Below are 112,589 nucleotides of genomic sequence, written 5' to 3' on the forward strand. Positions count from 1 at the left end.
CCGGAAGGCATCGAGGGCCGCGTCGCGTACAAGGGTTCGGTCAACGCGATCCTGTTCCAGCTGGTCGGCGGCGTGCGCGCGAGCATGGGCTACTGCGGTTGCAAGACGATCGATGAGCTGCACGACAAGGCCGAATTCGTCCAGATCACCGCGGCGGGCATGCGCGAGTCGCACGTGCACGACGTGCAGATCACGAAGGAAGCACCGAACTACCACGTGGACTGATCGCCGATGAAACCGCTGCTGCGAGCCGTGCTGATCGTCGATGCCGTGCTGCTGCTGGCGTTCGGCGTGCTGTTCGTGCTGACGCCCTGGCAGGCGCTGTTCAACGCGCTGCAGCTGGCGAACATCCAGCCGGCGATGCTCGGCCAGGCGTTCGGCATCGCGCTGCTCGGCCTCGCGTGGCTCGCGTTTCATGCGGCGCTCAACGGTGATCTCACGGCGCCCGTCGCACGTGCGGTCGGCCATGTGAACTGGCTGATCGGCGTGCTGGCGGTCGTGTGGTCGTTCGGCACCGGCAACGGTCCCGCGCTCGCGGCCGCCGGCCGCGTGCTGTCGGCGATGGCCGGGGTCGCGCTGATCTTGCTGGGCCTCGGCGGCGTGCGGCTGGCATCGACCGTGCGGCGGCGCGAGAAGGCGGAACGGGTGGAACGGGCGCAGGCGCCCGACGCCCGGGACGCGAAGCGCCCGGCCGAACCGGCGGTGGCCTCTGCGCCGCGGCAGCGTGTCGAACCGGTCGTCAGCCGTCCGGCGGCGCCCTCGGCGCCGGCCGCGGCCACCACGTCGGCCGCATCCGACCGCGCGTCAGGCAGCGTCGCATTCGACGCCCGCCCGCCGTTGCAGGATTGACCGGCGATGCGTCGCGCGAGCCGCCTGCCGCCCGACGCCGCTGTCCATGCTTTTGACGCAGCGCTTCGTGCGCTGCTTTTCTTATTCTCTTCATCCCGTCCGCAGCCATGCACGACAAAATCCTGATTCTCGACTTCGGTTCGCAAGTCACCCAACTGATCGCGCGCCGCGTGCGCGAAGCGCACGTCTACTGCGAAATCCACCCGAACGACGTGTCCGACGACTTCGTCCGCGAGTTCGCGCCGAAGGCGGTGATCCTGTCGGGCAGCCACGCGAGCACGTACGAAGACCACCAGCTGCGCGCGCCGCAGGCCGTGTGGGATCTCGGCGTGCCGGTGCTCGGCATCTGCTACGGCATGCAGACGATGGCCGTGCAGCTCGGCGGCAAGGTCGAGTGGAGCGACCATCGCGAATTCGGCTATGCGGAAATGCGCGCGCACGGCCATACGCGCCTGCTCGATGGCATCGAGGATTTCAAGACGGACGAAGGCCACGGGATGCTGAAGGTCTGGATGAGCCACGGCGACAAGGTTGCCGAGCTGCCGCCGGGCTTCGCGCTGATGGCGTCGACGCCGAGCTGCCCGATCGCCGGCATGGCCGACGAGGCGCGCGGCTACTACGCGGTGCAGTTCCACCCGGAAGTCACGCACACGGTGAAGGGCCGCCAGATCATCGAACGCTTCGTGCTGCAGATCGCCGGCGCGAAGCCCGACTGGATCATGAAGAACCACATCGAGGAAGCCGTCGCGAAGATTCGCGAGCAGGTCGGTGACGAGGAAGTGATTCTCGGCCTGTCCGGTGGCGTCGATTCGAGCGTCGCGGCCGCGCTGATCCACCGCGCGATCGGCGACCAGCTGACCTGCGTGTTCGTCGACCACGGTCTGCTGCGCCTGAACGAAGGCCAGATGGTGCTCGACATGTTCGAGGGCCGCCTGCATGCGAAGGTCGTGCACGTCGACGCATCCGAGCAGTTCCTCGGCCACCTGGCCGGCGTGACCGATCCGGAAGCGAAGCGCAAGATCATCGGCCGCGAGTTCGTCGAGGTGTTCCAGGCCGAGGCGAAGAAGCTGTCGAAGGCGAAGTGGCTCGCACAGGGCACGATCTATCCGGACGTGGTCGAATCGGGCGGCACGAAGACGAAGAAGGCGACGACGATCAAGAGCCACCACAACGTCGGCGGCCTGCCGGAAACGCTCGGCCTGAAGCTGCTCGAGCCGCTGCGCGACCTGTTCAAGGACGAAGTGCGCGAACTCGGCGTCGCGCTCGGCCTGCCGCCGGAGATGGTGTACCGTCATCCGTTCCCGGGCCCGGGCCTCGGCGTGCGGATTCTCGGCGAAGTGAAGCGCGAATACGCGGACCTGCTGCGTCGCGCGGATGCGATCTTCATCGAGGAGTTGCGCGGCACGACCGCCACCGCGCAGGACGCGGCAGCGGGCCTGTGCGGCGAGGCCGACGTCGGCAAGACCTGGTACGACCTGACGAGCCAGGCGTTCGCGGTGTTCCTGCCGGTGAAGTCGGTCGGCGTGATGGGCGATGGCCGCACGTACGACTACGTGACGTCGCTGCGCGCGGTGCAGACCACCGACTTCATGACCGCGCACTGGGCGCACCTGCCGTACGCGCTGCTCGGCCGTGCGTCGAACCGGATCATCAACGAGGTGCGCGGGATCAACCGTGTGGTGTACGACATCTCGGGCAAGCCGCCGGCGACGATCGAGTGGGAGTGAGCGTCGGCGTCGAGGCGTGCCTCGATGACCGATAGCGGCATCGGATGATGCGCAACGCCCGGCAGGGGAACCTGCCGGGCGTTGTCGTTTGTGCGGTTGGCGGCCGTGATTCGATGGTTGCCGGCGCGCAGTGTTTTCCTTGCCTGCATGCCGGGTCCGGGCACCGAGGTGCGGGACAGCCCGGCCGCTACAAGCGACGCGTCTGCAGGTCGCGCGCTAGGGCAGCCGACGACCGCCGGCATCGATCATCCTGATCGAGCCCGAAGTCTGCCCCTGTCCTTGTCGAATGCTGAATTCGATGATGTCCTCGTAGAGTTCCCGTTGTCCGGCGGGCAGGACCGGCAGCAACGTCTCGCGCCGCTTGTCCGCATCGAACATCGATTCCACGAGCCATCCCGTCAGATAGAGCGCCGCCACGCATCCGCCCGCCGTCGCAACGTTGCCGTGGCACACGAGCGGCTGGTCCGGCACCTGCAGCCCGCGATCCGTCAGTCCGTGTCGCGCGTCGGGGTGCGTCGTTGCGCGACGGTCCGGCAAATGCCCGAGCCGCTCCAGGACGAAGGCGCCCGCGCAGATCGATCCGATGTATTGGCGCGCCGGATCGAGATCGAACGACGGCAGGAAATCCGGGCTCGCGAGCGCGGCCGGGATGCCCAGCCTGCCGCTCGAGAACAGCACGGCGTCGGCGCGATTGGCTTCCTCGAGCGGGCCGTGCACGGGGATGGCCAGACCATGCGCGGAACGCAGCAGCGGCTGCGCGCCGAGAATCCTGACACGCCAGTCCGCGGTGTTGCGGCCGAGGATGTCCCACATCAGGAACAGGTCGATGTCGGTGAACTGGTCGAATGCGACGAGAGCGATGTCTTTCAACGTGAACTCCGTGAGTCGTGGCGCCTTGCCGGAAGCGGTGGCGGCCGTGATAGAGTTCGCAGCCTATCTGCCCATGCCGCGCCATACACAGCCTGTATGGCGATACCGATGCGCACATTGACTCGAAACGACTGGATCGCCGCGGGCTTCGACGCCCTCGACGGGGAAGGGTATGCGGGGATTTCGGCCGAGCGTCTCGCACGACGGCTGAACGTGACCCGCGGCTCGTTCCATCACCACTTCCGGAATCGGGAGGACTTCGTCAGGACGTTGCTGACCGCGTGGGAGGACGATTACACCGCACGCATGCTCGCCTACGCGGCGGACGGCCGCGGCGCGGGCGACACGCTGACGCGCTACCTGCGCATCGCGGCGGAGAAGCGACCGGGGCGCGAAGTGGCGATCCGCGCCTGGGCAATGCAGGACGCGCTGGTCGCGGAATTCCAGCAGCGCGTCGATGCCACGCGTCTCGCATTCGCGCTCGAGACGTCCCGTCGGTGGGTCCCCATGCCGGGCGAAGCCGAGATCGTCGGGCAGATCGCGCACCTGTGTCTGATCGGCGGCCAGCAGGCCGGACTGCGGCGCGATGCCGAGCGGTTCAACCACTTCATGCAGCGTGCGTTCGCGTTCGCCGAGCGCATGCTGCCACGCCGACGCGCGTAGCGGTGCGATGCCCGCGATGCCCGTGCTGCACGGATGGCTCGCGTATCGCAGAGCAGAAGGCGGGCGGGTGCTCCGTTGTAGCGTCGGTGGAAAGCGCGGCTTTCGATGCAGCGCAAGGCGACGTCACGCGCCGTCCCGATCCCGCTCAGTCTTGTCCGCCACTACGATAACGAAGATGAATCAGTGGATAAGGCCGCCCTTGTCCATCGAGCGCCGATCGCCTGCAGCGCTCGAATCCGAGCCGTTCGTAGAATTCCGCCGCCGCTTCGTTCTGCTCGTTGACGTCGGTCGACAGGTCGGGATGGCGTCCGAGGGCCGCTTCGACCAGCCGCCGCCCGACGCCCGCGCCATGGTGAGCGGGATCGACGAACAGTGCTTCCATGTGACTGCCGTCGAGCAGCATGAAGTCGACCGGACGATCGTGCTCGTCGACGGCCAGATCGAGCTTCGCCGACGGTCAGTTCGCGGGATGGCCGGATGCGGGCACGTCGGGCGCTGCGGCGCCCGCATCCGTCTCGTCTGCGCCGAGTTCCGCCAGAAACGGCCACGGATAGATGCCGCGCGCGTGACCGTCGCCGAACAGCAGGCGGATGCCGTAACCGGCCGCTTCCACGCCGTCCAGCGTCAGGTCGGGTGGCGCGTCGACCTGCCCGCCATCGAGTCGGATCTTCCGGCATGCGGCGCACGGGCAAGCGCTGCGCAAGCGCGCATAGCCGATGCGCTGCGTGTCGCCGTCCGGCCAGCACAGCGTCAATGCGCGGGCCGCATGATCGAGCAGGATCTCGGTCGGCGGCGTCATCGTGCATCTTCCCCGATCTGCGCGATCGCGATCCGCACGGCCTTGCGTACTTCGGGATCGCGATCGTCGAGCGCGTCGTGCAGCGCGGGCAGCGTCGCAGGATCGCGCAGTTCGCCGAGCGCGAGCGCGGCTTCCTTGCGCAGGTTGCTGATCGCGTGCGACAGCAGCGCGGCGACGGCCTGCGCCGCGGCGGCGTCGCGCAATTGCCCGAGTGCGCGCACCGCACGCAAGCGCACCTGCCAGTAATCGTCGTCGAGCGCGGCGACGAGCGGTGCGCGCGCGGCCGCGACACGCAGCTTGCCGAGCGTCGCGGCCGCTTCCTCGCGGACCTGCCATTCGGCGTCGCGCAGCGCCGCGAGCAAGGCGGTGACGACGGCCGTGTCGGCGGACGCCGCGAATCCGACCGCGCCGACCGCGATACGCCGTACGTCCGCATGCGTGTCGGTCGTGGCGATGCGTGCGAGCGGCGCCAGCGCGCGGGCGTCCTTGAGCCAGCCGAGCACGGCGACGGCCTCGGCGCGCACGGCCGACGCCGGCGCGTCGAGTGCGCGCAGCGCCGGCGCGAACGCGTCGGGGTCGCGCAGTTCACGCAGCGCGCGCAGCACGGCGCCGCGCACGAACGGTTCGGCGTGCTCGACCCAGCGGCACAGCGCGGCGCCGGATGCGACGTCCTTCAGTTCGGACAGGCTGTGTGCGGCGGTCGCGCGGACGTCGTCGTCCGGATCGAGCAGCGCGCGGCACAGCGCGTCGACGACGTCGGGCTGCTCCCAGGCGGCGAGCACGCGCGCGGCTTCGCCGCGCACGTCGGCGGACGGATCGTCGCGCAGCGCGGCTACGAAGATCGGCACGAGATCGGGATCCTCGAGATCGGCGAGTTCGAGCAGCGCGATCCGGCGCACCGATGCATCGGGTGCGGCAACGCGCGCGACGAGCGCGGTATGGTCGGAAGCAGGGTTCATGTGTCGTGAGTCCGGTAGTGGGGAAGCGGCGCGCCGGGTTAGCGCAACAGGTACGGGATGTCGACCTTGACCGCGCCGGTCGGGCAGTCGCGTTCGCACGGCATGCAGTACCAGCATTCGTCGAACTGCATGTAGGCCTTGCCCTTGGTCACGTCGATCGCGAGCAGGTCGAGCGGGCACACGTCGACGCAGACGGTGCAGCCCTTGTCGGCGATGCAGCGGTCCTCGTCGATCGTCACGGGCGCGCTGCTGCGCAGGAAGATGTCGTGCGGGGTATGGGGCACGGTAAGGCTCCTCGGAGTCAGAGGGCGGCCGCGTGTGCGGCCGGTTCGCGGATGCGCAGGTGCGCGTAGGCGCTGCGTTCGTCGTCGGCGAGCGGCACGACGTAGGGTTCGACCGGTCGTTTCTCGCTGCGCATCGTGCCGTCGGCACCCTTGCGCAGCCACGTGTGGCAGAACCACTCGGCATCGTTGCGATGCGGAAAGTCGACGCGATGGTGGTACAGCCCCCAGCGGCTCTCGGTGCGGAACAGCGACGCGCGCGCGGCCATTTCGGCGCAGTCGCGGATCGCGCGCACTTCGGCCGCGCGCATCAGTTCATGCGGGTGGCTCGCCTTGATTTCTTCGATATCCTCAATAATGCCGTCAAAACGTTGCAGCCCGATTTCCATCTTGCGCGTCACCTTCGGCGGTTGCAGGTAATCGTTCACCATGCGGCGCAGCTTGTATTCGACCTGCGCCGGCGCGAGGCCGCGCTCGCGCGTGAGCGGCGCAAGCACGCGGGCGCGTTCGGCGGCGACCTGTTCGTCGTCCACCGGCGCGTGAGCGCGGCCGGCCACGTAGTCGGCCGCGTTCTGTCCGGCGAACCAGCCGTAGGTGAATGCGCCGAGCATGTAGTTGTGCGGGACCGCCGCCATGTCGCCGGCCGCGTAGAGCCCCGGCACGGTCGTTTCCGCGCGGGCGTTCACGTATACGCCGGATGCGCTGTGGCCGCTGCAGAAGCCGATCTCGGAGATGTGCATCTCGACCATCTGGCGCCGGTAGTCGGTGCCGCGCCCCGCGTGAAAGCGGCCGCGGCTCGGCCGCTCGTTGGTGTGCAGGATCTGCTCGATGGTCTGGATCGTTTCCTCCGCGAGATGGTCGAGCTTCAGGAATACCGGGCCGTTGCCGCTTTGCAGTTCCTGGTAAAACTCCCACATCATCTGGCCGCTCCAGTAGTCGCACTCGATGAAGCGCTCGCCCTTGCCGTTCGCGGTGAAGCCGCCGAGCGGGCCCGTCACGTATGCGCAGGCCGGCCCGTTGTAGTCCTTGATCAGCGGATTGATCTGGAAGCACTCGAGGTTGGCGAGCGCCGCGCCCGCGTGGTACGCCATCGCGTAGCCGTCACCCGCATTGGTCGGGTTCTCGTAGGTGCCCATCAGGTAGCCGGACGCCGGCAGGCCGAGCCGGCCGGCCGCGCCGCAGCACAGGATCACGGCCTTCGCGCGGATCACGTGGAACTCGGCCGTGCGGCAGTCGAAGCCGAGCACGCCGCTCGCGCGGCCCTGCGCGTCGGTCAGCACGCGCGTCGCGACGATCCGGTTCGTGATCGCGATGCGCGCGCGCTTCAGCTGCCGGTACAGCACCTTCTTGATGTCGTGGCCTTCCGGCATCGGCAGCACGTACGAACCCATGTGGTGGACCTTCTTCACCGCGTAGTCACCGGTGCCGTCCTTCTCGAACTTCACGCCCCAGCGGTCGAGCTGCTCGATCGTCGCAAAGCTGTGCGTCGCATACGCGTACACGGCTTCCTGATCGACGATCCCGTCGTTGGCGATCGTGATCTCGCGCGTGTACTGCTCGGGTGTCGCGTGGCCCGGGATCACCGCGTTGTTCAGCCCGTCCATCCCCATCGAGATCGCGCCGCTGCGCTTCACGTTGGCCTTCTCCAGCAGCAGCACGCGCAGCGACGGGTCGCGCTCCTTCGCCTTGATCGCCGCCATCGGGCCGGCCGTGCCGCCGCCGACCACGACGATGTCGTATTCGAGTACATGGGTGTTCATTGAGGATTCCTTGCAGGTTGGCGGGTCTTCTGCCGGTCGATGCGCAGCCGGTACTGGAAGGCGTCGCCGCGGAAGTACAGGTGTTCGTAGTCGATCGGCGTGCCCGACGCGTCGTGCGTCAGGCGCTCGATCCGCAGCACGGGGCTGCTTTCCTCGACGCGCAGCGCGTCGACGATTTCATCGTCGGCGAGGATCGCGTCGATCGATACGTCGGCGTGGCCGAGCGGCACGCCGCAGTCGTTCTCGAGGATCAGGAAGATGTCGCGGGTCGCGAGATCGGCGCCGGCGAGCCGCTTGCCGAGCGCCTCGGGCACCCACGTCTGCTCGAGCGACACCGGCTCGCGGTTCAGCAGCCGCACGCGGTGGATCTCGACGAGCGGCGCGCCTTCCGGCACGTTCAGCTTCGTCGCGAGGTGCCGATCGGCCTTCACGGTGCGAAAGCTGCGCAGCTGGTTGACGATCTCGTAGCCCATCGACGACATCGCCTCGGCGAAGCCCTGCAGCGACGTCACGTTCTGGAACGCCTTCGGCTTCGATACGAACGTGCCCTTGCCGTGCAGCTTGAACAGCAGGCCTTCCTTCTGCAGGTCGCCGAGTGCCTGGCGCACCGTGATGCGGCTCACGTCGAACATCGCGCAGAGTTCGTGCTCGGACGGCATCCGGCTGTGTGGTGCATAGGTGCCGTCGAGGATGCGCGTGCGCAGCGTGTCCTTGATCTGCACGTAGAGCGGCGCCGCCGACAGCGGCACGACGTTGGGTGAGGTCATCGTTCAACTTGTTATGACAAGATGGCTCGAGTGTAGTGAGCGCGCTCGCGCGCCCCAACCAACTATTTCTGATTTCGACTTTCCGATTCCGGAAAAGCACGGCGGCGGCGACCCGCGCGAAAATAAAAAAACAGGGCCCGGCGTGGCCCGCGCAAACGGCGCCGAATCCGCGCGGAGCCTGCTGCGGCGCAGCACAGCGGCAAGTCGCGGCGATCGGCACGCATGCGCGCCGATTCGGCCCCTAAAAACACAATATCGAGCATGCGTTCGAAGGGCCTGTCATACGCACGTCACCCTGCTAGAATTCGGCTGCCGCATTTGTTCCGATTGACTGATGAGATTGCTTGACGCACTGGTCGAACAACGCATTGCCGCCGCCGCCGCGCGGGGCGAGTTCGACGATTTGCCGGGTACCGGCGCGCCGCAGGCGCTGGATGACGACCTGCTCGTACCCGAGGAGGTGCGGGTGGCCAACCGTATCCTGAAGAATGCGGGCTTCGTGCCGCCGGCCGTCGAGCAACTGCGCGCGCTGCGCAACCTGCAGGACGAACTGCAGGCGGTCAGCGACCGCGCCGCGCGCTGCCGGCTGCAGGCGAAGATCCTCGCCCTCGACATGGCGCTCGAATCGCTGCGCGGCGGCCCGATGGTGATGCCGCGCGACTATTGCCGGCGCATCGCGGAACGTCTGTGCGAGCGCGGGCTCGACGACGCGCCCGCCGAAGCGGGGCCGATGTGAGCGCCGACGCGTTGCCCGACGCGGCAGCCGGACCGGCTGTCGTTCCCGATGCTCCTGTTCCCGAAGCCGCGCCGGTGTCGGCGCGCGACCTGCATTTCATGCGGCTCGCGCAAGCTGCCGCCGAAGAGGCGCGCGCGGCCGGCGAAGTGCCGGTCGGCGCGGTGCTCGTGCGCGGCGACGAAGTGATCGCACGCGGCTTCAACCATCCGATCGGCGGGCACGATCCGTCGGCCCACGCGGAAATGGCCGCGCTGCGCATGGCCGCGCAGCATCTGCAGAATTACCGGATGCCCGGCTGCGAGCTGTACGTGACGCTCGAGCCGTGCCTGATGTGCGCGGGCGCGATCATGCACGCGCGCATCGCGCGGGTCGTCTACGGCGCCGCCGACCCGAAGACGGGCGCGTGCGGCAGCGTGATCGACGCGTTCGCGAATCCGCAGCTCAATCACCATACCGACGTGACCGGCGGCGTGCTCGCCGACGAGTGCGGCGCCGCGCTGAAATCGTTCTTCGCGGAGCGCCGTCGCGCGCTGCGAGAAGCACGGCTTGCCCGCGACGCCGCATCCGGCGCGTCGTAGCGCGCCCGCCGTGCCTGTCGCCCGGAGCGGGGCGGGCCGCGTAGTTCCGTGAACCGGAGACGGTTCGGACCCTCTAAGCAGGTTTGACGATCCCGATATCTTTCGCCATGTCCTTCCAGCCCGCCGCGTCCTACACCATCCGCCTGCTGGCGCCGTCCGGTTATCCGCACGACCCCGATGCGATCAACCGCGCGCTCGAGCGCTTGAGCGGCGCGCAGCAGCGCATCGAGAACATCGAGGCGACGCAGCGTCGCTTTCAGCGCTTCGGCGGCACCGACGGCGAGCGGGCCGGCGACCTGAACCGTCTCGCGGATCCGGAGCGCGCGCTGCCGGATATCGCGCTCGCGGTGCGCGGCGGCTACGGCGCCGCGCGCATCCTGCACGGGCTCGACTATCGCGGGCTCGAGCGTCGGCTGCGCGACCAGCCGATCGCGCTCGTCGGCCACAGCGACTTCACCGCGATCCAGCTCGCGCTGTACGCGAAGGCGCGCATCAAGACCTTCGGCGGCCCGATGCTGTCGGCCGACTTCGGCGCGGAAACGCCGAGCGATTTCACGATGCAGCACTTCTGGCGGACGCTGTCGCAGCCGACCACGACGATCGTCACCGAGGCGCCGCAAGTGCAGACCGTGAACGTGACGGGCACGCTGTGGGGCGGCAACCTCGCGATCCTCACGTCGCTCGTCGGCACGCCGTACATGCCCGACATCGAGGGCGGCATCCTGTTCATCGAGGACGTGAACGAGCAGCCGTTCCGGATCGAACGGATGATCTACCAACTGCATCTGTCGGGGCTGCTCGCGCGCCAGCAGGCGCTCGTGCTCGGCCAGTTCACGGGCGCGCGGCCGTTCGAGTACGACAACGGCTACGACATGCAGGCGATGATCGACCAGGTGCGCTCGGTGGTCGGCATTCCGGTCGTCACGGGGCTGCAGTTCGGTCACGTGCCCGACCTGCTGACGCTGCCGTTCGGCGCGCAGGCGCAGCTCGTCGCGAATGCGCACGGTTTCCGGCTCACGCTGTCGGACTATCCGCATCTCGGCTGAGGCCGGCAGGGACCATCGAAAGGCGGGGCTTCCCGCCTTTTTCTTTAAGTAAATGTGCAACTAACGGTCGGAAATTTTCATCGCCGCCGATCGGGTTGGTGTCGTGGCGCGCACCATTTTTGTCAACAAAATGGCTGGGAGGGTATACACCGTGAGCCGCCGTGGACAAGCACGAGAGGCTTGTCGTGCCTGGATATCGGGCGTAGCGCACCGCTCTGGTACAGGCTGATGCACATCGATTGTGCGCATTCTCCGAAAAGAATTGTTGACAATCTTTATGTCCGTCCTAGGATGAGGACCATCACACGATGCAGAACATGAACGACTCCGCTACCCATCCGTCCGGCGCCGCCGGTCCCGAAGCGATCGCCGAGCGGATCCGCACCGCGATCCTCGAGCATCGGCTCGCGCCCGGCGCGAAGCTGACGGAGGCGCAGCTCTGCGACGTGTTCGGCGTGAAGCGCGGGACGATCCGCCAGGCGCTCTCGCAGCTCGCGGCCGACAAGCTGGTCGATCTCGAGCCGAACCGCGGTGCGTTCGTCGCGAGCCCGACGCTGCAGGATGTGCACGAGGTGTTCGAGATGCGCCGGATCATCGAGCTGGCCGTCGTCGAGCGGCTCGCGACGGGGCCGGGCGCGAAGCGGTTGAAGGGCGTCGCCGCGCTGATCGACAAGGAACGCAAGGCGTTCGAGCGGCACGACTTCGCGGCGTGGATCCGCCTGTCGGGCGAATTCCATACGGCGCTCGCGGCGCTGACGGGCAACGCGACGCTCTGCGAGTGCCTCGACGGGCTCGTCGCACGCTCGACGCTGATGTCGGCGCTGTACGAATCGCACGGGCGCAGCCCGTGCTCGTGCGACGACCATGACGAGATCCTGACCGCGCTGGAAGCGGGCGATTCGAAGCGGGCGGTGACGCTGATGGCGCACCACCTGCAGCATGTCGAACTGAAGATGCTGGACCGGCCCGCGCAAGGGCAGGTCGATTTGCGCGAAGTGTTCGGCGGCGCCTGAGCGGCGACGCGAACCCGGCCGCGCGCCACACGACGAGAGCAATGCAGGCCGGCGGTTCGCGCCGCCGGCCGCCAGTCCGACTCCGGACGACGATCCGGAGCGATATCGATGACGGTGGAGCGGCTGCCAGGCCGCGTCAAGGAGAAGTCATGGCTCAGTTCAGTGTGGCGCACGACAGTGCGTATCCGGCGGAAGAAGGCGGCGAGGGCGGCGGCCCCGTGTTGCCGGACGGCTACAGCGAACGTTTGTACAACGAAGATTTGGCACCACTAAAGAATCAGACGTGGGGCTCGTACAACATCTTCGCGTTCTGGATGTCGGACGTGCACAGCGTCGGCGGCTACGTGTTCGCGGGCAGCCTGTTCGCGCTCGGGCTGACGAGCTGGCAGGTGCTGATCGCGCTGATCGTCGGCATCACGATCGTGAACCGGCTGTGCAACCTGATCGCGCGGCCGAGCCAGCAGATCGGCGTGCCGTATCCGGTTGCGTGCCGCGCGACCTTCGGCGTGCTCGGCGCGAACGTGCCGGCCGTGATCCGCGGGCTGATCGCGATCGCGTGGTACGGCATCCAGACCTATCTCGCGTCCAGCGCACTCGTGATCGTCGTGCTGAAGTTCTTTCCGCAATGGCTGCCGTACGCGGACGTCCATCGCTACGGCTTCCTCGGGCTGTCGGCGGTCGGCTGGGCCGGCTTCATGCTGCTGTGGGTGCTGCAGGCGCTCGTGTTCTGGAACGGGATGGAGACGATCAAGAAGTTCATCGACTTCGCGGGCCCGGCCGTCTACGTCGTGATGTTCATCCTGGCCGGCTACATGGTGTGGCGCGCGGGCTGGCGCAACATCGGCCTCAACCTCGGCGGCGTCAAGTATCACGGCGCGGAAGTGATTCCGGTGATGATCACGGCCGTGTCGCTCGTCGTGTCGTACTTCTCCGGGCCGATGCTCAATTTCGGCGACTTCTCGCGCTATTGCCGCTCGTTCGGCGACGTGAAGCGCGGCAACTTCTGGGGGCTGCCGGTCAACTTCCTCGCGTTCTCGCTCGTCACGGTGATCACCACCGCCGCGACGCTGCCGGTGTTCGGTGAACTGATCACCGATCCCGTCGAGACGGTCGGCCGCATCGACCATCCGACCGCGGTGATCCTCGGCGCGCTGACCTTCACGATCGCGACGATCGGCATCAACATCGTCGCGAACTTCGTGTCGCCCGCGTTCGACTTCTCGAACGTCGCGCCGCGGCTGATCAGCTGGCGCGCGGGCGGGATGCTCGCGGCCGTCGCGTCGATCTTCATCACGCCGTGGAACCTGTTCAACAACCCGGCCGTGATCCACTACACGCTCGACGTGCTCGGCGCGTTCATCGGCCCGCTGTACGGTGTGCTGATCGCCGACTTCTACCTCGTCAAGCGCGGCCGGCTCGTGCGCGACGACCTGTACACGATGTCCGAGCGCGGCACCTACTGGTACACCGGCGGCGTGAACCGCCGCGCGCTCGCCGCGCTGCTGCCGGCCGCGGTGATCGCCGTCGTCTGTGTGATGGTGCCGGGCTGGCAGGCCGCCGCGAACTTCTCGTGGTTCATCGGCGCGGGGCTCGGCTTCGTGTTCTACCGGCTGCTCGTGAGCACGAAGGCCTGAGGAGCGCGCGATGAAGATCAAGCTGATCAATCCGAACACGACGCAGCGGATGACCGATGCGATGGGCCGCTGCGCGCGCGAAGTCGCGGCGGCAGGCACCGAGATCGTCGCGGTGAGCCCGCCGATGGGGCCGCCGTCGATCGAAGGCTATTACGATGAAGCGCTCGCGACGCCCGGGCTGCTCGCCGAGATCGCGCAGGGCGAGCGTGACGGCTGCGACGCGTACGTGATCGCGTGTTTCGGCGACCCGGGCCTGTATGCGGCGCGCGAACTCGCGCGCGGGCCGGTGATTGGGATCGCCGAGGCGGCGATGCACGCGGCGAGCGTGCTCGCGCCGGGCTTCTCGGTCGTCACGACGCTCGCGCGCACTTGCGGGATGGCATGGCATCTCGCCGAGCGCTACGGGATGAAGCGGTTCTGCCGCAACGTGCGGGCGACCGACGTCGCGGTGCTCGAGCTCGACCGGCCCGGTTCGGCCGCGCGGCGGATCATCGTCGACGAATGCCGGCGCGCGCTCGACGAGGACGGTGCCGACGCGATCGTCCTCGGCTGTGCCGGGATGGCCGAATTCGCGCACGAGATCGAGCAGCAGATCGGCGCGCCGGTCGTGGAAGGTGTCACGGCAGCCGTCAAGTGGGCCGAGGCGCTCGTCGCGCTGCGCCTCGCGACTGCGAAGCGCGGCGACTATGCGCGGCCGCTGCCGAAGCGCTACGACGGCGAATTCGCGCATTTCAGCCCGCCGGTGGATGCGTCGTCGGCTGCGCCGGCCGCTGCCACGGCCGCCGCCACGGCGCGCAGCGGGAGCGCCGCACCGGAACCGGTCCCGGCTTTGCCGCAACCGCACATACACGCCGTCTGACCTGCACTATCTGCGCCGCTGTATGGGCGCGTATGAACCTTTTCGCTACACTGGGCCGTCATCGCATCGGCCCGTGCGGCCGGCCTCCGGCACCCGCGCGGGTCGATGCGAACCCATTATTTCAGCACGCTTTCGCGGCACTTCGAACCCATGTCACTCGATCCCAACTATCCTCGCGACCTGATCGGCTACGGCCGCCATCCCGTGCAGGCGAACTGGCCCGGGCGCGCCCGCGTCGCCGTGCAATTCGTCCTGAACTACGAGGAGGGCGGCGAGAATTGCGTGCTGCACGGCGATCCGGGCTCCGAGCAGTTCCTGTCCGAAATCGTCGGCGCGGCCGCCTATCCGGACCGCCACATGAGCATGGAGTCGATCTACGAGTACGGTTCGCGTGCGGGCGTGTGGCGCATCCTGCGCGAATTCGAGAAGCGCGGGCTGCCGCTGACGGTGTTCGGTGTCGGCATGGCGATCGAGCGTCATCCGGAACTCGCGCGTGCCTTCGTCGAGCTCGGCCATGAGATCGCGTGCCACGGCTGGCGCTGGATCCACTACCAGAGCATGACGCCCGAGCTCGAGGCCGAGCACATGCGCCTCGGGATGGAAGCGATCGAGCGCGTGACGGGCGAGCGTCCGCTCGGCTGGTACACCGGCCGCGACAGCCCGAACACGCACCGCCTCGTCGCGGAATACGGCGGCTTCCTGTACGACTCCGACAACTACGGCGACGACCTGCCGTTCTGGATGGATGTCGAGGTGTCGGGCGGCAGCACGTCGCCGCAGCTGATCGTTCCGTACACGCTCGATACGAACGACATGCGCTTCGCGACGCCGCAGGGCTTCAACACCGGCGACCACTTCTTCGAGTACCTGCGCGACGCGTTCGACGTGCTTTACGCGGAGGGCGACGAGGCGCCGAAGATGCTGTCGATCGGCATGCACTGCCGGCTGCTCGGCCGGCCGGGGCGTTTCCGCGGGCTGCAGCGTTTCCTCGATCACATCGAGAAGCACGATCGCGTATGGGTGACGCGGCGTGTCGATATCGCGCGTCATTGGCGCGAACATCATCCGTACCAGCCCAGTCATCGAAACGAAGGGAAAGCATGAAGGCGATGCGTTACACGTTGGAGCAACTGAACACGATGGCGCCGAGCGCATTCGTCGCGGCGCTGTCGGGGATCTTCGAACATTCGCCGTGGGTGGCCGAGGTTGCCGCGGGCAAGCGGCCGTTCGCGAGCATCGACGCGCTGCACGAGACGATGTCGAACGCGGTGGAGACGGGCGGCGAAGTCCGCCAGCTCGCACTGATCAATGCCCACCCGGAGCTGGCCGGCAAGGCTGCCGTGCGCGGCGAGCTGACGGCCGAGTCGACGCGCGAGCAGAGCGGCGCGGGTCTCGACCAGTGCACGCAGGAAGAGTTCGACAAGCTGCTGACGCTGAACCGCACGTATCGCGAGAAGTTCGGTTTCCCGTTCATCCTCGCGGTGCGCGGCTATGACCGGCACGGCATCATCGCGAACTTCGAGTCGCGCGTGAATCATTCGCGCACCGAGGAGCTGCGTGCGAGCCTCGACCAGATCTACCGGATCGCGCGCTTTCGCCTCGACGACCTGATCGACGCCTGACACCTCACGACGGCCTGCTGCGTCGCAGCGGCCTGATCGCATCACTGAAACAAGGAAACATCATGGCTGTTCCGCTTCTCGATCCCGACGCACCCGACTTCACGCGGCGCTACGTGAACCTCGCCGACCCGCGTCTCGGTGCGCAGGCGCTCGAGGCCAGCGACGACTTCTTCGCGCCGAAGGAGCGGATGCTGAACCCCGAGCCGGCGGTGTTCATCCCCGGCAAGTACGACGACCACGGCAAGTGGATGGACGGCTGGGAGACGCGTCGCAAGCGCACGACGGGCTACGACTGGTGCATCGTCAAGCTCGCGCGTCCGGGCGTGATCAAGGGCTTCGACATCGACACGAGCCACTTCACCGGCAACTTCCCGCCGGCCGCTTCGATCGAGGCCGCGTACGTGGCCGACGGCGCGCCGACGCACGCGACCGAATGGGTCGAAATCGTGCCGTCGACGACGCTGCAAGGCAACAGCCACCACTACGTCGCGGCGAGCGACGCGCGCGCGTTCACGCACCTGCGCGTGAACATCTATCCGGACGGCGGCATCGCGCGCCTGCGCGTGTACGGCCAGCCGCAGCTCGACTGGGCCGGCGCCAGCGCGACCGAGCAGTTCGACCTCGCGGCGATGGAGAACGGCGGTTACGTGGTGGCGGCGAACAACCAGCACTTCGGCGTTGCGTCGAACCTGCTGCTGCCGGGCCGCGGCGTGAACATGGGCGACGGTTGGGAAACCCGCCGTCGCCGCGAGCCGGGCAACGACTGGGCGATCATCGCGCTCGCGCAGCCGGGCGTGATCCGCAAGATCGAAGTCGATACCGCGTTCTTCAAGGGCAACTATCCGGACCGCTGCTCGATCCAGGCCGCGTACGTGTCGGGCGGCACCGACAGCTCGCTGATCACGCAGTCGATGTTCTGGCCGGTGCTGCTCGGCGAACAGAAGCTGCAGATGGACAAGCAGCACTATTTCGAACACGAGATCGCATCGCTGGGCCCGGTGACCCACGTGCGCCTGAACATCATTCCGGACGGCGGCGTATCGCGCCTGCGTCTGTGGGGGACGCTCGACAAATGAAGACGCTCGCAATCGAACCGCTGACCAAGGAAGCCTTCGCGGCGTTCGGCGACGTGATCGAAACCGAAGGCGCGAAGCAGATTCCGATCAATCTCGGCACGACGATCCGCTTTCACGATCTTGCGAAGGTCGACGTGAGCGACGAAGAAGGCCGCACGCTCGTCAACCTGTTCCGCGGCCAGCCGCGCACGCTGCCGTTCGAGGTGAAGATGCTCGAGCGCCATCCGCTCGGCAGCCAGGCGTTCGTGCCGCTGAACGACCAGCCGTATCTCGTCGTCGTCGCGCCGGCCGGTGATCTCGATCCGTCGAAGATCCGCGCGTTCGTGACGAGCGGCTGGCAGGGCGTCAATTATGCGAAGGGTGTGTGGCATCACCCGCTGATCGCGCTGGGCGGTGTCAGCGACTTCATCGTCGTCGATCGCGGCGGCGACGGGCTGAACCTGAACGAGCAGGATCTGCTGGAATCGCTGTGGCTCACCGAGGACGCGCTGGACGCTGTGACGGCCTGAGCGGCAGTTCGGCCCCGCCTGTCGAAGCAACCCGCGCGACCTGCGCGGGTTTTTTTATGCGCGCCGCGCGCGTCATGGCGCGACGAGCCGTACGTGCTCGTACGCACGATGCGGCAGCGCGACGAACGGCGTCGCATCGGGGCGTGTCGCCGTGCCGTGCCGTGCATCGTCGCGTCGCGCGGCCCGGCTCGCGGACGACGTTGCGCTGCGCGGATGTGACGTTGCGCGGGCGTCGAGGCGGCCGGTCGCGTGCTATCGTGCCCGCATCGCCACCGCCCGACGTCCGGTTCCGGACGCGTTCCGCCGATGAGCCAACCTGAAAACGACCTCACGATACTGCTGCGCACGCTGCAGCCCGAACTGCATCGCGGTGCGTTCGCATTCGTCGCACTGCCGGCCGCTATGGAAATATCGTTGTCCGAAACGATCGCGACCTTTCGCGAAGCGGAAGGCGTGACGGTCGTGGTCGACGAGGCGACGGCCGCGCGTCGCGGCTGGCCCGTGCTGTTCCGCGCCGCATGGATCACGCTGACCGTGCATTCGGATCTCGCGGCGGTCGGCCTGACGGCCGCGTTCGCGCGGGCATTGGGTGAGGCCGGCATCAGCTGCAACGTGATGGCCGCCGCGTATCACGATCACATCTTCGTGCCGTTCGACGATGGCCCGCGCGCGGTCGATGCGCTCGTCGCGCTGCAGCGCGACGCGATGCGCGGCTAGCGCACGACGCGCATTTCGCGCACGCAAAAAAACGGGCCCGTTTCCGGGCCCGCGAACGGAGAGGATCGCGCCGGCAATTGATAGCCAGCGCACCGCGGCTTACTTGGCCGCGCCACCCTCGAACCAGGCGGCGAGCTTCACGCGCTCGTCGTCGGTCATGTGCGTGACGTTGCCGATCGGCATCGCCTTCAGGCGCACGGCCTGTTCGTAGATGCGCTGCGCGTTCTTCGACACTTCGTCCGGCGTGTCGAACATCACGCCGGCGGGTGCGCTGCCCATCAGCGTCGGCTTGGCCGAGTGGCACTCGACGCAGCGCTGCTGCAGGATCGGCATGATGTCGTTGATCACGATCTTCGGTGCGTTCGCCGCTTGCGCTTCCGGTGCGACCGGCTTCGGCATCGTCCACACCAGCGCGCCCGACAGCAGTGCGACGCCGCCGATCGGCAGGTACCACAGCTGCTTGCCGCGGTGACGCATCACGAAGAACTGACGGATCAGCGCGCCGGCCAGCATGATGAGCACGAGCACGACCCAGTTGAACTTGTTCGTGTACGTCATCGCATAGTGGTTCGACAGCATCGCGAACACGACCGGCAGCGTGAAGTACGTGTTGTGCACCGAGCGCTGCTTGCCGCGCTTGCCGTAGATCGGGTTCGGCTCCTCGCCCTTGAGCATCTTGTCGACCATCTTGCGCTGGCCGGGGATGATCACGAAGAACACGTTCGCCGACATGATCGTCGCGAGCATCGCGCCGACGATCAGGTACGCCGCACGGCCCGAGAAGATGTGGCACGCGAGGTACGCGGCGACGACGACGTAGAGGCCGACGCAGATGCCCAGCACGCGATCGTTGGTGCCGAGGATGCGGCACAGCGAGTCGTAGACGATCCAGCCGGCCGCGAGGAAGCCGAGCGCGGATGCGACGGCGACCACCGGGCCCATGTCGAGCACGCTCTTGTCGATCAGGTAGGTGTTCGGCGCGAGCAGGTACAGCACGAAGAACAGCGAGAAGCCCGACAGCCAGGTCGTGTACGACGGCCACTTCGACCAGTGCAGGTCATCCGGCATTTCCGGCGGGGCGACCGTGTACTTCTGCATGTTGTAGAAACCGCCGCCGTGGACGTGCCACAGTTCGCCGAACACGCCGCGCTTGCGCTGGTTCGCGTCGGTCGGCGGTTTCAGGCTGTTGTCGAGCGCGACGAAATAGAAGGACTCGCCGATCCACGCAATGGCGACGATGACGTGCAGCCATCGCAGCGCGAGGTTCAGCCAGTCGGTGATGAAGCCTTCCATGAAACTCCTCCAGACTCAGATCGTTGTCTTTGATGCGGGCGCCGATGCGTGTGTCAGCTGCCGCGATAGGTGCTGTACGACCACGGCGACACGAGCAGCGGCACGTGGTAGTGCGATGCGGTGTCGGCGATGCCGAAGCGCAGCACGACGCGGTCGACGAAGCGCGGTTCGGGCACCTTCACGCCGAGCGACGCGAAGTAGTCGCCGGCATGGAACACGAGTTCGTATTCGCCGGCGGCGAGCGCGGCACCTTCGAGCAGGGGTTCGTCGCAGCGGCCGTCGCTATTGGTCAGCACGGTCTTGATCGCGCGGCGCGATTCGCCGTCCAGCGCGTAGAGGTCCACCTTGATGGCGGCGCCGGGACGACCGTGTGCCGTATCGAGTACGTGGGTAGTGAGCTTTCCCATTCGCAATTTTCCTTGTGTGAATGCGAGGTTCGGCGGCGACTCGATCCATGACTGTGCGGCGGATCGAGGCTCCACGTCACGTGGCTACATACCCGTCGGCGAGATTGAAGCGAGCGCCGTGCAGGCATTGTAAAAAGGTTCCCCGCGTAAATACGGGCGCGATATCAAAGATAATGCGCCGCGCATGAACCGCTGTCGACGGCGGGAAAAAACCCGCCGCGCCGCGCCCGGCGGGCCGCTGCACGGCCTGCGCGCGTACCATATCGAAACCGTGAAGCGCAGTATTCGGCGTCGCGCATTGTGCGGCGCGCGCGCATCGGCGATCCTCCCGCCGTGCGCGTCGGCCCGAGGCCGGTGCGCACCCCGAAGACGGCGAGCACGCCGGGTAACCGGGCCAGGGCGTTCGAACGGACGCAGGCACCGGGGCGTGCCGCGAATCAGCGTTCGAACGGCTTTGCGACCGCCCGAAAGGGCTGACCGACGCGGAGAACGCATGAATCCCGAGCAGCACTCCGGCGCGCACGCACGCGCGCCGCACCCATCCTCATCCCGCCCGAAAACCCTGCTGGTCAAGCACGCCGACGTGCTCGTGACCATGGACGACACGCGCCGCGAACTGCGCGACGCGGGGCTCTATATCGAAGACAACCGGATCGTCGCGGTCGGCCCGAGCGCCGAGCTGCCCGATACTGCGGACGAAGTGCTCGACCTGCGCGGCCACCTCGTGATCCCGGGGCTCGTGAACACGCACCATCACATGTACCAGAGCCTCACGCGCGCGGTGCCGGCCGCGCAGAACGCCGAGCTGTTCGGCTGGCTCACGAACCTGTACCGGATCTGGGCGCACCTGACGCCCGAGATGATCGAGGTGTCGACGCTGACCGCGATGGCCGAGCTGCTGCAGTCGGGCTGCACGACGTCGAGCGACCACCTGTACATCTATCCGAACGGCAGCCGGCTCGACGACAGCATCGGCGCCGCGCAGCGGATCGGCATGCGCTTTCACGCGAGCCGCGGCGCGATGAGCGTCGGCCAGCGCGACGGCGGGCTGCCGCCCGATTCGGTCGTCGAGCGCGAGCCCGACATCCTGCGCGATGCGCAGCGCCTGATCGAGACCTATCACGACGAAGGCCGCTACGCGATGCTGCGGGTGGTCGTCGCGCCGTGCTCGCCGTTCTCGGTGAGCCGCGGCCTGATGCGCGACGCGGCCGTGCTGGCGCGCGACTACGGCGTGTCGCTCCACACGCACCTGGCCGAGAACGTCAACGACATCGCGTACAGCCGCGAGAAGTTCGGGATGACGCCTGCCGAATACGCGGAAGATCTCGGCTGGGTCGGCCACGACGTGTGGCACGCGCACTGCGTGCAGCTCGACGATGCGGGGATCGGCCTGTTCGCGCGCACCGGCACCGGCGTCGCGCACTGTCCGTGCTCGAACATGCGGCTCGCGTCGGGCATTGCGCCGGTGCGGAAGATGCGTCTGGCGGGCGTGCCGGTCGGCCTCGGCGTCGACGGTTCCGCGTCGAACGACGGCGCGCAGATGGTCGCGGAAGTGCGGCAGGCGCTGCTGCTGCAGCGGGTCGGTTTCGGGCCCGATGCGATGACCGCGCGCGAAGCGCTCGAGATCGCGACGCTGGGCGGCGCGAAGGTGCTGAACCGCGACGACATCGGCGCGCTGAAGCCCGGCATGGCCGCGGACTTCGCCGCGTTCGACCTGCGCCAGCCGCTGTTCGCGGGCGCGCTCCACGATCCGGTTGCGGCGCTCGTGTTCTGCGCGCCGTCGCAGACGGCGTACACGGTGGTGAACGGGAAGGTGGTGGTGCGGGAAGGGCGGCTCGCGACGCTCGACCTGCCGCCGGTCATCGAGCGCCACAATGCGCTGGCGCAGGCACTCGTGGAGGCGTCGCGCTGACCGCGTCGACGTGAGGTGAAGGCCGCGCCCGCACGCCGCGGATCGGGCGCGCGGCCGTGGCTACGGCTGAGGCTGATGCCGCCAAGCGCCGCGCCGCGCGTCACCCCGGGCCAACCCGCAACGGCGTGGCCGGCGCGCGCGTCGCATGTGCTTACGCCTCGATCAGCGTGCGGGTTGCTTCGGCGACGAGGCTGCGCAGCCAGCGCACTTCGTCGGAGTAGTGGCAGCGTTCGTGCCACAGCTGGTAATACTGCATCGGCGGGAAGTCGAGCGGTGCCGGCACGACCGACAGCGGCAGGAACTTCGCGTAGTGATCGGCGAACAGGCGTGTCGTCGTGAAGATCAGGTCGGACTTCACCAGCACGTACGGTGCGAGGTTGAAGTACGGCAGCGTGACGACCACGTGACGCTTGAGCCGTTCGCGCGCGAGATGCACGTCGATCGCGCCGCGCTGGCCGACCGAGTACGGCGTCGGCGCGAGATGCGGTGCGTTCAGGTACTGGTCGAGCGTGAGCCCGCCGCGCTTCGCGAACGGGTGCGTGTTGCTCATCAGGCAGACGATTTCGTCGACGAACAGGTTCGACAGGTGCAGCTGCTCGGGCGGCTCTGGCCAGTTGCCGACGACGATGTCGAGCTTGCCGTCTTCCAGCGCGAGCTCGTAATCGAACGCGGGGCCGAGCGAATGGAACTCGAGCGTCGCGTTCGGCGCCGCCTGGCGGAAGCGTTCGACGACGGTCGGCACGAACAGCACGTTCAGGTAGTCGGGGCAGCCGATCCGGTAGCAGCGGATCGACGTGGCCGGGTCGAAATTGTGCTGCTGGAACTTGATGCGCTCGATTTCACGCAGTGCGTTCTGCACCGGCTCGAGCAGGCGCAGCCCGTATTCGGTCGGGACCATGCCGGACTTGCCGCGCACCAGCAGCGGGTCGCCGGTGATGTCGCGCAGGCGCCGCAGCGCGGCGCTGATCGCCGGTTGCGACTGGTTCAGTTTGACGGCCGCGCGCGTGACGCTGCGCTCCATCAACAAGGTGTGCAAGACGCGCAAGAGGTACGTGTCGATCGCCTCGCGTTGCTGACTCATGATTTCTCCGGTTTATATGGCTGGGCTGATCGATGGGAGAGGTGGGTATATGGTTTTTAATATGAACGAAAGTCAGCGTCAAGAGATGGATACCCGCAGACACCCGTCGCCGGGCCTCGCCAAGCGGGCTGAAGCGCGCTGAAAAGGGCCGAAGCGGGAACGGGTGAAGGGGGCGGAATGCGGGCGTGCGCGGTACCGCGCGGATGCGCATTGCACGCATCCGGTGGTCAGGGCACCGCGCGTGACACGCGTGCGTCAGTCGTCGATGCGCATGCCGACTTTCAGCGTGACCTGCCAGTGGATGACCTGGTCGCCTTCGATGTGGCCGCGCGTTTCGGTCACCTGGAACCAGTGCAGGTTGTGCAGCGTCTTGCCGGCTTTCGAGATCGCGTTGCGGATGGCGTCGTCGCACGATTGCCGCGACGAACCGGTCAGTTCGATCAGCTTGTAGACGTGGTCGCTCATGATGCGCTCCCTGGGATGTCGGTGTGTGTGCGGCCGGCGCAAGCGGCGGGCCCGAAGCGGCGCCGCGCGTGTCCGGCTTCTTGAGTGATAGGTATGATGGGCGGCAAGTGCAACCTCAATTGGAGACGAGGAAGATCGTGGAAGTCGGATTTTGCGGACCGGGATTGATGGGCGCGCCGATGATTCGGCATTTGCTGGCGGCGGGCCACCGGGTCAGCGTATGGAACCGCACGCGCGGCAAGGCCGAGGCACTTGAAAAGGACGGTGCGCAGGTGGTCGACACGCCGCGCGAACTGGCCGAGCGCGTCGACACGGTATTCGTGTGCGTGCTCGACGGCCGTGCGGTCGGCGACGTCGCGTTCGGCGAGCACGGGCTGTTTGCCGGCGATGCGCATGCACGCCGCCTGAAGCGCATCGTCGATCACTCGAGCATTCCGCCTGCCGCGACGCGCGACTACGCGGCGCGTGCCGCCGCGCTCGGCGTCGGCTGGATCGATGCGCCGGTGTCGGGCGGCGTGCCCGGCGCGCAGGCCGGCACGCTTGCGGTGATGGCGGGCGGCGGCGCGGCCGACCTCGCTGCGGTGCGACCGCTGATCGACACCTACGCGTCGCGCGTCACGCACATGGGCGACGCTGGCGCGGGCCAGACCGCGAAGCTGTGCAACCAGGCGATCGTCACCGCGACGGTGACCGCGATCGCGGAAGCCGTCGGCCTCGCCCAGGCGAGCGGCATCGACGCCGCGCGTCTGGCCGACGCGCTGGCGGGCGGCTGGGCCGATTCGGTGCTGCTGCAGACCTTCGTGCCGCGCATGACGTCAGGCGGTCACGCGCCGATCGGCGCGCTCAGCACGTTCCAGAAGGATGTCGATGCGATCGCCGATGCCGCGCGCGATACGGGCGCGGTGATGCCCGTATCGGCCACGGTGCAGCAGGTGCTGCGCCTGGGCGCCGCGCAGGGGCTTGCCGGCGCCGATTTCGCCGCGTTCATCGACATCGTCCGGCCCGGCAACGGGCGCGGGACGGCGCAATGAGCACGCCGCGACGCTGAAGCGAGAAGCTGAATGACCGATGGGCCGCCCGGAGGCGGCCCATCGTGTCGGTGTCGGTTCAGCCGAGGGAGCGCGGTGTCGTGTCGCCGGCGTTCTGGCGTCCGAGCCCGCCGCGCAGGCTCGCTTTCGTGCCTGCACCAAATTCGGGCAGGATACGCGCGCGGGCGCGGCTCGCGAACACGAGGAAGCCGAAGCCGTTCGCCTCGTACCAGTACCCACCGTTCTCGAGGCCGTCGAGCGGCTGTTCGAGTGCGTTGGCGATCGATTCGAGGCAGCGCTTGCGCAGTTCGGCGATGGCCGGATAGGGCGGCTGTGCGCCGCGCACGCTGCACAGAAGCACGTCGAGGCCGGGTAGCACGTGCGCATAGAGGACGGGTTCGTCCTGCGCACGGGCGCGGGCAATCTTGGTGTCGAGCTGCGCGAACGGTTTCGAATGGCGCAATACCGCGAGGAAGGACTCCTGGCCATCCTGTTGCGCACGTCGACGTTTTTTCGGGAAGGACATAAACACTCGCCTGAAAAACAATTGCAAGAAATGCGGCACTTTCATGCGACCCACTCCCGGCTATGTACGCCGCATGTCGATCCTTTATAGCACACGAAAATGCTGCACTCCGCACTCGTGCGGTACGACGATCAATGTCTCCCGTCGACCCGCATGCCACGATGATCGACACAGCCAGCGTCTTGGCGCCCGTACTGTCGTTTAGTCTCCATCATAGACCTGCTTTTCCCGCGCGTGCATTCGCGCGTCACAAAAAAGTGAGATAGGCGCTCGCACGACGGTGCACGATGCGTGCCCATGAAAAAGGCCCGCACATGGCGGGCCCGGCAGTCGCAGCGTGGCGCGGTGCTCAGCGTTGCTTGAGCGAATCGCGGATCTCGCGCAGCAGCACGATGTCTTCCGGCGTCGCGGCCGGCGCCGCTTCTTCCGGCTTGCGCAGCTTGTTGATGAATTTCACCATCAGGAAGATGATGAACGCGAGGATCACGAAGTTGATCGCCACGGTGATGAACGAGCCGTAGCCGAATGCGGCGACGCCCGCGGCCTGCAGGTCCTTGAACGAATCGGGATTACCCTTGAACGTCGGGGGGATGGTGCCGAGCAGAACGAACTTGTTCGAGAAATCCAGACCGCCCGTCAGCACGCCGATGACCGGCATGATGAGGTCTTTCACGACCGAGTCGACGATCTTCGAGAACGCGCCGCCGATGATCACGCCGACGGCGAGATCCATCACGTTGCCTTTGACGGCGAACTCCTTGAATTCCTTGATTATGCTCATGAGCGGCTTTCTCCTGGTTGGGCGAGAGGAGGCGTGCCGCGACGCGCAGGGCTGCGAAGCGTCTGATGGGTCGGATCGGGGGCACGCCGATGGCCGCATGATAGCGAACGTGCCCCATTGCCGGTAGCCCATCTTGAAATGATTAACAAATCACCGGGCCGGCGCGAGGAGAAATGAAAGAAAGCGCGGGGGCGGGCGCGGCGCGATGCGTCGACGCCCGCGCGAGCCATGCTCAGGTGTTGTCGTCGGTCCAGCCGTCGTCGTTGCTGCCGAGATCGACGCCGCCGCCGCCATTGCCGTCGCTCCAGTTCGAATCGTCGCCGCGGCCGAGGTCGAAGCCCGGATCGTTGTTCTCCTGGCGCCGGCGCGGGTCGTCGACGATCACGTCGCGTTCGACCACGCGTTCGCGGCCGCCGGACATCGCTTCGCCGAGCAGCACGCCGGTCAGCAGCCCGCCCATTCCGCTGCCGAAACCGCCGCCTTGCTGAACCACGACGGGCGGCTGCTGTTGCGGATACGGTTGCGGCGGATACGGCTGTTGCGGGTACGGTTGCTGCTGATACGGCTGCCCTTGCATGCCGGTCACGCGATCGGCTTCCTGCGCATACACGGAGCCGCTGCCGTTCGCGGGCGCAGCGGGCGGCGCGCTCGGATCGGGGCGGCCTTCGACGCGCGCCTTCACGCTCGCATGCCGCTGTTCGAGTTCGTCGATGCGATACGGCGGCACCGGGTTCTTGCCGTTCGACAGCGCTTCGACGAGCGCGCGTGCATCGGTCTCGATGCCTTCGAGTTCGCTGGTGAGCGCCGGGGCACCGGGCGCCGTCGACAGTTTCGCGTCGAGTTTCAGCGGACGGATGTCGTTCAGCACGTCGGTCGCGCGTTTCAACTGCGCGCGGCGTTCGTCGCCGGCACGGCTGTCGTCGGCCGAGCGTGCGCGCCGCAACGTCCAGCGCAGCACCAGCGCGATGACCGCGACGAGCAGCCCGAGGCCGATCCACATGCCGGTCGACGGACCGTGTTTCGCAACCGGCGCGGCAGGTGCGAGCGACGACTGCAACGAACCGGCCTGCGTGGCCGACGGTGCGTTGCCGCTCGCGCCGCTCACGCGCGCGGCGTCGGCGCGAATGCGCGATTCGGTCTGCGCGAAATGCGACGCGTCGGTGAAGCGCAGTTGCGGATCGAGCGACTTCGCCCGCTGCAGTTGCGCGAGCGCGTCGGACGCGCGGCCTTCGCGATCCAGCACCTGTGCGTACAGATAGCGCGCATGCGCATTGTTCGGATGGGCGTCGATGACTTGCGACAGCTGCGTGTCGGCGCGCTGCCAGTCACGTTGCGCGATCGACTGCTCGACTTGCTGCAGCGACGGAACCGCAAAGGCGGCGGACGACAGCAGCATCAGCGAGAAGCCGAGTGCGGCGAGAGATTTCTTCATGGTCGAACCGGGCGCGGGCGCCCGTCTCCTGACGATCGGTGCGCGCCGCGCGCCCGGCGGGCCGCGGCGCGGTTGCCTGCCGTTACTGCGCGGGCGTGTCGAGCTGCTTCTTCAGCGCGGCGAGGCGGTCCTCGACCGACGGGCCCTTGTTCAACGCGGCGAGCTTGTCGTCGAGCGCCTTGCCGCTCGACGTGTCGGCCGAATTCAGGCGGGCGTCCGAACGCGCATTCTGCAGCGCGACCTTGTCCTCGAGCTTCTGGAAGTCCTCGGACAGGTTCTTGCCGCCGATGCCGCCCAACGCGCTTGCCGCGACGTCCTTCGCCTGCGCGATTTCCTGCTTGGCCTGCAGGATGTTCGAGCGTGCGTTCAGGTCGTTGCGGCGCTGACGCATGTCGGCGATCTGCCCCTTCAGCTTGTCGACCGACGGCTCGAGCGTCGTCAGCTCGGCCGCGAGCGCATCGCGCTCGGCTTCGGCGTTCGACTGCGCGGCGAGCGCCTCGCGTGCGAGCGCTTCGTCGCCCGCCTGCAGCGCGCGCTTCGCGCCGTCCTCGTACTTCTTCACCTTGTCGTCGGCCGCATCGCGCTTGCTGCGCTGGGTCGCGACTTGTGCCTCGATCTCGATCAGCGAATTCTCGGCACGGCCGATGCTGTCGTCGAGCTCCCGCACGATCTGCCGTGCGTCGCGCGACGGATCCTGTACCGAGTCGGCCGCATCGTTCAGCAGGCCTTTGATCGTGCGCGAAACAGAGTCGAAAAGCGACATGAAATCCTCCGTGGTTGAAAGGTGCCGCGTCGGCGGCAATGCCCGTCGCGAATCGGTTCCGACCCGCGTGAGCCGGCGGATATTACACCGCCGGCCCCTTAAATACGGCTTAAGCGCCGGAGTTCAAGCGCCGTGCGTGTGCAGGTTTCCACCTTTCGCATCTGAAAGAAACGCCGCGGCACGCACCGGGTCGCGAGTCCATGATAGGCGGAGCATGGCGCCAATACGTTCCGCAATTCACGCTTGTGCGGGAATTTTTACAAAAAATCGCGAAGCCGATCGGTCGATTTCATTAAAATGCGCTGTCACGTCGCGGGAACGGATCGCCGCGCGGCGGGGTCTGTCGACGTGACAGTTGCCACGATGCACCCACTCTGATTCATCCGCTTGCATTTTCCGCATGCGTCCGAGGGCGCCACGCCGCCCGCCATTCCGACATGCCAATCATCAAACGACCGTCTTCTCCTTCCGACCGGAACGAACCTCACTACACGTTGCGCCGTTCGCCGTCTGGAGCTTATTACCCCGATGACGACGAGCGCAGCGACGACCGGCGCGCGCAGCGCAACGGCGGCGGGGGCGGTGCTCGCCGCTCGTTCGGCTCGCGCGTCGCGCTGTGGTTCGTCGGCCTGATCGCGACGCTCGCGATCGTCGGTGCGCTGATCGTCGGCTACGCGCTCGTCGTGATGGCGCCGCAACTGCCGTCGCTCGACGCGCTGACCAACTACCAGCCGAAGGTGCCGCTGCGCGTGTTCAGCGCCGATCACGTGCTGATCGGCGAGTTCGGCGAGGAGCGCCGCAGCCTCGTGCGCTTCCAGGACATTCCCGACGTGATGAAGAAGGCGGTGCTCGCGATCGAGGACTACCGCTTCTACGAACACGGCGGCGTGGACTTCCTCGGCATCCTGCGCGCCGGCGTGGCCGACCTGATGCACGGTGGCGCGCGCCAGGGCGCGAGCACGATCACGATGCAGGTCGCGCGCAACTTCTTCCTGTCGAGCGAGAAGACGTATACGCGCAAGATCTACGAGATGCTGCTCGCGTACAAGATCGAGAAGGCGCTGACGAAGGACCAGATCCTTGAGCTGTACATGAACCAGATCTACCTGGGCCAGCGCTCGTACGGTTTCGCGGCCGCCGCGCGCGTGTATTTCGGCAAGGACCTGAAGGACATCACGCTCGCGGAAGCGGCGATGCTCGCGGGGCTGCCGAAGGCGCCGTCCGCGTACAACCCGGTCGTCAATCCGAAGCGCGCGAAGGTGCGCCAGGAGTACATCCTGAAGCGCATGCTCGAGATCGGCTACATCACGCAGCCGCAGTACGACCAGGCGGTGAAGGAAGAGATCCGCGTGCGCACGCCGGGCAACCAGTACGCGGTGCACGGCGAATACGTCGCCGAGATGGTGCGGCAGATGATGTACCAGCAGTACAAGGACGAAACCTACACGCGCGGGCTGACCGTCACGACGACGATCAACTCCGCCGACCAGGAAGCCGCGTACCAGGCCGTGCGCCGCGGCATTCTCGATTACGAGCGTCGCCACGGCTATCGCGGGCCGGAAGGCTCGATCAACCTGCCGGCGGCCGGCGACGAGCGCGACGAGGCGATCGACGACGCGCTCGCCGATCACCCGGACAACGGCGACCTGCAGTCGGCGGTGGTGCTGTCGGCGTCGCCGAACGCGGTCGAGGTGCAGTTCGTCGGCGGCGCCACGACGACGATCGGCCCGGCCGGCCTGCGCTTCGTGTCAGCCGCGCTGAGCCCGCGCGCGAACGCGACGCTGCACATCAAGTCGGGCTCGATCGTGCGCGTGCTGAAGGACGGCAAGACGGGCTGGCAGATCGTGCAGCTGCCGCAGGTCGAAGGCGCGCTCGTCGCGATCGCGCCGCAGGACGGTGCGATCCGTTCGCTCGTCGGCGGCTTCGACTTCAACAAGAGCAAGTTCAACCACGTGACGCAGGCGTGGCGCCAGCCGGGTTCGTCGTTCAAGCCGTTCATCTATTCGGCGTCGCTCGACAAGGGCCTCGGGCCGGCGACGATCATCAACGATGCGCCGCTGTACTTCCCGCCGAGCGTGCCGGGCGGCACCGCGTGGGAACCGAAGGACGACGACCAGCCCGACGGCCCGATGTCGATGCGCACCGGCCTGCAGCGTTCGAAGAACCTCGTGTCGATCCGGATCCTCGCGTCGATCGGCACGCAGTACGCGCAGGAGTACGTGACGCAGCGCTTCGGCTTCGATCCGGCGAAGACGCCGCCGTACCTGCCGATGGCGCTCGGCGCCGGCCTCGTGACGCCGCTGCAGCTCGCGACCGGCTATGCGGTGTTCGCGAACGGCGGCTACAAGGTCGATCCGTACCTGATCGCCGAAGTCGACGACGCGCGCGGCCAGCCGCTGCAGAAATCGCAGCCGGTGATCGCGGGGGGCACCGCGCCGCGCACGATCGAAGGCCGCAACGCATACGTGATGAACAGCCTGCTGCACACGGTCGCGACGGCCGGCACGGGCGCGGGCACCAACGCACTCGGCCGCAGCGACCTGCAGGGCAAGACGGGCACGACGAACGATGCGAAGGACGGCTGGTTCGCCGGCTACCAGCAGTCGCTCGTCGCGGTCGCGTGGATGGGCTTCGACCAGCCGAAGAGCCTCGGCAGCCGCGAATTCGGCGCGCAGCTCGCGTTGCCGATCTGGGTGAACTACATGCGCACCGCGCTGAACGGCGTGCCCGAGCAGCAGATGCCGATGCCGGACGGCCTGACCTCGATCGACGGCGAGCTGTACTACGCCGATCGCACGCCGGGCAACGGCTTCGTCGGCAGCGTGGACATCAACCCGGCCGCGAATGCGATCAGCGCGAACGACGCGCTCGGCTCGGCCGGCTCGGAGGGGCTTGCACCGCCGCCCGTCACGCAGCAGGAGAAGCAGCAGATCATGGACATGTTCGAGAACAAGTAAGCGATACGCGGATGTGTCGCATGCGGCGGGCGCCTTCGGGCGCCCGTTTTCTTATGTGTCGTCGCGTTCGCGCGTCAGCCGGGAAGGGCGAATCAGAACGACGCGCAGGCCGGTACGAGCGTGATGCCGACCGAGTCCTGCCGGAAGCGCTCGCGGTACGCGTGCCGGATCGCCGCGAGCCGCGCGTGCGTATCGGCAGTATCGTCGGCGACGAGACGGACCACGAAACTCGCTTCGCCGACGATCCGGCCGGTGGCGCGGTCGCGCCATTGGCCGCGGGTGTCCCAGACCGTGAAACCGTCCGGAAAGCGCGGCGTGACGACGTCGGCGAGGAAGGCCGCGCGTTCCGTTTCGGTGACGGGGCCGCGTCCCGCGATATCGCGCCCGAACAGCAGGTCGGCCTGCAGCATCCGGTGCATGTCCGGCTGCAGGCAGCCAACGGAAGCGTCGACGACGGGCGAGGGCGGGGCCGCGCAACCGGCAAGCAGCGCGACGGCTGCCGCGCCGATCATCTGCCGCGTACGACGTGGCCACGTCGCCGGCCATGCGTTCGGCGGCGCTATCTGCCTATTTCGCGTCCGGCGCGCTTCGCGCGCGTAAAACGCTGCGCGCTCAACCACTTGCGTGCTTGTCCGGCGGGTTATCAACAGGGCTGTCAACATAAACTGGGGATAACCCTGAGTATCGTGCGCGGGTTCAGTGCTGCAGTTTTGCGTGCGCGAGATGCATGCCGAGCGTCGCGGGATCGGTGTTCGTGCCCGACAGCAGCACGCCGACCCGCTTGCCCTGCAGCGTTTCGCGCAGCGGGCCGAGCAGCGCCGCGAGCGCCGCCGCGCACGCCGGTTCGACCGACAGCTTCAGTTGCGAGAACAGGAACAGCATCGCCGCGCGCAGCGCGTCGTCGGACACCGTGACGATGCGGTCGACGTGGCGCCGGCACAGCTGGTAGCTGTATTCCTCGGTATGCGGCGCCATCAGCGAGTCGGCGATGGTCTGCATCGCGCTCATCTGGATCGTGTGATTCGCCGCGAAGCTGCGGCTCATCGCGTCGGCGCCTTCCGGCTCGACGCCGTACACGTGCACGCGCGGATTCGCGAGCCGCAGCGCGGTCGCCATGCCGGCCGCGAGCCCGCCGCCGCCGATCGGCACGATCACCGCGTCGAGATCGGGCGTCTGCGTCGCCCATTCGTAGCCGAGCGTCGCGGTGCCGAGAATCGTGTGATAGCCATTGAACGGATGGATGAAGAAGCGACCTTCCTCGGCCTCGATCCGCCGCACGACGTCGAATGCCTGCGACGCGCTGCCGGCGAGCACGACTTCCGCGCGGTACTGCTTGCACTGCGCGATGCGCGCCGGGCTCGCGGTATGGAACATCACGACCTTCGCGCTGCTGCCCAGCCGCATCGCCGCATACGCGACGGCCGCCGCGTGATTGCCGGCCGACACGCACGTGACGCCGGCGTTCTTGCGCGCTTCGTCGAGGGCCAGCAGGTTCGTGAACGCACCGCGCGCCTTGAAGCTGCCGCTCACCTGCAGCAGCTCGAACTTGAAGTTGACGTGCGTGCCCTCGAGGGACGGCAGGTCGGCACGCTCGAACACGGGCGTGCGCGCGACCCACGGCGACAACGCGAAATGCTGCGCGGCGATTTCGTCGAGCGTCGGAATCGGTTCGCCGTCGATCGTCGTATGGGCAGTGCGCTGTTGGTCAGTCGACATGACGTGGCGGGTGGCGGGAGGGGGCCGGCCCGCACACGCAGGCCGGCGTGGCGGGGGCAGTCAGTGTGCGTCGACCGACATGCTGCGGATGAACTTGCGCAGGAACTGCTCGCAGGCGGCGAGCTGCGCGAGCTCGACATACTCGTTCGGCTTGTGCGCCTGTTCGATGTTGCCGGGCCCGCAGACGATGCTCGGGATGCCCGCGCGCTCGAACAGGCCGGCTTCCGTGCCGTAGGCGACCTTGCGCTTGTCCTGGTCGGCCGTCAGCGCGCGCACCAGCTGCGTGATCGCCGCCTGTTCGGTCGCGTCGAGCCCGGGCGCCGCGGCGATCTTCGAGAACTCGATCGCCGCGTTCGGATGCTCGCGAAGCATCTGCGGCAGCAGCGTTTCCCGCGCATACGCTTCGATGCGCGCGAAGATCTGCTCGGGATCGAGCGTCGGCAGGTTGCGGAACTCGAAGTCGAACCGGCATTCGGCCGGGACCGTGTTAATCGCGTTGCCGCCCTGGATCGTGCTCGTCTGCGCGGTCGTGAACGGCACGTCGTACAGCGCGTCGAACGGGCCTTCGGCGCGAAAGCGCTCGGCGATGTCGCGGATGTGGCAGATGAGGCGCGCCGCATATTCGATCGCGTTCAGGCCCTTCGGCGTCAGCGACGAGTGCGCCGCGTGGCCGCGCACGCAGCAGCGGTACGCGTTGATGCCCTTGTGCGCGATGATCGGCCGCATGCTGGTCGGCTCGCCGACGATGCAGCCGGACGGCTTCACGCCGCGCTTGACCAGGTCGGCGATCAGCAGCGGGGCGCCCGCGCAGCCGATTTCCTCGTCGTAGGACAGCGCGAAATGGATCGGCTTCGCGAGCTTCGTCGCCTGCATCTCCGGCAGCAGCGCGAGCGCCGCGCCGATGAAGCCCTTCATGTCGCACGTGCCGCGGCCGTACAGGCGGCCGTCGCGCAACTCCGGCTCGAACGGGTTGCTGTCCCACTGCTGGCCGTCGACCGGCACGACGTCGGTGTGCCCCGACAACACGATGCCGCCGTCGGTCGAGCCGTCGTGCGCGGGCACGGTCGCGAACAGGTTGGCCCAGCCTTCGCGCGGATCGTGCGTGAGCGTCGACTGGATGCCCTTCGCGGCGAGCGCGTCGCGCACCGTTTCGATCAGGCCGAGGTTCGGCACGCGGCTCGTCGTGTCCATCGACACCAGCTGCTTGATCCAGGGCAGGCTGACGAGCGAGGCGTCGCCTTCGGTTGCGGCGGACGGCGCCGGCGCGTCGAGAGTGGACATGGCAAAACTCCGTCTGAGGAATGGGAAAATCATACTCAAAAACGCGCCGGCCCGCCTTCGCCGGCCGCGATGCGGTGCAGCATCGCGGCCGTGCCGTCAGCGTGCGGCGCTCGCCGCGTCGGCGCGCGGTGCGAGCGCGCGCAGCGTTTCCTTGATCGTCGACACGCGGATCGCGAGATCGGGCGAGCGCGTCTCGATGCGCAGCTTGTCCTGGCCCGCGAGCTTGATGTGCCGGTGCTTCTGCACCATCTCGATGATCCGCATCGGATCGATCGGCGGGTTCGGCTCGAACTGCAGCCCGATCGCGGCCTCGCTCGCGTCGATCTTGACGATGCCGAGCGGCTTCGCGGCAAGCCGCAGCCGGTGCGTCTCGACGAGCGCGTGCGCCTGCGGCGGCAGCTTGCCGAAGCGGTCGATCAGCTCTTCCTGGATGCCGTCGATCGCGTCGCCGTGCTCGCAGTTCGCGAGCCGCTTGTACAGCGACAGCCGCTCCTGCACGTCCACGCAGTAGTCGGCCGGCAGGATCGCGGGCGCGTGCAGGTTGATTTCCGTCGTCGCGGCGAGCGGGGCTGTGAGGTCGGGCTCCTTGCCGTTCTTCAGCGCCTTCACGGCGTCGTTCAGCATGTCGGTATACAGCTGGAAGCCGATCTCGTGGATCTCGCCCGACTGCTTGTCGCCGAGCACCTCGCCGGTGCCGCGGATCTCGAGGTCGTGCATCGCGAGATAGAAGCCCGAACCGAGTTCCTCCATCTGCTGGATCGCCTCGAGGCGGCGCTGCGCCTGCTTGGTCAGCGACTGCGGGTCGTGGACCAGCAGGTATGCGTACGCCTGGTGGTGCGAACGGCCGACGCGGCCGCGCAGCTGGTGCAACTGCGCGAGGCCGAACTTGTCGGCGCGGTGCATGATGATCGTGTTCGCGCTCGGCACGTCGATGCCGGTCTCGATGATCGTCGTGCACAGCAGCACGTTCGCACGCTGCGCGACGAAATCGCGCATCACGCGTTCGAGCTCGCGCTCGTGCATCTGGCCGTGCGCGATCACGATCCGCGCTTCGGGCACGAGCTCCTCGAGCATCGCCTTGCGGTTCTCGATCGTCTCGACCTCGTTGTGCAGGAAATACACCTGGCCGCCGCGCTTCAGCTCGCGCAGCATCGCCTCGCGGATCACGCTTTCCTCCTCGCGGCGCACGAAGGTCTTGATCGCGAGCCGCTTCTGCGGCGCGGTCGCGATCACCGAGAAGTCGCGCAAGCCCTCGAGCGCCATCCCGAGCGTGCGCGGGATCGGCGTCGCGGTCAGCGTCAGCACGTCGACTTCCGCGCGCAACGCCTTCAGCGCTTCCTTCTGGCGCACGCCGAAGCGGTGTTCCTCGTCGATGATCACGAGGCCGAGGCGCTTGAACTGCACGTCCGACGACAGCAGCTTGTGCGTGCCGATCACGATGTCGACGCTGCCTTCGTTGATCTGCGCGATCGCCGCGTTCACTTCCTTCGCGGTCTTGAAGCGCGACAGCTCGACGATGCGCACCGGCCAGTCGGCGAAGCGGTCGGCGAAGGTCTGCGTGTGCTGCTCGGCGAGCAGCGTGGTCGGCGACAGCAGCGCGACCTGCTTGCCGCCCATCACCGCGATGAACGCGGCGCGCAGCGCGACCTCGGTCTTGCCGAAGCCGACGTCGCCGCACACGAGGCGGTCCATCGGCTTGCCGCTCGTCATGTCGCCGATCACGGCCGCGATCGCCGCGGCCTGGTCGGGCGTTTCCTCGAAGCCGAAGCTTTCCGCGAACTTCACGTAGTCGCGCGGCTCGAGCGCGAACGCGTGACCTTCGCGGGCCGCGCGGCGCGCGTACAGGTTCAGCAGCTCGGCCGCCGTATCGCGGATCTGCTGCGCGGCCTTGCGCTTCGCGCGCTCCCACTGGCCCGAACCGAGCGCGTGCAGCGGCGCGCTGTCGGGATCGGCGCCGCTGTAGCGCGAGATCACGTGCAGCTGCGCGACCGGCACGTAGAGCTTGCTGTCGCCCGCGTATTCGAGATGCAGGAACTCGGTCTCGCCTTCGCCGAGATCCATCGACACGAGGCCCATGTAGCGGCCGATGCCGTGCTGCGCATGCACGACCGGATCGCCGACCTTCAGCTCCGACAGGTCGCGCACCATCGCGTCGACGTTGCTCGCCTGTTCCTGGCGGCGGCGCCCGGCGCGGCGGCCGAGCGCGCCGTACAGCTCGGTCTCGGTGACGATCGCGTAGCCTTCGCCCGGCACCGCGAAGCCGCTCGCGAGCGGCGCGACGCCGAGCGCGAAGGGCGCATCGCTTTCGAGCCAGCCCGCGAAGTGGTCGTTCGACGCCGGACGCAGGCGATGCTCGGCGAGCAGTTGCAGGATCGTCTCGCGGCGGCCGGCCGATTCGACCGTCAGCAGCACGCGCTTGCCCGACGATTCGACGAAGGTGCGCAGCGCGGCGAGCGGATCGTCCGCGTGGCGGTCGACGGTGAGCTCGGGCAAGGCCGTCGCCCAGCCGCCGGCCGGCTGCGCGGGCAGCACGACGCGCGCGAACGGCTTCGCGAACGCGAAGAAATCCTCGTCGGACAGGAACAGCCGCTGCGGCTCCAGGATCGGCCGCTCGCGGTCGTGCGCGAGGAACGCGTGACGCTGCTTCGTATCGGCCGTGAAACGGCGGATCGACGCTTCGAGGTCGCCGGCGAACACGAGGTGCGCATCCTGCGGCAGGTAGTGAAACAGCGTGGCCGTCTCGTCGAAGAACAGCGGCAGGTAGTACTCGATGCCGGCCGACGGCACGCCGTTGCCGATGTCCTTGTAGATCGGCGCGCGGCTCGGGTCGCCTTCGAAGGTCTCGCGCCAGCGGCTGCGGAAGGCCGTGCGCGCCGCTTCGTCGAACGGAAACTCGCGGCCCGGCAAGAGGCGCACGTCGCGCACCGGATAGAGGCTGCGCTGCGTATCGGGATCGAACGCGCGGATCGAGTCGACCTGGTCGTCGAACAGGTCGATCCGGTACGGCAGCGGCGAGCCCATCGGGTACAGGTCGATCAGCGAGCCGCGCACGCAGTATTCGCCGGGCCGCACGACCTGGCTCACGTGCTCGTAGCCGGCCAGCGTGAGCTGCGCCTTCAGCTTCGCCTCGTCGAGCCGCTCGCCCTGCGCGAACGCGAACGTGTACGCGGCCATGAACGACGCGGGCGGCATCCGGTACAGCGCGGTGGTCGCGGGCACCAGCAGGATGTCGCAGCGGCCCTCGCCGAGGTCGTGCAGCGTCGCGAGCCGCTCTGAGACGAGATCCTGGTGCGGCGAGAACGTGTCGTACGGCAGCGTTTCCCAGTCCGGCAGCAGGCGCACGCGCGCCTCCGGCGAGAAGTAGCGGAGTTCCTGCGACAGCCGCTGCGCGTCGACCGCGTTCGCGCAGATCACCGCAAGGAGCGGGACCGCGTCGCGGTTGTCGGCGAGATAGCGGGCGATGGCGAGTGCGTCGGCGGAGCCGTGCGCGCCGTCGAAGGCGAACCGCTGGCCCGGCTTGACGCGGGCGACGGGCGAGGCGAACGGGGTGGAAGCGTTGTCTGGCATAGGGACGGCAGGGGTGGCGGGCACGGGCGCGACGCGGCGCGCCGGTCGAGACGAAAGACCTATTATAAAATCCGCTTCTCGATTTCATCTTTCCGGCGTTTCCCCTTCGTGACTCCCCGACTTTTCGCCCTGATTCCTTGCGCCGGCACGGGCAGCCGTTCCGGTTCGGCCGTGCCGAAGCAATACCGCACGCTGGCCGGCCGCGCGCTCCTGCATTACACGCTCGCCGCGTTCGACGCGTGCAGCGAATTCGCGCAGACGCTCGTCGTCCTCGCGCCCGACGACACGCACTTCGATGCGCGCCGCTTCGCGGGCCTGCGCTTCGCGGTGCGCCGCTGCGGCGGCGGCTCGCGGCAGGCGTCGGTGCTCAACGGGCTGCTCGAGCTGGCCGAATTCGGCGCGACCGAGCAGGACTGGGTGCTCGTGCACGACGCCGCGCGCCCCGGCATCACGCCCGAACTGATCCGCACGCTGGTCGCGACGCTGAAGGACGACCCGGTCGGCGGCATCGTCGCGCTGCCGGTGGCCGATACGCTCAAGCGCGTGCCGGCCGGCGGCGACGCGATCGCGCGCACCGAGTCGCGCGACGCGCTGTGGCAGGCGCAGACGCCGCAGATGTTCCGCATCGGCATGCTGCGCGACGCGATCCTGCGCGCGCAGCGCGAAGGGCACGACCTGACCGACGAGGCCAGCGCGATCGAATGGGCCGGCCATACGCCGCGCGTCGTGCAGGGCAGCCTGCGCAACTTCAAGGTCACGTACCCGGAAGATTTCGCGCTCGCGGAAGCGATCCTCGCGCGCCCCGCGAACGCTTCCTGACTTTCACCTCATCTCAAACCGGATTACGCATGGACTTCAGAATCGGACAAGGCTACGACGTGCACCAGCTCGTCCCGGGGCGCCCCCTCATCATCGGCGGCGTGACGATTCCGTACGAGCGCGGCCTGCTCGGCCACTCGGACGCGGACGTGCTGCTGCACGCGATCACCGACGCGCTGTTCGGCGCGGCGGCGCTCGGCGACATCGGCCGCCATTTCTCCGACACCGACGCGGCGTTCAAGGGCGCGGACAGCCGCGTGCTGCTGCGCGAATGCGTCGCCCGCGTGAAGGCGGCCGGCTTCACGATCCAGAACGTCGACAGCACGGTGATCGCGCAGGCGCCGAAGCTCGCACCGCACATCGACGGGATGCGCGCGAACCTCGCGGCCGATCTCGGCCTGCCGCTCGAGCGCGTGAACGTGAAGGCGAAGACCAACGAGAAGCTCGGCTACCTCGGCCGCGGCGAGGGCATCGAGGCGCAGGCCGCCGCGCTGCTGGTGAAGCAGGGCGCGTGAGCGCCTGACGCCGGTCCGAAGCGGCGCGCAGGTTGCGCCGCCGGAATGAAAAATGCCACGCGCTTGCGTGGCATTTTCGTTTTGCGGCGCGATCCGGCGCGCTTGGCCGCCGTATCGCGCTGCCGTTCGCGCCGCCGCTTATTCGCCTTCGGCGGCGATCACCTGCGCGGCGGCGTTGATCACCGACGCGATGCGGCCGACGTCGCGCAGCTGCGTCGTCGTCATGCCTTGCTCGTTCTTCAGCAGCGCGTAGTGCGACTTCACGCAGAAGTGGCATTTGCCGACGATCGACGCGGCGAGCGCGTACATCTCGAAGCGGCGCTTGTCGACGCCGCCGTGCGACGCATACGCGCCCATCCGCAGCTCGGCGCGCTGCGTCTTCAGGTCGGCATCGTCGGCCATCTCGACATACGGATACCAGGTGTTGTTCATCCCCATCAGCGCGGCCGCCGTCAGCACGGCGTTCGTCTCTTCGGGCGACAGCACGCCGGCTTCGCGGATCGTCTTCACGAGCACGGTGCTCTTCGCCGCGACCGCCGCCGCCAGCGCGACGCCGACTGCATCGGTGCCTTCGAGCGACGAGCGCGAGATCGTGCCGTCGAGGTTCAGGCGAATGTCCTTCGCGTAGTCGGGGATACGTGCCTTAATCGAATCGATGAATTCCATTGATATCTCCTATGGGTTGGCCGTTAAAAAAGCCCGCAGGCAGGACGTGCGCCGCGGGCTTCGTGCATCGATGCGCTTACAGCGTTGCGCCGCCGACTGCACGGTTGCACGGGCACAGTTCGTCCGTTTGCAGGCCGTCCAGAATGCGCAGGACTTCTTCCGGGCTACGGCCGACGTTCAGGTTGTTCACCGAAACGTGCTGGATCGTGTTGTCCGGATCGACGATGAACGTTGCACGCAGGGCCACGCCGGCTTCCTTGTCGCGCACGCCGAGCTGGTCGATCAGCTCGCCCTTGACGTCGCCGAACGAGTAGTGGTTCAGCTTGTCGAGGTCCTTGTGCTCACGGCGCCATGCGAGCTTCACGAATTCGTTGTCCGAGCTGCCGCCGAGCAGGACGGCGTCGCGCTCTTCGAACTGCTTCGTCAGCTTCGCGAACTCGACGATTTCCGTCGGGCACACGAACGTGAAATCCTTCGGATAGAAGTAGATGATCTTCCACTTGCCCGGGAACGACGCTTCGGTGACGGTCTCGAACGCCGACTGGCCGTTTTCCTCGTGATTGTTGAAGCCCGGCTTCGCGGCTACGACGGTGAATGCTTCGAGTTTATCGCCCACGGTTTTCATGCGGATACTCCTGTATGAGTTGGGAAGAAGACTGAGTCAAGCTACCTCGGTGCTGCAACGTTGATGTGACAGCATGGGCACGACTATAACACTATTAATAAGTCGCTTCAATAGTTTTTGACTAACGACCCCCATAGTTTTTTTCAACCGCGCCGATAGTGTGACGCGCAAGAAGCGTGCGCGAACGCGTCACGCCGTCGCACGCGCCTTGCCGGCGCCGGGGAATTCGAGCGTGACTTCGAGGCCCGCTTCGGGGCTGCGGTTGCGCAGGCGCAGCGCGCCGCGATAGCGGCCGACGAGGCGCAGCACGATCGCCATGCCGAGCCCCGTGCCGTCCGCCTTGGTGCGCGCCGTGTCGACGCGATAGAACGGCCGCATCACGAGCGGCAGCTGATCCTCGGGGATGCCGGGGCCCTCGTCGCTCACCGACAGCTCGACGCGCGCGTGCGTCACGCGCGTCTCGAGCGTGATGCGCGACACGCCGTCGTCGCGGCTCTGGCCGTATTTGCGCGCGTTCTCGACGAGGTTGCCGATCACGCGGCGCATGTCGGTTTCGTCGGCTTCGATCACGGCGGTCGGCGCGAGCCGCGTGCGGATTTCGACACCATCCTCGCCCGACACGCGCGCGGCGACTTCGTGCGCGATCGACGACAGGTCGACCGGCTCCGGCTTGCGCTGGGTCGGACGCGCGTAGTCGATGAAGGCCGCGATGATGCGGTCCATCTGCTCGATGTCGTCGACCATCGCGTCCTTGGTCGCCTGGTCGGACGGGCTCATCTCGGTCTCGAGCCGCAGCCGCGCGAGCGGCGTGCGCAGGTCGTGCGAGATGCCCGCGAGCATCAGCGCGCGGTCGGCCTCGAGCTGTTCGAGGTCGCGCACCATCTGGTTGAAGCTGCGGTTGGTGTCGGCCGCGACGCCCATCCCGCGCTCGGGCAGCAGCTCGGGCGTCTGGCCCGAGCCGATCTGCCGCGCGGCGAGCGCGAGCCGCGAGAACGGCCGGTTCACGAGGCTCGTGATGAACGCGGAGCCGAACAGCGACAGCGCGAGCGCGAACAGGCCCCAGCCGGCCCACTGCAGGCCCGTGACGCTATCGAGCTGGTCGCGGTCGAGCGCGACCCAGTAATCGTCGTCGTCGATCTTGAAGCTGATCCACACGCCGGGGATGTCGTTGACCGACTGCGCGATCACGGTATCGTCGCCGAGCCGGCTGCGGATGTCGTGTTCGATCAGGCGGTTCAGCGATTCGTCGGGCTGCAGCTTGAACTTGTCGGTCTTTTCGCGCGGGTACACGCGCACGCCCTCGTTGCTCTCGAGATCCTGCAGCAGCGCGCGCCGCAGATCGGGATCGGAATAGAGCAGGGCGGTGCGCGTGAGCTTCACGATCGCGACGAGCTGGAGCGCGACGCGCTGCGCGCGCGGCTCGCGCTCGATCACGCGAAAGCTCTGGAACCACGCGGCGAGACTGACCGAGATCAGCAGCGCGATCAGCAGGAAGGTGCGCCAGAACAGCCCGCCGAACGCGAGCTGCAGGAGGCGCCGGTCGATACGCATGGGACGGGCCGTGGACGGGCGAAACCGGAAAGAGAAAAGATCAGGCGGCGCCGTCCGGAATGAACACGTAGCCGAGGCCCCAGACGGTCTGGATGAAACGCGGGCTGCCCGGATCCGGTTCGATCAGCTTGCGCAGGCGCGAGATCTGCACGTCGAGGCTGCGGTCGAACACTTCGTATTCACGGCCGCGCGCGAGCTCCATCAGCTTTTCGCGCGACAGCGGCTGGCGCGGGTGGCGCGCGAACACCTTCAGCACCGAGAATTCGCCGGTCGTCAGCGGAATTTCCTGGCCCGACTTCGTCAGCGTGCGCGTCGCGAGGTTCAGCGAGAACTCGCCGAACTCGAACACCTCGGTGGTTTCCGACGGCGCGCCCGGCAGTTCGGCCGGCGCCTGGCGGCGCAGCACCGCATGAATGCGCGCGACGAGTTCGCGCGGGTTGAACGGCTTCGGCAGGTAGTCGTCGGCGCCCATCTCGAGGCCGACGATGCGGTCGACGTCCTCGCCCTTCGCGGTGAGCATGATGATCGGCGTGCGGTCGTTGCTGCCGCGCAGGCGGCGGCAGATCGACAGGCCGTCTTCACCCGGCAGCATCAGGTCGAGCACCAGCAGGTCGAAGCGCTCGCGCACCCAGAGCTTGTTCATCGCGGTCGCGTTCTCCGCGACGTACACGTTGAAACCCTGCTCGCCGAGATAGCGGCGCAGCAGATCGCGCAGGCGCGGGTCGTCGTCGACGACGAGAATCTTGGAGGGGTTTTTCGTTTCCATGAGCGGCATCTTATCGCGAATGGGAAATCACGCACGGTCGCGTATTTTCGCGCGTTACAGTCCGTTACAAAATTTACCCGTAGTGTCGCGCGGAGTAAAGGCAGGCTATAGAGATTCCTTTACTCGAAGCTGAAATTCGGTAGATACTCCCCTGCACTCCATCTTTCATCTTTGTACACCCGAATTCCGCAGGGTTTTTCAAGTACCAGAGGTAACCGGTTGCCGCGTGACGAAGGGAACAAATCGACCAAAGAAGCGAGGACGGTCATGCGATCTGCCCGGATTGCACTGATGCTGACGATCGCACTTGCCGGTCCATATGCGTCGAACTTCGCGTATGCGCAGCGCCCCTAGCAGGGCGCCTCGTCGCGCAAGCTGCCGCGCGGCAAAGCGCCGCAGCCCGACCGCGCCGCCGACATGGCGGTCCGTTCCGCCGTGCCTCCCGATCTCGATCAGCACCGTCGCGACGGGCACATGACGCCCGAGGAGCGCCACCTGCTGCGCCAGCACATCGAGGACGCCGTTCGCGAGCTGTACAAGCGCTGACACGCACGCGCGTTCGCACGGCGCGGAAAGATTCCGTAGCAATTTTTCGGTCAACTTTCGGATGCGTGCCGCTGTTGAACCCGCATCCGCACCGCCGGTGCGCTCCGGGAGTCCACGACGATGAAAGCGAACGCTGCCGCCCCGGCGCCGTCGCCTGCCATGCAGTCGCCGCTCGATGCCGACGACGCACTGTTTTTCCTCAGCCGCACCGGTTTCTCTCCCGCGCCCGCCGACGTCGCGCGCGTCGTCGGCATGACGCGCGCGCAGGTCGTGGCCGACACGCTCGGCAGCGTGCGGCGCGAGCCCGTGACGACGTGGCCCGACTGGATCGCCGAGCTGCCGCCGACGCGCGCGCAGCGTCAGGCGCTGACGCCCGACATGCGCCGCGACGAGCAGCGCGAGCGCAATGTCCGCTACGATGCGCTGCGCGCCGCGTGGGTCAACGAGATGATCGTCACGCCGTCGCCGCTCACCGAGCGCATGACGCTGTTCTGGCACGGGCACTTCACGTCCGGGCAGGACAAGGTCCCGTATCCGCAGACGATGGCCGCGCAGAATGCGCTGTTTCGCCGCGAGGCGCTCGGCAACTTCGGCACGCTGCTGCATGCGGTCGCGAAGGATCCGGCGATGCTTCAGTATCTCGACGGCGCGAGCAACCGCAAGGGCCGCCCGAACGAGAATTTCGCGCGCGAGGTAATGGAGCTGTTCACGCTCGGCGAAGGGCATTACTCGCAGCGCGACGTGACCGAAGCCGCGCGCGCGATGACCGGCTGGAGCGTCGATCCCGATACGCTGCGCTTCGTGGTGCGGCCCGAATGGCACGACGCGGGCGACAAGACGATCCTCGGCGAGACCGGTGCGTTCGACGGCGACGGGTTTCTCGACATCCTGCTGAAGCGGCCTGACACGGCAAGCTTCATCGCCGGCAAGCTGTGGCGCGAGTTCGTGTCCGATACGCCCGACGCCGGCGCGCTCGATGTCGTGGCCGAGCGGTTTCGCGCCAGCGGCTACGACATACGCGCGGCGCTCGCCGCGCTCTGGTCGACCGACGCATTCTGGGATCCGCGCAATCGCGGCGTGCTCGTGAAGTCGCCGGCCGAGTTCGTCGTCGGGTCGGTGCGGCTGTTCGACGTCGCGTACGGCGATCCGCAGATGCTCGCGAATACCGCGCGCACGCTCGGGCAGAACCTGTTCTATCCGCCGAACGTGAAGGGCTGGCCGGGCGGCGCGATGTGGATCAACAGCACCACGCTGCTGGCGCGCAAGCAGTTCGTCGAGCAGTTGTTCCGCGCGACCGAGACGGCCGGCATGCGCTCGCCCGCGCATGCGATGGCGCCGCCGTCGCCGAATGCGCGGGCGCAAGCGATACCGGTTGCGGACGCGGCGTCGGTTGCCGGCATGCGCGGCGCGCCGGTCAAACCCGCGCGCGGCGGCCTGCGATTCGACCTCGAACGCTGGCTCGCGCAGTATCGTGCGCGGCCGCAGGCGATTGCGGGATTGTCGACCGAGCTCCAGCTGCAGCATGCGGTGCTGCCGGTGTCGCCGGTCGCGGCGATCGATACGGACTCGACCGGCAGCGCGTATCTCGAGGCGCTCCTGATGGATCCGGCCTATCAACTGAAATGACTGAAACGACCGAAACGACGACGAACAGGCACGCTGCCGCGGTGGCCATGCCGCACGGCGAGCCGAAGGATGCACGATGAACCGACGTGATTTTCTGACGCTGACCGGCGCCGCGGCCGCGGCGGGCGTGTCGTTGTGGCAGCCGCCCGCGCAGGCGGCATCGATGGTCGCGGCCGGGCGCCAGCCGGCGGCCGGTTACGCGAACGTGCTGATCCTCGTCGAGCTGAAGGGCGGCAACGACGGCCTCAACACGGTGGTGCCGTATGCGGATCCGCTCTACTACCAGTTCCGCCGCAGCATCGGCATCAAGCGCGACCAGGTGCTGCAGCTCGACGCGCAGACGGGGCTGCACCCGTCGCTCGCGCCGTTGATGCCGCTGTGGCGCGACGGACAGGTCGCGATCGTGCAGGGCGTCGGTTATCCGCAGCCGAACCTGTCGCATTTCCGCTCGATCGAGATCTGGGACACCGCGTCGCGCTCGGACCAGTACCTGCACGAAGGCTGGCTCACGCGCACGTTCGCGCAGGCGCCGGTGCCGCCCGGCTTCGCGGCGGACGGCGTCGTGCTCGGCAGTGCGGAGATGGGACCGCTCGCGAACGGCGCGCGCGCGATCGCGCTCGTCAATCCCGCGCAGTTCATCCGCGCGGCGCGGTTGGCCGAACCGTCGTCGCTGCGCGAACGGAACCCGGCGCTCGCGCACATCATCGAGGTCGAGAACGACATCGTGAAGGCGGCCGACCGGCTGCGCCCGCGCGGCGGGATGCGCGAGTTCAGGACGGCCTTTCCGGCCGGTACGTTCGGGACCTCGGTGAAGACCGCGATGCAGGTGCTCGCGGCATGCGAGGCGTCGGGGCCTGGCGCGCAGGACGGCGTCGCGGTGCTGCGGCTCACGCTCAACGGTTTCGATACGCACCAGAACCAGCCGGGGCAGCAGGCGGCGCTGCTCAGGCAGTTCGCGGAAGGGATGAGTGCGATGCGCGGCGCGCTGGTCGAGCTCGGGCGCTGGAACCAGACGCTCGTGATGACGTATGCGGAATTCGGGCGGCGCGTGCGCGAGAACCAGAGCAACGGCACCGATCACGGTACCGCCGCGCCGCATTTCGTGATGGGCGGCCGCGTGGCCGGCGGGCTGTACGGCGCGGCGCCGGCACTCGGGCATCTCGACGGCAGCGGCAACCTGCCGGTCGCGGTCGATTTCCGCCAGCTCTATGCGACCGTGCTCGGGCCGTGGTGGGGGCTCGATGCGACGCACGTGCTGCAGCAGCGCTTCGAGACGCTGCCGCTGCTGAAGGTGTGAGGCGGTCGTGCGTGACGGGGCGGATCAGCGGCGGCGTGCGGCGCGCCACGCGATCCACAGGTTGCGGATCGGCGTCAGCGCGATACGCTGGTGCAGCACCTGGTAGCCGTCGCGCTCGATTTCGTCGAGCAGCGCGCCGGCCAGTGCGATCTGCGCACGCAGCGTGCGTTGCGCGCGGCGTTCGGACGCGGGGATCGCCGCGTCGGCGGCGGTGAGCGCTTCGCGCGCGCGGGCCGTCTGAAACTGCAGCAGCTCGGTGAAGGCCGGGCTGTAGCGGCGATTCAGCAGGTCGGCGGCGGTCACGTTGTAGCGTTGCAGTTCGTCGATCGGCAGATAGATGCGGCCGTGGCGCGCATCGTTGCCGAGTTCCTGCACGAATTGCGCGAGCATCAGCGCGTGGCCGGCCTGCGCGGCCCACGGTTGCGGTTCGGCCGGATTCGCGGCGCTCGCGCGCGCGACCAGCGACGCGAAGGTGCCGCCGACCTGCGCGATGTAGCGCTGCAGGTTCGCGAAATCCAGGTAACGCGCCTGTTCCAGATCCATTCCGTAACCGTTGACGAGCGTGCGCAGCGCGTCGGTTTCTGCGCCGATCGCCGGGTGGTGCTGCGCGAGCGCCTTCGTGACCGGGTGCGACGGTTCGCCGGCGGCGAGCGCCGCGAGTTCCTTGTGCCACCACGCGAGTTTCGTGTGTCCGACGGTCGGATCGCTGGTTTCCTTGACGGTTTCCTCGAGTTCGCGGCGCAGCGCGAACAGGGCCGTCAGGCGCGGTTCGGCGGCGAGCGGCGCCTGGCGCAGCGCGTAGTAGACGCTGGAGCCCGCGGGGGCGGCCTTTTGCTGACAGTAGTCGTCGAAGTTCACGGGTGGGGTCGTGGCGGAGGCGGGTTCGGGGGGCGCGTGCCGGCGCGTGGCCGGCACGTCGAGCGCGGCATTCTAGCACCGCTGTCCGACGGGCGCCGGCGGGGCGAGACAATGCTGCGCAGATCGGGTAGAATCTCGCGCTCGCCTGATCGGGCGTGCCGGTTTTCGGGTTTTCGGGCCGGCATGACGCCCGGGCGCGTGGAGCACGCTTCTTGCGTGCCGCGCGGTCAGGCGACAGGAATGCGCGTGAGTGGCGAAATTGGTAGACGCACCAGGTTTAGGTCCTGACGCCCGCAAGGGTGTGCCGGTTCGAGTCCGGCCTCACGCACCAACGGCTTTAAACGTGATTCGACACCATATGTCGATCCACGGTAAATCAAGGGGTTAGCGCCCCCATCACTGTACAGACGTACAGCACAAATCAACGCTCTTGGGTGATAATTGGGGGATCGAGTACGCAAAAACTCCCCACGGCACTCCCCAAGATGGCTTCCATTACTCCCTACAAGGACGGTTGGCGGGCGCAGATTTCGGTTAAGCCCGATCCCGCCAGCAAACCGGTTCGCGATTCACAGACCTTTCGAACGCAGCGCGAAGCCAAGGCATGGGCGGCGGCGCGCGAGCATGAATTGCGGAAGCAGGCCGCACAACGGCCGGCCGAACGCTACACTTTGCGCGCCATGTTGGAGCGGTACGACGCGGAGATAATCCCGGCGAAACGCGGTGCGCGCCCGGAGTCGATGCGGCTGCGTGCTTTCCTCCGCAACTTCCCGACCCTGGCCGACAAGACACTAGCCGACGTCACGACCCCCGATCTGGCGGAATGGCGTGATGCGCGATTGCGGGGATTCGTGGGGAGTGATGGGAAGCAGGTTCCGGCCGTGGGTGTAGCGTCAGTCCTGCGTGATATTAGCTGGCTGAGAAACGCATTCTCGGTTGCGCGCAAGGAATGGCGGTGGATGGATGCCAACCCGTTCGAGGGGTTCCGACTACCCGCCGACGCACCGCCTCGTGACCGGCGCGTTTCGCCGCTTGAGGTGAAGTTGCTTTGTAGGCAATTGGGCTATCGCACAGGCGTTCCACCGCACTCGTTGCAGCAGGAAACGGCGCTTGCGTTTTTGATCGCGCTGCGGTCGGCTATGCGCGCGGGCGAGATATTGGCGCTCGGGAAAGGCACGCTCGACCTCGACAAGCGCGTCGCACGCGTGCCGCACAAGACGCAGCATTTGACGGGCCGGCCGCGTGAGGTGCCGTTAACCCGGCAAGCAGTGAGGCTGCTGCGCGTTGTGGCGGATAAGGAGCGGTGCTTTGCAATCTCTAGTCAAAGCCTCGACGCTCTTTTCCGAAAGGCGCGGGAGCGGTTGGCCGCTGTGTACCCGTCAATTGCCACAGTGCATTTTCACGATAGCCGCGCAGAAGCGTTGACGCGGCTTTCGCGAAAGGTCGATGTGATGACGTTGGCGCGGGTAAGCGGCCATGCCGACCTGAAGATATTGCAGCGGACGTATTACCGCGAATCCGCTGCTGATATTGCCGCTCGGTTAGCCGCCCTGTAGTGCGGCATCAACCTGACTGATGGGGATGCGTCCGCATTTGTTGAGTCTGAGCGTCCCTACGACGACCATCTTGCTCACGGTGTGGCGGCTCAACCCCATCATTTCGGCGGCTTGTTGGATCGTGACGTGAGCCGGTCGCGGGTGCGTCTCTGCATAAAGTTGCACTGCGCGCCGCGCGAGGTTCAAGACTTCGCCCGCTTCTATCATTGTGCCCCTCGCGTTTGCAATGCGTCATGCTGCGCGAGCGGTGCCGGACTGCTGATGCCTTCGAGTACGAATGCCGCGATGGTTCGGTAGCGAGCGGTGGCTGTGCCGCGATCTACATAGCTTCCGAGGCTATTCCATGTTTCCCATCCGCAAGCGCACAGAACATCGTCCGTCGGTTCCGGGATCGTCGCCTGTTCCGTCGCCGGTGCGGCGGACTTCGGGAGGGCAGCATCGCAAAGAGGGTGATGTGTGCCGTCCAAGTCTCCGAGGTTGCGGCATTTGCATGGTGTGTCGGCCTGTGCGGGTTGCTCGTCCAATTCCCACTTGACGATACTGGCCAGCATTTCAGCCGGCGTGCGAAGGAAAGGCAGTTCTCGGGCATCGCAAGCGCGCATCAGCGCTTTGAGCGCTTCCGTCGCGATGCTGGTCGTCGCTGCCGCCGCAGCGGGCGATGCTGCCGCGCGCGCTTTCCAGTGGTCAGCAGCTTCCTTGGATTCGAACAGCAGGCCGATTCGCTTGTCGGTGTCGCGCTGGACTCGCGGCTGCGCGTCGGCCGGCACGAGCCAAACGCCAGTGCCGCCGCACTCGATGCAATCAGCTCCGCTATGAACTTGGCATGCGATAGTGCTGCGCTCGTCGGCTGTCGCTGCTGCGGGGTGCGCGACAGGGAATGCGGCGAGCAGCGCATTTCGGTATGCGGCCATGCTTTGAAAGGTGATCGCGTAGCCGTCGTTTGCAATCAGATCGCGGAGTTTTTGGAGGCTCATGCTTTTCCCTTTGTATGGCATTTGTAGCAGCGGCCGAACATTTGCAGGTCGCGGGTGGTGGTCTGTTTCTCGCATGCGGGGCATCGGGGCCGCTTGAGGTTGTAGACCTGCATGCGTTGTGTCTTGTCGCGGAAATCCGCGAGGGTCCGAGGATTCGTGGAATGCACTGTTTAAACGTCCTTCAGCAGTCGCGCGATTTCGGAGGCGCGGGTTTGTGAGCAGCGGAGAAACTGGCGGATCGCAATGACGGTCGGGCGGAGTTCGTTCGCCTCGACGGCGGCGCGTGCTCGGTCTATGTCGTCATCCGGTGGCGCTGGGTCGCTCGATGTGCTCGCGTCGGCATTGGCTCGGGCGACTGCGGCAACCGGCAAATCGCGCTTCGGGTTCGCCTTGTTGAGCGCGCTTCGATTGACGCGCTCGGCCATCGAGTTCGGGGCTACGTGCTCGCGCGCCAATTCTGTCAGCACGCGAACCTGATTCGCGGTCACGATTCCCCCTGTCGCATACCCATCGCGCGGCGGCTTGGCGTCGTGACTCTTTGCGGAACGCTCGGTCACGGGAGTAACGGCGGCAGTCACGCCGGCCGGGGCAAGGGCGATCGTCCAGCACAGGCATGCGACGCCTTCGAGAACGGCGGCGAACAGCATGCCGACCAACAGCGGGGGGATTCCAAGGGCATCCGTCATTGGATCGCGCGCTGCTGCCTTGCGCTCGACGCTCACGCGGTCGCGTGCGGATAACTCACGTTCGGCCATGTCGCGCTCAACATCGAGCGCGTGTAACTCGCCCGCTAGCCTTGCTCGCTTCGCCTGCAACTCCGGGCAGGTTCGATAGCAGCGTTCGGCCTTCGCTTGCGCCAGCTTTCCCTCTGCGGTGGCGCGGTCATGGGCGATAGTCACGAAGTCGCGTGACGCAGTAACGCCCGGAGTAACGGACGCGGTTACGTTACTGGCGCGCAGGTCGCCCGCATGAATCGACGCGAACAGGAAAAACGTTGCGTGGCCGTAGCAGGTCGCAGCCATAGCGCCCGCCCAGATCACGAAGCCGATCACGCGCACGGATGCAGGCTTGCCGCGCATCAATGCCGGGATCAGGTGGGCGGCGACGACGAGCACGACGCCCACAGCGATCAACGGGGCGCGCTCGCTTTCCAGGCCGCCGCGCTGCATGCCCGCGATGGCGGAAAGGCAGACTGCCGTCGCGGTGGCGATCAGGGCGAGGGCTGCGGAAACGATTCGATTGTTCATGGTTGGTGTTGTCCGCAGTAGCGGGCGCGGTTGGTCAGGCGACGCGCACGAGTTCGTCGCGGTTGAACGAAAACGTTTCGTGCCGGTCGAGCTTGGCCACGCGGCGATCGACGCAGTGCAGATGCACCGTAGCCGTGAACCATTCGAGCGCCACGACTTCGTAAATCGCATCGCCGGGGCGCACGATCTTGTCGCCCACGCAAACCTCTTCAGCCTTGATCCGTGCCATCGTCGTTCCCCTTCGTGTTGTGGTGGCGCTCATTGCTCGACGCGCTTCCTGCTGTCGTCGTCCATGCGAGCGGCGCAGGCGTAGGCGATGCCAAAGATTGGCGACGAAACCGTGACCTCACCTTGCTCGCCGTCGGTCACAAGGTAGTCATCGCCCCGGCCCGGAAACCACACGTGGAACCGGCCCGCTTTGCCTGCGAAGCGCCAGCCTTCGGCGCGCTGGGGGATTGCCTTCGCTTTGGCTCGACGCTGGCGGGTGCTCTTTGCGTCGCGATAGCCGATTGCGCCAATCAGTTCGCCGGTTGGTGGAAGTGCGCGATTCAGTTGCGCGGCGTTCCAGCCCTTCGCGTATTCTGCGATTCGGTTTGTATCCATATGTACTCCTATTCGTCCTTGCCGGCCTGCCGTGGGCAGTGAGAGCGATCGTCAGGCGGCGTTGACGTGTTCGCCGCGATGCGACAGATCGAGGGCGCTGACGCGGCGGATGATGTGCTCGCCTGCACGCAGCCCGCGGCCGTCGAACGATACATAGGCGCCGTTCTTCGCGATGCGCTGCACGACTGCTGCGACGCCTGCGTACCACACCTTGTCGCCAAATTTGAGGTCGCCTGCGTCCATGTGTCGTTTCCCGGCGGGATGCGTTGTCAGTCCTCGAACTATAAACCAAGTGGTGTATAGTCTGTCAACACCATTTGGTGTATTTCCTCGCTTTTAGAGTAATCCCTATGGGCAAAATCTGACGGGATGCACTCCATACGGTGTTGTAAGGAAACGGGTCTATAGATAGACTGCTGTATGGATGTACAGTGTTTTGACTACGGAAAGGTAGATGAAAGAAAAGAATAGCTGCGGGGAGAGGCGCCTACGCTGCCGCGCCGGTGATATTGCGAGGGTTGTTGCGTCCACCAACCCCGCTCTTGTTGGGGGCGTTGTCTTGGTCGAACGGTTGAGGGTGGATGGCAGGTGGGATGTGACGCTTGAGCGCCCGGCCTTCGGACTGACTGCGCGCGGGCGGCGTCCTGTTGTGACTCAAGAATTCACGTTCAAGGATGCGTCGCTTGAGCCAATAGCCCAAGCGAATATGGCATTCAGTCGCCTGCTGGCCGATCTTCGTCTTGACGCGTTGAAGAGGGCAGAGTCGGCGCGCGAGCAAGCAGCCCGCTAATAAACGCCTCAACTCTCGCGCGATCAATTTCGCCTAGGCTATCCCAGCCGACTGGACCAAGGCATGCACCACCGCGCGGCCTTGGTGCAACAAGGTCTATCAACTCCCCTCCGGAGTTATCCCGCCATGCGCGCTCAAATTCAAGCGCCACCTTCTCCCCGAATGACTTGGACTTAGCCATGTCATTTATCTGCTGAGGCAGCCGTTTCATCCGGCGCGCAACTTCGGCTTGACCGTGAGTTTCGATCAGCCGGTTAAGTGCTTCGCGGCGCAATTCGGTGACCTGCGCATGGGTCAGTAGATCGTCGTTCATGGCTCTCATTAGAACACCTGAAACCAAATGGTGAAATAAACACAATGGTGTTGTTGCAATAAACCAAATGGTGTATGTTTCGGGCATGGGCGAACCGACAGTATTTCTTGCCCAGATGACACGCACGAGCTGGCGCACCCGATTTTGAAGGAGAACGTATGGAAGCACTCAGGAAATATCTCAAGACCAAGACCCCGGACGGCCAGCGGGACTTCGCGAGGCGTGCCGGAACGACTCTCGGCAACATTCGCAAGTCGATCAGCACGAAGCAGCGCTTCGGTATCGGCCTTGCGATTGCGATCGAGTTGGAGTCCGGCGGCGCGGTGAACGCATGCTCGTTGAACGAAAAAATCAACGTCGCGCAGATTCTCGAGTGGGCCAAGCGGCGCAGCGATAACCCGGAACTGCCTGGAATTAGCGGGGTGGCTTGATGGCAATCATTCGGGCGGCAAGACCCGAAAGTAACTTTTACACGCTGGATAAGCGGATCAGCGAGGGTTCCAATCTGTCGTGGGAGGCAGTGGGGCTTTTGGTCTTCTTGCTCGGCAAGCCAGATCATTGGAAGGTGAACGTCGAGGCGCTTGTCAACCATACAAAGACGGCGCGGAAGCGCACAGGGCGAGACGGCATCTACGGCATCTTGGACGAACTGATTCAAGCTCGATACGTGCAGCGGACCCGAGCGCGTGGTAGTGCCGGACGGCTCGCAGGGTATGACTACCTCGTATCCGAAACGCCGTTTCCACCGTGTACGGATTTGCCGGATACGGCTGCGCCGGATACGGCTGGACCGTATCCGGCCAATCCGACACTAGTAAGTACTGATGTTAAGCAAGGATTGAATAGAAGCAAGGATGGAAGTAAGGCGGGCAAGCCGCCTGCGTCTGAGAAGCGGGTTTCGAAGCGTGAACAGAGCATCGCCTTTCTGGTTGCTCAGGGGGTTGATCCGCAGATTGCGGCGGACTGGATGACGGCTCGGAAGGGCAAAGAGGTAACGCTTACGGTGTGGGAATCGGTCGTGAGCGAGTCGGCAAAGGCTGGGATCACTGCGGAGGCGGCAGTTGCATACGCGGCGGCGTCGTCGTGGCAGGGGTTCAAGGCTGATTGGTACAGGCGCGGCGAAGGGCAGCAGGCAAAGCCGACGAGGCGCGACGACCAGCGAGCCGGAAGCATGGCGGCGATGTTCCCGCGAGGGATGCCGGGTCAGGCGGGGTACGGCGAGGCGGCGCGGGGCCAGCACGACGGCAACGTGATCGACGGCGAGGCGCGATGGATTGATGGGGGCGGCTGATGAATGAGGTAGCGGTAAGCGCCGAACAGCAGGCGCGTGTAGATGCGGCGATGGACTACGTTTTCGCTGAATTGCTCGGGCTGCACGGTAGGCCGTTTGTCGCGAAGTACGAAAGTGGCCTGATGGTCGACGGCGAGGACGCGGGGATCGCAAACATGCGCCGCGCATGGGGCCAGCGAATCATTGAGGCCAAGCTGACGCCGGCAGACCTGCGGCGCGGCATCCGGGGTTGTGAGCGGATGAGATATCCGCCGGGGTGGGGTGAGTTTCTGGACGCGTGCAGGCCGGGGCAGGATATGGACTCGATGCTGCACGAGGCGATTGAGCAGATGCGGCGCAGACAGCACGGAAAAGACGTTTGGTCCAATCCGGCGATTTATTGGGCGGCGGCGCGGATTGGCGAGTGGGACATGCTCCAGCAGACGCACGCGCAGCTACTGCCGAGGTTCAAGGCGGCGCTGTCCTACGTGCAGCAGGGTGCAGTGCTTCCGGTGCCGAGCAGGATCGACGCGCTATCCGCACCGGGCAGAAACGAAACAGACCGCGAGACAGCGCGGGCGAACATGGATGCGGTGGCGCGGCAAGCGGCCCCGCTGAACAAGTCGAAGGGAGGAGGCAGGGGATGGGCTGAACGGATCGTGCGCGAAGAGCGCGAGCGGCCCGGAAGCCATGATTTGAACAAGCTGCGCATCGCTCACGACGCATTGGGGCTGTCGATGACCGGAGGGTAAGGGGATGCGAGGAACACGGGAGAAACACGCTTACCAAGAGGTAAGCACTCCGAATCTGTGCAGAGGATGTAAGCCCGCAACGGAGCGGCCCGGATACACCCGCATGTATCGGCTCGGGTATCGGAACTGCGCGCATCTACCCGAATGGGTTTTCGTGGTGGGCGGGAGGGAATGCCGGATGAATCCGCCGCGATTCTCGCCAAAGGCTGCGTAAGCCGCCGGGGCAGTCAGGGCAAGGAAGGCGTAGGGAGGGTGTCGCAGGGTCAGCAGCGGGCCGGAAAGCGAGTCGCAGGCCCATTCGGAGGATGGATGGAGGAAGCGGTGGTGAGGTTGGCGGCAGCGCGTGCAGCGTTGTCGCAGGCAGTAGGCAGTAGCAGGAAGGCCAAGGCGGGGCGTCAGGCGGGCTGGGAGGTGGATGTGCCGGAAGGCGCAACGCACATCGGGACGGCGCGGATTCGCTCACAGCTTTCGACGGCACAGCGGTTGATCGCGCAACGGAACGGGAGCCAGCCATACCCGGCCGGGTTCGATGACGTTGCGGACAACCTCGATCCGCCGCCCATCGCAGGACGACCGAAGTACGGGAACAGGAAGTGTGAGGCGGACGGCCTGAAATTCGACAGCGAGCGGGAACGCAGTCGGTACTACGACCTTAAGCGCCTGCGGTCGGCCGGGTTGATCGCCAATTTGCGAATGCAGGTGCGGTTCGAGATTGCCCCCGCAGTCGTGATCGGCGGGCGGCGCAGGGCGGCGCGGTACTACGTGGCCGACTTTGTGTACGTCAAGGGTGGCAGGCAGGTAATCGAGGATGTGAAGGGCATGAAAACGCCCGTCTACAGCCTGAAAAAGCATCTTATGGCCGCGTGCGGCCTTGAAATTGTAGAGGTTTGAGGGCGAAGAATGATGACCAATGATTTGAGCAAAAACGAGGCAGCGCAGGGCAATACGGGCGGCGTGGACGTTGAGAGTGCGGTGGGATCGCTGATGCTCGACGGGGTTGCGCGCACGGTGCGGCAGGTGGCGGCGACGCTCCCGGAGTTCAAGGAGCGCGCGATCCGCGAGGCAATGCGCCGCATGGCAGTAATGAACCGGGAGGTGACGTTGGCTGTCACGGGGGTGAATGGCCCGAATCACGAAAAAATCTACGTATACGCGCCCGGACGGCCGGTGCGCCGGGGTGTTGCAGAGGGCTACACGCCAACCGTCGCGGATCGGATCATCGAACTGATGGAGGACGGGAAAGAACGCACGTCTCTCCAGGTGCGCGCCGATCTCGGGGTCGGTCGGTCGATCGCCAACCATGCGTTGCGGCTGCTGTCGGAAGAGGGGGATTGGCAAGAAATCCACGTGTGCCGAGCAGAGGGGAACCGGAAAATCTACAAGGTGGGTCAGGGCCGCAACGTGCGACACGACGACTGGCCCGAGCCGGGGCAAGACGATCAGGAAGTGCTGGATCGCTGGCCCTACGGTTGCCCGGTCACGGCGGGCTGCATGAATGCGATGGTGCGCGTCGGGCGCGAGCCGGCGCAGGGTCGAGCAGTAGCGGCAAGGCGCAAATGCCGCTCGCAATGGATGCGGCGATGGGGCGGCGCGCAGGGGCGTGCGAAGAGTCGGGAGGGTGGTGCATGACGTTCCGCCCAGACCCAAAGCCGGTCAGGGTGGTGAAGCCTCGGAAGGGGCTTTCTCCCGGCTCTGGTTTCCGGCGAAGAGAAGGGAAGGTGTACAGGGGGTTCGGATCGCGCGCACGCGCTGCCTGTCACGCACCGCGCGACGTGTTCGTGGATGAAGCCGGTGATGCTCACTACATCGGCCATCAAGACCCGCACGGCGTGTATCGCGACGTGAATGCGGACGACGTGCGCGGCGGCGTTCGCGTGTTCAACCCGGGCAACGTGGACGAGCACGGCGAAATCATCGTGGACAAGCCGTTTAAACGTGAGAGGCGAATCAATCACGGGAAGAAGCCGCGCGCCCGTGAGTCGGAGCACGACGCCCGGTATCTGGCGGCGTGTCGGCGGAACCAGTGCTATCTACGGTGGCCCGGTTGCATGGCGAACGGCGTTGAAGGCGATACGGTAGTTCCCGCTCACGAGAATCAGGGCAAGGGGATGGGGATGAAGGCACCGGACGAGCGGACGATCCCGGCGTGCTTTTCCTGCCACTCGCGGCTGGATCAGGGAATGCAGGATACGCGGGAGCAGAAGCGTCGGCGGTGGGACGCGGGATACAGGGCATGGCAGCCGGTACGCGATCACGCGCTCGGGCTGATGGAGCACGGAGGGGCGACCGTATGACCGGGTTCGAAACGCTGATGATGGTCGTGGGGGTGGCGGTCGCGATGGCCGTCGGATTGATGGTGATCGAGGGGGGGCCGCGATGAAGCCGGTGCGATTGTTGGTGCAGGTGCCGCATGATCGGGTGCCGGGTCGGATGGGTCACGGGCCGGTCGACGTGCAGATCGAGACGACGGCTCACGGGATCAAGCGGGCTGTGCATAACGGGGAGTGGCAGACGGACTATGTGCTCGCGTTCGCGTACATCCCGACCAACCTGCGGGACTGGTTCGCGAAGAAAGGGACGCTGAAGTTTGACGAGTACGCGTGGACGGAATGCCGGGTCAAGGACAACCCCCGGGCGCTGGCCGCCTTCATGGAGTCCGGTGAGTATGTGCTCGTTGATCCCCGGATGGCAGAGGCGGCGCGGGAATACGACAGGCGCACGCGGGTAACGGCTCACCGTGAATGGTCGATGCTGGTCGGAGAATACGCGGCGCTCGCGGATCACCGGGCGACGTTCGGCGCGGATCAGGTGAGGGAAATCGTGGATCGCGCGCTGACGCTGGCGAAGGCCGGATCGGCGGCGCGGTGAGCGCGTAGTCGGGCGTCCGGGTGTCCCAAAACACGAGGGAAACATCCTAGCCAGATGGCTGAAGTGGACGTATCGGGTCGAATCTGCACTATCGGGCGAAGAGCCATGACGAGATCATGTACGTGAGTCAAGACCTGATCTGTCAGTCACCGTCAGATCAGGTCTGAATTGCTTCGCCGTCACTTCATCAAGGGCCGTGATCGACCCGGTTCAGTCTTCGGTTCCACGTGTACGAACGTCAAGACCGAACTCAACAGCAGACAATCCAGGCCTCGTTCATGCCCCGGACTATTCCGGGTTACTGTCGATTATCGAGCTGCGCTGCGCGTATAAGTCGCCGAGCAAGTTGCGCATCGATTGGAGGACTGCCTTTGCCGTAGACTGCGACGCCGCCAACTGGTCGATTCGCCACATCTGAGACGTCATCTGCGTTTCGATATCGACAATTGCCTGCTCGATGGTGGCAAGCGCTTTGACCCGGGACTCGTCCATGATCGGATTCTCCTGTAGATTTCGACCGGTCAGTCCGGCCATACAGTCGTGAAAGCGGGTCCCGTCCTCACGCGTGGATACTATCGCGGACAGAGAGCCTGAAGTGCAAATGTGCCGCCGCCAGCTCGATTCCGTCTCTATGAAACCCATGTTGGCAGTATGCATCGAATGCGTGTCACCAGGAATGTCGACTGTCCGCATATCAGGAGACGTTTCTCAAGACGATTGCGATGGACCGCTTGTGGCCGAACTGAGTCACACGATACGACGCTGTCTGTTTGGTCTAGTGCAGCCTTGCACAGACCATGGCCAGCTACAACGCGGCGTGATTGACCGACAAAAGGAGGGAGATTAGGCAATCTAAACTTTCGGCTCGCCACATAACACAAGACGAAACCCCGTGCGGCGAAGGCTGTGCGGGGTTTTGTCGTTTCCGAAGGGTAATGCGATGGGTAATGGACTCAAGGTGGTAGTGCTCGGGGCTTCGGCTCGTATCCGTGCGGCCATGCGTGCGCTGGTGAACCCGGTCTGCGAGTGCGCCAATATCTACCCGGCGGGCCGCATCCCGCACGCGGCCGCGCCGACTGCCCACACGATTTCGCTCGCGCTCGATACGGCAGAGGCTGAAGCCTCGCTCAAGCGCATCCGCGCACAGATCGAGGTTGCGATCCGCCGCGCAAGCAAGCTGAAGGGGGCGGCATGAGCACCCGTCCTGCCAACGCCCCGGCCGTGCTCGTCCGTGTCGATGGCGAAACCTTGACGCATGGCCAGCCTCTGACCGGGCTGCTGCTCATTAGACACGACGGCCACACGTATGGAACGGATATCCGCATCGGTGCAGAGCACAACGGTTCTCTGTGCTACCCGGCGCTCGATTGGCGTCTGCTCGATGATCGGTGCGACGAAGAGGTGAGCAATGGGTCGACTCAAGACGCTCCCGTCTAAGCTGAAGGCCGCGCCGTCCCGTGTGCAGACGATCACGGGCGGCTCGTGGCGTGGCACACGGACGACAGCAGCGGCACGAGGCTACGGCGCTGACTGGCGCCGCCTGCGTGCTGCTCACCTGCTGGCGCATCCCCACTGCGTGTTCTGCCTTCGCGACTACGACATGGCGGGTCTGTCGCCTGCCGACGTGATCCTTACCTGTGCAGAGCGCGGCCTTGTCGAGCCGATCGGCACCATTGGCGATCACATCGTTCCGCACCAGGGCAACGATCGCCTGCGGCTCGACCCGCGAAACGTTCAGACCCTGTGCAAACCGCATCACGACGGAGAGAAGGCGCAGGCCGAGCGCGCTGCCGGATACCGATAGCGCGGTGCCGTGCAGGGTCGGTCGACGGGCCTTAAACCGCACCTTAACAGGCCGTGAACACGCGCACGCGCGACCGCGCATATCCATAAAAACCCAATGAAATCAATGGATTGCGATCGCGGGCGATGCTTGGGGGCGGGGGTATCGAAAGTTTTCGGGGAAAAACCGCGAAGACCGACCGCTCCCGCACGCGGGGATTTTTTACCCCTTTTGAGGATTTGTTAATGGCGTTAACAGCGAAAAAGCGCCTGTTTGCCGATGCCGTTATCGCCGGAAAGTCCAATAAGGATGCGGCTTTGGCGGCTGGCTACAGCGCTAAAACGGCTGCTCAGTCGGGGTCTCGCCTTGTTAAAGACCCCGATGTTAAAAGGTACCTCGCCAAGCGACGGGGGGAGGCGAAGGTGACCCCGGGTGATGTCCCTGATACCCCGGAGGCGGCGAAGGCGAAGGACGCGGCTAAGAGGGCTGCTGCTGCTGCGACTCGGGCGGCGAATGCTGCTGCGGCAGCAGGATTCAATCTCGATTCGCTGCTGACGTTCAAAGACCCGCGCGATTTTCTGCTGGCGACCATGAACGACGCGGAGACAGAACAGAAGCTACGCGTGCAGGCTGCGTCTGTGCTGATGCCCTACGTGCATGCGAAGAAGGGTGAGGGCGGGAAGAAGGATGCCCGTGACGAAGCGGCGAAAGCGGCGGCGTCGAAGTTCGGGGGCGCACCGCCAGCGCCGCGACTGGCGGCAACTGGAGGGCGAAAGGTTTGACCCCGGAGCAACAAGCGACAGTGCTCGAATGGACGACCTCGTGCGTCGATTGGGGCCAGCGCCTGAAGGAAGGCCGGACGATCATTCCGCCGCCGATCTTTCCCGAAGAGGCAGAGTACGCGCTGTCGATTTTCAAGGAACTGAAGATCGTTGACGCGCCGGGTTCGCCTACGTTCGGTGAGGCCAGCGCGGAATGGGTGTTCGACCTCGTGGCGTCGATCTTTGGCGCATACGACCGGGCGAATAACCGACGCCTGATTACCGAATGGTTCGTGTGCCTGCCGAAGAAGAACAGTAAATCGACGCTGGCCGCCGGGATCATGATGACGGCCATGCTCGTGAACCAACGCCAGTCGGCTGAATTCGTGATCCTGGCGCCGACGATCGAAGTCGCGGGCAACAGCTTCGCGCCGTCGCGCGACATGGTGAAGCACGAGCCGGAGCTAGAGCCGATCTTTCAGGTGCAAACGCACCTGAAGACGATCACGCACCTAGTGAGCGGGGCAACGCTCAAGGTAGTGGCCGCTGACGCCAACACAGTGTCGGGCAAGAAATCGGTCGGCACGCTCGTTGACGAGCTATGGCTGTTCGGCAAGATGGCGGCCGCCGAAGACATGCTACGGGAAGCCACGGGCGGGCTGGCGTCGCGCACGGAAGGCTTCGTCATCTACCTCACAACCATGTCCAACGAACCGCCGGCCGGCGTGTTCGCGAAGAAGCTGCGATATGCGCGCGATGTGCGCGACGGGCTGGTGAATGACCCGCAATTCGTCCCCGTGATCTACGAGCACCCGGTCGACCTCGTGAAGTCGAAGGCTCACCTTGAAGTCGAGAATCTGGCGATGGTGAACCCGAATTTCGGGTACAGCGTCGACCAGAGCTTTCTGGAGCGGGAGTATCGGAAGGCGAAGGAAGAGGGCGAAGAATCGTTCCGTGGCTTTCTCGCGAAGCATGCGAACGTGGAAATCGGCCTTGCCCTGCGTTCCGATCGCTGGATCGGTGCCGACTATTGGGAGGGCAGCGCATGCGCCCGCGCCCTGTCCGTGGACGAACTGATTGAAGTCTGCGAAGTGATTTCTGTTGGGATCGACGGCGGCGGCCTAGACGACCTGCTCGGGCTGTCTCTGGTCGGCCGCATCAAGGGTACGCGCGATTGGCTCGCGTGGTGCCACGCATGGGCCGCGCCGTCGGTGCTCGAACGCCGGAAGGAAATCGTGACAGTGCTGCGCGATTTCGAGAAGGACGGAGACCTAACGATGATTAAGCGACCGGGCGCTCAGATTGGCGAAGTCGTGGATATCGTGAAGCGTGTCTATGATGCGAACCTGTTGGACAAGGTGGGTCTTGACCCGGCCGGTGTCGGGGCGATTCTCGACGCGCTGGCCGTGGCGAAGATTCCTGAGGAACAGATTTGCGCGGTCTCGCAGGGATGGAAACTGAGCGGCGCGATTCGGGTAACGCAGGATCGCATCAGCTTCGCATGCGGCAACGTAGCGGCGGAAGGTGAGGATCCGGTCGAAGGCTCGCTTATGCACGACGGTTCGCGCCTGATGGCGTGGTGCGTCGGGAACGCCCGGGTCGTGCCGGTCGGCAATGCCTTCAACGTGACCAAACAGGCGTCAGGCTCGGCCAAGATTGACGCCCTTATGGCGCTGTTCAACGCGGTCTCGCTGATGATGTTGAACCCTGAAGCGAAGATGAAATCGGTGTACGAGACGCGGGGCGTCCGTCGCCTTGGATGGAGGTAAAACGATGGGGATTTTCGACCGCTTCCGCTCTCGGGCTGCGTCGAGGCCTGCGACGGTGCGCGTTGAGCCGGCTGTGCGGGCTTCAGTGGCACCGGGTGGGGGCGATGCGTTCGACGGCTTGGACGATCCGCGCCTGCTCGAATACATGCGGCGCGGCGAGTACGACGGCGGCGACCTGTACGGCGAGCGGCGGCTCAAAAATATGGCGCTGCTGCGGTGCGTGACGCTTATCAGCAACTCGATCGGCATGATGCCGGTGAACCTCATGGCGAGCGACAAAACGCGCGCCGTGCAGGAAAGCAACCCGGCGCACAAACTGCTGCGCGGCAAGCCGAACACGTGGCAGACGCCGTCCGAATTGAAGACGCTCGTTACTATGCACGCGCTGCTCGATGGGAACGGGTACGCGCGGGTAGTCAGGTCCCCGATAGATGATAAGCCGATCGCGATCATCCCGTGCCGGCGACACAGCACGTCACCGCGCATGCTGCCAGGTTTCGAGCTGGTGTATCAGCACGTCGACATGTTCGGAAAATCGGTGACGCTGCCGGCGCGCGACGTCTTGCACCTGCGTGACGTGACGCTCGACGGCATTCACGGAATCAGCCGTCTGAGGCTCGGTCATCGCGCACTCGATCTTGCCGAGTCGACAGAGAAGGCTACCGCGAACCTGTTTAAACGTGGCGTGATGGCAGCGGGCGCGATCGAGGTAACTGGCGCCCTGTCCGATCAGGCATACGAGCGCATGAAGACCTCGATCGAAGAGGATCACGGCGGTGCCGACAACTTCGCATCGTGGTTCGTGCTCGAAGAAGGGGCGAAGGCCAACCCGTTCTCGACAAAGGCTACGGACGCGCAGCAGATCGACAACCGGAACCATCAGATCGAGGAAATCGCGCGCATGTACGGGGTGCCGCGACCGCTGCTGATGATGAGTGACACGTCGTGGGGATCGGGCATCGAGCAGCTTGCAATCTTCTTCATTCAGTACGGTTTGGCGCCCTGGTTCGTCAAGTGGGAAGAGGCACTTTCTCGTGTCATGCTCACGGACGCACAGGCCAACCGGCTGATGTACAAATTCGATGAGTCGATGCTGTTGCGCGGCACGCTCAACGATCAAGCCGCGTTCTTTAGCAAGGCGCTCGGCGCTGGTGGTTCCGCTCCTTGGATGAGTCAAAACGAAGTACGTGAGGCGATGGACTATCCGCGATCCGCCGATCCTGTGGCAGACCAACTCCGCAACCCCATGACACAGAAGCCGCAAGGCAAGGAAAACACGAATGACGTTGCTCTCGCTGCCTGAAATCCGGGCTGAAGAAATGATGAAGGGTGCGCGCCCGACGCTGCGTGAAGACGCTGTTGCGCGATGGAACCCCGAAGTGCAGATGGCCGTAAACGCTGCCGATGCGAACGCAACGATCAGCATGTACGGCCAGATCGGGGAGACGTGGGACGGAACCGGGATCACGAGCAATCGGATCGCAGCCGCGCTGCGAAACGTCGGCGCTGGCAAGGACGTTGTCGTGAATATCAACTCTCCCGGCGGAGATTTTTTCGAGGGTGTTGCGATCTACAATTTGCTCCGCCAACACGATGCGCATGTGACGGTCAACATCATGTCTCTCGCGGCGTCGGCAGCGTCAGTAGTCGCGATGGCCGGCGATGTGATCAACATCGGTGAGGGCGCATTCCTGATGATCCACAACGCTTGGTCCGTGGTCGTCGGGAATCGCAACGACCTGAAGGACGCGGCAAAGACGCTCGGCCGTTTCGATGATGCGATGGCGAGCCTCTACGCGAAGCGGACGGGTATGAGCAAGTCCGACGCACAGGTGCTGATGGACAAAGAAAGCTGGATCGGTGCCGACGACGCTGTAAAGCAAGGATTCGCTACCGGGACGCTCGGAACCGTCGTGTCGACCGCGAGCAAGGGCAACAAGAATGCCCGTGCACTCGCACTGGTCGAGGCATCGCTCACGAACGGAGGTTACTCCGCCGCAGAGCGACGCGAAGTGCTTGCGAAACTGTCGGGGGCAACCCTCGACGCTGCACCCGCACAGGCGCAGTCGCAGAACGCAGTTGAAGGCGCGTCCGATGTGGCTGCGTCGCTGCAAAACCTGATTAATTTGATGGGGGGGTAAGAAGTATGGCGAAGACGATCACGATCGCAGCTGCACTGGCTGCTGCTGCGGGCATTCTGGCGGCCGGCCCGAGTCACGCGAAGCCGACGCGCGGTATGGTCGCGGTGCGCGCTGACGCTGCGAGCCTGTCGACCATCAAGGCTCTGATCGAAAGCGTGAACACGACGTTCGCGCAGTACAAGGCGGAGAACGATAAGGCGATCGCGGAGATCAAGGCGAAGGGCGGCGCGCACGAGGACACGGTGCGCAAGGTCGAAGAGATGAGCAACGACGTGTCGACCATTCAGGCTGCAATCGACAAGATGGCGATCCAGATGGCGGGCGGCCTCGGCGGCGGCGAAGGTCGGGTGCGTGACCGCGAGTACAGCGACGCGTTTTCGGCGCACATCAAGCGCGGCGACGTGTCGGCATCGCTGAACAAGGGCGTCGCGGAAGAAGGCGGTTACCTGTCCCCGATCGAGTGGGATCGCACGATCACGGACAAGCTGGTGCTGGTCTCGCCCATGCGTCAAATCTGCCGCGTGCAGCCGACGGGAAAGGCTGCGTATTCGAAGCTGTTCAACATGCGTGGCACGGAATCGGGCTGGGTCGGCGAAGAGGACGAGCGCCCGAACACCGCTACGGCGGGGTTCAAGTCGCTGACGTACAAGACGGGCGAAATCTACGCGAATCCGTCGGCTACCCAGCAAATGCTGGACGACTCGGAAATCGACCTCGAAGCGTGGCTCGCGGCCGAAGTCGAACTCGAATTCGCGCGTCAGGAAGGCATCGGCTTCCTGTCGGGTACGGGCGACAAGAAGCCGACCGGACTGCTCACGTACATCGAGGGCAATGCGAACGCGAACGCGCACCCGCTCGGCGCGATCCCGGCCGTCGTGTCGGGCGATGCGAACACGATCACCGCAGACTCGATCTACGACGTGATCTATGACCTTCCGTCGATCTTCACGCAGAACGCTCGATTCACGATGAACCGCACGACGCAGGGCAAGGTTCGCAAGCTGAAGGACGGCATGGGTCAGTACCTCTGGCAACCGTCGCTCGTCGCTGGTCAGCCGTCGACGCTGGCAGGCTACGCGATCACGGAACTGCCGGACATGCCGGACGTTGCGGCCGGCGCGACCCCGATCATGTTCGGCGACTTCATGCGCGGCTATCTGATCAACGATCGCGTCGGTGTCCGTGTCCTGCGTGACCCGTACACCAACAAGCCGAACGTCTCGTTCTACACGACGAAGCGCGTCGGCGGTGGTCTGCTCACGCCGGAAGTGTTCCGCGCGCTGAAGGTCGGCGCAGCGGGTTAATCGTTTAAACGTGGTGGGCGGCTCAGAACATGGCCGTCTATCACTCAGGAATACTAATGGGTAATTTTGCGAAGAAGTGGAGGGGCGTCCCCAAGGGGGGCATTTACCCCGTGCAGTACGTTCCCGGCGACGAGTGTCCGGATGAGCTGGAAGGTGCGGCGGCAGAGGCCGGCGTGCTGGAAGGCATGGACAAGCCGGCAATCAGCCAGCCTGCCCCGACGCGCGGCCGCGGGAAGTAGTCGATGCCGCTCGTTGACCTGAATTTAGCGATCAAGTTCGTGCGTCAGGATGAGGGGATCGAGGACGATGTTATTCAGGTGCTTTTGGACGCGGCAACTCAGTCCGCCGTCGACTACCTCAATCGCGACGTGTACGAGGACGACGATGCGCTCGCACTGGCTGTCACAGAGAATCGCGCAGGCCCGCATGCGATGGTCATCAACGGCGCGATCCGTGCCGCGATCCTCAAGGCATGCGCGGAGTTGTATGCGAATCGCGAAGAGACGTACGCGGCGACGAAAATCGGCAAAGTCCCATTCAATGCGCAAGACCTGTTGCGACCGCACCGAATCGTCCAGGGGGTCTAAGTGACGCTTCGCGCAGGGTCTTTGAACCGTAGGGTCATGATCGAGGCCCGGAACGATAAGCCGGACGTGTACGGCGATCCGGGCAAAAGTTGGGTGCCGGTCGGGTCGGGCGATGTTTGGGCGTCGATCAAGGTTCTGTCGGGGATTGCGTCGGTGAAGGCCGATGCAGAAATCAGCGAAATTCGTGCCAGTATCAGACTTCGGTTTCGGGCGGATTTGCGAGCCGGGATGCGCGTCACAGAGCGCGGCACCGGCGCAACGTTCGATGTGAAGGCGGTACTGCCCGATCTTGAGGGACGGGAATACGTCGATCTCGTCTGTTTAGGGGTACGAAGTGGCTGATGCAGAACAAATTGTTGCGGTAGCGCTCAGAGCGCTTGAATTCACTGTGTACCCGGATGAGGCCCCGATGGGGGCTGCATTCCCGTACATCGTATATCAGGCGGTAGGCGGGCAGGACGTGACGGATCTAGACAACGATCCGGACACGTTGCAGAACCAACGCGTTCAAGTCGCGGTGTGGTCGAAAAGCAAGGCGGAGTCCATCCGCATGATGCAGGACGCACGACGTGTGCTGATGGGTGCAGGAGCAAAGCCGCTCGGCGCGCCGATCAGCGTGTATGAGACGGATGAGCGTGTTTCCGGCCGCCGACTCGATTTTTCAATCTGGTATCTGGAGTAAATATGGCAGGCAAGAACGTCGCGGTGAACGCGCAACATTCGCAGGTGTTCGTGGACACGAGCGATCAGGCGGACGGCGGCGCCCCGGTTTGGACGCAGGTGAAGGGCATGAAGAGTCTTTCGGGTTTCGACGGCTCGGCCGCCGATATCGACACGACCGACATGGATTCGACGGCGAAGGAAAAAATGCCGGGCCTGATGGACAACGGCACGTTCACGATCGAGGTCAACCGCAACCTCACGGACCCGGGCCAAGCCGCGCTGCTCGCGATGCAGAAGTCGCAGGAAATCCGCGCGTTCAAGCTCGTGTACCCGGACAAGACGGCCGACGGTTTCGACGCCTACGTGTCGACGTTCCCGATCAACGGCGGTGTCGACGCGGTGATGACGGCCCAAATCAAGCTCACGATCACGGGCGACGTCGTTCCGCTGGATTCGGCCGGCAACCCGGCCCCGTAAGCGCTGGGCCGCGATCGCTGTACTAAGGAGCGGATCGCCGCTCCCCTGACCTATCAACGAACCATAGGGTAAAAAGCAATGCTGACGAAAGAACAAATCCTGTCCGCGATGGACCGTGCCTCGAAGATCACCCCGGTCCCGGAGTGGGGCGGCGACGTGTGCCTGTCCGTGATCGGGGGCGCCGATCGCGACGAACTGACCTCGACCTTCAGCGAGGGCGTGCCCGTCTCGACCTTCTACGCTCGTATCCTGAGCTACGCGCTGGTCGATGCGCTGGGCCGTCGCATGTTCAACGCTGACGACGTGGCGGCGCTCGCCCAGAAGAACCCGGATACGGTGGTTCGCCTCGGCCTCGAAGCGCTGCGCATGAACGGGCTCGCCGCTGCATCGATCGAGGACGCGGAAAAAAACTCCGACGCCTCCCCGAACGCCTCTTCTGGTTCCGACTCGCTCGCGAGCTAGGAATGTCCGTCAAACGCTGTCAGGCGGAAGTCGATAGCGCTGAATTCGCGGAGTGGATGGCCTACGCGCAGATCGAGCGCTTCGGCCCTGTAATGGACGACCTCCGGCTCGGGTCGATCGCGTCCGCTATCTACAACGTGAACCGGAACACGAAGGAGCGAGGCGACCCGTTTGGGCCGTCCGATGTGTTCGGGTGGATGGAGAACGCGGGCAAGGCGGACGAGCCGGTTCTACTGGCCTCAGATGCGGAGCAAACGGCATTGATGAAGGCGACGCTGTTCGGGAATCGCCGGAAGGAAAGGAAAAAATGAGCTTGAGCATGCGCGCGAAGAACCCGAACGGGTTCCCCGACATGCTTCGCCAGATGGAGGCCGCTCTCGGCGAATCCGCTATTCGCAAAGCGGGCGCCGCTGCGGCCTCTGTCGTATTGAAGGAGGCGAAGATCAGGGTTCCGGTGGGTCCGCAACCTCACCATCAGGGTAAAAAGGTGTTCCCCGTCGGTTTCGGCCGTGACTCCCTGTTGGTGTATTTCAAGCCCGAAAAGTCGAGCCCGGGCCACTACGCAACGTATACGGTCACGTGGTCGAAGGAAGCCTACTATCTGCGGTTTTACGAATATGGGACGAGCAAAAAGGCGGCGCGTCCGTGGTTCCGGCCCGCGATCGAGGCCACGCGACAGGAGCAACGCGACGCGGTTCGCTCCTCGCTGGATCAATCACTGAGTGAGGCTGGAATTGTCCGGTAATCCGAATCAAACGCAATACGATGTGACAGTGAACGCCGACGGCGTTTATGCGGGGCTCGCGAAGGCGAGCAGCGCATACGACAAGTTCGCGGTCACAGTGGACGAGAAGGCAAAGCGCGCGAAAATCAGTCAGGACGCGATCAGCGAGGCCCTGAAGGTGACGGGCGATACCGCGCTCCGGTCGCAACGTGGCGTCAAGGCGTTCATGGACTCGCTTCAGCAGGAGGCGGCGAACGCGGGCAAGACCCGTGCCGAACTGCTGTCGCTGCGCGCGGCTCAACTCGGGGTCGCGGACAGTGCTCGCCAGTACATCGAACAGATTGAGCGTGCGCGTAAGGTCGGCGCCGGTCCGATCGGGTCCGGTGGTATCAGCGACGCGCAGCGGCAGAATGCAATGCGAATGGTCCCGGCCCAGTTCACGGACATCGTTACCCAGCTACAGGGTGGCGCGAACCCGCTTACGGTCCTGACGCAGCAGGGCGGGCAGTTGAAAGACATGTTCGGGGGCGTCAAGGAAGCGGCGAAGGGCATGGGAACCTACGTTCTCGGCCTGATTAATCCGATGACGGTCGGCATTGGCGCTGTTGTCGCTGTGACCGCCGCACTCGGGATCGCCATGTCTCAAGGGGCGAAGCAGTCGGAGCGGCTGTCGACGGCGCTCGCCCTGACCGGGAACTTTGCGGGCAAAACGTCGTATGACATGATCCGCATGGCCGATGCGCTGTCAAACATCAGTGGTAGCGGCGCAGCATTCGACGCAATGAACGCGGTTGTCTCGTCGGGCAAGGCGAGCGGTGAGGCCGTCGAGGCGGCGACGCGTGCAATCATCGACTACGGCAAGGCCACGGGCAAGAGCGCGGACGATTCGGCGCAAGCTCTGGTCCCGCTGTTCGATAACCCGGCGACTGGCGCGGCGAAGCTGAATGAGTCCATGCACATGCTGACGCTTGAGCAATTCAAGCAGATTCAGGCGATGCAGGACGCGGGCGACAAGGCCGGGGCGATGAAACTGGCCTTCGATGCTGTCGACGCCCAGACTCGGACGCACACAGAGAACGTGGGCCTGCTTCAGGGCGCGTATCGTGGGCTCGCTGCATCGTTGCGCGAGGCATGGCGCGAACTTCAGGCCGTGGGCCGCGCAGAAACGAATGGCGAACTGCTGAACGCGGCGAAGCAAGAGCTTGCGAACGCGAACCAATTGAGGAACACGTACGTCCAATCCGCGGGCGGGCGTGAGAAGCTGGCCTCGCTCGAAAAGAAGGTTGCGGACGCACAGGCGAGGGTCGACGGGGAGGTAGCGCAGCAGAAGAAGAAAAGCCTTCAGGATCAGATCGCGCAGGACGGGATTGCGGCCGAACAGTCGCGGGTGTCGATCCTGTCGAATGGCGACAAGCGGGCGAAGGCGGCGAAGGACGCGGCCTCGAAGTTCGCGGCCACGGTCAAGGCGATTAATTCCAACTCGGCAATCAGTCCGGGGGAACGCGCCCAGATGATTAAGGACGCGGAATTCATCCAGAAGCAGACAGTAGCGGCAGCGAACGAGCACTTCAAGGACCCCAAGGGCGCGAAGGCGAAGAAGCCGGTAGAGGCAGCGGCAACCGACGCAATGCTCGAATCGATCAAGCGGCAGAACGAGGCGCTTGAGACTCAGGTTGCGACGCGCGAGAAGCTGACGGCAGCGGAGAAGGTCCAACTCGACGCCCGGATGAAGATCGCGGCAATCGAGGCCACGGACCCGAAGCGGCGAAGCGCCGAAGATAAGCGGATTCTCGCGGACAAGGACAGGATTCTCGCGACAGCGGCGCGCGGTGTCGAGCTTCAGAAGCAGGCGGACGCGATCGAAGCGCAAAACAAGCTCCGGGACCGCACGAAATCGATCGAGGCCGATATCCTGACATACCAGAAGCAGCAGAGCGAGCAATACGCGGCGCAGCTTGACGCAGTGGGCCGGGGCCAGAAGGAGCAGCAGCGCGTGGCCGCTGAACGCGCGATCCGAAACAAGTATTTGCAGGAACAGGCCAAGCTCGACAAGGAAACCCCGAACAACCTTCGGGGCGGCGACACGTACAAGGATGCGATGCGGCAGATTGCGGAGGCTCAACAGAAAAGCCTCGACATGAGCCGGGACTATTATGCGCAGCTTGACGAGCTCCAGGGTAACTGGGTGACAGGGTTTAAGCAGGCGTGGGCGGATTACGCGGATTCAGCGGCGAACAACATCCAGAACGCGGGTACGGTGTTCCGTGACGTGACGAACGGCCTTGAGCAAGGATTCGCCCAGTTCTGCGAAACGGGGAAGCTGAATTTCGCGTCGATGACGAAGTCTATCCTCGCTGACTTGGCGAAGATCGCGATGCAAAAGGCGATCATGGGATTCGGCACGGCAATCCTGAATTTCGGCATGGGTGCGCTGGCATCGAATACGGGCGCCGCTGCGTCGATCGCGAACGCGTTGCCCGGTGATTCGCTGGACAACATGGTCAACGTTACCGGAGGGTTTGGGACGGCACTCGCTCACGCAGCCGGCGGTCACATCACGGGGCCGGGGTCGGGAACCAGTGATTCGATCCCCGCATGGCTGTCGAATGGCGAATATGTGCTGACCGCTGAAACGGTACGGCGGATCGGTGTCGGGAACCTCGACAAGCTGAACAGCGGTGCGGCGGTCCACAATACGGCGCACTTTGCGACCGGCGGTGCCGTGGGGTCGAGTGTGGCCTCGACCGTGGCCCCGTCGACGTCCGGCGCTTCGGTGAACATCGAATTCCACGGCGACAATGGTGGCCTGGATAAGTCGGATACGGCCTATCTCGGGAAGGCAATCAAGGCCATTGTGGATCAGCGTATCGCGCAGAAGATGAAAGGGCAGGGCGGGTACGCGTGGCAGATGAATAACGGGGTGCTGAAGTGACGCCAGTCTTTACATGGGCGCCGACCGTCTCGAACTCGACAGGAACGGTGACGGCGACGGTTGATTCTGCGAAGTTTGGGGACGGCTATCAGCAGCGTACCGCCCCCGGCCTCAACAACATGGCCTCGTCGTTCTCACTTCAGTGGGTTGGCGATGAGTCGAAGATCAGGGCAATTCGCTCGTTCCTGCGTGATCGTGGCGGTTGGCAGTCCTTCACATGGACGCCGGTCCTATGGGATGCGCCCGGCCTCTTCTACTGCGAGACATGGAGCGAGCCGACGAAAGACGGCCGAGTGTTCACGATCACCGCAACTTTTCAACAGACGTTCGCGCCGTAAGGCGCAGGGAAACAGATGGCAAACCTTCAGAAGGTCAACCTTGGGACCGCGCCGACCGGCGTCGGCGGCGACTCGTATCGTGGGAGCAACGTAAAGGCCAATGCAAACGTAGACGTGCTCAACGCACAGGCGGCTCTCATCACGGGCGGCGCGATCTACACCCCGCGTGCGATCCTTCCGACGGAAGTTGGCCGGCGGTGGGGCGTCAGCCTCGCTGCGGACGGCACGATCAACTTGCCGGCCGCGAAGTCGTGCCCCGTGGATTCAGTCATCATGTTCCGAAACGCGAGCGCCACGACGAAGGTCACGCTCGCGGTTGGCGCGGGATCGGGTGACATGTTTCCGGCAACGATCCTGTATCCGGGCGAACTGCTGACCGTGGATACGGACGGCGTGAATGCGTGGCGCGTGCTGATGCGTGGGCGCTCGTATCTGCCGGATGAAACGGTGCGCGGAATGCTCACGACGGGCGGCATTACGACAACGGGCGTCGCAATGTTCATGGGCGCGGCAGGCAACGCAGCAGCGTCGACCATGGGTGCAGGCGTGGTGCTCGGCGCAAACACGGGCGGCGACGTTGTATTCAAGTCGCCGACGGCCGCTGCTGACTGCGGGATGTGGGATATCCAGTCGAATGACACGGCGTTCAGCTTTCGGACGATCGCCGACGGGTGGAAATCGGGTAATCCGTGGATGGTCGCCTATCGCGGGGGCGGCTCGCTTGTCGACGCAATCTCGATTGGCCCGAATAGCGGTACGCGCACGCTGATCGGGACGGTCTCCGACGACAAAACGTCGATCGTTCAGATCGGCGGGGCAACGCGCTTCGCCGGGTCGGCGACATTCACCGGAACGGCCAACACTTTCACGAACGACGTGACGTGCACGCGAACCGGCGGTGGGTTTTCTGCCGATGACTCGACGGGCGCGAACCATTCGAATTTCTACCTGAAGCGTCAGGGAAATCCGATGTGGGGAGTTCGATCCGCAGCCGCTGCCGGCGATGAATTCCAAATCAATGCGTACGATCCGACGAGCGGAACCGTCCAGGCATTTGTGCGCGGGAACCGGACGACTCGCACCATGACCGTCAGCAACCGCCTTCTGGTTGGCGGTGGCGGGGACGATAGCTCGAACGCGTTGCAGGTCAATGGATCGGCAAAGGTAACGTCGAGCCTGAATATCACCAACGCGAATTCCGGGATCGAGATCGGGTCGCTGTCGACTACGGGCACGCCGTTCATTGATTTCCACACGACGGGACAGAACATTGACTACGACGCGCGGATCATCGCGCAGAACGGGACGACGACCGGCGGCACGACTGGTACGGCAACGCTCACGTACGTGGCGGGGCAGCATCAGTTTCAGATCCCGGGGCTCGGCTCGCGCCTGACCGTCAACAATCGTGGTGCCGTCCTGATGGGGACGACAGATGACGGAACGTCGACGCTTCAGGTAGCTGGCCCCGTCGCAATCACTGGCGCAGTCCGGCTCGGCCGCTTCGGCAAGGCCGGTCTCCCTTCGGCCGCTGCGGCTGAGAACAAGTACGCGAGTATTATTGTGATGGACGCGACGGGCGGTCCTAAGTTGTGCGTATCGGATGGTACGAATTGGTGCGTCGCCAACACGACGACCGTCGTCTCGTAATTAACCCCGGGGCCGCACAGCGCGACCCGTCTCATAGATCATTTATGGCACTCGAACAACGCACTCGCCCCTATGAAATCCTGATTCGCTTTTGGCCCGATGGTCGGATCGGCGGCCAGTATCAGACGATCACGGAAATCCTGAATGACGGCGTCGTGATTGTGGCTCAGGGCGGCGACGTGGTCTCGCTTTCGACCGCTGACTTTCAAGGCGCCGGCCCGACGATCGAATCGGTAATGGGCGAAGTCAATACGGCAGTCATGATCGAAAACGAAGGTCTGCATACGCAAATCCAGACGCTCACGGATCAGGCGCTCTCGTTCGATTCGAAGATTCAAGCTGTGAACAACGCGACGGCGGCGGTGCAGGCCGAATATATCGACACGTCGATGCAGCTTGCGAGCGTTCAGTCTCAACTCGAGAAGGCGCAATCTGACTATGCGGACGCGCTCGGCACGCTTGAAATTGTGCGCCGTCAGATGACCGATCAGGCCGCGTCTTTCAACGGCCAGATCAAAGACCTGAATCAGCAGATCGAGTCGCTGAACGTGCAGATCGACGCACTGAAGTATCAGGCTCAGAGTCAGGAGCCGGACCAGGCTGAGACGGCCAATCCGTCGTAACGCCGGACCCTATATTCGTGACAGCCGACAGGCCCGCCACGGGCCTGTTTTCAATTGGAGCGAGCATGCCTATCACTGGAGAAATTCAGAAGCTGGAGCCGGGGCGCATCCTATCTTTATACGAAATGGATGCAACTAATATCGGTGGCGATCTACTGCTTTTCCACGGCCATATGCAGTCCACATCTATCTGGTGGCAGGGCCGCGAATACAAGCCTTGGGCAATCGCCGCAACGGGATTTGAGCGCACGACTGATGCGCAACAGGCATCGCCTACGCTGACGGTGGGCGATCCCGGCGGCACGATCAGCGCCCTGTGCGTGTATCTCGATGACTTGGTCGGCGCGACCATGATCCGTCACCGGACGCTTGCGCGGTTCATTGACGCCAGAAATTTCCCGAACGGGAACCCTGATGCAGACCCGACGGCAGAAATGGCGATCGAGCGATGGCGCATTGAACGGAAGTCCGGCGAAGACCCGGGCGTTTCCGTGTCGTTCGAGCTGTCGTCGCCGCTCGATTTTGGCGGCCAGCAAATCCCGGCGCGAGAAATCGTCAACGCGTGCCAGTGGCAGTATCGCGATGCAGACTGCGGATGGACCGGCATTCGGTTCTACGACAAAAACGACCAGCCAACTGACGACCCGGCGCTCGATCGCTGCTCCATGCGCCTTTCAGGGTGCGCCTGCCGATTCGGTGAATACAACCCATTGCCCTACGGAGGTTTCCTCTCTGATGTTCTCTCGTGAGCGCTCGTGTGCAACCTGACACCCTTCAGCAGATCAAGGATCACGCGGTGACCGAATACCCGTCGGAGTCCTGTGGTTTCGTCGTCACCGATCATCGGACGGGTGCAGAGCGTTACCTTCAGGTTCGCAACCGGACGACAAAGATCGGCGAACAGTTCAAGGTCGCGGCCGAAGACTTCGCCGCAGCGGAGGACGTGGGCGAAATCTCAATGTTCGTCCATTCTCACCCTGGCGGCCGTGCTCGACCGTCTCCGGCTGACCTGACGATGGCGGAAGCAGCAGGAATCCCCGAGTGGGGGATCGTGAGTCTGGGCGTGCAGGCCGACCACACGATCGGATGCGACGACTGGTACACGTTCAAGCCGTCGGGTTATGTGGCCCCGCTGCTCGGCCGGCCGTTCGTTCACGGCGTGCACGACTGCTATTCTTTGATTCGCGATTGGTATGCAGTGCAGGGCATCGCTATCCCAGACTTTCCGCGTCCTGATAAATGGTGGGATGACGGCAAATCCAATCTCTACCTCGATGGCTACACAAAGGCTGGTTTCCTGAATCTAGGCCCCGACGCTGAACCGCAGGAGGGCGATGTTCTGCTCATGCAGATTTTCAGCAAAAACGGTGTGCCGAATCATGGCGCGGTCTACATCGGCGGCGGGCGGATCATGCATCACATGTATGACCGCCTGTCCAAAACCGACCTGTGGGGCGGCATGTATCGCAACTGCCTATCGACCGTTCTGCGACACAAGGAAATGCAATGACGACGAATGCTGTAGCCCTGCCGATGGGCGATGAAGAGCTGGTGACGATCCGCCTTTATGGTGTGCTCGGCCAGAAGTTCGGCAGGATCCACCGGTTGGCCGTGAAGTCGGCGGCGGAAGCGATCCGCGCCCTGTCCGTGATCGTACCGGGGTTCAAGCAGTATCTGGTGCAGTCCGGGAATCAGGGGCTGACGTATGCCGTCTTCGTGGGTAAGACGAGCCTCGATAAAGAGGCGCTGCCCTACCCGAGCGGGCGTGCCGATATCCGGATCGCTCCCGTCCTGCACGGCAAGAAGGCGGGTCTTTTTCAAGCGATCCTAGGCGTCGCCCTGATCGCTGCGTCGTTCTTGGTCCCGGGTGCCGGGTTCTCGGTCGGTACACTCACGATCACGCAGGGCGCGGTGTTCGGCATGGGCGCGGCGATGGCTCTGGGAGGGATTATGCAGATGCTTTCCCCGCAGATGGGCGGACTCGCGTCTACCGCCGACAACGGCACTTCCTACTACTTCAATGGGCCGGTGAACAGCAGCGCCGAGGGCGAGCCGGTGCCGGTCGTCTATGGTGAAATTCTGGCCGGTTCGAAGGTCGGTAGCTCGGGCATCTACGCAGAAGACCAGAAGTAGCCAAGGCCAACTAGGCGATAAATCTGGCAGCGACTGTCCAGAAGATCATATCAAAATGAGGAATACTAAATGAGGGATCTGGCGGCGACTAGCCTGACGGAAATCGTAGGTGCGGGTGGTGGCGGCGGCGGCGGCGGCGGTGGCGTGGAAGCGCCTGACACCCTTCATTCGATCGCGACCGCGAAGATTCTCGATATCGTCAGCGAAGGGCCGATTGTCGGCCCGGTCGACGGCCTCAAGTCGGTGGTGCTCGGCGGCACCCCGATCCAGAACCCGGACGGCTCGACCAACTTCCAAAATTTCAGCGTCGATTGGCGACTCGGGACGAGCGATCAAACGTTCTTGCCCGGATTTCAGAGTGTCGAAAACGAGATTGCGGTCGGCGTCGCACTGACGTCGGATGTGCCGTGGTCGAAGGCCGTGCAAAACACCCAGCTTACGGCCGTCCGCGTCCGCTTCGGCGTCCCCGCGATCGAGACGCAGGACAAGAGCAATGGCAATATCAACGGCTACAAGATCGACTATGCGATCGACATTGCAACCGATGGCGGCTCGTTCACGCAAGTCCTGACCAACTCATTCACGGGCAAGGCCGCGTCGCTGTACGAGCGCACGGAACGGATCAACCTTCCGGCGTCGAAAGCGGGATGGGTCGTGCGTGTGCGCCGGCTGACTCCGAATAAGCACGATTCGTCCATTCAGGACACGGTGAACATCGAAGCGCTGACGGAAGTGATCGACCGGAAGCTGCGCTACCCGAATACTGCGCTGTTCGGCATGCAGTTCGACGCGAAGTCGTTCTCTTCGATCCCGACACGTGGATACCTCGTGCGCGGCCGGATCATCGCGATCCCGTCCAACTACGACCCGGAAACCCGCACGTACTTCGGGACGTGGGACGGAACGTTTAAACAGGGTTGGACCAACAACCCGGCGTGGATTTTCCGCGACCTCGCGCTGCATCCGCGCTACGGCTGCGGTCGTTCGATCGACGCGTCGGTGCTCGACAAGTGGTCGCTGTACGAAATCGCGCAGTATTGCGACGTGATGGTTCCCGATGGCCTGGGCGGTATGGAACCGCGCTTCACCTGCAACGCCGTGATCCAGTCGCAGGCCGACGCTTTCAAGGTACTTCAGGACGTTGCCGGGATTTTCCGTGGTCAGGCGCATTGGGGTGCCGGCGCTGTCGTCGCTACCGCTGATATGCCGATGGAACCGGCGCGTGTCTACACGCAGGCGAACGTCATTGATGGGAAGTTCAACTACTCGGGGACGAGCCGGAAGTCTCGCTACACGGTTGCTCAAGTCTCGTACAACGACAAGACGAACCAGTTCAAGCAGGCGGTCGAGTACGTGCAGGACGACGACGGGCTGGCGCGTTACGGCATCATCAAGGCAAGCATCACCGCGTTCGGCACAACGTCGCAGGGTCAGGCGCACCGTCTCGGCCTGTGGGCGATCCATTCGTCGCGCCTTGAAACGCAAACCGTCTCGTTCTCGGTCGGCCTCGATGGCACGATGGCGGCCCCGGGCGAAGTGATCGCTGTCGCTGACGCGAAGAAGGCGGGCCGGCGCATCGGTGGCCGCATCCGTGGCATGTCCGATCTTTCAACCGTCGTTCTCGACAAGGCGCCGGTCGTCAAGGTTGGCGATGACCTCACGGTAATCATGCCCGACGGGTTCGCACAGAAGCGCGCGGTGTCGAACATCAACGGTGACACGATCAAGGTCAACCCTGCATTCACAGACATGGGCGTGAGCGGCGCCGTGTGGATGGTCGAATCCGACGACCTCGTGTCGCAACTGTTCCGCGTTATCTCGATCGCAGAAGAGTCGGATAACGGGCAGGTCGTCTACACGATGAACTGCGCGCAGCACGAGCCGGGCAAGTACGCACTGATCGACAACGGCGCCCAGATCAAGAAACGCCCGATCACGGTCATTCCGCCATCGGTGCAACCGCCGCCGGCAAACGTGCGGATCACGCAGAACGTGGTGATCGACCAAGGCACGGCCAAAACCACGATGACTGTCGCATGGGACGCGGCGGACAAGGCAACGTCGTATCTGGCGAAGTGGCGCAAGGATAACGGCGAATGGGTCTCGATGCCTGTCACGGGCGCCCTGTCGCTCGACGTGGTTGGCGTGTATGCCGGCATGTACGAGGCGCAGGTGCGGGCGGTCAACGCTATGGGCGTGACCTCGATCCCGGGTATGTCGCAGCCGACAGCAATCAAGGGTAAGACCGGTGCGCCGCCGGCCGTGTCGTTGCTCACGGCTTCGCAGAACCAGCTTTTCGCGATTGAGATCAATTGGGGGTTCCCGGGCAACGGGAGCGCGAACGACACGCAGCGAACGGACATTTGGCAGTCGCGCACGCCCGCGTTCTCCGACGGCGTGCTGCAAGGCTCGTATGCGTACCCGACGAGCAAGGCCGTGTTGATGGGGCTGGCCGCCGGGCAAGCGATTTACTTCTGGGCGCGCCTCGTTGATACGAGCGGCAACATTGGCCCCTGGTATCCGGTAGAGACTGGCGCGGGCGTCAAGGGCATGTCGAGCGCTGACGCGTCCCCGGTCCTCGACCTTCTCGCCGGCCAGATCACGGACTCGCAGCTTGGTAAAGACCTGCTGTCGAAGGTCGACGCGATCCCGGCGCTGACGGATGAGGTGGCGGCCCTGAATTCGGACGTTGCCGACCTGAATACGAGCATCGCCCAGATTCCGCAGATCAAGTCCGACGTGTCCGGCCTGCAAAAGAACGTCAGCGGTCTGTCCACGAGCGTATCCAGCCTGTCGACGGCGGTTACTGCGATCCCGGGCATCCAGACGGACGTGAAGGGGCTGTCGACGGCTGTATCGTCGCTGTCGACCTCGACCGCTGGAATCCCCGGCATGTCCAAGCAGATTCAGGACAATGCGAACGCGATTGCTCAACTGTCGACCGTCGACCTACCGGCGCTCAATACGAGCGTGGCTGACCTCGATGCGCACGTGTCGGAACTGCACGATCAGGTGTTCCCGTGGATGGCTGGCGATGACGGCGCGCTCGCGGGCAACGACGGTGCGCTGGCTGGTATCGTCACCGAACAGTCGATGCGTGAGGAAGCCGACTTTGCGCTCGGCCAGCGTATCGAGGGCGTCGGCGCGGCCCTGAATTCGCAGGGCGACGAAATCCGTGCGTCCGTGATGCAAGAAATGCAGGCGCGCGCCGATGGCGACATGGCGCAGGCAGAGCTTACGACCGCGCTCCGTGCCGACTTCAACGACAACGCGGCGGCGGTCTCGCAACAGCTTCAGGCGCAGGCAGACGCCACGAGAGCCGTCGCGTCCGACGTGTCAGCGCTCAAGACGAGCGTGGGTGATAACGCGGCGGCGATCAGCAACCTGTCGACGGCCAGCAGCGACGCTGACGCGGCACTCGCGCGCCAGATCACGAACCTGTCCACGAGCGCGGCGGCAGACATTGCAGCCGCTGTATCGACCGAACAGAAAGCCCGTGTCGACGGCGACGCCGCGAACGCGCAGGCGATCAGCACGCTTTCGACGTCGTTCAGCTCGAACGCGGCGGCGGTGCAGTCGCAGATTCAGGCGAACGCGGACGCCAACAAGGCGACGGCTTCTGACGTGTCGGCGCTCAATACGAGCGTCAAGGACAACGCGGCGTCGATCAGCGCGCTATCGACGGCATCGTCGGAGGGCGATAAGGCGCTGGCAGCCTCTATTGCGGCCCTGTCGACCTCGACGGCCGACGGCCTTGGCGCGGCCATCAAGACGGAACAGCAGGCCCGTGTGGACGGCGATAGTGCGAATGCGACGGCCATCAGCAGCCTTCAGTCGACGGTGAAGGACACGAACGCGGCGATCGCAACGTTGTCTACCGCGAGCGCGGACGCCGACAAGGCGCTGGCGCAGTCGATCGCGAACCTGTCCACGAGCACGAGCAAGGACATTGCAGCCGCCGTATCGACGGAAACGTCGGCGCGCATCGACGGCGACAAGGCGAATGCGGATGCAATCACGGCGCTGAACACGACTGTCAAGGACAACACTGCGGGGATCAGTGCGCTGTCGACTGCAAGCGCAGACGCTGACAAGGCGCTCGCGCAGTCGATCAGCGACCTGAAGACGCAGACCGGCAAGGACATTACTGCTGCTGTCGCCACGGAAGCAACGGCCCGCACGTCTGGAGACGCGGCCAATGCGAAGTCGATCACCGACCTTACGACGAAGTTCAACGACAACGCGGCGTCGGTGCAGACCCAGATTCAGGCCGGCGCAGATGCAAACGCAGCGAACGCGAGCGCTATCTCGAAGCTGGGCGCGACGGTCGACGGCAACACCAGCGCGATCAACAGCCTGCAAAAGACGACCAGCGATGCAGACGCGGCGATGGCGCAGCAGATCGCGGGGCTGACGGCTCAGGTGAATCCGGCGATGGCCGGCGACGACGGCCCGATGTCGGGCAACGACAGCGCACTGGCCGGCGTCTATACGGAAGCCGACGCGCGCGCCGAAGCTGACATGGCGCTCGCCCAGAAGATCGAAAGCGTGCAGGCGACGCTGAGCGCTCAGGGCGATACGTTGAACGCTGCGGTGCAGTCGGAAACGCAGGCACGGACGGATGCTGACGGCGCGCTCGCGCAGTCGATCACGAGCCTGACCGCAAGTTTCAACGATAACGCGGCGTCGGTCGCACAGCAGCTTCAGGCACAGTCGGACGCAACGAGCGCTGTTGCGTCGTCGGTCACGAGCCTGACGACGGACGTAAAGGGCAACAAGGCCGCGATTTCCGACCTCGCGGCCGCCACGAGCGACGCTGATTCCGCGCTCGGCCAGCGCATCACCGACCTGTCGGTGTCGACGGCAGCGGACACGAAGGCGCAGATTGCGACGGAACAGAAGGCCCGCGTCGACGGTGACAGCGCGAACGCGGATGCGATCACGAGCCTGCGAGCCGACTACAACGCCAATAGCGCGTTGGTGCAGGAGCAGATCAATGTGGTGTCGGATAGCACGAGCGCCAATGCGCTGTCGATCACGAACCTGCAATCTAGCGTCAAGGACGCGAACGCAGCCATCAGCACGGAATCGAAGGCGCGCTCGGATGGCGACACCGCGAACGCGACGGCGATCACCAATCTGGCGACGAAGACCACAGCAGACATTGGGGCCGCGATCACGACGGAAGCGAAGGCGCGCAGCGATGCGGACACCGCGCTCACGCAGTCGATCACGAACCTATCGAGTACGGTCGACAAGAACGCGGCGACCGTGACGACGCTGCAAAAAACGGTGACGGACGGTGACGCGGCGAACGCACAGGCGATCACCGACCTGCGGGCGCAGACGGCAACGGACATTTCGTCAGCCGTCAACACGGAGGCGACCGCGCGCGTATCCGGCGACAAGGTGAATGCGGACGCGATCACGACCCTGCAATCGTCGGTCAAGGACACGAGCGCAACGGTGCAGACGCAGGGCAAGACGCTTGCGGCGCTCGACGGGCAACTGTCGGCGTCCTATACGATCAAGGCGCAGGTCGTGAACGGGCAGACCTACGCTGCGTCGATGGCGCTCGGCGCCGATGGTTCGGGCAACACGTCGATCCTGTTCTCTGCCTCTACGTTCGCTGTGATCGACCCGTCGTCGGGTAAGGTGTCGTCGCCGTTCGCGATCCAGAACGGGCAGGTGTTCATCGCGAACGGCTTCATCTCGAACGGGTACATCACGAATGCGATGCTCGGGGATGCGACTGTCACAACGGCCAAGATTGCGAACGGTTCTATCGACCAAGCACGAATCCAGAACGGGGCGATCGGTAGCGCGCAGATTCAAGACGGCGCCATCAACACGGCGAAGATCGGGGACGCACAGATCAGCACTGCAAAAATCGGGGTGGCTCAGATTGATACGTTGCGGATCGCTGGAGGGGCGGTTACAACGGGCCAGTATTTCGAAGGCAACAGAACCATGTCGGGCAACTTCTGGTGCACTGGTGGCCCCGTCATGTTCGTGTATGGGGGATACAACTCATCGACGTTTACGCTGCTTATTGATGGTGGGGTGGTGGCAGTTCATCAGAACACGAATAACCCGGAATACAGTATCTATAGCACTACGCTGGGCGCGGGTACGCATTCGTTTCAGTTGTCGATAGCTAACCCGCTCGGCGGGACTGTCCGGCTCACGGTGTACGAGTTCAAACGGTAAAGGAGAGTATGGAAGGAAACGTATATTTTGCGATTTATGAGGTCGAATCGGGCGCTATCTCGATGGTCGGGGGTGGCCCGCCCGGCATCGCTGGCATTCAATCTGTTCCGGCTGGGTTTGCGCTCATCGAGGTGCAGGCGAGCATCGCGACCGATTACGTGCTCGATGGTGTGGTAACGCCGCGACCGGCTAATCCGGCGACGATCGACGGCCTGACGCTTTCGAATCTCCCGGTGCCTTGCACGATCACGATTGACGGGCAGGAATACGCGTGCGACGAGGACACTGGTGAGCTGTCATTTACGCAGCCGGGGACGTATCAGGTGACGGTGCGCGCGTGGCCGCTGCTCGATGTGACATTTGAGGTGAGCGATGAAGATTCAGCACAGGGCTGACTATCGGGCGCGACGGCGCGACGCTTACCCGGATATTGGCGATCAACTCGACGCCATTGCCAAAGCATTCGCGGCGCTACAGCAGGGTCAACCGCTTCCGCCTGACACAGTTGAATGGATCGATTCCCTTCAGGCGGTGAAGGAGCGACACAAGAAGGACTAGTCGTGATTGGCAGGTGCGCGGATTTGCGCCGCTACCTGCTACTATTTTCGGGCTTTAAGTAAGCATTACTAAGGAGTAAAGGGGCGGGGAAGTATGAGATTAAGCGCGGGGGATGCGGTGAGCTATACGGGCGCGTTCGCGAGTTTCTGTGCATCGATCACGCTGGAAAAGGTTGGTGTGATGGTCGGCATTGCGACGGCGTTGGTGACTTGCGGCGTCAATTGGTATTTCAAATGGAGGCGAGCAAAGAGCGACGAGGCAGTAGCGGCGGCGCGCATTCGGGAGGCTCAAGCACACACGGGGGAGGAATATGGCGTCTAACGGGCGTAGCGGGTCGCTGGTGGCCTTGATTGGCGCGGTGGCTGCGGCGGCATGTATTTCGCTGACGGGTGGCTCTGAGGGCGTCAGTTTGACGCCGTACACGGACGCGATTGGTTCGCGTGTCGAGACGGTATGTTACGGCGAAACAAATGTGCAGATGCGACGTTACACGCTGCCGGAATGCAAAGAGATGTTGGCGAAGTCGCTGGCTGGATATGCGGCGGCCGTCCGGGATTCGGTGCCGGGGTTCGATTCGCTCACAGACGGGCAGAAGGTTGCGGCCATCGATTACACATACAACAGAGGCGTTGGCGCATGGCGGCGCGCACCGCGTCGCGATGACCCCGCGCCTTCGATCCTGTCCGCGTACAAAGCGCGCAACTTTCCGGAAGCCTGCGAGCTGTACGAGAAGTGGGCTGTCGTGAGGCGAGGCGACAAATGGGTTGACTGCTCGATCCGGCGAAACGGGTGCTTCGGCATCTATACGCGTCGCCAGAAAGAGCGCGCAGCGTGTGAGGGGCGGTGAGCATGAAGGGATTCATTTTGACGGGCATCGCGGCCTGTCTTGTCGGGGCCTTGCTCGGCGGCTCGTATGTGTACGAGGAGAAGGCGCGCGAGATCGAGTCCATCAAGGCCGATGCTGCACGGGCGAAGGCCGATGCCGTCGCGGCGGCGCGGAATGAAGAACAGCGGCGCACAGCCGCACAAGCGGAGAATGCAAAGGATGCTGAGAAGCAAAGAACTGCTGCGGTGGGGGATGCCGTCGCTGCTCGCGCTACTGTTGATGGGTTGCAGCGTACCGTCGATCAACTCGTATCCCGCGAGCGCGCCCGCGATTCCGCTGCTACCGGCGACGGCGCGGCAGGAGCCGACCCCGTCGTTTTGCTCGCCGACGTGTTCGGGGAATCTGTCGAGCGAAATGAAGCGCTGGCAAGCGCGCTTGACCGGGCAAGAATCGCCGGAAACGAGTGCGCAGCAGATTACGACGCGCTGACCGTCAGCCAATGAAGCGAAGCCCGCATAGAGCGGGCTTCTTTGCGGACTTCGTAGACGTCCTTGGATGCCGGTTTGCCGCCTAAAGCGGCCGGGGGCATGTTCGGGAGGCAATTATCGGCACGTCTACGACGCGCCGTGGTTCATAGATTCATCACCTACAGTTTCAGAGTCATGTTTCGCGAGCGTTTACACATCATCGATGTTCCGCGCTCGAATATAATTTCTCCGGACGCAAGTAGTCAGTCAATAATGCATATGAGTGAGACCTACGCATGGAAAGCAAGACCAAGCTAGCGACGTTTGCTGTGGCGTACGGCCTGTGTATCGCAACTTGCTACCTGTGGACGTACTGGGGCGCGTTTGGCATCAATGTGTTCGAGTATGCGAGCTTCAGCGACGTGGCGACTAGGGCGATTCTTCCGGTGGCGGCCGCGTTTGTGCCTTTGGCTGTCGGCTCTGGTATTGCAGAAATCTCTCCATTAAGGCAAGTATTCCCAGCCGGCGGTGGGCGAGACACCCGCGTGGGTGTCTTCGTGAACAATCACACGCGCCTTCTATCCGGACTCAGCATAATCGTGGGGGGCGCCGTCCTCGGGCTATCGAATAGCCCATTGCGCTGGCTGTTAGCAACGCCATTCTTTTTGCCGTTGGTGATGGCACTCGAATCTCATCCGCTAATGGCCGATCTCCTCCCGGATGGAAAGGTGCGAAGCGTGCTGATACCGTTGGGGATATTGGCTCTTTTTGCCGCAGCGGCAAGTGGGGCACTAAGCGCCGAGCAAATCCTACGCGGTAAAAGTGATCGCGTGGTCGACGAGTCAACCGTAAGAGTTCCCCTCAAGGCAACGGAAGCCCACCCGGTCGAATACATTGGCTACGTGGGGGGCACGTACTTCCTGTACGAAACGCAAACGCGAAGCGTGGTTATCTTAAAGCAGACCGATCACGACGCTATCGTATTGAAGCCTAAAATCGTATCGGACGCACAAACGTCAGACTGAAAGATTAATCGGGGGCTACAGAAATGAACGTAATGATGTCGGTCGTCTGCGACACTTGTGAGGTCCAGACCAACCTTCGTGTTGGAATGTCGAATCGAGACGTCCAGCCATTTCGCTTTTGCTGTCCGTCGTGCGGCTCACCGATTGACTTCACGCTTGGCGAGAGACCCGGCGAGGGTAAGGATCTAGCCGGCGCCCACGAAATTCCAGCGGACGGGCCTTTCGATGATGCGACGCACTTTGTCGACCTGCATCTGGATTTTCCAGTTAAGTTTGGCAAGTATATCATGGGCCATACGCCATTCATGATGGCGCTTCAGCAAATTGGCGCCGAAAGATTTCAGCTTCATAACGAGAGGCTGAACGAGTTGAATTTGGTCTATAAGGTGCAGGCCGAAATACGGAACCTGATAAGGTTGTACTCCGGCAAGGACAAGCAGCTTTTCACGGGCAAGGTCGAGAAGTTCCTGAAAACGAAACTCAAATCGAGCCGTCCGCAAGATATCAATGCAGGGTTGTACCTTCTTGTGTCGTTCGCCTTCAAACCGTTCGTGAATATTCACAGCGTGAAGGAGGTGGCTGAGGGCTATCCGAATTTTCTGATGTATCTTTCCGGCAAGGATAAGGCGAAGATCGACGGCTTTATTGATCACTTGGTCGACACTGGTTTTTTGCGTAACGTTCAGCTTGACGGGCTTGAACTTTACCCGGCGATTCTCGACGCAGAGTTGGCTCTGCGCCCCGCGCTGATGCTTGATTTTGACGACACGTACCAACCCGGTGGTTTGTCGCCGGCTCGGGTTTCTACCGATAAGTTCAACCAGTACAAGGATTTATACAAGGACGTTGCGGAGGTCATCAACCGTCAGTTGGTGATCGTCGCAGGCTTAAACAATCTGCTGCATCGCGGTGGCTATGATTCATTTCCTGACCTTGGGCCGAAGAGAAGGGCGCCGAAGTCGTTGCACGAGTATGCAGATGTGTCGCTCGGCGCGAAGCCCGAATGGCTAGACAATTGTTGGTTCTTCTTCGATAAGGATGCAGTCGACAACCAGTTGCGCAACGCAATAGCACATTACAAGGCGGAGTATGACGAGACAACGCAACTCATCACGTATTACCCAAAGCTGGAGGGTATGGAGCAAGAGAAGGCACAGACGATGTACTTTCTCGATTTCATGCGTAAGCTGCTCTGCGCTTTTCGAGAGATGAACTACTTGCATCACCTTGTCAAATCAATCTATTTCTACAGAATTTTGATTCAAAAGAAGGGCGATTGAGCTGGATGTGGAAAACAATCAAGTGCCTTGAATAAAATGCGATCTAGATAGATACTTGCCAATTTTTACATTATTACGGTAGGGCGTAGGAGCTCGTGTAAGGCAGTCTATCAACCGCTTGGTTTTTGTCTCCAAAACGCAGGGTTTTAATTCATGCCATTAAGTTCAAATACTCTTACACACTTCACTCGGGAAAAAGAAGCGCTTTTCGGCATTCTTGAAGGGTACTTCAAGGTTTTTTTCTGCAAGGAAGTTGTTCGTTTGACGCAGGGAAAGCGTTGGAGCTTTTATGCTCCAATGGTTAGCTTTTGCGACATTCCAATGTCTGAAATCAAAGATCACATCAGAAAGTATGGTTCGTATGGAATCGGGTTAACAAAGGAATGGGCCATGCGAAATGGGTTAAATCCCGTGCTTTACGTTGCTCCTAACTCGTTGCTCTCTGCGAGTTATAGGAATGCAATGCGCGATTCATTAGATGCGCCGGAGGGTGGCGCGGTGGGGTTGGCATTTCTGGATGTTTTGCGGTATATGAAAAACTACGAAGGCCCTTTGGAGCGTAAAGTCGAGACCCTCGAGAATTACAGATTTTCGGACGAGCGGGAGTGGAGGTATTCGCCGCCGCGTTCTGATAACAAGCGAGTAATTGTTTCGGTACCTAAATACGAAGAAAAACCGGAAGAATTTTATGGCATGTATAGTGATTGCCGGCTCGAATTTTCGCCCAATGATATAAAATATATTATCATAAATGACGACTCTGAAATAAGGGAGGTGATAAATCATTTGCGCGATGCAAACGGGAGAAAGCACTCGCTTGATGAAATTGAGCGCCTTACGAGTAGAATTTTAACGACCGAGCAGATAAAAGGGGACTTCTGATAGTAACTTGTGCCAGCGCTGTATTTGAAGCAGTGCGGCCTATTACTACGATTGAGATGCGGCTTTGCGTGGGGTGCCGTGCCAGCAAAGCCATCCTGTAACCCATGCATCGACGTTCCTAAGCATCCCCTGTTCAAGGCTCGCCACTTCCGCCTCCGGCTGGCGAGCGACATCCCGGGTGTCTACTCGGAACCGTTCTTGCGGCAGTCGCGGGTAACATCGACCACGCCCGCGTCGAACTCCACCGGACCGTCGTTCGCTGAACCTATAGCGAGGGTGAAGTGGGATGCTATATGTCGGATAATAAAGTGGATGCGATAGACAAAAGGCGGGGTGCGCGGTCGTGCACGCGTCGCTGGTCACCGCGTCTTCGGGCGCGATGCCTTGAGGGCAGCGGCACGCTGACGCCGACGCTCGGCGCGCTTCGTCAACCACTCGACGATCCGGCCGTGTCGCGCGACGGCGTTTTCGTATCCATAGGTGTTGGCGGTTCGATACACGTGGCCCGGTTCAAACACATAGTGAACGAAAGGCGGCTCCGCGCCATCGCTTGCATAGCCGAGGAAAATCGTCCAGACGCGCGTGTTCTCTGCAACGGTCGTGTCTCCGATATCTTGATCCTCGTGCTTGCAACGCGTCTCTAGGTCGACCTCGACGGGTTCGTGCTGGTCGTTCAATATGTAATGGGGCACGATACACTCAGAACGCTGTATGGATATACAGTTTATCGCGGGGTACGATGGTGCCGTCAACTCGAAAAACTGGGGCACGACTGGCGTCTGCGGAAGGAGGGGCGCAGGCCCCGATGAGCATCAAGTGGTGCGATACAGGCGCTGTGTCAACGGCAGACGGGGCGAACATGAAAAGGTCAATTCTTGCCGTGCTGATTGCTACGGTATCAATGTACGCTTCGGCGTTTGACGTCGACGGCTTCCGGACTGGCATGAGCGTGAACGAAGTGGCTACGATCGTGCGCGGGCAGGGCTGGGAGCTTGGCGCGAACAAGATGATTGCTGGCCTGTATACGGAGGCCCACTATGGCGCGGACGGTAAGGTAGCCGAGCTTGGTCCTGAGAATTTCTCATTCTGCAATGGCCGGCTTATCGCATACTCCCGGGAACTGGACTTCGATACGGAGTATGTGTCGCAGCTGCGCGAAATGATCGCAAGATACGGAAGTCAGCCGATGGTTGAAGTTAGGCAACAGACATGGAGTGGCCCGGGTGGTGGCTATATCTCTAGCGTTGCGACTAAGTGGTCCGTCGGCCGCGAACGTGTCGAAATATCATTCATACCAGAGGGGCGTACCGGCAATGGGGCGCTGAAGAACTATCGAGGCGCGCACATATCCTACGTTTTCCCCGGGCAGTGCCCCGCGCATTGAGTGATGGGACAACGTGGAGGGAGTGGGCCGTGTGCACGAATTACGTCGCGCCGGGCGAGGATGCTGGTCTGAGCGAACTGAAGATCAACAGCTTCATCGACCTGTACCGCTGGACGCCGTGGAAGCCGGAAATATATCAAGACTATGCGGCTCCCATCGTCGCAAGTGTCGAGGGGCAATTCAAACCGCTGATTGCAGGGTTCGGATTCTGGCCGCGCGCATTGCAGAAAGCCAATTTCGAGAAGGCGAAAGCCCAAGGGCGTAAGCCGCCGATAATGCGCTCGACAATGAATGTGCGCGACGACAACATCGGGAAGTCGCCGTTATACGCGCCTGCATGGCGCGCGGGGCGTCGCTGCCTGATTCCTGCCGCCTGGATTTATGAGCCGAATTGGGAGACGGGCAAGCATATCCGCTATCGGATCGGCCTCGCCGGATGGCGGCCGTTGTGCGTCGCCGGCATCTGGCGAACGCTCGCGTATGAGGACGGCTCCGAGCATCACACGATGGCGATGATTACGGTCAATGCCGATGAGCACCCGATCATGAAACACATGCACCGACCCGGCGACGAGAAACGCTCGGTCGTAATCCTGCGGCCGGAAGATTGGGAGGAATGGCTGACGACGACGAATGTTGAAGCCGCCCGCGCGATGCTACAGCTATATCCGGCGGATGACATGGCTGCTGAGCCTGCAATTTCTTGATAGCCGGCGATGTTGCTATCCACGCCACCACAATAATTCCGGAGGAGGTCAATGCATGTTTGAACAGTTGCTGCCGATAGATTCTGATCTGGTGACCGGCTTTATGGGGGTTTTCTCGCGCTACGAATATGCGTTGAAGAATTCCGGTTTCGCAAACGGTGGCGAAGAGGAGGTAAGGCCGAACTGGGATGCATTCGCCCGAGACATCGCTGACGAATTTGACAGGCTCGACAAGCCCCGTTTTCGCGAGGCTGTCGACTATCTCGTGACATCCCCGCCGCGAAAGCAAGTGCTTATCGGTCAGAGGTTGGAGTGGAAAGAATCCCCGCCCAATGGGGCGGCCCGCGTTTCGAGTCAAGCCTTGCTGATGGTCAGGCGAGTGAGAAATAACCTCTGCCACGGGGGGAAGTACTGGATACCGGACGATGAACGCAGAGGCCGTAACGAAAAGTTGGTGAAGGCTTCGCTCGCGGTTCTGCTTGCTTGTTTGCCGTTGAATGCTGATGTGCGCGACACATTCGGCCCACTCTTTGACGACGCAGACCGTCTGTGCCGGCTGGCGGCATAGGCACAGCATGACGTAGTCGTTCGCTGCGCGCTAGCTCCGAAGTGGCGGTGACCGAGGGGCGGCGCACCTACAGGTCGAGCGACTGCTTCTGGCGGATCGCGGCCGGCTGCTGACCTGCAACGCGCGACCGGCGCAGATTGACCCGAAGCGGCCGGTCACGTTGACCCGTAGCGGACGATCCGGTTTCTCCGGCAATAATGGTAGATTAGGCTATCGCCTATAAAGGGGGCCTGCATGGCAGTCCGTCGACTCGAAGATATTCAGCGTGAGGCAATCGGCGCAAGGTCGCGCCTCTCTATTCAGCGCTGGGAAACAATGCAGTTTGACGTGCAATTGAGGATGGCTTCGCTTAAAAACCTCATTGGCTCTGCTGAAAACGACGAGATTCATCGTCATGTCGTGGTCGCTTTGATTGCTGCGTTGCAAACCTACTTTCGCGGAACAATTGTTGCCATCACTGACTCTGGTGACGACTATCGCGAGCGAGCAGCGGAACGCATCACCGAAAAAATTTCGATGAAGGATGCATTGACATGGTTCAGCGGCAAGTCAGTGACGTTCGGGGAGCTTGTAGCGCATGTCGCCTCTTGCAATTCGGCGACCGACGTCATGTCGTGGCTAGGCTCGCTGCTGAACTGCAACTTTAGAGACGCCTTAGCGAGTTCGGTCTCCGAGTACGATCAACGTAACGGGAAGGTGGATCCGCCGCTGATTGTGTCCGACGTTGAGAAGCTGCTCTCTGAACTCAGCGAAACCTTCAGGTTGCGACATATCCTTGCACATGAAGCCGCGACTAGTTTGCAAATAGATGCTGACGCCTGCAGAACTATGTGGAATGCAGTGCAGACGTTGCTTCGCGGCACTAACGCTGTGTTGTGGGCGACGGTCTATAAGAAACTCCCGTTGACGCAGGCTGAAATGACAAAACACGCCTATGCAGACGTTCTAGAGGCGAGGAAGGAGTTAGCCGAAATACTGAGGCACGCGCGAAATCTTGCCTGTCGTGATGGTGCGTCCGCATGGCTTCGAGCAACTCACTTTGCTTGGATGAAGGTTATGGCGGATTGGTACAGGAATACATATTGGAAGCTTCAAGGATCAATGTGGCCGGCAGTCTCCGAGGCAGATCGTGCTGCGGCTATTCGTAGCCGCGTGAAGCAGATTTCGCAATGGGTCCAATGGCAGCAACCAGAGCGACCCTGACGCTGCATCGATTGTCGACCATTCGAAAGCAATGTCGAACGGCCGCTCCTGGCCGAACTGAGTCAGACGATCTGACGCTGTCTGTTTGGTTTAGTCCAGCCTCATACGAATTTTCGCCCCCATTTATCTCCCATGATGCTATGAAATCCTTTATTTATAGGGGTGTTCGAGTCCGGCCTCACGCACCACGAAGTCGAACGGGCTCCGCCCAAGGGCCGTTCAAAAAAAAGCGCCGCGCGTCGACCGACCGCGGCGCTTTGTCGTTCCGCGCGCGCCTAGTCCCAGAAACTCCGCACCGCGACCGCCACGATCACCGGCACCGAAAACACCAGCGGAATCGCGAAATACTGCGCTTCGCGATCGACGATCCAGCTATAGATCAACCACGCGACGCCGATCGCGAACGTGACGAGGCCGACCAGCACCGCGGCGATATTCAGGGCGAGCTTCGAAGGCTGGCGGCGCGCTTTGTCGTTGGTGTCGGGTTCGCGCGGAGACGATTTCATCTGAAGAAGGGCCCAAGCCTGGCAGGTATAAAAGCACAGGAAACCCCATCCGCACCGATCGCGCAAGGGCCGGCCCCGTCTCGTTGGTGAGCGCGCGTTACAACCCGAACGACACGGCCAGTTCGTCGAGCAGCTCGCGCTGGAACGTGACGAACCGCTCGCCTGGCTGCTGCGCGATCGCGAGGTCGAGCATCGGATCGGCGACCTCGGTGCGGATACCGGCCAGTTCCTCGACGATCGCGAGTCCGCAGAACGGCACGTAAGCCTCCGAATAGCCGCCTTCGTGCACGATCACGAGCCGTCCGTCGCAGTGGCGCCGTGCCGCCTCCTTCACCGCTCGCGTCATGTACCGGTAACTGTCGGTATGCAACTGCATGCGCGCGAGCGGGTCGACCGCGCTTGCATCGAGACCGCTCGCGACGACGATCAGCTCCGGCCGGAACCGTTCCAGCGCCGGCAGCACGATCCGCTCGAACGCATGGCGATACGCGTCGTCGCCGCTGCCCGCGAGCAGCGGCACGTTCAGGTTCGCGCCGACGCCCGCGCCTTCGCCGCGCTCGTCGCCGCCGCTGTAGCCGGGCGGAAAGCAGCGGTCCTGGTGCAGCGAGATCGTCAGCGTGTCCGGATCGTCGTAGTAGATCGACTGCGTGCCGTTGCCGTGATGCACGTCCCAGTCGATCACCGCGACGCGCTCGATCGCATGCTTCGCGCGCGCGGCCTCGATCGCGATCGGGATGTTCGCGAGCAGGCAGAAGCCCATCGGGCGATCGCGCAGGCAGTGATGGCCAGGCGGGCGCGACAGCGAGAACGCGTTGGCCGCATGCCCGCCGACGACCGTGTCGACTGCCGCGATCGCGAGGCCGGCGGACAGCGCGGCGATCTCGTAGCTCCCTTTGCCGAACGGCGCGAGATCGCCGAGGTCGCCGCCGTTCGCATCGCTGAGCGCGCGGAACGCGTCGAGATAGCTCGCCGGATGAATCCGCAGCAGATCGCCGGTGGTGGCCGGCGCGGCACCGCGCAGGTCGAGGTGAGCGGCAAGGCCCGACGCCTGCACGAGCGACAGGAAGCGCCGCTTCGAATCGGGCGATTCCGCGTAGCCGGCGCTCGATGGCGGCTGGACCCAGCCGCCGACCGGGAAGAACAGCGCGTGCGTGCCGCCGGTGTGCCAGAACGTGCGTTCGTCGGTGAAGAAGGCAGTGCGATTCATGGATGTGCTTGACCTGTCACGGTTGGGAGGAAACGGCAGCCGCGGCAATCCGCGCGCGGCGATCGATATGGCGCAGCGCGGCGAACGACGCGATCGCGACGGCAGTGGCGGCCGCGAACAGCGCGTGCATCGTGCCGCCGGCATCGAGCAACAGCCCGGCGAGCAGCGGGCCGGCCGCGAGGCCCGCACCGATCACGAAATTGAGCGTCGCGACGAGGCGCCCGGACGTATCGATCTGCGCGACGGTCGCGAGAATGAACGGCAGTACGAACGTCCACGCGAACTTGAACGCGAAGATCGCGGCGCTGTAGCCGTGCGCATGCGGCAGCGCGGCGAGTGCGACGAGCGACGCCGCGAGCAGCGCGTAACCGGTGGCCAGCATCGTGCGCCGCGCAAGCCGGCCGCCCGCGCAGGATGCGAGCGCCGCGCCGGCAATCCCCATCACGCTCGCGATCGCGAGCACGTTGCCGGTCGATTGCGGATCGAGTCCGGCTTCCGCCGCCGCGCGGCTCGCGAAGGTCCACACGCTGCCGATCGCGAGATAGAACGTCAGCACCGCACCGATCGCGAGCGCGACGAAGCGCTGCGGCGTCGCGGCGCCGCGCGCGGCCCGCGCCGACGCGCGCCGCGCACCGAGCGTCGCCGGAAAGCCGCGCGACAGCGGCGCGGCAAGCAGCGCGAGCACGGCCAGCGCGACGTACAGCGCGCGCAGCCCGAACGCGGCGAACACGTGCGGCAGCACGAACAGGCCGATCGCGCCGGCGATCAACTGGCCGACGACCCAGAGGCCGTACACGCGATCGCTGTTCTCGCTGGTGGCCGCACTGGTCATGCAGAGCACCATCAGCGAGCCGCCGCCGAGCGCGGTGACGGCTCGCAGCGCGAGCAGCGTGACGAAGCCGGGCATCCACAGTGCGGTCAGGAGATTGCCCGCGCCGAACAGCGCGATCGCGCAGGCGGCAACGCGGCGCGCATCGACGCGGCCGAGCCACAGGTACGACGGCACGGTCGCGAGGCTGAACGCACCGAGTTCGACGAAGAAGTAGGTGCCGATCTGCGACGCGGACAGCCCGAGTTGCGTCGCCAACTGACCGGCAACGGCCGGCGCGACGAGCAGCAGCAGCGGCGTGATGGCCGCGAACACGACGAGGGCGACGAGCGTCGAGCGCGCGAACGGCGACGCGCGGCCGTCGGACGGCAGTGCGGCATCGGTGGAGCAAAGGGTTTTCATGGCGGGATCTCGCTGGACGGAATCAGAACAGGTGGTACATGCCGACCATCGCGCCGAACTGCGATGCGCCGGCGAGCGGCGTCGGGTCGTATTCGTAGACGGTCTGCGAACTCTGGCCGCTGTTGCGCGCATAACCGAGGTTCAGGTAGGCGACGGTGCGTTTCGACAGCGCGTAGGTGGTGCTCGCGATGAACAGCGTCGGGTGGCCGATCGCCGGCGTATGCGAATCGGTGTGGTAGACGCCCGCGTTCAGCCCGATTCCGCCCGACGTCAGGTAGCGCGCGCCGCCCCAGACGATCGTGCGCGCCGCATCGAGGTCGCCGGTCAGGCGTTCGACGCCCGCGTAGACGGTGAGCGGCAGCGTCGCGAACGCATAACGCGCGGCGAGCGTGCCGAGCTCGCGGCGGCGCGCGGACGCGTCGTCAGCCGCCGACGCGTCGCCGTGCGCCTGATGCAGCACCGCGCTGACCGACAGCCCGTTGCTCGTGTACTGGCCGCCGAGTTCGAGCACGCGCCCGGCGCGCGTATTGCCCGCGACGCCGGCGGTCGCGGCGAGGGCCTCGACATCGAAGCCGGCGAACGCCGGCGACTGGTACTTGATCGAGTGGTCGATGAAGTTCGCGTTCATCGGCACGAGCACGCCCTGGCCGCTGTACGACGCGTACCACAGCGGGTCGTAGAACAGCGTCTTGTCGAACAGCACGCTGAACTGCCGGCCGAGCGTGACGGTGCCGACGGGCCCCGCGATGCCGACGTACGCGCCGCGGAAGAACGCGTAGCCGGGGACGGTCGCGGTGCCGTCGTTGAGGTTGAGACCCTGTTCGAGCTTGAACAGCGCGCGCCAGCCGCCGCCGAGATCCTCGCTGCCCTTGAGCCCGACCTGCGACGGCAGGATGCCGTAGTTCTGCAACTGCACGGCCGCGTGCCGTCCGTCGGCATGCGTCAGGTACTGCACGCCGGCGTCGAGCGCGCCGTACAGCGTGAGGGTCGATTGCGCGTGCGCGGCGAGGCTGCACGCGGCGAGCGCAACGGCGGCCGTCGCCGTGCGGATGAAGCGGGGTGTCATCACGTGGGGTTCTCCATACCGTCCTGCATCGTTTGTCGTTGGTGTTGTCGCGACGCAGTGTCCGCAGCGGGAAAACCGGCGAACAGTCGTGCAGATGAACGGTATGGAAAACCCGCGGTGCACGGCATGGACGCGCCGCGACGCCGTGGCGCGGCGTGCTGCGCGGCAGCAACGGGCGGCGTCCCGTTCAAATGGATGGGGCTGTCGTGTACTCCGGCGGCGGCGCCCGCCAAAAATGCCGGTCGCTATAATCGGCCGGTCTGCGTTGCGCGCATCAGCGGCCCGATCGGGCAGGGGAGCGGAAGGTGAGGATCACGACGGATATCGGGCAGGATCTCGACGCGTTGCGCGACGTGCCGGCCGCGATCGTGCTCGACGAATCCGCGTGGCCGCCGCTGCCGCCGCGCCGCGCCGATTTCGACGGCGTGACGCGCGGCGACGCGGCGCGGCGCGAACTCGGCCTGATGCTGCTCGATCTGTACGCGCTCGCCGCGCAGTCGGGCATCGGCGAATTCGAGTGCCGCTTCTTTTCGCTGCTGCAGGGGCTCATCCCGTTCGACGCCGCGTGGACCGGCGTCGCGACGCACGTGCCGACCGGCCCCGTGATGCACAACAGTTTCCTGTACCGTCTGCCGCATGCGTTCTTCAGCGACTGGAAACGCGTGCGCGACTGCGATCCGCTCGCGCAGCGCACGCTGCTCGGCGCGCACGGTCGCGCGGTGCGATTGTCGGTCGTCGAGCCCGGGTTCGACGCGCGGTTTCGCGACTGGTGCGTGAAGTACGGGCTGGCGCAACTGATGTGCGTGTGTACGCTCGACCGCCGCTTCGGGCTGACGACGTTCATGTCGATCTACCGCCAGGGCCTGAACCGTCCGTTCAGCGACGACGACGCGAGCCGCTTCGAGGAGGTGATCCCGCATCTGGCGGCCGCGCTGACGATCAATCGCGCGGCGCAGCTCACGCGCGAGCGCGGCGACGCGGTGGCGCCGGCGGCGCGCGCGCTGTGCGACAACTTCGGCGTGCTGCATCACGCCGATCACGGCTTCGACGACGTGCTGCGCACCGAATGGCCGGCGTGGACGGGCCCGCGCGTACCGGAGCCGCTGGTCGCGCACGTGCGGCGCCAGTCGGGCCAGCCGTTCATCGGCGATGCGTTGCGCATCCGGTGCGTGCCCGTCGCGGGACTGTTCCAGATCGAGGCGCGGCCGCGCTCGCTGCTCGACCGGCTGAGTCCGCGCGAGCTGGCGGCGATCCGCTATTACGGTGCCGGCCGTTCGCACAAGGAGGTCGCGCAGCAGATGGCGATTTCGCCGACGACCGTGCGTCACTACCTGCGCTGCGCGTACCGCAAGCTCGGCATGCACGACAAGAGCCAGATCGCCGGCGTGCTCGGCGCGACGGGCGGCCCGACCGACGACGAGCCGGTGGAGGCGGGTGGCGCGGCGCGCTGAATCGCTCGTTCCGGCACAGGCATGCGGGTGCCGGCGCGAATGGTTGTATCCGCAACCATTGAGCGTTATGCTCGTCAGCTCCCGGTAGACGGATTTCCATCATGAACGACACGAATTCAGGGTCGGTGCGCGCGGCGGTGGTCGGTGTCGGCGCGATCGGCGGGTTGCTCGCGGCCGCGCTGTCGCGGGCCGGCATGACGGTGAGCGCATTCGCGCGCGGTGCGACGCTCGATGCACTGGACACGCACGGCGTGCGCGTGCTCGACGAGGCGGGCGTCATGTCGTCGGTCCCGGTGCGCGCGAGCGACGACGCGGCCGTGCTCGGCGTGCAGGACTACGTGGTGATCGCGCTGAAGGCGCAGGCGCTGCCGGCGCTGGCCGCGCGCATCGCGCCGCTGGTCGGGCCCGGCACGGTGATCGTCGCCGCGATGAACGGGCTGCCGTGGTGGTTCACGCACGGGCTCGCGGGCCCGCTCGACGGCGTGCCGCTCGACGCGATCGACCCGGCGGGTGCGGTCTCGGCGGCGTTGCCGCCCGCACAGGCGATCGGCTGCGTCGTGCACCTGTCGTCGAGCACCGATGCGCCGGGGGTCGTGCGCCGCGGCCGCGGCAACCGCCTGATCGTCGGCTCGCCCGATCACCGGCTCGCCGCGCCGACCGCGCGGTTCGCGGCGGCGCTCGCCGCGGGCGGCTTCGACGTCGAGTCGACGCCGGCGATCCGCACCGAGATCTGGGCGAAGCTGTGGGGCAACATGAACATGAATCCGTTGAGCGCGCTGACGGGTTCGACCGCCGAGCAGCTGCTCGACGATCCGTTCACGCGGGATCTCGCGTTGCGGATGATGGAGGAGGCGGCCGCGATCGGCGCGCAGCTCGGCCTCGATGCGGGGATGAGCGGGCCGGAGCGGATTGCCGTGACGCGCAAGCTCGGCGCGTTCAAGACATCGATGCTGCAGGATTTCGAGGCCGGGCGGCCGCTGGAAATCGGGCCGATCCTCGGTGTGTTTCCGGAACTGGGGCGCAAGCTCGGCGTGCCGACGCCGTATTGCGACGCGGTGCTGGGGTTGCTGCGTCAGCGTGCGGCGAACAGCGGGCTGTAGCGGAGCGAGAGCGCGGCGGCGATGGCCGGCATGCAGGGAAGAATGACGAAACGGCGAGCGGTCGCCCGGGCCGCCGCCCACGCTTGCGCGACTCGGGCGGCCCGCGGGATTCATCCGAATAAATCCGGGTAAAGCGGCAGGCGCGGGAGCGCGCCTGAAACATGTGCGCGGCCGCAGCGATTGCAGCCCATGCCGCACCTTCGCGATAGGGGCGGCGCCGACTACGCCCGCCAAGCGGTTCAGTCGTCGCGTTCGATCGCGTTCGCGACCACCTTGTCGAGCAGCCGCTCGAACGTCTGGCGCTCGCTGTCGGACAGGCACGCGAGCAAGCCTTCATTCCACTTGCGCACGATCGGCATGATCTTGCGATGCAGCGCGCGGCCGTCGGTGGTCAGCGCGATCAGCACGATCCGGCCATCCTCCTCGCTCGCGCTGCGCTCGAGCAGCCCCTGGCGCAGCAGCGCTTCCGCCGCGCGGCTCGCCTGGCTCTTGTCGAGATTGGTGTGGCGCGCGAGATCCATGATCGAAAACGGACCGAAGGCGCCGACGGCGGCGATCACGCGCGCCTCGGGCAGCGAGATGTCCAGCTTGTGCCGGTACACGTCGGCGATCCCGCGGTCGGATCGCTTCGCGAGCGCATGGAGGCGATAGGTCAGAAACTGGTCGAGCCCGGCTTGTCGGCCTTTCATGTCGAATCCTGAAGAAAAAGGGCGGGCCCGATTGTTCCTGTATCGCGCGCTCGGGTCAACGGTCAGTGTGCGCCGTACTTCAGCCGTGTCAACTGTTCCGCTTCGTTCGCGAGCAGGTTCGCCGCGTCGCGGATCGCGACGTCGAGCGTGATCGGGCCGGGCGCCGGCGAGAAGCAGCCGGAAAAGTGTTCGGACAGGCGCGGCAGCGCGGCCGGGTCGACCGCGCCCGACAGCAGCGACGCGGGCACGCCCGCGACCCGCGCATGGCGGCACGCGATGAACGGCGCCTTGCCGTGCAGCGTCTGCACGTCGGAGCGGCCTTCGCCGGTGATCAGCCAGTCGGCGCCGGCCAGTGCCGCATCGAGCCCGACCTGCCGCGCGACGACTTCCGCGCCGGCTTCGAACTGCGCGCCGAGCATGTGCAGCGCGAAGCCGAGGCCGCCCGCGGCGCCGGCACCGGCCAGGTCGCGGCAGCGCCGGTCGAGCGCGGTCTCGAGCAGGTCGGCGAAATGGCCGAGCGCGGCGTCGAGGGTCGCGACCTGCGCGGGCGTCACGCCCTTTTGCGGACCGAATACCGCGGTCGCGCCATGCGCGCCCGTCAGCGGGTTGTCGACGTCGGACATGCCGATGAATTCCGCGTCCTGCAGGCGCGGATCGAGCCCCGCCGCGTCGATCCGCGCGATGTCGGCGAGTCGTGCCGGGACGGGTTCGACCGGCTGGCCGGCCGCGTCGAAGCATTGCAGGCCGAGGCCCGCGAGCAACCCTGCGCCCGCGTCGTTGGTGCTGCTGCCGCCGAGCGCGACGAAGAAGCGGCGCACGCCCTCGTCGAGCAGCGTGCGGATCGCTTCGCCCATGCCGCGCGTGCTGCGCGCGTCGACCGGCACGCTCATGCCGACCGCATCGGTAATGCCGACGATCTCGGCCGTCTCGACGATCGCGGTGCGCGCGTCGATCACGCCGACCGCCGCATCGCGTGCGGCGAGCGACGCGCCGGCCACCTGCAGCGTGCGCCGCGTGCCGCCGCTTGCCAGCATCGCATCGAGCGTGCCTTCGCCGCCGTCGGCCATCGGGCAGCAGCGCACGACCGCGTCGGGCCGGGCGCGGCGGATGCCGGTGGCGATCGCGTCCGCGACCTGCTCGGCGGAAAGCGAGCCTTTGAACGAATCGGGCGCGATGACGACGACAGGCGCGGACGGGTGTTGCGGCATGGTGTCTCCGGAAGGCGTGATTGGTGTGAAGAATGGCGGCCGCGGCCGCGGCGCACCTTCAATCGGAGCTTACAGGATGGTGGGCCCGCGGTGGATACGGCGTTCGGCATAGCGGCGATCCGCGCGCATTGCCGCGCGCGGGAGCGGGCGGCAATGCGGGTGCGCACGGTTGTCGTGCCGATCTGGCGGTATGAGGAAGATTGTTTGCTAGAATAGTCGATTCTTCCGGCCAAAGCCGTGCTCCGAGCCGCTTGCGCTAGCCATCCGGCGCGTGCAGGGATGGCGTGGCGCTCCGGCGCGGCGTGTGCGTGAGACGCACCTCACGCCGCAGGCAGGCACGGCAAGGAAAACCCGATTCGCTCGAATAATTTTAGGACGATTGAAGCCATGGCTAACGTTGTTGAGAACCTCGGCAAGCTTGAACGCCGCGTGACGATTTCCCTGCCGAAGGACACCGTGCAGAAGGAAATCGACGCCCGTATCCAGAAACTCGCGAAGAACGTTCGCATGCCGGGTTTCCGCCCGGGCAAGGTGCCGCTGAAGATGGTCGCCCAGCAATACTCGGGTCAGGTCGAGGCGGAAGTGCTGAGCGACAAGATCGGCCAGGAATTCTTCACGATCAGCCGCGCGGAAAACCTGCGCGTCGCCGGCCAGCCGAGCTTCGAGCCGAAGCAGGAACAGGCTGAAGATGCGTACGCGTTCGACGCGACGTTCGAGGTCTACCCGGAAGTGAAGATCGGCGATCTGGCGACGGCTGAAGTCGAGCGCTCGACGACGTCGATCGGCGACGCCGAAATCGACCGCACGCTGGACATCCTGCGCAAGCAGCGCGTGCACTACCACGCTCGCGGCGAAGCCGGCGAGCACGGCGACGGCGGTGAGGACACCGCAGCGAAGAACGGCGACCGCGTGACGGTCGACTTCGTCGGCAAGATCGACGACGTCGCGTTCCAGGGCGGCACGGCCGAAGACTTCCCGTTCGTGCTCGGCGAAGGCCGCATGCTGCCGGAATTCGAAACGGCGGCGCTCGGCCTGAAGGCCGGCGAACAGCGCACGTTCGAGCTGAAGTTCCCGGACGACTACCACGGCAAGGACGTGGCGGGCAAGACGGCGCAATTCACGGTCACGATGAAGAAGATCGAATGGCCGCACCTGCCGGAAATCGACGCCGAATTCGCGAAGTCGCTCGGCATCGAAGACGGCGACCTGACGAAGATGCGCGCCGAAATCAAGGAAAACCTCGAGCGCGAAGCGAAGCGTCGCACGCAAGCCATCGTCAAGAACCAGGTGATGGACGCGCTGCTGAAGATTTCCGAACTCGACGTGCCGAAGGCGCTGATCGAACAAGACCAGCAACGTCTCGTCGAAATGGCTCGCCAGGATCTGGCGCAGCGCGGCGTGCCGAACGCGAAGGACGCACCGATCCCGGCCGAGATGTTCGCCGAGCAGGCAGAGCGTCGCGTGAAGCTGGGCCTCGTGCTGGCCGAGCTCGTGAAGTCGAACGGCCTCGAAGCGAAGCCGGAACAGATCCGCGCGGAAGTCGACGAGTTCGCGAAGAGCTACGAAGACCCGAAGGAAGTGGTCCGCTGGTATTATTCGAACCAGCAGCGCCTCGCCGAGATGGAAGCGTTCGTCGTTGAAAGCAACGTCGTCGACTTCGTGCTGGGCAAGGCAAAGGTGACGGACAAGGAAGTGAGCTTCGAGGCACTCGCGAGCGCATCGGCGCAAGCGTAAGTGTTGCTCTAGCGGCGTGCCGGCTGTCGGAGCGACGGCCCGCACGCCGTTTTTACGTCAAGCGCACGGTTGCCATTAATATGGCGATTGAGCGGGCGGCTTCCCTCCGTTCAATTTTCCATTCGAACAAGGTTCATTGAATGATCACTCGCGCTGAATTGCTGGACATGCTTGCTTCGAACGCGCCGCAGGGTTTCGAGGCGCAAGCGCTGGGGCTGGTGCCGATCGTCGTCGAAACGAGCGGCCGCGGCGAGCGTTCGTACGATATCTATTCGCGTCTCCTGAAGGAGCGCCTGGTGTTCATGGTCGGCGAAGTGAACGACCAGACCGCCAACCTCGTGGTCGCGCAATTGCTGTTCCTCGAGAGCGAGAATCCCGACAAGGACATCAGCCTCTACATCAACAGCCCGGGCGGCTCGGTGTCGGCCGGCATGGCGATCTACGACACGATGCAGTTCATCAAGCCGGACGTGTCGACGCTGTGCATGGGTCTCGCGGCCAGCATGGGCGCGTTCCTGCTCGCGTCGGGCGCGAAGGGCAAGCGCTTCGCGCTGCCGAACTCGCGCGTGATGATTCACCAGCCGCTCGGCGGCGCACGCGGCCAGGCGTCCGACATCGAGATCCAGGCACGCGAGATCCTCTACCTGAAGGAACGGCTGAACAACTTGCTCGCGCAGCATACGGGCCAGGACGTGGAGCGCATCGCGCGCGACACCGACCGTGATAACTTCATGTCGAGCGAGGACGCGAAGGCATACGGGCTGATCGATCAGGTGCTGCTGAAGCGCCCGTGAGCTTAAGTGGGGTGCCGCCCCGATTTGCGCGGCGCCCCTGCAACGTCCCGAGTGCCCTGAGCATCTGCGGCAAGCGCATCCAGCCGACTCCGGTCGCGCCCTAGGCGCGGCGTTCGGAGCATTCGGCGTATCATGTCATCTACCTGTCCGGAGGCTCTACATTCATGGCGGACAAAAAAGGTTCGAACAGCGAGAAGCTGTTGTATTGCTCGTTTTGCGGGAAGAGCCAGCATGAGGTGAAGAAACTCATCGCGGGCCCGTCGGTATTCATCTGCGATGAGTGCATCGACCTCTGCAACGAGATCATTCGCGACGAGGCGGCTGCCGCCGGCGTCGAGGCCAGCCTGTCCCGGTCGGATCTGCCGAGCCCGCAGGAAATTCGCGACATCCTCGATCAGTACGTGATCGGCCAGGAGCGTGCGAAGAAGATCCTCGCGGTGGCCGTGTACAACCACTACAAGCGCCTGAAGCATCTCGACAAGAAGGACGACGTCGAGCTGTCGAAGAGCAACATCCTGCTGATCGGCCCGACGGGCTCCGGCAAGACGCTGCTCGCGCAGACGCTCGCGCGGTTGCTGAACGTGCCGTTCGTGATCGCCGACGCGACGACGCTGACCGAAGCCGGCTACGTCGGCGAGGATGTCGAGAACATCATCCAGAAGCTGTTGCAGAACTGCAACTACGAGGTCGACAAGGCCCAGCGCGGGATCGTCTACATCGACGAAATCGACAAGATCAGCCGCAAGTCGGACAACCCGTCGATCACGCGCGACGTGTCGGGCGAGGGCGTCCAGCAGGCGCTGCTGAAGCTCGTCGAGGGCACGATGGCGTCGGTGCCGCCGCAGGGCGGCCGCAAGCATCCGAACCAGGATTTCATCCAGGTCGACACGACCAACATCCTGTTCATCTGCGGCGGCGCGTTCGACGGCCTCGAGAAGGTGATCACCGATCGCACCGAGAAAACCGGCATCGGCTTCGGCGCGACGGTCAAGAGCAAGCAGGAACGCGACGCGGGCGAAGTGCTGCGCGAAACGGAACCGGAAGACCTGATCAAATTCGGTCTGATCCCCGAATTGATCGGCCGCCTGCCGGTGGTCGCGACGCTCGGCAAGCTCGATGAAGCCGCGCTGATGAAGATCCTCGTCGAGCCGAAGAACGCGCTCGTCAAGCAGTATCACAAGCTGTTCGCGATGGAGCGCGTCGAGCTGGAAATCCGGCCGGGCGCGCTGCAGGCAGTCGCCCGCAAGGCGATCCGCCGCAAGACCGGCGCGCGCGGCTTGCGTTCGATCATCGAACAGGCATTGCTCGACGTGATGTACGAGCTGCCGGCGATGAAAGGGGTCAGCAAGGTCATCATCGACGAGAACGTGATCGATGGCGACGGCAAACCCCTGCTGATCTATGAGGACACGCCGAAGGTGGCGGGTTCGAACTGACCGGCTTGCCGACGATGTTCTGCGAAAAAGGCCGTTCATGAGACCGTGGGCGGCTTTTTTTCGTTTATCTTGTGGGTAACTCTGACTCGACACGCGGTGGTTACTTTCTTACCGAATATTTCCCGCACTTGAAGGCTTGCAATTCGTTGTGGCGGCCTCAATTACCGAACAATTGATTCCACTCATGGGGAAATGAAATGTCAGGCACCCAACTTCTCCCGCCGGAACGCATCACGCTCCCGCTGCTGCCGCTGCGGGACGTCGTCGTTTTCCCGCACATGGTCATTCCGCTCTTCGTGGGCCGGCCGAAATCGATCAAGGCCCTCGAAGCAGCGATGGAAGGCGGCAAGCACATCATGCTCGTCGCCCAGAAAACCGCGGCCAAGGACGAACCGACCGAAAAGGACATGTACGAGGTCGGCTGTATCGCCAACATCCTGCAGATGCTGAAGCTGCCGGACGGCACCGTGAAGGTGCTCGTCGAGGGCCTGCAGCGCGCGAAGGCGTTGTCGATCGAAGAACAGGAGACGCAGTTCTCCTGCGAAGTGATGCCGCTCGAGCCCGATCACGCCGACAGCGCTGAAACGGAAGCGCTGCGCCGCGCGATCGTGTCGCAGTTCGACCAGTACGTGAAGCTGAACAAGAAGATCCCGCCGGAGATTCTCACGTCGCTGTCGGGCATCGACGAAGCCGGCCGTCTCGCGGACATGATCGCCGAGCGTCTGCCGCTGAAGCTCGACCAGAAGCAGCACATCCTCGAGATGTTCCCGGTCATCGAGCGCCTCGAGCACCTGCTCGCGCAGCTCGAAGCCGAGATCGACATCCTGCAGGTCGAGAAGCGCATCCGCGGACGCGTGAAGCGCCAGATGGAAAAGAGCCAGCGCGAGTACTACCTGAACGAACAGGTCAAGGCGATCCAGAAGGAACTGGGCGAAGGCGAAGAGGGTGCGGATCTCGAGGAACTCGAGAAGCGCATCAACGCCGCGCGCATGCCGAAGGAAGCGAAGAAGAAGGCCGACGCCGAGCTCAAGAAGCTGAAGCTGATGTCGCCGATGTCGGCGGAAGCGACCGTCGTGCGCAACTACATCGACACGCTGATCGGCCTGCCGTGGCGCAAGAAGAGCAAGGTCAACAACGATCTGTCGAACGCCGAACAGGTGCTCGACGAGGATCACTTCGGCCTCGAGAAGGTGAAGGAACGCATTCTCGAGTACCTCGCGGTGCAACAGCGCGTGGACAAGGTCAAGGCGCCGATCCTGTGCCTCGTCGGGCCTCCGGGCGTCGGCAAGACCTCGCTCGGCCAGTCGATCGCTCGCGCGACGAACCGCAAGTTCGTCCGGATGGCGCTCGGCGGCGTGCGTGACGAAGCCGAGATCCGCGGTCACCGCCGCACGTACATCGGCTCGATGCCGGGCAAGATCCTGCAAAGCCTCGCGAAGGTCGGCGTGCGCAATCCGCTCTTCCTGCTCGACGAAGTCGACAAGATGGGCATGGATTTCCGCGGCGATCCGTCGTCGGCGCTGCTCGAAGTGCTCGATCCGGAACAGAACCACACGTTCGCCGACCACTACATCGAGGTCGACTTCGACCTGTCGGACGTGATGTTCGTCGCGACGTCGAACTCGCTGAACATCCCGCCGCCGCTGCTCGACCGGATGGAAGTGATTCGTCTGTCGGGCTACACGGAAGACGAGAAGGTCAGCATCGCGCAGCGTTACCTGCTGCCGAAGCAGAAGAAGAACAACGGTCTGAAGGACGGCGAGATCGAGGTCACCGAGCAGGCGATCCGCGACATCATCCGCTACTACACGCGCGAAGCCGGTGTGCGTTCGCTCGAGCGGGAAGTGTCGAAGATCTGCCGCAAGGTCGTGAAGATGCTGCTGCTGAAGAAGGCATCGGGCGCGATCAAGGTCGACGGCGAGAACCTCGATACGTTCCTCGGCGTGCGCAAGTACGACTTCGGCCTCGCGGCGAAGGAAAACCAGGTCGGTCAGGTGACGGGCCTCGCGTGGACGGAAGTCGGCGGCGACCTGCTGACGATCGAAGCCGCGGTGATGCCGGGCAAGGGCAACGTGATTCGCACGGGTTCGCTCGGCGACGTGATGAAGGAGTCGGTCGAGGCCGCACGTTCGGTCGTGCGCTCGCGTTCGCGGCGTCTGGGCATCAAGGACGAAGCATTCGAGAAGCAGGACATCCACATCCACGTGCCGGAAGGCGCGACGCCGAAGGACGGTCCGTCCGCCGGCGGTGCGATGACGACCGCGCTGGTGTCGGTGCTGACGGGCATTCCCGTGCGTGCCGATGTCGCGATGACGGGCGAGATCACGCTGCGTGGCGAAGTGCTGCCGATCGGCGGGCTGAAGGAAAAGCTGCTGGCTGCGCATCGCGGCGGCATCAAGCTCGTGCTGATCCCGGAAGAGAACGTGAAGGATCTCGCGGACATTCCGGACAACGTGAAGAACGCGATCGAGATCGTGCCGGTCCGCTGGATCGACAAGGTGCTCGAACTCGCGCTCGAACGTACGCCGACCCCGCTGCCGCCGGAAGAAGAGGCGAAGGCTGCGGCACCGGTCGGCGAGGCGGCGAAGGATGCCGGCTCGACGGAAGTCGTGAAGCACTGAGAACCTGAACGCCGTCGCTGACGGTGGTTCGCGAAACCCGCGGCGAGTCCGCGGGTTTTTTTATGCGCGTCGGGATCGTGTGTAGCGTCGTGCGTTAAAAATTTTTGCGCATGGGCTTGGCAAAATGATCGGGGATGAATTAAACTTGCGGGCTCGCTGGTTGTTGATGCCGAAACGCAGATCGCAGCCAGAACGAATCGGAAACGGGTGCTTAGCTCAGCTGGTAGAGCGGCGCCCTTACAAGGCGTAGGTCGGGGGTTCGAACCCCTCAGCACCCACCAGTTTCACGATTCAGCCAGACCAAGGAGCGGTAGTTCAGTCGGTTAGAATACCGGCCTGTCACGCCGGGGGTCGCGGGTTCGAGTCCCGTCCGCTCCGCCAGAAAATGAAGAAGCCCGCCTCGTGCGGGCTTTTTCATTTGCGTCGTTGATCGTGCCCGCTCGCGGGCGCGTGACTGCGGAGCGGAGGAAGCCGCCTGCGCGGCTTCCGGCGGGACGCGAAGGGCTGCGCGTGCACGCGCAGCCGCGGCCTGCAGGATGTAGGCGAGTCCCGTCCGCTCCGCCAGAAAATGAAAAAGCCCGCCTCGTGCGGGCTTTTTCATTTGCGTCGCCGATCCGGCGCCACTACGAGAAATTCGCGATTGCATCCGCCCGCGACTGCGCTATCGTGGCGGAATGCGTTTTTGACCCCTGCGCGATGCTCGATCCGACCGACCTGCGATTGCTGTATCAGCTCCGGCCCGCGGAGCCTGGCGATTTTCCGTTTGCCGAGGCGCTGACGCACGGCAACATGGGCGGGTATTACAAGCGCCATGGGCTCGTCTGGCGCAGCGACCTGTTCTATGCGAGCTGGCGCGAATCCGAAAACTTCATCCTGGAAGCCGACGGCGAACGTATCGGCGTGCTGCGCGTGACCGAGGAGGGCGATTCGCTGCACATCCGCGACGTGCAGATCGCGGCCGGCCATCGCGGACAGGGCGCCGGCACCTACATGCTCGACATGTCGCATCGCTGGGCGCGCGCCCGCGGGCTACACGAACTGCAGTTGCGTGTGTTCGTCGACAATCCGGCCGCGCGCCTCTACCTGCGGATGGGCTACCGCGTCACCGGGCCGAGGCTGGCCCAGCTCGGCTCGATTCGCCACATGGTGCGTCCGGTTTGAGCGCGTAACGGTTACCCACGCGGGGGCCACGCGGCGACGGTCAGCGGGCGGCGTCGATCGCGTCGTCGTCGGGGGCGTCGTCGATTGCGATGCCGTCTTCCGCGCCGCGATGCTCGTAGCCGCGCAGCATGAACGCGCGCGGGCTTTCGCCGAACGCGCGCCGGAACATCGCCGAAAACGCGCTCTGGCTCTGGTAGCCGAGTTCGCGGGCGATATGCGACAGCGGGCGCCCCTGGTTCAACAGCGGAATCGCGCGCGCAAGCAGCGCCTGCTGCCGCCACTGCGAAAAACTCACGCCCAGTTCCTGCCTGAACAGCCGCGAGATCGTGCGCGTGCTCGCACCCACCTCGCTCGCCCAGTGTTCGAGCGATTCCGCATGCGCCGGTTGCGCGAGCACTGCCTCGCACAGCATGCGCAGCCGCTTCTCGTCGGGCATCGGCACCGCGAGCGGCAGCGGTTCGGCGCGGCTCAGCTCGTCGAGCACGAGCCCGCACAGCAGCCGTTCGCGGGTGCCGCTCAGGTCGCGCGCGTCGAGCGCGACGATCAGTTCGCGCAGCAAGCCCGTCACCTCGACCACCCGGCATGCGTCGAGCCCGTCCGGCACGACCGACTCGTCGATGTACAGCGTGCGCAAGTACGCTTCCTCGACGATCACGACCTCGTGCGTGACGTGCGGCGGCACCCAGATCGCGCGGGACGGCGGCACCATCCACGTCGTCCCGGTCGTCGCGACGCGCAGCACGCCGCGCGATGCATACGCAAGTTGCGCCCACGCGTGCGTGTGCAGCGGGATCCGGCGGCCGGCGTCGACCTGCCGTGCCCGGACACGCATCGGGTGGACGCGGGTCGGCGCGAACTCGGGCGGGATGTCGATGACGTCGTACGGGTTCGATGCGTCGGCTTGGGCTGGCGGGTTCATGGACGATTCGGTCGGCGCGGCGGCGATGCCGTCATTTTAGAAGGCGCCGCGCAGGCGCATGCGGCGGTTTTTCGGCCGATAATGCACGGTTCAAATGAACTTTGTATGGGGCAGCACGTGTGCCGGCCGGCGCAAGCCCGGGCCAGCGTGATGCGTCGCGCCGAAAAGAACCATCGTGCCGCCGGCGCGGTCTATCGATGCGGGCGCGTTTTCGCACAAGCAGCGCCCCAACGACGCCGGCGCCCGCGGCACGGCCGCGACGGCCCGGCACGGCAACACCTGAATCGAAGAGGAGGACCACGATGCGCCATGTATTCGTCTACGGCACGTTGAGAGCGGGAGAAGCCAACGACATCGGCGAGGCGGCCGCGCGGCACGGGATCGCCGCGCCGACGCTGCTCGGGGCGGTCGCACTGCCGGGCGAACTGTACGATTTCGGCACGTATCCGGGCATGGTGCCCGGGCCGGCCGGCCGGTCGCTCGTGTGGGGCGACGTCTACGAGGTCGACGAGCGACTGGTGCCCGTGCTCGACGAGATCGAGCGCGTCTATCCGGGTGTCGACACACTGTTCCGGCAGGAGCCGGTGACCGTCGAACTCGGCGGTCGTCCGTATGCGTGCGTCTACTATCCGGTCGCCGCGCATGCGGCAGCCGACCGTCCGCGCATCGTGTCGGGCGACTGGGTCCAGCACCGGCGCGAGCGGGAAGCCGCCGCCGCATCCGCATAGAGAACCCGCTGCCCCGCAAAGGAAAAGCGCCCCGCGGGGCGCTTTTTTCATGCCGCCGTGTTGCGCGACCGGCGGCGGGCAGGACCAGGCGACCCGGCCCGCGTCGTCAGATTTCCTCGTACAGCGGCAGCGTCAGGAATTCGGTGAAGCCTTCCGACGTCGACATCTGTTCGAAGATCGCCGCGGCACGCTCGTACGGCTGCGTGTTGCCGCCGACCGACCGCTTCACGTTGTCGAGCTCGGCCTTCGCGAATTCGCGCACGAGCTCGGCGGTGACCTTGCGGCCGTCGTCGAGCACGCCCTTCGGCGAGCGGATCCACTGCCACACCTGCGAGCGGGAGATCTCGGCGGTCGCCGCGTCTTCCATCAGGTTGTGGATCGGCACGCAGCCGTTGCCGTCGAGCCAGGCGCCGAGATAGTGGATGCCGACGTTGATGTTGTTGCGCAGGCCGGCTTCGGTGATCGGCGCTTCAGGCTGGAAGTCGAGCAGGTTCTTGCCTTCGATCTGCACGTCGTCGCGTTGCTTCGCGATCTGGTTGGGCTTGTCGCCGAGCACCTTGACGAATTCCTCCATCGCGATCGGCACGAGGCCCGGGTGCGCGACCCAGCCACCGTCGTAGCCGTCGGTCGCGTCGCGGGCCTTGTCCGAACGCACGCCGCCCATCGCCTTGTCGTTCGCTTCCGGATCGTTCTTGATCGGAATCAGCGCAGCCATCCCGCCGATCGCCGGCGCGTTGCGCTTGTGACAGGTCTTCAGCAGCAGCAGCGCGTACGCGCGCATGAACGGCACCGTCATCGTGATCTTCGAGCGATCGGCCAGGCAGAAGTCGCGGTCGTTCTTGAACTTCTTGATCGCCGAGAAGATGTAATCCCAGCGGCCGGCGTTCAGGCCCGAGCTGTGTTCGCGCAGTTCGTACAGGATCTCGTCCATCTCGAACGCGGCGAGGATCGTCTCGATCAGCACCGTCGCGCGGATCGTGCCGCGCGGCACGCCGACTGCCTCCTGTGCCGCGACGAAGATGTCGTTCCACAGGCGCGCTTCGAGATGGCTTTCCATCTTCGGGAGGTAGAAGTACGGGCCCGAGCCGCGCGCGATCAGTTCCTTCGCGTTGTGGAACAGGAACAGCGCGAAATCGAAGATGCCGCCGGACACGCGCTGGCCGTCGACCGTCACGTGCTTCTCGTCGAGATGCCAGCCGCGCGGACGCACGATCAGCGTCGCGACCTTGTCGTTCAGCTGGTACGACTTGCCGTTCTGTTCGAGCGAGATCGTGCGGCGCACCCCGTCCTTCAGGTTGATCTGGCCGTCGATCTGGTTCGTCCAGCTCGGCGCGTTCGAATCCTCGAAGTCCGTCATGTACGAATCGGCGCCCGAGTTCAGCGCGTTGATGATCATCTTGCGCTCGACGGGGCCGGTGATCTCGACGCGGCGGCATTGCAGGTCGGCCGGCAGCGGCGCGACCTTCCAGTCGCCCTCGCGGATCGCCTTCGTGTCGGCCAGGAAATCGGGGCGCTCGCCGGCGTCGAGGCGCTTGGTGCGTTCGACGCGGGCCTGCAGCAGCGCCTGGCGGCGCGGCTCGAACGCGCGGTGCAGCGCCGCGACGAGCGCGAGTGCTTCAGGCGTCAGGATCGCTTCGTAACCCGGCTTGATTTCGCCGGTGATCGCCATGCCTTGCGGCAGCGTGATCGGGGTGCTCATGAGTCTCATCTCCTTGGTCGGTCAGTTGCGGTTTCGGTGAAGGGGGAAGGCGGCAGCGCAGCGAACGTCATGCGCCCGGGCCGGGGCGCGCGCGGTTCGCGGGTCTGCCGGACGGAGCCGGGGTGGCGAGGAATGCGAGCAGGTCGGCCATGCCGCTGCCGGTGCCGTCGGGCGGCGCGCCGAGTTCCTCGGCGGGCGCACCCGTGCGGTTGAGCCAGAACGTCGTGTAGCCGAACCAGGCGGCCCCCGCGACGTCCCAGGCGTTCGACGACACGAACACGATGTCGCGCGGGTTCGCGCCGAACGCGGCGGTGCCGAGTGCGTACGCGACCGGGCTCGGCTTGTACGCGCGTACCGCGTCGGCCGACAGCACGCGATCGAACAGGCCGGTCATGCCGGCGCTCTTGATCGCGATGTCGAGCATCTCCGGGTTGCCGTTCGACAGGATCGCGAGCGGCGGGCGCGGGTCGAGCGCGCGCAGCTTGCGCAGCGCGGGCACCGTGTCGGGATAGGTGGACAGGCACGCGTATTCGTCCATCAGCCGCTTCTCGGCCGCGCTGTTCAGCGCGAGCCCGAGCCTGCGCGCGGCGAACCGCAACGCGTCGAGCGTGATGTCGCGGAACGGGCGATAGCGGGCGCCGGACGGATCGGCGAGCGTGCGCAATTGCGAGTATTCGATTTGCTTGCGTCGCCACAGCCGCGACAACCGGTCCCCGTGACCGGGAAACATCTGCTCTGCCGCGGCCACGACCGCATGCACGTCGAACAACGTGCCGAATGCATCGAAGAGGATTGCGTCGGGAGAGGAGAGTGTCGTTGTGGCCGACATAGCCTTGCGCTCCAGTTTCAGAGGTCGGAAACGATTTTATTCGTGCTCGTCAGTGCTAAAAAAGACGCTAAGCATCACTTGATCTTTTACTTTCATATACCTAATCTTGACCGCTCAAGCTATTTGAAGGGCGGGAACGCCGCCCTTGCGAGTCATGGACCGGTTCAAACAGATCGAAACGTTCGCCGCGGTCGCGGCGAAGGGCAGCCTGTCGGCGGCCGCGCATGCGGAAGGCGTCGCGCCGGCGATTATCGGCCGCCGCCTCGACGCGCTCGAGGAGCGGCTCGGCGTGAAGCTGCTGGTGCGGACCACGCGCAAGCTCACGCTGACCTTCGAGGGTTCGGCCTTCCTCGAGGATTGCCAGCGGATCATCAACGACATGCAGAACGCGGAGGCGAGCGTGTCCGCCGGCGGCGTGAAGGCGAGCGGCCACCTGCGCATTTCCGCGCCGGCCGGCTTCGGGCGGCGCCACGTCGCGCCGCTCGTGCCCGAGTTCAGCGGCGCGCATCCGGACGTGTCGGTCACGCTCGACCTGTCCGACCGGATGGTCGACCTCGTCAACGAAGGGTTCGATTGCGCGGTGCGGCTCGGCGAGCTGCCCGATTCGTCGCTGGTGTCGCTGAAGCTCGGCGAGAACCGGCGCGTGTGCGTCGCGTCCCCCGCGTATCTCGCGCGGCGCGGCACGCCGGCCACGCTTGCGGAACTCGCGCGCCACAACTGCCTCGCGCTTGCCGCGAATGCGAACCAGCAGCGTGGCTGGGCGTTCCAGGAGGGCGACAAGGTGGTGTCGATCCGCGTGAACGGCACGATGGAATGCTCGGACGGCGCGGTGCTGCACGAATGGTGCCTCGCCGGCTACGGCCTGGCATGGCGATCGTGGTGGGAGGTCGGCGACGATATCGCGGCCGGCCGCCTCGTCACCGTGCTCGACGCATTCGCGGCGCCACCGATCGGCATCCACGCGGTGTTTCCGCAGCGCCGTCACCTGCCGCTGCGCGTGCGGCTGTTTCTCGATTACCTGAAACATACGTACGAACGGCCGGGGTATTGGGGCGAGTAGGGCGGGGGCGAGCAGGGCGCACCGGCCCGCGCGTTTCCGATATGAGGGCGAACCCGCTGCCGGCGCCGGTCGCCCGGTTTCGCGCACTACAATCGAAACTGGCATGCGCGACGCGCCGGAGCCGGCCCGCATGGGTTCGCGGTGCGCGCGGTGCGTCTGACGCAGGAGGGCGCGATGTTCCGGCACATCCTCGTTCCAACCGACGGTTCCGAACTGTCGCAGAAGGCGATCGACGGCGCGATCGACCTGGCGCGCGCGGTCGGCGCGCGGGTCACGGCCTATGCGTGCCTGCCGCAGTATCCGTACTCGCCGTTTTCCGAAGTGATCATCGAGCCGCCCGCCGATTTCCGCGCGCGCAGCGAGCGCGAGGCGCGCGC

At 64.7% G+C, this 112,589-nt stretch carries 114 protein-coding genes, 3 tRNA genes and 3 pseudogenes (2 of these 120 only partly in view); 79 read left to right on the forward strand and 41 right to left on the reverse strand.

Going from position 1 to position 112,589, the window contains the following annotated elements:
• The 3 genes from guaB to guaA form a co-directional block, all read left to right on the forward strand.
• A protein-coding gene (gene guaB, locus PL79_RS18550; protein ID WP_044843752.1) for an IMP dehydrogenase crosses the window boundary here: on the forward strand, positions 1-225 show its final stretch. 1,236 nt of this gene lie to the left of the window's left edge; 225 of the gene's 1,461 nt are visible here — the last part of the coding sequence; its start codon lies beyond the left edge, outside the window; its stop codon occupies positions 223-225.
• A 6-nt stretch (positions 226-231) separates the two neighbouring features.
• Entirely contained in the window at positions 232-849 is a 618-nt protein-coding gene (locus PL79_RS18555) for a hypothetical protein (protein ID WP_044843751.1), read from the forward strand.
• 107 nt (positions 850-956) lie between these two features.
• Positions 957-2,576, forward strand: a complete 1,620-nt coding sequence (gene guaA, locus PL79_RS18560) for a glutamine-hydrolyzing GMP synthase (protein ID WP_044843750.1) — start codon at positions 957-959, stop codon at positions 2,574-2,576.
• A gap of 216 nt (positions 2,577-2,792) precedes the next feature.
• Here guaA and PL79_RS18565 read toward each other — a convergent pair whose 3' ends face one another.
• Positions 2,793-3,446 carry a DJ-1/PfpI family protein gene (locus tag PL79_RS18565; protein WP_044843749.1) on the reverse strand — a complete coding sequence of 218 codons (654 nt, stop codon included), beginning with the start codon at positions 3,444-3,446 and terminating at the stop codon, positions 2,793-2,795.
• 108 nt (positions 3,447-3,554) lie between these two features.
• Between PL79_RS18565 and PL79_RS18570 the strand changes: the two genes are divergently transcribed.
• Complete coding sequence (locus PL79_RS18570) at positions 3,555-4,109, forward strand: TetR/AcrR family transcriptional regulator (RefSeq protein ID WP_044843798.1); 555 nt, start codon at positions 3,555-3,557, stop codon at positions 4,107-4,109.
• A gap of 145 nt (positions 4,110-4,254) precedes the next feature.
• On the opposite strand, the pseudogene PL79_RS18575 reads toward PL79_RS18570, so the two are convergent.
• From PL79_RS18575 to PL79_RS18600, 6 genes and pseudogenes are all read right to left on the reverse strand, one after another.
• Positions 4,255-4,566 (reverse strand): annotated as a pseudogene (locus PL79_RS18575) (acetyltransferase); the annotation flags it as partial.
• Positions 4,567-4,908 carry a gamma-butyrobetaine hydroxylase-like domain-containing protein gene (locus PL79_RS18580; RefSeq protein ID WP_044843748.1) on the reverse strand — a complete coding sequence of 114 codons (342 nt, stop codon included), beginning with the start codon at positions 4,906-4,908 and terminating at the stop codon, positions 4,567-4,569.
• Positions 4,905-5,867, reverse strand: a complete 963-nt coding sequence (locus PL79_RS18585; RefSeq protein WP_044843747.1) for a HEAT repeat domain-containing protein — start codon at positions 5,865-5,867, stop codon at positions 4,905-4,907. Before PL79_RS18585 ends, PL79_RS18580 begins: the two co-directional genes overlap by 4 nt.
• Positions 5,868-5,905: 38 nt before the next feature.
• Positions 5,906-6,151 carry a 4Fe-4S dicluster domain-containing protein gene (locus tag PL79_RS18590; RefSeq protein ID WP_006755644.1) on the reverse strand — a complete coding sequence of 82 codons (246 nt, stop codon included), beginning with the start codon at positions 6,149-6,151 and terminating at the stop codon, positions 5,906-5,908.
• A gap of 17 nt (positions 6,152-6,168) precedes the next feature.
• Positions 6,169-7,908: a fumarate reductase/succinate dehydrogenase flavoprotein subunit gene (locus tag PL79_RS18595; protein ID WP_044843746.1), complete on the reverse strand. Its 1,740-nt coding sequence runs from the start codon at positions 7,906-7,908 to the stop codon at positions 6,169-6,171.
• Positions 7,905-8,675 (reverse strand): GntR family transcriptional regulator, encoded by a 771-nt coding sequence (locus PL79_RS18600; RefSeq protein ID WP_044843745.1) that lies wholly within the window; start codon positions 8,673-8,675, stop codon positions 7,905-7,907. The genes PL79_RS18595 and PL79_RS18600 overlap by 4 nt, the downstream gene beginning before the upstream one ends.
• A gap of 334 nt (positions 8,676-9,009) precedes the next feature.
• On the opposite strand from PL79_RS18600, the gene PL79_RS18605 reads away from it, so the two are divergent.
• The 11 genes from PL79_RS18605 to PL79_RS18655 all read left to right on the forward strand — a co-directional run bounded on the left by PL79_RS18605 (position 9,010) and on the right by PL79_RS18655 (position 18,465).
• Positions 9,010-9,411, forward strand: a complete 402-nt coding sequence (locus tag PL79_RS18605; protein ID WP_044843744.1) for a DnaJ family domain-containing protein — start codon at positions 9,010-9,012, stop codon at positions 9,409-9,411.
• Entirely contained in the window at positions 9,408-9,989 is a 582-nt protein-coding gene (gene tadA, locus PL79_RS18610) for a tRNA adenosine(34) deaminase TadA (protein ID WP_052664610.1), read from the forward strand. Before PL79_RS18605 ends, tadA begins: the two co-directional genes overlap by 4 nt.
• A 107-nt stretch (positions 9,990-10,096) precedes the next feature.
• The gene (gene ldcA, locus PL79_RS18615; RefSeq protein ID WP_044843743.1) at positions 10,097-11,035 is read left to right on the forward strand and encodes a muramoyltetrapeptide carboxypeptidase; all 939 of its coding nucleotides are present in this window, start codon (positions 10,097-10,099) and stop codon (positions 11,033-11,035) included.
• Positions 11,036-11,343: 308 nt separating this feature from the next.
• On the forward strand, positions 11,344-12,048 hold the full coding sequence (locus PL79_RS18620; RefSeq protein ID WP_044843742.1) for a GntR family transcriptional regulator: 705 nt from the start codon (positions 11,344-11,346) through the stop codon (positions 12,046-12,048).
• A 149-nt stretch (positions 12,049-12,197) separates the two neighbouring features.
• On the forward strand, positions 12,198-13,682 hold the full coding sequence (locus tag PL79_RS18625; RefSeq protein ID WP_044843741.1) for an NCS1 family nucleobase:cation symporter-1: 1,485 nt from the start codon (positions 12,198-12,200) through the stop codon (positions 13,680-13,682).
• A 10-nt stretch (positions 13,683-13,692) separates the two neighbouring features.
• Positions 13,693-14,541 (forward strand): aspartate/glutamate racemase family protein, encoded by an 849-nt coding sequence (locus tag PL79_RS18630; protein WP_044843740.1) that lies wholly within the window; start codon positions 13,693-13,695, stop codon positions 14,539-14,541.
• A gap of 150 nt (positions 14,542-14,691) precedes the next feature.
• Positions 14,692-15,645: an allantoinase PuuE gene (gene puuE, locus PL79_RS18635; protein WP_044843739.1), complete on the forward strand. Its 954-nt coding sequence runs from the start codon at positions 14,692-14,694 to the stop codon at positions 15,643-15,645.
• On the forward strand, positions 15,642-16,163 hold the full coding sequence (gene uraD, locus PL79_RS18640; protein ID WP_044843738.1) for a 2-oxo-4-hydroxy-4-carboxy-5-ureidoimidazoline decarboxylase: 522 nt from the start codon (positions 15,642-15,644) through the stop codon (positions 16,161-16,163). Before puuE ends, uraD begins: the two co-directional genes overlap by 4 nt.
• Positions 16,164-16,225: 62 nt before the next feature.
• Positions 16,226-17,239, forward strand: a complete 1,014-nt coding sequence (alc, locus tag PL79_RS18645; RefSeq protein WP_044843737.1) for an allantoicase — start codon at positions 16,226-16,228, stop codon at positions 17,237-17,239.
• The gene (locus tag PL79_RS18650; protein ID WP_044843736.1) at positions 17,236-17,748 is read left to right on the forward strand and encodes an ureidoglycolate lyase; all 513 of its coding nucleotides are present in this window, start codon (positions 17,236-17,238) and stop codon (positions 17,746-17,748) included. The genes alc and PL79_RS18650 overlap by 4 nt, the downstream gene beginning before the upstream one ends.
• A 306-nt stretch (positions 17,749-18,054) precedes the next feature.
• Complete coding sequence (locus tag PL79_RS18655) at positions 18,055-18,465, forward strand: ACT domain-containing protein (protein ID WP_044843735.1); 411 nt, start codon at positions 18,055-18,057, stop codon at positions 18,463-18,465.
• Positions 18,466-18,564: 99 nt separating this feature from the next.
• Here PL79_RS18655 and PL79_RS18660 read toward each other — a convergent pair whose 3' ends face one another.
• Both PL79_RS18660 and uraH read right to left on the reverse strand, forming a co-directional pair.
• Positions 18,565-19,758: a urate hydroxylase PuuD gene (locus PL79_RS18660; protein ID WP_044843734.1), complete on the reverse strand. Its 1,194-nt coding sequence runs from the start codon at positions 19,756-19,758 to the stop codon at positions 18,565-18,567.
• A gap of 53 nt (positions 19,759-19,811) precedes the next feature.
• Positions 19,812-20,165 carry a hydroxyisourate hydrolase gene (gene uraH / locus PL79_RS18665; protein WP_011657188.1) on the reverse strand — a complete coding sequence of 118 codons (354 nt, stop codon included), beginning with the start codon at positions 20,163-20,165 and terminating at the stop codon, positions 19,812-19,814.
• Positions 20,166-20,658: 493 nt separating this feature from the next.
• On the opposite strand from uraH, the gene PL79_RS18675 reads away from it, so the two are divergent.
• Positions 20,659-22,077 carry an 8-oxoguanine deaminase gene (locus PL79_RS18675; protein WP_044843733.1) on the forward strand — a complete coding sequence of 473 codons (1,419 nt, stop codon included), beginning with the start codon at positions 20,659-20,661 and terminating at the stop codon, positions 22,075-22,077.
• A gap of 151 nt (positions 22,078-22,228) precedes the next feature.
• Here the strand turns inward: PL79_RS18675 and PL79_RS18680 are convergent, their stop codons facing one another.
• Both PL79_RS18680 and PL79_RS18685 read right to left on the reverse strand, forming a co-directional pair.
• Positions 22,229-23,158: a LysR substrate-binding domain-containing protein gene (locus tag PL79_RS18680; RefSeq protein WP_006762467.1), complete on the reverse strand. Its 930-nt coding sequence runs from the start codon at positions 23,156-23,158 to the stop codon at positions 22,229-22,231.
• A gap of 255 nt (positions 23,159-23,413) precedes the next feature.
• A complete protein-coding gene (locus PL79_RS18685) occupies positions 23,414-23,623 on the reverse strand; it encodes a dodecin (protein WP_006755984.1) in 210 nt (69 codons plus the stop codon).
• A 137-nt stretch (positions 23,624-23,760) separates the two neighbouring features.
• Here PL79_RS18685 and PL79_RS18690 point away from each other — a divergent pair, with 137 nt between their 5' ends.
• Positions 23,761-24,654 carry an NAD(P)-dependent oxidoreductase gene (locus PL79_RS18690; protein ID WP_044843795.1) on the forward strand — a complete coding sequence of 298 codons (894 nt, stop codon included), beginning with the start codon at positions 23,761-23,763 and terminating at the stop codon, positions 24,652-24,654.
• Between the two features lie 76 nt (positions 24,655-24,730).
• On the opposite strand, the gene PL79_RS18695 is transcribed toward PL79_RS18690, so the two are convergent.
• The 4 genes from PL79_RS18695 to PL79_RS18710 all read right to left on the reverse strand — a co-directional run bounded on the left by PL79_RS18695 (position 24,731) and on the right by PL79_RS18710 (position 28,153).
• Positions 24,731-25,177, reverse strand: coding sequence for a hypothetical protein (locus PL79_RS18695; RefSeq protein ID WP_185500383.1), 447 nt, complete (start codon positions 25,175-25,177; stop codon positions 24,731-24,733).
• A gap of 349 nt (positions 25,178-25,526) precedes the next feature.
• The gene (gene mscL, locus PL79_RS18700; RefSeq protein WP_006760677.1) at positions 25,527-25,958 is read right to left on the reverse strand and encodes a large conductance mechanosensitive channel protein MscL; all 432 of its coding nucleotides are present in this window, start codon (positions 25,956-25,958) and stop codon (positions 25,527-25,529) included.
• 232 nt (positions 25,959-26,190) lie between these two features.
• Positions 26,191-27,390 (reverse strand): tetratricopeptide repeat protein, encoded by a 1,200-nt coding sequence (locus PL79_RS18705; RefSeq protein WP_044843731.1) that lies wholly within the window; start codon positions 27,388-27,390, stop codon positions 26,191-26,193.
• Between the two features lie 82 nt (positions 27,391-27,472).
• A complete protein-coding gene (locus tag PL79_RS18710) occupies positions 27,473-28,153 on the reverse strand; it encodes a PspA/IM30 family protein (protein WP_044843730.1) in 681 nt (226 codons plus the stop codon).
• Positions 28,154-28,590: 437 nt separating this feature from the next.
• Here PL79_RS18710 and PL79_RS18715 point away from each other — a divergent pair, with 437 nt between their 5' ends.
• Positions 28,591-31,110 (forward strand): penicillin-binding protein 1A, encoded by a 2,520-nt coding sequence (locus PL79_RS18715; protein ID WP_044843729.1) that lies wholly within the window; start codon positions 28,591-28,593, stop codon positions 31,108-31,110.
• Positions 31,111-31,202: 92 nt separating this feature from the next.
• Here PL79_RS18715 and PL79_RS18720 read toward each other — a convergent pair whose 3' ends face one another.
• The 4 genes from PL79_RS18720 to mfd all read right to left on the reverse strand — a co-directional run bounded on the left by PL79_RS18720 (position 31,203) and on the right by mfd (position 37,674).
• Complete coding sequence (locus tag PL79_RS18720) at positions 31,203-31,622, reverse strand: DUF3574 domain-containing protein (RefSeq protein WP_044843728.1); 420 nt, start codon at positions 31,620-31,622, stop codon at positions 31,203-31,205.
• A gap of 184 nt (positions 31,623-31,806) precedes the next feature.
• Positions 31,807-32,826, reverse strand: a complete 1,020-nt coding sequence (locus PL79_RS18725) for a threonine/serine dehydratase (protein ID WP_044843727.1) — start codon at positions 32,824-32,826, stop codon at positions 31,807-31,809.
• A gap of 60 nt (positions 32,827-32,886) precedes the next feature.
• Positions 32,887-34,107: an acetylornithine deacetylase gene (argE, locus tag PL79_RS18730; RefSeq protein ID WP_044843726.1), complete on the reverse strand. Its 1,221-nt coding sequence runs from the start codon at positions 34,105-34,107 to the stop codon at positions 32,887-32,889.
• Between the two features lie 96 nt (positions 34,108-34,203).
• Positions 34,204-37,674 (reverse strand): transcription-repair coupling factor, encoded by a 3,471-nt coding sequence (gene mfd, locus PL79_RS18735; protein WP_044843725.1) that lies wholly within the window; start codon positions 37,672-37,674, stop codon positions 34,204-34,206.
• A gap of 108 nt (positions 37,675-37,782) precedes the next feature.
• On the opposite strand from mfd, the gene ispD reads away from it, so the two are divergent.
• Positions 37,783-38,493, forward strand: coding sequence for a 2-C-methyl-D-erythritol 4-phosphate cytidylyltransferase (ispD, locus tag PL79_RS18740; RefSeq protein WP_044843724.1), 711 nt, complete (start codon positions 37,783-37,785; stop codon positions 38,491-38,493).
• Between the two features lie 29 nt (positions 38,494-38,522).
• Entirely contained in the window at positions 38,523-39,008 is a 486-nt protein-coding gene (ispF, locus tag PL79_RS18745) for a 2-C-methyl-D-erythritol 2,4-cyclodiphosphate synthase (RefSeq protein WP_044843723.1), read from the forward strand.
• A 138-nt stretch (positions 39,009-39,146) separates the two neighbouring features.
• On the opposite strand, the gene PL79_RS18750 is transcribed toward ispF, so the two are convergent.
• From PL79_RS18750 to ompR, 4 genes are all read right to left on the reverse strand, one after another.
• Positions 39,147-39,674 (reverse strand): carboxymuconolactone decarboxylase family protein, encoded by a 528-nt coding sequence (locus tag PL79_RS18750; protein WP_044843722.1) that lies wholly within the window; start codon positions 39,672-39,674, stop codon positions 39,147-39,149.
• 76 nt (positions 39,675-39,750) lie between these two features.
• Positions 39,751-40,299: a peroxiredoxin gene (locus tag PL79_RS18755; RefSeq protein ID WP_006478563.1), complete on the reverse strand. Its 549-nt coding sequence runs from the start codon at positions 40,297-40,299 to the stop codon at positions 39,751-39,753.
• Between the two features lie 189 nt (positions 40,300-40,488).
• Positions 40,489-41,850 (reverse strand): ATP-binding protein, encoded by a 1,362-nt coding sequence (locus PL79_RS18760; protein ID WP_044843721.1) that lies wholly within the window; start codon positions 41,848-41,850, stop codon positions 40,489-40,491.
• Between the two features lie 40 nt (positions 41,851-41,890).
• A complete protein-coding gene (ompR, locus tag PL79_RS18765) occupies positions 41,891-42,625 on the reverse strand; it encodes an osmolarity response regulator transcription factor OmpR (protein ID WP_004192636.1) in 735 nt (244 codons plus the stop codon).
• 258 nt (positions 42,626-42,883) lie between these two features.
• Here ompR and PL79_RS18770 point away from each other — a divergent pair.
• The 3 genes and pseudogenes from PL79_RS18770 (at position 42,884) to PL79_RS18780 (ending at position 46,085) form a co-directional block, all read left to right on the forward strand.
• Positions 42,884-43,162: pseudogene (locus PL79_RS18770) on the forward strand (hypothetical protein).
• 120 nt (positions 43,163-43,282) lie between these two features.
• The gene (locus tag PL79_RS18775; RefSeq protein WP_044843720.1) at positions 43,283-44,788 is read left to right on the forward strand and encodes a DUF1800 domain-containing protein; all 1,506 of its coding nucleotides are present in this window, start codon (positions 43,283-43,285) and stop codon (positions 44,786-44,788) included.
• Positions 44,789-44,864: 76 nt separating this feature from the next.
• Entirely contained in the window at positions 44,865-46,085 is a 1,221-nt protein-coding gene (locus tag PL79_RS18780) for a DUF1501 domain-containing protein (RefSeq protein WP_044843719.1), read from the forward strand.
• 24 nt (positions 46,086-46,109) lie between these two features.
• Here PL79_RS18780 and hpnD read toward each other — a convergent pair whose 3' ends face one another.
• Positions 46,110-46,943, reverse strand: a complete 834-nt coding sequence (hpnD, locus tag PL79_RS18785) for a presqualene diphosphate synthase HpnD (RefSeq protein WP_044843718.1) — start codon at positions 46,941-46,943, stop codon at positions 46,110-46,112.
• Between the two features lie 244 nt (positions 46,944-47,187).
• On the opposite strand from hpnD, the gene PL79_RS18790 reads away from it, so the two are divergent.
• Both PL79_RS18790 and PL79_RS18795 read left to right on the forward strand, forming a co-directional pair.
• Positions 47,188-47,274 (forward strand) — tRNA-Leu (locus PL79_RS18790).
• 154 nt (positions 47,275-47,428) lie between these two features.
• Positions 47,429-48,499: a tyrosine-type recombinase/integrase gene (locus tag PL79_RS18795; RefSeq protein ID WP_044843717.1), complete on the forward strand. Its 1,071-nt coding sequence runs from the start codon at positions 47,429-47,431 to the stop codon at positions 48,497-48,499.
• 203 nt (positions 48,500-48,702) lie between these two features.
• Here the strand turns inward: PL79_RS18795 and PL79_RS18805 are convergent, their stop codons facing one another.
• The 6 genes from PL79_RS18805 to PL79_RS36170 all read right to left on the reverse strand — a co-directional run bounded on the left by PL79_RS18805 (position 48,703) and on the right by PL79_RS36170 (position 52,513).
• The gene (locus PL79_RS18805) at positions 48,703-49,473 is read right to left on the reverse strand and encodes a hypothetical protein (RefSeq protein WP_082088444.1); all 771 of its coding nucleotides are present in this window, start codon (positions 49,471-49,473) and stop codon (positions 48,703-48,705) included.
• A gap of 170 nt (positions 49,474-49,643) precedes the next feature.
• Positions 49,644-50,720 (reverse strand): hypothetical protein, encoded by a 1,077-nt coding sequence (locus PL79_RS18810; protein ID WP_044843715.1) that lies wholly within the window; start codon positions 50,718-50,720, stop codon positions 49,644-49,646.
• Between the two features lie 34 nt (positions 50,721-50,754).
• Entirely contained in the window at positions 50,755-50,982 is a 228-nt protein-coding gene (locus PL79_RS18815; RefSeq protein ID WP_207671173.1) for a hypothetical protein, read from the reverse strand.
• Positions 50,979-51,323: a hypothetical protein gene (locus tag PL79_RS18820; protein ID WP_135801088.1), complete on the reverse strand. Its 345-nt coding sequence runs from the start codon at positions 51,321-51,323 to the stop codon at positions 50,979-50,981. Before PL79_RS18820 ends, PL79_RS18815 begins: the two co-directional genes overlap by 4 nt.
• A 51-nt stretch (positions 51,324-51,374) precedes the next feature.
• Positions 51,375-51,566 (reverse strand): hypothetical protein, encoded by a 192-nt coding sequence (locus tag PL79_RS18825; RefSeq protein WP_044843714.1) that lies wholly within the window; start codon positions 51,564-51,566, stop codon positions 51,375-51,377.
• Positions 51,567-52,036: 470 nt separating this feature from the next.
• Positions 52,037-52,513, reverse strand: coding sequence for a hypothetical protein (locus PL79_RS36170; RefSeq protein WP_193759856.1), 477 nt, complete (start codon positions 52,511-52,513; stop codon positions 52,037-52,039).
• A 71-nt stretch (positions 52,514-52,584) separates the two neighbouring features.
• On the opposite strand from PL79_RS36170, the gene PL79_RS36175 reads away from it, so the two are divergent.
• From PL79_RS36175 to PL79_RS18865, 7 genes are all read left to right on the forward strand, one after another.
• The gene (locus PL79_RS36175) at positions 52,585-52,857 is read left to right on the forward strand and encodes a hypothetical protein (protein ID WP_052664607.1); all 273 of its coding nucleotides are present in this window, start codon (positions 52,585-52,587) and stop codon (positions 52,855-52,857) included.
• Positions 52,857-53,717, forward strand: a complete 861-nt coding sequence (locus PL79_RS18840; RefSeq protein ID WP_135801089.1) for a hypothetical protein — start codon at positions 52,857-52,859, stop codon at positions 53,715-53,717. The genes PL79_RS36175 and PL79_RS18840 overlap by 1 nt, the downstream gene beginning before the upstream one ends.
• Positions 53,717-54,448: a hypothetical protein gene (locus PL79_RS18845; RefSeq protein WP_044843711.1), complete on the forward strand. Its 732-nt coding sequence runs from the start codon at positions 53,717-53,719 to the stop codon at positions 54,446-54,448. The genes PL79_RS18840 and PL79_RS18845 overlap by 1 nt, the downstream gene beginning before the upstream one ends.
• Before the next feature lie 309 nt (positions 54,449-54,757).
• Positions 54,758-55,339 (forward strand): DUF1064 domain-containing protein, encoded by a 582-nt coding sequence (locus PL79_RS18850; protein ID WP_082088443.1) that lies wholly within the window; start codon positions 54,758-54,760, stop codon positions 55,337-55,339.
• Positions 55,340-55,348: 9 nt separating this feature from the next.
• A complete protein-coding gene (locus PL79_RS18855) occupies positions 55,349-56,077 on the forward strand; it encodes a hypothetical protein (RefSeq protein ID WP_044843710.1) in 729 nt (242 codons plus the stop codon).
• A 143-nt stretch (positions 56,078-56,220) separates the two neighbouring features.
• On the forward strand, positions 56,221-56,742 hold the full coding sequence (locus PL79_RS18860) for a DUF1364 family protein (protein ID WP_052664604.1): 522 nt from the start codon (positions 56,221-56,223) through the stop codon (positions 56,740-56,742).
• Positions 56,743-56,824: 82 nt separating this feature from the next.
• Entirely contained in the window at positions 56,825-57,316 is a 492-nt protein-coding gene (locus PL79_RS18865) for a hypothetical protein (protein ID WP_044843709.1), read from the forward strand.
• Positions 57,317-57,604: 288 nt separating this feature from the next.
• Here PL79_RS18865 and PL79_RS18870 read toward each other — a convergent pair whose 3' ends face one another.
• Complete coding sequence (locus PL79_RS18870; protein WP_135801091.1) at positions 57,605-57,808, reverse strand: hypothetical protein; 204 nt, start codon at positions 57,806-57,808, stop codon at positions 57,605-57,607.
• A 448-nt stretch (positions 57,809-58,256) separates the two neighbouring features.
• Between PL79_RS18870 and PL79_RS18875 the strand changes: the two genes are divergently transcribed.
• The 31 genes and pseudogenes from PL79_RS18875 to PL79_RS19030 all read left to right on the forward strand — a co-directional run bounded on the left by PL79_RS18875 (position 58,257) and on the right by PL79_RS19030 (position 86,911).
• Positions 58,257-58,511, forward strand: coding sequence for a hypothetical protein (locus tag PL79_RS18875; RefSeq protein ID WP_135801092.1), 255 nt, complete (start codon positions 58,257-58,259; stop codon positions 58,509-58,511).
• On the forward strand, positions 58,508-58,753 hold the full coding sequence (locus PL79_RS18880; RefSeq protein ID WP_135801093.1) for a hypothetical protein: 246 nt from the start codon (positions 58,508-58,510) through the stop codon (positions 58,751-58,753). The genes PL79_RS18875 and PL79_RS18880 overlap by 4 nt, the downstream gene beginning before the upstream one ends.
• The gene (locus PL79_RS18885; protein ID WP_044843706.1) at positions 58,725-59,120 is read left to right on the forward strand and encodes an HNH endonuclease; all 396 of its coding nucleotides are present in this window, start codon (positions 58,725-58,727) and stop codon (positions 59,118-59,120) included. Before PL79_RS18880 ends, PL79_RS18885 begins: the two co-directional genes overlap by 29 nt.
• A 224-nt stretch (positions 59,121-59,344) precedes the next feature.
• On the forward strand, positions 59,345-59,881 hold the full coding sequence (locus tag PL79_RS18890) for a terminase small subunit (RefSeq protein ID WP_044843791.1): 537 nt from the start codon (positions 59,345-59,347) through the stop codon (positions 59,879-59,881).
• Complete coding sequence (locus PL79_RS18895) at positions 59,878-61,629, forward strand: terminase large subunit (RefSeq protein WP_235879285.1); 1,752 nt, start codon at positions 59,878-59,880, stop codon at positions 61,627-61,629. Before PL79_RS18890 ends, PL79_RS18895 begins: the two co-directional genes overlap by 4 nt.
• 4 nt (positions 61,630-61,633) lie before the next feature.
• Positions 61,634-62,932: a phage portal protein gene (locus PL79_RS18900; RefSeq protein WP_044843704.1), complete on the forward strand. Its 1,299-nt coding sequence runs from the start codon at positions 61,634-61,636 to the stop codon at positions 62,930-62,932.
• Positions 62,910-63,770 (forward strand): head maturation protease, ClpP-related, encoded by an 861-nt coding sequence (locus PL79_RS18905; protein WP_044843703.1) that lies wholly within the window; start codon positions 62,910-62,912, stop codon positions 63,768-63,770. The genes PL79_RS18900 and PL79_RS18905 overlap by 23 nt, the downstream gene beginning before the upstream one ends.
• Positions 63,771-63,775: 5 nt before the next feature.
• Positions 63,776-65,074: a phage major capsid protein gene (locus PL79_RS18910; protein WP_044843702.1), complete on the forward strand. Its 1,299-nt coding sequence runs from the start codon at positions 63,776-63,778 to the stop codon at positions 65,072-65,074.
• 242 nt (positions 65,075-65,316) lie between these two features.
• On the forward strand, positions 65,317-65,661 hold the full coding sequence (locus PL79_RS18920) for a head-tail connector protein (RefSeq protein WP_044843700.1): 345 nt from the start codon (positions 65,317-65,319) through the stop codon (positions 65,659-65,661).
• On the forward strand, positions 65,662-66,003 hold the full coding sequence (locus PL79_RS18925; RefSeq protein WP_268906931.1) for a phage head closure protein: 342 nt from the start codon (positions 65,662-65,664) through the stop codon (positions 66,001-66,003).
• Positions 65,996-66,343, forward strand: a complete 348-nt coding sequence (gp17, locus tag PL79_RS18930; protein ID WP_044843698.1) for a tail completion protein gp17 — start codon at positions 65,996-65,998, stop codon at positions 66,341-66,343. Before PL79_RS18925 ends, gp17 begins: the two co-directional genes overlap by 8 nt.
• Positions 66,344-66,345: 2 nt before the next feature.
• The gene (locus PL79_RS18935) at positions 66,346-66,801 is read left to right on the forward strand and encodes a phage tail tube protein (protein WP_044843697.1); all 456 of its coding nucleotides are present in this window, start codon (positions 66,346-66,348) and stop codon (positions 66,799-66,801) included.
• A 78-nt stretch (positions 66,802-66,879) separates the two neighbouring features.
• Positions 66,880-67,263 carry a hypothetical protein gene (locus tag PL79_RS18940; protein ID WP_044843696.1) on the forward strand — a complete coding sequence of 128 codons (384 nt, stop codon included), beginning with the start codon at positions 66,880-66,882 and terminating at the stop codon, positions 67,261-67,263.
• Positions 67,264-67,265: 2 nt separating this feature from the next.
• Positions 67,266-67,574 carry a phage tail assembly protein T gene (locus PL79_RS18945; protein WP_044843695.1) on the forward strand — a complete coding sequence of 103 codons (309 nt, stop codon included), beginning with the start codon at positions 67,266-67,268 and terminating at the stop codon, positions 67,572-67,574.
• Complete coding sequence (locus PL79_RS18950; protein WP_235879286.1) at positions 67,571-68,008, forward strand: HK97-gp10 family putative phage morphogenesis protein; 438 nt, start codon at positions 67,571-67,573, stop codon at positions 68,006-68,008. The genes PL79_RS18945 and PL79_RS18950 overlap by 4 nt, the downstream gene beginning before the upstream one ends.
• A complete protein-coding gene (locus PL79_RS18955; RefSeq protein ID WP_135801094.1) occupies positions 67,986-70,919 on the forward strand; it encodes a phage tail tape measure protein in 2,934 nt (977 codons plus the stop codon). Before PL79_RS18950 ends, PL79_RS18955 begins: the two co-directional genes overlap by 23 nt.
• Entirely contained in the window at positions 70,916-71,257 is a 342-nt protein-coding gene (locus tag PL79_RS18960; RefSeq protein WP_044843693.1) for a phage tail protein, read from the forward strand. The genes PL79_RS18955 and PL79_RS18960 overlap by 4 nt, the downstream gene beginning before the upstream one ends.
• 15 nt (positions 71,258-71,272) lie before the next feature.
• On the forward strand, positions 71,273-72,907 hold the full coding sequence (locus tag PL79_RS18965) for a hypothetical protein (RefSeq protein ID WP_052664602.1): 1,635 nt from the start codon (positions 71,273-71,275) through the stop codon (positions 72,905-72,907).
• Positions 72,908-72,951: 44 nt separating this feature from the next.
• Entirely contained in the window at positions 72,952-73,530 is a 579-nt protein-coding gene (locus tag PL79_RS18970; protein ID WP_052664600.1) for a hypothetical protein, read from the forward strand.
• A 65-nt stretch (positions 73,531-73,595) separates the two neighbouring features.
• Entirely contained in the window at positions 73,596-74,279 is a 684-nt protein-coding gene (locus PL79_RS18975; protein WP_044843692.1) for a phage minor tail protein L, read from the forward strand.
• Between the two features lie 8 nt (positions 74,280-74,287).
• Entirely contained in the window at positions 74,288-75,040 is a 753-nt protein-coding gene (locus PL79_RS18980; protein WP_044843787.1) for a Mov34/MPN/PAD-1 family protein, read from the forward strand.
• On the forward strand, positions 75,037-75,663 hold the full coding sequence (locus PL79_RS18985) for a tail assembly protein (protein ID WP_235879287.1): 627 nt from the start codon (positions 75,037-75,039) through the stop codon (positions 75,661-75,663). Before PL79_RS18980 ends, PL79_RS18985 begins: the two co-directional genes overlap by 4 nt.
• Before the next feature lie 69 nt (positions 75,664-75,732).
• Positions 75,733-78,381 (forward strand): annotated as a pseudogene (locus tag PL79_RS36650) (host specificity protein J); the annotation flags it as partial.
• Between the two features lie 1,803 nt (positions 78,382-80,184).
• Positions 80,185-81,873: a phage tail tip fiber protein gene (locus tag PL79_RS36655; RefSeq protein ID WP_235879289.1), complete on the forward strand. Its 1,689-nt coding sequence runs from the start codon at positions 80,185-80,187 to the stop codon at positions 81,871-81,873.
• 8 nt (positions 81,874-81,881) lie between these two features.
• The gene (locus PL79_RS18995; protein ID WP_052664596.1) at positions 81,882-82,268 is read left to right on the forward strand and encodes a hypothetical protein; all 387 of its coding nucleotides are present in this window, start codon (positions 81,882-81,884) and stop codon (positions 82,266-82,268) included.
• 280 nt (positions 82,269-82,548) lie between these two features.
• Complete coding sequence (locus tag PL79_RS19005) at positions 82,549-82,752, forward strand: phage holin (protein WP_207671174.1); 204 nt, start codon at positions 82,549-82,551, stop codon at positions 82,750-82,752.
• Between the two features lie 19 nt (positions 82,753-82,771).
• Positions 82,772-83,278, forward strand: coding sequence for a glycoside hydrolase family protein (locus PL79_RS19010; RefSeq protein ID WP_135801096.1), 507 nt, complete (start codon positions 82,772-82,774; stop codon positions 83,276-83,278).
• A 2-nt stretch (positions 83,279-83,280) separates the two neighbouring features.
• On the forward strand, positions 83,281-83,760 hold the full coding sequence (locus tag PL79_RS19015; RefSeq protein WP_044843690.1) for a DUF2514 family protein: 480 nt from the start codon (positions 83,281-83,283) through the stop codon (positions 83,758-83,760).
• Between the two features lie 260 nt (positions 83,761-84,020).
• Entirely contained in the window at positions 84,021-84,749 is a 729-nt protein-coding gene (locus tag PL79_RS19020; RefSeq protein WP_044843689.1) for a hypothetical protein, read from the forward strand.
• Between the two features lie 32 nt (positions 84,750-84,781).
• A complete protein-coding gene (locus PL79_RS19025; RefSeq protein ID WP_135801097.1) occupies positions 84,782-86,029 on the forward strand; it encodes a hypothetical protein in 1,248 nt (415 codons plus the stop codon).
• Between the two features lie 153 nt (positions 86,030-86,182).
• On the forward strand, positions 86,183-86,911 hold the full coding sequence (locus PL79_RS19030) for an abortive infection system antitoxin AbiGi family protein (protein WP_082088442.1): 729 nt from the start codon (positions 86,183-86,185) through the stop codon (positions 86,909-86,911).
• 359 nt (positions 86,912-87,270) lie between these two features.
• Here the strand turns inward: PL79_RS19030 and PL79_RS19035 are convergent, their stop codons facing one another.
• A complete protein-coding gene (locus tag PL79_RS19035) occupies positions 87,271-87,588 on the reverse strand; it encodes a hypothetical protein (RefSeq protein WP_044843688.1) in 318 nt (105 codons plus the stop codon).
• Positions 87,589-87,716: 128 nt separating this feature from the next.
• Between PL79_RS19035 and PL79_RS19040 the strand changes: the two genes are divergently transcribed.
• The 4 genes from PL79_RS19040 to PL79_RS19055 all read left to right on the forward strand — a co-directional run bounded on the left by PL79_RS19040 (position 87,717) and on the right by PL79_RS19055 (position 90,773).
• Entirely contained in the window at positions 87,717-88,295 is a 579-nt protein-coding gene (locus PL79_RS19040) for a hypothetical protein (RefSeq protein ID WP_135801098.1), read from the forward strand.
• 29 nt (positions 88,296-88,324) lie between these two features.
• Positions 88,325-89,002 (forward strand): SOS response-associated peptidase family protein, encoded by a 678-nt coding sequence (locus tag PL79_RS19045; RefSeq protein ID WP_044843781.1) that lies wholly within the window; start codon positions 88,325-88,327, stop codon positions 89,000-89,002.
• 55 nt (positions 89,003-89,057) lie between these two features.
• The gene (locus PL79_RS19050; RefSeq protein ID WP_044843686.1) at positions 89,058-89,570 is read left to right on the forward strand and encodes a hypothetical protein; all 513 of its coding nucleotides are present in this window, start codon (positions 89,058-89,060) and stop codon (positions 89,568-89,570) included.
• Between the two features lie 234 nt (positions 89,571-89,804).
• Positions 89,805-90,773, forward strand: a complete 969-nt coding sequence (locus PL79_RS19055) for a hypothetical protein (RefSeq protein ID WP_135801099.1) — start codon at positions 89,805-89,807, stop codon at positions 90,771-90,773.
• Positions 90,774-91,048: 275 nt separating this feature from the next.
• Here PL79_RS19055 and PL79_RS19060 read toward each other — a convergent pair whose 3' ends face one another.
• The 4 genes from PL79_RS19060 to PL79_RS19075 form a co-directional block, all read right to left on the reverse strand.
• Positions 91,049-91,279 carry a hypothetical protein gene (locus tag PL79_RS19060; RefSeq protein WP_044843684.1) on the reverse strand — a complete coding sequence of 77 codons (231 nt, stop codon included), beginning with the start codon at positions 91,277-91,279 and terminating at the stop codon, positions 91,049-91,051.
• Positions 91,280-91,376: 97 nt separating this feature from the next.
• Positions 91,377-92,486, reverse strand: coding sequence for a class II histone deacetylase (locus tag PL79_RS19065; protein WP_044843683.1), 1,110 nt, complete (start codon positions 92,484-92,486; stop codon positions 91,377-91,379).
• A gap of 16 nt (positions 92,487-92,502) precedes the next feature.
• A complete protein-coding gene (locus PL79_RS19070; protein ID WP_044843682.1) occupies positions 92,503-93,717 on the reverse strand; it encodes an MFS transporter in 1,215 nt (404 codons plus the stop codon).
• Between the two features lie 22 nt (positions 93,718-93,739).
• A complete protein-coding gene (locus PL79_RS19075; protein ID WP_044843681.1) occupies positions 93,740-94,786 on the reverse strand; it encodes a porin in 1,047 nt (348 codons plus the stop codon).
• A gap of 302 nt (positions 94,787-95,088) precedes the next feature.
• On the opposite strand from PL79_RS19075, the gene PL79_RS19080 reads away from it, so the two are divergent.
• Both PL79_RS19080 and PL79_RS19085 read left to right on the forward strand, forming a co-directional pair.
• Complete coding sequence (locus tag PL79_RS19080) at positions 95,089-96,234, forward strand: helix-turn-helix transcriptional regulator (protein WP_044843680.1); 1,146 nt, start codon at positions 95,089-95,091, stop codon at positions 96,232-96,234.
• A 101-nt stretch (positions 96,235-96,335) separates the two neighbouring features.
• Positions 96,336-97,334, forward strand: coding sequence for a 2-dehydropantoate 2-reductase (locus PL79_RS19085; protein ID WP_044843679.1), 999 nt, complete (start codon positions 96,336-96,338; stop codon positions 97,332-97,334).
• A gap of 239 nt (positions 97,335-97,573) precedes the next feature.
• Here PL79_RS19085 and PL79_RS19090 read toward each other — a convergent pair whose 3' ends face one another.
• Positions 97,574-98,023 carry a MarR family winged helix-turn-helix transcriptional regulator gene (locus tag PL79_RS19090; RefSeq protein WP_044843678.1) on the reverse strand — a complete coding sequence of 150 codons (450 nt, stop codon included), beginning with the start codon at positions 98,021-98,023 and terminating at the stop codon, positions 97,574-97,576.
• Positions 98,024-98,085: 62 nt separating this feature from the next.
• Positions 98,086-99,231, reverse strand: a complete 1,146-nt coding sequence (locus PL79_RS19095) for a glycerate kinase (RefSeq protein WP_044843677.1) — start codon at positions 99,229-99,231, stop codon at positions 98,086-98,088.
• 387 nt (positions 99,232-99,618) lie between these two features.
• Between PL79_RS19095 and tig the strand changes: the two genes are divergently transcribed.
• The 7 genes from tig to PL79_RS19130 all read left to right on the forward strand — a co-directional run bounded on the left by tig (position 99,619) and on the right by PL79_RS19130 (position 106,977).
• Positions 99,619-100,965 (forward strand): trigger factor, encoded by a 1,347-nt coding sequence (gene tig / locus PL79_RS19100; protein WP_044843676.1) that lies wholly within the window; start codon positions 99,619-99,621, stop codon positions 100,963-100,965.
• A 140-nt stretch (positions 100,966-101,105) separates the two neighbouring features.
• On the forward strand, positions 101,106-101,759 hold the full coding sequence (gene clpP / locus PL79_RS19105) for an ATP-dependent Clp endopeptidase proteolytic subunit ClpP (RefSeq protein ID WP_006496351.1): 654 nt from the start codon (positions 101,106-101,108) through the stop codon (positions 101,757-101,759).
• A 164-nt stretch (positions 101,760-101,923) separates the two neighbouring features.
• Positions 101,924-103,195, forward strand: a complete 1,272-nt coding sequence (clpX, locus tag PL79_RS19110) for an ATP-dependent Clp protease ATP-binding subunit ClpX (protein ID WP_006754177.1) — start codon at positions 101,924-101,926, stop codon at positions 103,193-103,195.
• A gap of 197 nt (positions 103,196-103,392) precedes the next feature.
• Complete coding sequence (lon, locus tag PL79_RS19115; RefSeq protein WP_044843675.1) at positions 103,393-105,816, forward strand: endopeptidase La; 2,424 nt, start codon at positions 103,393-103,395, stop codon at positions 105,814-105,816.
• Between the two features lie 205 nt (positions 105,817-106,021).
• A tRNA-Val gene (locus tag PL79_RS19120) sits at positions 106,022-106,097 on the forward strand.
• Positions 106,098-106,120: 23 nt separating this feature from the next.
• Positions 106,121-106,197: transfer RNA gene (locus PL79_RS19125), tRNA-Asp, on the forward strand.
• Positions 106,198-106,512: 315 nt separating this feature from the next.
• Positions 106,513-106,977, forward strand: a complete 465-nt coding sequence (locus tag PL79_RS19130) for a GNAT family N-acetyltransferase (RefSeq protein ID WP_014896698.1) — start codon at positions 106,513-106,515, stop codon at positions 106,975-106,977.
• Positions 106,978-107,017: 40 nt separating this feature from the next.
• On the opposite strand, the gene PL79_RS19135 is transcribed toward PL79_RS19130, so the two are convergent.
• Entirely contained in the window at positions 107,018-107,896 is an 879-nt protein-coding gene (locus PL79_RS19135; protein ID WP_044847960.1) for an AraC family transcriptional regulator, read from the reverse strand.
• 302 nt (positions 107,897-108,198) lie between these two features.
• Here PL79_RS19135 and PL79_RS19140 point away from each other — a divergent pair, with 302 nt between their 5' ends.
• Entirely contained in the window at positions 108,199-108,624 is a 426-nt protein-coding gene (locus PL79_RS19140; protein WP_044847959.1) for a gamma-glutamylcyclotransferase family protein, read from the forward strand.
• Between the two features lie 106 nt (positions 108,625-108,730).
• Here the strand turns inward: PL79_RS19140 and aceB are convergent, their stop codons facing one another.
• Positions 108,731-110,323, reverse strand: coding sequence for a malate synthase A (gene aceB, locus PL79_RS19145; RefSeq protein WP_044848001.1), 1,593 nt, complete (start codon positions 110,321-110,323; stop codon positions 108,731-108,733).
• 67 nt (positions 110,324-110,390) lie between these two features.
• A complete protein-coding gene (locus tag PL79_RS19150) occupies positions 110,391-111,152 on the reverse strand; it encodes a haloacid dehalogenase type II (protein WP_044847958.1) in 762 nt (253 codons plus the stop codon).
• 154 nt (positions 111,153-111,306) lie between these two features.
• Between PL79_RS19150 and PL79_RS19155 the strand changes: the two genes are divergently transcribed.
• Together PL79_RS19155 and PL79_RS19160 are read left to right on the forward strand one after the other, a co-directional pair.
• A complete protein-coding gene (locus PL79_RS19155; protein WP_044847957.1) occupies positions 111,307-112,212 on the forward strand; it encodes a LysR family transcriptional regulator in 906 nt (301 codons plus the stop codon).
• A 174-nt stretch (positions 112,213-112,386) separates the two neighbouring features.
• A protein-coding gene (locus tag PL79_RS19160; RefSeq protein WP_044848000.1) for a universal stress protein crosses the window boundary here: on the forward strand, positions 112,387-112,589 show its start. 232 nt of this gene lie beyond the right edge of the window; only the first 203 of its 435 coding nucleotides appear in the window; the start codon lies at positions 112,387-112,389; the stop codon falls past the right edge of the window.

Origin of the sequence: Burkholderia sp. USMB20 (assembly GCF_000949135.2) — a bacterium.
Lineage (GTDB): Bacteria > Pseudomonadota > Gammaproteobacteria > Burkholderiales > Burkholderiaceae > Burkholderia.

Coding starts and splice junctions, on each gene's coding strand:
- PL79_RS18555 (WP_044843751.1), top strand. CDS start 232: ATGAAACCGCTGCTGCGAGCCGTGCTGATCGTCGATGCCGTGCTGCTG.
- guaA (WP_044843750.1), top strand. CDS start 957: ATGCACGACAAAATCCTGATTCTCGACTTCGGTTCGCAAGTCACCCAA.
- PL79_RS18570 (WP_044843798.1), top strand. CDS start 3,555: ATGCGCACATTGACTCGAAACGACTGGATCGCCGCGGGCTTCGACGCC.
- PL79_RS18580 (WP_044843748.1), bottom strand. CDS start 4,908: ATGACGCCGCCGACCGAGATCCTGCTCGATCATGCGGCCCGCGCATTG.
- PL79_RS18585 (WP_044843747.1), bottom strand. CDS start 5,867: ATGAACCCTGCTTCCGACCATACCGCGCTCGTCGCGCGCGTTGCCGCA.
- PL79_RS18595 (WP_044843746.1), bottom strand. CDS start 7,908: ATGAACACCCATGTACTCGAATACGACATCGTCGTGGTCGGCGGCGGC.
- PL79_RS18600 (WP_044843745.1), bottom strand. CDS start 8,675: ATGACCTCACCCAACGTCGTGCCGCTGTCGGCGGCGCCGCTCTACGTG.
- PL79_RS18605 (WP_044843744.1), top strand. CDS start 9,010: ATGAGATTGCTTGACGCACTGGTCGAACAACGCATTGCCGCCGCCGCC.
- ldcA (WP_044843743.1), top strand. CDS start 10,097: ATGTCCTTCCAGCCCGCCGCGTCCTACACCATCCGCCTGCTGGCGCCG.
- PL79_RS18620 (WP_044843742.1), top strand. CDS start 11,344: ATGCAGAACATGAACGACTCCGCTACCCATCCGTCCGGCGCCGCCGGT.
- PL79_RS18625 (WP_044843741.1), top strand. CDS start 12,198: ATGGCTCAGTTCAGTGTGGCGCACGACAGTGCGTATCCGGCGGAAGAA.
- PL79_RS18630 (WP_044843740.1), top strand. CDS start 13,693: ATGAAGATCAAGCTGATCAATCCGAACACGACGCAGCGGATGACCGAT.
- puuE (WP_044843739.1), top strand. CDS start 14,692: ATGTCACTCGATCCCAACTATCCTCGCGACCTGATCGGCTACGGCCGC.
- uraD (WP_044843738.1), top strand. CDS start 15,642: ATGAAGGCGATGCGTTACACGTTGGAGCAACTGAACACGATGGCGCCG.
- alc (WP_044843737.1), top strand. CDS start 16,226: ATGGCTGTTCCGCTTCTCGATCCCGACGCACCCGACTTCACGCGGCGC.
- PL79_RS18650 (WP_044843736.1), top strand. CDS start 17,236: ATGAAGACGCTCGCAATCGAACCGCTGACCAAGGAAGCCTTCGCGGCG.
- PL79_RS18655 (WP_044843735.1), top strand. CDS start 18,055: ATGAGCCAACCTGAAAACGACCTCACGATACTGCTGCGCACGCTGCAG.
- PL79_RS18660 (WP_044843734.1), bottom strand. CDS start 19,758: ATGGAAGGCTTCATCACCGACTGGCTGAACCTCGCGCTGCGATGGCTG.
- uraH (WP_011657188.1), bottom strand. CDS start 20,165: ATGGGAAAGCTCACTACCCACGTACTCGATACGGCACACGGTCGTCCC.
- PL79_RS18675 (WP_044843733.1), top strand. CDS start 20,659: ATGAATCCCGAGCAGCACTCCGGCGCGCACGCACGCGCGCCGCACCCA.
- PL79_RS18680 (WP_006762467.1), bottom strand. CDS start 23,158: ATGAGTCAGCAACGCGAGGCGATCGACACGTACCTCTTGCGCGTCTTG.
- PL79_RS18685 (WP_006755984.1), bottom strand. CDS start 23,623: ATGAGCGACCACGTCTACAAGCTGATCGAACTGACCGGTTCGTCGCGG.
- PL79_RS18695 (WP_185500383.1), bottom strand. CDS start 25,177: ATGTCCTTCCCGAAAAAACGTCGACGTGCGCAACAGGATGGCCAGGAG.
- mscL (WP_006760677.1), bottom strand. CDS start 25,958: ATGAGCATAATCAAGGAATTCAAGGAGTTCGCCGTCAAAGGCAACGTG.
- PL79_RS18705 (WP_044843731.1), bottom strand. CDS start 27,390: ATGAAGAAATCTCTCGCCGCACTCGGCTTCTCGCTGATGCTGCTGTCG.
- PL79_RS18710 (WP_044843730.1), bottom strand. CDS start 28,153: ATGTCGCTTTTCGACTCTGTTTCGCGCACGATCAAAGGCCTGCTGAAC.
- PL79_RS18715 (WP_044843729.1), top strand. CDS start 28,591: ATGCCAATCATCAAACGACCGTCTTCTCCTTCCGACCGGAACGAACCT.
- PL79_RS18720 (WP_044843728.1), bottom strand. CDS start 31,622: ATGATCGGCGCGGCAGCCGTCGCGCTGCTTGCCGGTTGCGCGGCCCCG.
- PL79_RS18725 (WP_044843727.1), bottom strand. CDS start 32,826: ATGTCGACTGACCAACAGCGCACTGCCCATACGACGATCGACGGCGAA.
- argE (WP_044843726.1), bottom strand. CDS start 34,107: ATGTCCACTCTCGACGCGCCGGCGCCGTCCGCCGCAACCGAAGGCGAC.
- mfd (WP_044843725.1), bottom strand. CDS start 37,674: ATGCCAGACAACGCTTCCACCCCGTTCGCCTCGCCCGTCGCCCGCGTC.
- ispF (WP_044843723.1), top strand. CDS start 38,523: ATGGACTTCAGAATCGGACAAGGCTACGACGTGCACCAGCTCGTCCCG.
- PL79_RS18750 (WP_044843722.1), bottom strand. CDS start 39,674: ATGGAATTCATCGATTCGATTAAGGCACGTATCCCCGACTACGCGAAG.
- PL79_RS18755 (WP_006478563.1), bottom strand. CDS start 40,299: ATGAAAACCGTGGGCGATAAACTCGAAGCATTCACCGTCGTAGCCGCG.
- PL79_RS18760 (WP_044843721.1), bottom strand. CDS start 41,850: ATGCGTATCGACCGGCGCCTCCTGCAGCTCGCGTTCGGCGGGCTGTTC.
- ompR (WP_004192636.1), bottom strand. CDS start 42,625: ATGCCGCTCATGGAAACGAAAAACCCCTCCAAGATTCTCGTCGTCGAC.
- PL79_RS18775 (WP_044843720.1), top strand. CDS start 43,283: ATGAAAGCGAACGCTGCCGCCCCGGCGCCGTCGCCTGCCATGCAGTCG.
- PL79_RS18780 (WP_044843719.1), top strand. CDS start 44,865: ATGAACCGACGTGATTTTCTGACGCTGACCGGCGCCGCGGCCGCGGCG.
- PL79_RS18795 (WP_044843717.1), top strand. CDS start 47,429: ATGGCTTCCATTACTCCCTACAAGGACGGTTGGCGGGCGCAGATTTCG.
- PL79_RS18805 (WP_082088444.1), bottom strand. CDS start 49,473: ATGAGCCTCCAAAAACTCCGCGATCTGATTGCAAACGACGGCTACGCG.
- PL79_RS18810 (WP_044843715.1), bottom strand. CDS start 50,720: ATGAACAATCGAATCGTTTCCGCAGCCCTCGCCCTGATCGCCACCGCG.
- PL79_RS18815 (WP_207671173.1), bottom strand. CDS start 50,982: ATGAGCGCCACCACAACACGAAGGGGAACGACGATGGCACGGATCAAG.
- PL79_RS18820 (WP_135801088.1), bottom strand. CDS start 51,323: ATGGATACAAACCGAATCGCAGAATACGCGAAGGGCTGGAACGCCGCG.
- PL79_RS18825 (WP_044843714.1), bottom strand. CDS start 51,566: ATGGACGCAGGCGACCTCAAATTTGGCGACAAGGTGTGGTACGCAGGC.
- PL79_RS36170 (WP_193759856.1), bottom strand. CDS start 52,513: ATGCCCGAAACATACACCATTTGGTTTATTGCAACAACACCATTGTGT.
- PL79_RS36175 (WP_052664607.1), top strand. CDS start 52,585: ATGGAAGCACTCAGGAAATATCTCAAGACCAAGACCCCGGACGGCCAG.
- PL79_RS18840 (WP_135801089.1), top strand. CDS start 52,857: ATGGCAATCATTCGGGCGGCAAGACCCGAAAGTAACTTTTACACGCTG.
- PL79_RS18845 (WP_044843711.1), top strand. CDS start 53,717: ATGAATGAGGTAGCGGTAAGCGCCGAACAGCAGGCGCGTGTAGATGCG.
- PL79_RS18850 (WP_082088443.1), top strand. CDS start 54,758: ATGGAGGAAGCGGTGGTGAGGTTGGCGGCAGCGCGTGCAGCGTTGTCG.
- PL79_RS18855 (WP_044843710.1), top strand. CDS start 55,349: ATGATGACCAATGATTTGAGCAAAAACGAGGCAGCGCAGGGCAATACG.
- PL79_RS18865 (WP_044843709.1), top strand. CDS start 56,825: ATGAAGCCGGTGCGATTGTTGGTGCAGGTGCCGCATGATCGGGTGCCG.
- PL79_RS18870 (WP_135801091.1), bottom strand. CDS start 57,808: ATGGACGAGTCCCGGGTCAAAGCGCTTGCCACCATCGAGCAGGCAATT.
- PL79_RS18875 (WP_135801092.1), top strand. CDS start 58,257: ATGGGTAATGGACTCAAGGTGGTAGTGCTCGGGGCTTCGGCTCGTATC.
- PL79_RS18880 (WP_135801093.1), top strand. CDS start 58,508: ATGAGCACCCGTCCTGCCAACGCCCCGGCCGTGCTCGTCCGTGTCGAT.
- PL79_RS18885 (WP_044843706.1), top strand. CDS start 58,725: ATGGGTCGACTCAAGACGCTCCCGTCTAAGCTGAAGGCCGCGCCGTCC.
- PL79_RS18890 (WP_044843791.1), top strand. CDS start 59,345: ATGGCGTTAACAGCGAAAAAGCGCCTGTTTGCCGATGCCGTTATCGCC.
- PL79_RS18900 (WP_044843704.1), top strand. CDS start 61,634: ATGGGGATTTTCGACCGCTTCCGCTCTCGGGCTGCGTCGAGGCCTGCG.
- PL79_RS18905 (WP_044843703.1), top strand. CDS start 62,910: ATGACGTTGCTCTCGCTGCCTGAAATCCGGGCTGAAGAAATGATGAAG.
- PL79_RS18910 (WP_044843702.1), top strand. CDS start 63,776: ATGGCGAAGACGATCACGATCGCAGCTGCACTGGCTGCTGCTGCGGGC.
- PL79_RS18920 (WP_044843700.1), top strand. CDS start 65,317: ATGCCGCTCGTTGACCTGAATTTAGCGATCAAGTTCGTGCGTCAGGAT.
- PL79_RS18935 (WP_044843697.1), top strand. CDS start 66,346: ATGGCAGGCAAGAACGTCGCGGTGAACGCGCAACATTCGCAGGTGTTC.
- PL79_RS18940 (WP_044843696.1), top strand. CDS start 66,880: ATGCTGACGAAAGAACAAATCCTGTCCGCGATGGACCGTGCCTCGAAG.
- PL79_RS18945 (WP_044843695.1), top strand. CDS start 67,266: ATGTCCGTCAAACGCTGTCAGGCGGAAGTCGATAGCGCTGAATTCGCG.
- PL79_RS18950 (WP_235879286.1), top strand. CDS start 67,571: ATGAGCTTGAGCATGCGCGCGAAGAACCCGAACGGGTTCCCCGACATG.
- PL79_RS18965 (WP_052664602.1), top strand. CDS start 71,273: ATGGCAAACCTTCAGAAGGTCAACCTTGGGACCGCGCCGACCGGCGTC.
- PL79_RS18970 (WP_052664600.1), top strand. CDS start 72,952: ATGGCACTCGAACAACGCACTCGCCCCTATGAAATCCTGATTCGCTTT.
- PL79_RS18975 (WP_044843692.1), top strand. CDS start 73,596: ATGCCTATCACTGGAGAAATTCAGAAGCTGGAGCCGGGGCGCATCCTA.
- PL79_RS18985 (WP_235879287.1), top strand. CDS start 75,037: ATGACGACGAATGCTGTAGCCCTGCCGATGGGCGATGAAGAGCTGGTG.
- PL79_RS36655 (WP_235879289.1), top strand. CDS start 80,185: ATGGCGCTCGCCCAGAAGATCGAAAGCGTGCAGGCGACGCTGAGCGCT.
- PL79_RS18995 (WP_052664596.1), top strand. CDS start 81,882: ATGGAAGGAAACGTATATTTTGCGATTTATGAGGTCGAATCGGGCGCT.
- PL79_RS19015 (WP_044843690.1), top strand. CDS start 83,281: ATGAAGGGATTCATTTTGACGGGCATCGCGGCCTGTCTTGTCGGGGCC.
- PL79_RS19020 (WP_044843689.1), top strand. CDS start 84,021: ATGGAAAGCAAGACCAAGCTAGCGACGTTTGCTGTGGCGTACGGCCTG.
- PL79_RS19025 (WP_135801097.1), top strand. CDS start 84,782: ATGATGTCGGTCGTCTGCGACACTTGTGAGGTCCAGACCAACCTTCGT.
- PL79_RS19030 (WP_082088442.1), top strand. CDS start 86,183: ATGCCATTAAGTTCAAATACTCTTACACACTTCACTCGGGAAAAAGAA.
- PL79_RS19040 (WP_135801098.1), top strand. CDS start 87,717: ATGAGCATCAAGTGGTGCGATACAGGCGCTGTGTCAACGGCAGACGGG.
- PL79_RS19050 (WP_044843686.1), top strand. CDS start 89,058: ATGTTTGAACAGTTGCTGCCGATAGATTCTGATCTGGTGACCGGCTTT.
- PL79_RS19055 (WP_135801099.1), top strand. CDS start 89,805: ATGGCAGTCCGTCGACTCGAAGATATTCAGCGTGAGGCAATCGGCGCA.
- PL79_RS19060 (WP_044843684.1), bottom strand. CDS start 91,279: ATGAAATCGTCTCCGCGCGAACCCGACACCAACGACAAAGCGCGCCGC.
- PL79_RS19065 (WP_044843683.1), bottom strand. CDS start 92,486: ATGAATCGCACTGCCTTCTTCACCGACGAACGCACGTTCTGGCACACC.
- PL79_RS19070 (WP_044843682.1), bottom strand. CDS start 93,717: ATGAAAACCCTTTGCTCCACCGATGCCGCACTGCCGTCCGACGGCCGC.
- PL79_RS19085 (WP_044843679.1), top strand. CDS start 96,336: ATGAACGACACGAATTCAGGGTCGGTGCGCGCGGCGGTGGTCGGTGTC.
- PL79_RS19090 (WP_044843678.1), bottom strand. CDS start 98,023: ATGAAAGGCCGACAAGCCGGGCTCGACCAGTTTCTGACCTATCGCCTC.
- PL79_RS19095 (WP_044843677.1), bottom strand. CDS start 99,231: ATGCCGCAACACCCGTCCGCGCCTGTCGTCGTCATCGCGCCCGATTCG.
- tig (WP_044843676.1), top strand. CDS start 99,619: ATGGCTAACGTTGTTGAGAACCTCGGCAAGCTTGAACGCCGCGTGACG.
- clpP (WP_006496351.1), top strand. CDS start 101,106: ATGATCACTCGCGCTGAATTGCTGGACATGCTTGCTTCGAACGCGCCG.
- clpX (WP_006754177.1), top strand. CDS start 101,924: ATGGCGGACAAAAAAGGTTCGAACAGCGAGAAGCTGTTGTATTGCTCG.
- lon (WP_044843675.1), top strand. CDS start 103,393: ATGTCAGGCACCCAACTTCTCCCGCCGGAACGCATCACGCTCCCGCTG.
- PL79_RS19130 (WP_014896698.1), top strand. CDS start 106,513: ATGCTCGATCCGACCGACCTGCGATTGCTGTATCAGCTCCGGCCCGCG.
- PL79_RS19135 (WP_044847960.1), bottom strand. CDS start 107,896: ATGAACCCGCCAGCCCAAGCCGACGCATCGAACCCGTACGACGTCATC.
- PL79_RS19140 (WP_044847959.1), top strand. CDS start 108,199: ATGCGCCATGTATTCGTCTACGGCACGTTGAGAGCGGGAGAAGCCAAC.
- aceB (WP_044848001.1), bottom strand. CDS start 110,323: ATGAGCACCCCGATCACGCTGCCGCAAGGCATGGCGATCACCGGCGAA.
- PL79_RS19150 (WP_044847958.1), bottom strand. CDS start 111,152: ATGTCGGCCACAACGACACTCTCCTCTCCCGACGCAATCCTCTTCGAT.
- PL79_RS19155 (WP_044847957.1), top strand. CDS start 111,307: ATGGACCGGTTCAAACAGATCGAAACGTTCGCCGCGGTCGCGGCGAAG.